Annotated in this window: 103 protein-coding genes, 1 tRNA gene and 2 pseudogenes (2 of these 106 only partly in view); 45 read left to right on the plus strand and 61 right to left on the minus strand. The window is 71.9% G+C overall.

Features of this window, described 5'->3' with window-relative positions; genetic code table 11:
• A protein-coding gene (locus ACF062_RS22310) for a GNAT family N-acetyltransferase (RefSeq protein ID WP_392140583.1) crosses the window boundary here: on the plus strand, positions 1-1,111 show its 3' portion. 74 nt of this gene lie to the left of the window's left edge; the window shows 1,111 of its 1,185 coding nt (coding positions 75-1,185); its start codon lies beyond the left edge, outside the window; it ends in the stop codon at positions 1,109-1,111.
• Between the two features lie 24 nt (positions 1,112-1,135).
• Here the strand turns inward: ACF062_RS22310 and ACF062_RS22315 are convergent, their stop codons facing one another.
• On the minus strand, positions 1,136-2,371 hold the full coding sequence (locus ACF062_RS22315; RefSeq protein WP_392140585.1) for a glycoside hydrolase family 26 protein: 1,236 nt from the start codon (positions 2,369-2,371) through the stop codon (positions 1,136-1,138).
• Between the two features lie 128 nt (positions 2,372-2,499).
• Between ACF062_RS22315 and ACF062_RS22320 the strand changes: the two genes are divergently transcribed.
• Positions 2,500-3,819, plus strand: coding sequence for an ATP-grasp domain-containing protein (locus ACF062_RS22320; RefSeq protein ID WP_392141193.1), 1,320 nt, complete (start codon positions 2,500-2,502; stop codon positions 3,817-3,819).
• Between the two features lie 537 nt (positions 3,820-4,356).
• Here ACF062_RS22320 and ACF062_RS22325 read toward each other — a convergent pair.
• Positions 4,357-5,118 carry a chaplin family protein gene (locus tag ACF062_RS22325; RefSeq protein WP_392140587.1) on the minus strand — a complete coding sequence of 254 codons (762 nt, stop codon included), beginning with the start codon at positions 5,116-5,118 and terminating at the stop codon, positions 4,357-4,359.
• A 118-nt stretch (positions 5,119-5,236) separates the two neighbouring features.
• Positions 5,237-5,467 carry a chaplin gene (locus ACF062_RS22330; RefSeq protein WP_392141195.1) on the minus strand — a complete coding sequence of 77 codons (231 nt, stop codon included), beginning with the start codon at positions 5,465-5,467 and terminating at the stop codon, positions 5,237-5,239.
• A 675-nt stretch (positions 5,468-6,142) separates the two neighbouring features.
• Between ACF062_RS22330 and ACF062_RS22335 the strand changes: the two genes are divergently transcribed.
• Positions 6,143-6,676, plus strand: a complete 534-nt coding sequence (locus ACF062_RS22335; protein WP_392140589.1) for a hypothetical protein — start codon at positions 6,143-6,145, stop codon at positions 6,674-6,676.
• Between the two features lie 31 nt (positions 6,677-6,707).
• Here the strand turns inward: ACF062_RS22335 and ACF062_RS22340 are convergent, their stop codons facing one another.
• Positions 6,708-7,592 carry a class I SAM-dependent methyltransferase gene (locus ACF062_RS22340; protein WP_392140591.1) on the minus strand — a complete coding sequence of 295 codons (885 nt, stop codon included), beginning with the start codon at positions 7,590-7,592 and terminating at the stop codon, positions 6,708-6,710.
• A 73-nt stretch (positions 7,593-7,665) separates the two neighbouring features.
• On the opposite strand from ACF062_RS22340, the gene ACF062_RS22345 reads away from it, so the two are divergent.
• Both ACF062_RS22345 and ACF062_RS22350 read left to right on the plus strand, forming a co-directional pair.
• Complete coding sequence (locus ACF062_RS22345; protein ID WP_392140592.1) at positions 7,666-9,495, plus strand: prolyl oligopeptidase family serine peptidase; 1,830 nt, start codon at positions 7,666-7,668, stop codon at positions 9,493-9,495.
• 196 nt (positions 9,496-9,691) lie between these two features.
• Positions 9,692-10,501: an SURF1 family protein gene (locus tag ACF062_RS22350; RefSeq protein ID WP_392140594.1), complete on the plus strand. Its 810-nt coding sequence runs from the start codon at positions 9,692-9,694 to the stop codon at positions 10,499-10,501.
• Between the two features lie 185 nt (positions 10,502-10,686).
• Here the strand turns inward: ACF062_RS22350 and ACF062_RS22355 are convergent, their stop codons facing one another.
• The 7 genes from ACF062_RS22355 to ACF062_RS22385 all read right to left on the minus strand — a co-directional run bounded on the left by ACF062_RS22355 (position 10,687) and on the right by ACF062_RS22385 (position 17,037).
• Entirely contained in the window at positions 10,687-11,823 is a 1,137-nt protein-coding gene (locus ACF062_RS22355) for a hypothetical protein (protein WP_392140596.1), read from the minus strand.
• On the minus strand, positions 11,820-12,395 hold the full coding sequence (locus tag ACF062_RS22360) for a SigE family RNA polymerase sigma factor (RefSeq protein ID WP_392140598.1): 576 nt from the start codon (positions 12,393-12,395) through the stop codon (positions 11,820-11,822). Before ACF062_RS22360 ends, ACF062_RS22355 begins: the two co-directional genes overlap by 4 nt.
• A 418-nt stretch (positions 12,396-12,813) precedes the next feature.
• On the minus strand, positions 12,814-13,872 hold the full coding sequence (locus ACF062_RS22365) for an aspartate-semialdehyde dehydrogenase (protein ID WP_392140600.1): 1,059 nt from the start codon (positions 13,870-13,872) through the stop codon (positions 12,814-12,816).
• Positions 13,869-15,155, minus strand: coding sequence for an aspartate kinase (locus ACF062_RS22370; protein WP_223775861.1), 1,287 nt, complete (start codon positions 15,153-15,155; stop codon positions 13,869-13,871). The genes ACF062_RS22365 and ACF062_RS22370 overlap by 4 nt, the downstream gene beginning before the upstream one ends.
• A gap of 215 nt (positions 15,156-15,370) precedes the next feature.
• Positions 15,371-16,030 (minus strand): DUF5063 domain-containing protein, encoded by a 660-nt coding sequence (locus tag ACF062_RS22375; RefSeq protein WP_223775860.1) that lies wholly within the window; start codon positions 16,028-16,030, stop codon positions 15,371-15,373.
• A complete protein-coding gene (gene recR, locus ACF062_RS22380; protein WP_125514107.1) occupies positions 16,023-16,622 on the minus strand; it encodes a recombination mediator RecR in 600 nt (199 codons plus the stop codon). Before recR ends, ACF062_RS22375 begins: the two co-directional genes overlap by 8 nt.
• Positions 16,623-16,695: 73 nt before the next feature.
• Positions 16,696-17,037: a YbaB/EbfC family nucleoid-associated protein gene (locus tag ACF062_RS22385; RefSeq protein ID WP_223779124.1), complete on the minus strand. Its 342-nt coding sequence runs from the start codon at positions 17,035-17,037 to the stop codon at positions 16,696-16,698.
• A 303-nt stretch (positions 17,038-17,340) separates the two neighbouring features.
• Here ACF062_RS22385 and ACF062_RS22390 point away from each other — a divergent pair, with 303 nt between their 5' ends.
• A complete protein-coding gene (locus ACF062_RS22390; RefSeq protein ID WP_392140602.1) occupies positions 17,341-18,096 on the plus strand; it encodes an SLATT domain-containing protein in 756 nt (251 codons plus the stop codon).
• A gap of 91 nt (positions 18,097-18,187) precedes the next feature.
• Here ACF062_RS22390 and ACF062_RS22395 read toward each other — a convergent pair whose 3' ends face one another.
• From ACF062_RS22395 to ACF062_RS22415, 5 genes are all read right to left on the minus strand, one after another.
• Entirely contained in the window at positions 18,188-18,838 is a 651-nt protein-coding gene (locus ACF062_RS22395; protein WP_392140603.1) for a hypothetical protein, read from the minus strand.
• A 93-nt stretch (positions 18,839-18,931) separates the two neighbouring features.
• Positions 18,932-21,403, minus strand: coding sequence for a dolichyl-phosphate beta-glucosyltransferase (locus ACF062_RS22400; RefSeq protein ID WP_392140605.1), 2,472 nt, complete (start codon positions 21,401-21,403; stop codon positions 18,932-18,934).
• A complete protein-coding gene (locus tag ACF062_RS22405; RefSeq protein ID WP_392140607.1) occupies positions 21,400-22,107 on the minus strand; it encodes a GntR family transcriptional regulator in 708 nt (235 codons plus the stop codon). The genes ACF062_RS22400 and ACF062_RS22405 overlap by 4 nt, the downstream gene beginning before the upstream one ends.
• A 653-nt stretch (positions 22,108-22,760) precedes the next feature.
• Positions 22,761-24,119, minus strand: a complete 1,359-nt coding sequence (locus ACF062_RS22410; RefSeq protein WP_392140609.1) for an aspartate aminotransferase family protein — start codon at positions 24,117-24,119, stop codon at positions 22,761-22,763.
• 134 nt (positions 24,120-24,253) lie between these two features.
• A complete protein-coding gene (locus ACF062_RS22415) occupies positions 24,254-24,793 on the minus strand; it encodes a hypothetical protein (protein ID WP_392140611.1) in 540 nt (179 codons plus the stop codon).
• Positions 24,794-24,887: 94 nt separating this feature from the next.
• On the opposite strand from ACF062_RS22415, the gene ACF062_RS22420 reads away from it, so the two are divergent.
• Both ACF062_RS22420 and ACF062_RS22425 read left to right on the plus strand, forming a co-directional pair.
• Entirely contained in the window at positions 24,888-25,616 is a 729-nt protein-coding gene (locus ACF062_RS22420) for a response regulator transcription factor (protein ID WP_392140613.1), read from the plus strand.
• Positions 25,616-26,968 (plus strand): sensor histidine kinase, encoded by a 1,353-nt coding sequence (locus ACF062_RS22425; RefSeq protein ID WP_392140615.1) that lies wholly within the window; start codon positions 25,616-25,618, stop codon positions 26,966-26,968. Before ACF062_RS22420 ends, ACF062_RS22425 begins: the two co-directional genes overlap by 1 nt.
• On the opposite strand, the gene ACF062_RS22430 is transcribed toward ACF062_RS22425, so the two are convergent.
• A complete protein-coding gene (locus tag ACF062_RS22430; protein ID WP_392140617.1) occupies positions 26,886-27,713 on the minus strand; it encodes a VTC domain-containing protein in 828 nt (275 codons plus the stop codon). The two genes, ACF062_RS22425 and ACF062_RS22430, sit on opposite strands and share 83 nt — an antisense overlap.
• Positions 27,710-28,390, minus strand: a complete 681-nt coding sequence (locus ACF062_RS22435) for a DUF4956 domain-containing protein (RefSeq protein ID WP_392140619.1) — start codon at positions 28,388-28,390, stop codon at positions 27,710-27,712. Before ACF062_RS22435 ends, ACF062_RS22430 begins: the two co-directional genes overlap by 4 nt.
• A gap of 151 nt (positions 28,391-28,541) precedes the next feature.
• On the opposite strand from ACF062_RS22435, the gene ACF062_RS22440 reads away from it, so the two are divergent.
• The 4 genes from ACF062_RS22440 to ACF062_RS22455 all read left to right on the plus strand — a co-directional run bounded on the left by ACF062_RS22440 (position 28,542) and on the right by ACF062_RS22455 (position 33,383).
• Positions 28,542-29,138 (plus strand): type 1 glutamine amidotransferase family protein, encoded by a 597-nt coding sequence (locus ACF062_RS22440; protein ID WP_392140620.1) that lies wholly within the window; start codon positions 28,542-28,544, stop codon positions 29,136-29,138.
• A 14-nt stretch (positions 29,139-29,152) separates the two neighbouring features.
• Positions 29,153-29,674 carry a MarR family winged helix-turn-helix transcriptional regulator gene (locus ACF062_RS22445; protein WP_392140622.1) on the plus strand — a complete coding sequence of 174 codons (522 nt, stop codon included), beginning with the start codon at positions 29,153-29,155 and terminating at the stop codon, positions 29,672-29,674.
• 79 nt (positions 29,675-29,753) lie between these two features.
• Positions 29,754-31,724 (plus strand): serine/threonine-protein kinase, encoded by a 1,971-nt coding sequence (locus ACF062_RS22450; RefSeq protein ID WP_392140623.1) that lies wholly within the window; start codon positions 29,754-29,756, stop codon positions 31,722-31,724.
• A gap of 102 nt (positions 31,725-31,826) precedes the next feature.
• Positions 31,827-33,383 carry a substrate-binding domain-containing protein gene (locus ACF062_RS22455; protein ID WP_392140625.1) on the plus strand — a complete coding sequence of 519 codons (1,557 nt, stop codon included), beginning with the start codon at positions 31,827-31,829 and terminating at the stop codon, positions 33,381-33,383.
• Positions 33,384-33,425: 42 nt separating this feature from the next.
• Here ACF062_RS22455 and ACF062_RS22460 read toward each other — a convergent pair whose 3' ends face one another.
• The 4 genes from ACF062_RS22460 to ACF062_RS22475 form a co-directional block, all read right to left on the minus strand.
• Entirely contained in the window at positions 33,426-33,839 is a 414-nt protein-coding gene (locus ACF062_RS22460; RefSeq protein ID WP_392140627.1) for a hypothetical protein, read from the minus strand.
• Positions 33,836-34,102 (minus strand): hypothetical protein, encoded by a 267-nt coding sequence (locus ACF062_RS22465; RefSeq protein ID WP_356575871.1) that lies wholly within the window; start codon positions 34,100-34,102, stop codon positions 33,836-33,838. Before ACF062_RS22465 ends, ACF062_RS22460 begins: the two co-directional genes overlap by 4 nt.
• A gap of 118 nt (positions 34,103-34,220) precedes the next feature.
• Positions 34,221-35,048 (minus strand): hypothetical protein, encoded by an 828-nt coding sequence (locus ACF062_RS22470; RefSeq protein ID WP_392140629.1) that lies wholly within the window; start codon positions 35,046-35,048, stop codon positions 34,221-34,223.
• A gap of 162 nt (positions 35,049-35,210) precedes the next feature.
• Positions 35,211-35,609: a hypothetical protein gene (locus tag ACF062_RS22475; RefSeq protein WP_392140630.1), complete on the minus strand. Its 399-nt coding sequence runs from the start codon at positions 35,607-35,609 to the stop codon at positions 35,211-35,213.
• Between the two features lie 136 nt (positions 35,610-35,745).
• Between ACF062_RS22475 and ACF062_RS22480 the strand changes: the two genes are divergently transcribed.
• The 3 genes from ACF062_RS22480 to ACF062_RS22490 all read left to right on the plus strand — a co-directional run bounded on the left by ACF062_RS22480 (position 35,746) and on the right by ACF062_RS22490 (position 37,430).
• Positions 35,746-36,594, plus strand: a complete 849-nt coding sequence (locus ACF062_RS22480; protein WP_392140632.1) for a helix-turn-helix transcriptional regulator — start codon at positions 35,746-35,748, stop codon at positions 36,592-36,594.
• A complete protein-coding gene (locus ACF062_RS22485) occupies positions 36,591-36,839 on the plus strand; it encodes a DUF397 domain-containing protein (RefSeq protein ID WP_392140634.1) in 249 nt (82 codons plus the stop codon). Before ACF062_RS22480 ends, ACF062_RS22485 begins: the two co-directional genes overlap by 4 nt.
• A 75-nt stretch (positions 36,840-36,914) precedes the next feature.
• A complete protein-coding gene (locus ACF062_RS22490) occupies positions 36,915-37,430 on the plus strand; it encodes a hypothetical protein (RefSeq protein ID WP_392140635.1) in 516 nt (171 codons plus the stop codon).
• A 232-nt stretch (positions 37,431-37,662) separates the two neighbouring features.
• Here the strand turns inward: ACF062_RS22490 and ACF062_RS22495 are convergent, their stop codons facing one another.
• Positions 37,663-40,455, minus strand: a complete 2,793-nt coding sequence (locus ACF062_RS22495; protein ID WP_392140637.1) for a hypothetical protein — start codon at positions 40,453-40,455, stop codon at positions 37,663-37,665.
• Between the two features lie 150 nt (positions 40,456-40,605).
• Complete coding sequence (locus ACF062_RS22500; RefSeq protein WP_230901948.1) at positions 40,606-41,889, minus strand: adenylosuccinate synthase; 1,284 nt, start codon at positions 41,887-41,889, stop codon at positions 40,606-40,608.
• Positions 41,890-42,065: 176 nt separating this feature from the next.
• Here ACF062_RS22500 and ACF062_RS22505 point away from each other — a divergent pair, with 176 nt between their 5' ends.
• Positions 42,066-42,950: a diacylglycerol kinase family protein gene (locus ACF062_RS22505; protein WP_392140639.1), complete on the plus strand. Its 885-nt coding sequence runs from the start codon at positions 42,066-42,068 to the stop codon at positions 42,948-42,950.
• Between the two features lie 46 nt (positions 42,951-42,996).
• On the opposite strand, the gene ACF062_RS22510 is transcribed toward ACF062_RS22505, so the two are convergent.
• Positions 42,997-43,407: a GbsR/MarR family transcriptional regulator gene (locus ACF062_RS22510; RefSeq protein ID WP_392141197.1), complete on the minus strand. Its 411-nt coding sequence runs from the start codon at positions 43,405-43,407 to the stop codon at positions 42,997-42,999.
• A 460-nt stretch (positions 43,408-43,867) separates the two neighbouring features.
• On the opposite strand from ACF062_RS22510, the gene ACF062_RS22515 reads away from it, so the two are divergent.
• Positions 43,868-44,812, plus strand: a complete 945-nt coding sequence (locus tag ACF062_RS22515) for an ATP-binding cassette domain-containing protein (protein ID WP_392140641.1) — start codon at positions 43,868-43,870, stop codon at positions 44,810-44,812.
• A complete protein-coding gene (locus ACF062_RS22520) occupies positions 44,809-46,431 on the plus strand; it encodes an ABC transporter permease (protein ID WP_392140643.1) in 1,623 nt (540 codons plus the stop codon). The genes ACF062_RS22515 and ACF062_RS22520 overlap by 4 nt, the downstream gene beginning before the upstream one ends.
• Before the next feature lie 189 nt (positions 46,432-46,620).
• On the opposite strand, the gene ACF062_RS22525 is transcribed toward ACF062_RS22520, so the two are convergent.
• The 7 genes from ACF062_RS22525 to ACF062_RS22555 all read right to left on the minus strand — a co-directional run bounded on the left by ACF062_RS22525 (position 46,621) and on the right by ACF062_RS22555 (position 54,080).
• Complete coding sequence (locus tag ACF062_RS22525; protein ID WP_392140644.1) at positions 46,621-47,850, minus strand: cytochrome P450; 1,230 nt, start codon at positions 47,848-47,850, stop codon at positions 46,621-46,623.
• A gap of 181 nt (positions 47,851-48,031) precedes the next feature.
• Positions 48,032-48,700 (minus strand): response regulator, encoded by a 669-nt coding sequence (locus ACF062_RS22530; RefSeq protein WP_392140646.1) that lies wholly within the window; start codon positions 48,698-48,700, stop codon positions 48,032-48,034.
• The gene (locus ACF062_RS22535) at positions 48,697-50,118 is read right to left on the minus strand and encodes a sensor histidine kinase (RefSeq protein WP_392140647.1); all 1,422 of its coding nucleotides are present in this window, start codon (positions 50,116-50,118) and stop codon (positions 48,697-48,699) included. The genes ACF062_RS22530 and ACF062_RS22535 overlap by 4 nt, the downstream gene beginning before the upstream one ends.
• A 119-nt stretch (positions 50,119-50,237) precedes the next feature.
• Positions 50,238-51,116, minus strand: coding sequence for an alpha/beta hydrolase family protein (locus ACF062_RS22540; RefSeq protein WP_392140648.1), 879 nt, complete (start codon positions 51,114-51,116; stop codon positions 50,238-50,240).
• Between the two features lie 128 nt (positions 51,117-51,244).
• Positions 51,245-52,459: a kynureninase gene (kynU, locus tag ACF062_RS22545; protein WP_392140649.1), complete on the minus strand. Its 1,215-nt coding sequence runs from the start codon at positions 52,457-52,459 to the stop codon at positions 51,245-51,247.
• Entirely contained in the window at positions 52,452-53,333 is an 882-nt protein-coding gene (locus ACF062_RS22550) for a tryptophan 2,3-dioxygenase family protein (protein ID WP_392140651.1), read from the minus strand. The genes kynU and ACF062_RS22550 overlap by 8 nt, the downstream gene beginning before the upstream one ends.
• Positions 53,334-53,483: 150 nt before the next feature.
• Positions 53,484-54,080 carry a CGNR zinc finger domain-containing protein gene (locus tag ACF062_RS22555; protein ID WP_392140653.1) on the minus strand — a complete coding sequence of 199 codons (597 nt, stop codon included), beginning with the start codon at positions 54,078-54,080 and terminating at the stop codon, positions 53,484-53,486.
• Positions 54,081-54,191: 111 nt separating this feature from the next.
• On the opposite strand from ACF062_RS22555, the gene ACF062_RS22560 reads away from it, so the two are divergent.
• Positions 54,192-55,349 (plus strand): NADH:flavin oxidoreductase, encoded by a 1,158-nt coding sequence (locus tag ACF062_RS22560; RefSeq protein ID WP_392140654.1) that lies wholly within the window; start codon positions 54,192-54,194, stop codon positions 55,347-55,349.
• A 346-nt stretch (positions 55,350-55,695) separates the two neighbouring features.
• On the opposite strand, the gene ACF062_RS22565 is transcribed toward ACF062_RS22560, so the two are convergent.
• From ACF062_RS22565 to ACF062_RS22595, 7 genes are all read right to left on the minus strand, one after another.
• Positions 55,696-56,109, minus strand: coding sequence for a DUF3151 domain-containing protein (locus ACF062_RS22565; RefSeq protein WP_392140656.1), 414 nt, complete (start codon positions 56,107-56,109; stop codon positions 55,696-55,698).
• An 82-nt stretch (positions 56,110-56,191) separates the two neighbouring features.
• Positions 56,192-57,214 (minus strand): class II fructose-bisphosphate aldolase, encoded by a 1,023-nt coding sequence (gene fbaA, locus ACF062_RS22570; RefSeq protein WP_392140658.1) that lies wholly within the window; start codon positions 57,212-57,214, stop codon positions 56,192-56,194.
• A 115-nt stretch (positions 57,215-57,329) separates the two neighbouring features.
• Positions 57,330-57,881 carry an orotate phosphoribosyltransferase gene (gene pyrE / locus ACF062_RS22575; RefSeq protein ID WP_030788873.1) on the minus strand — a complete coding sequence of 184 codons (552 nt, stop codon included), beginning with the start codon at positions 57,879-57,881 and terminating at the stop codon, positions 57,330-57,332.
• Between the two features lie 10 nt (positions 57,882-57,891).
• Entirely contained in the window at positions 57,892-58,686 is a 795-nt protein-coding gene (locus ACF062_RS22580; RefSeq protein ID WP_392140660.1) for an aldose 1-epimerase, read from the minus strand.
• 25 nt (positions 58,687-58,711) lie between these two features.
• Complete coding sequence (locus ACF062_RS22585; protein WP_392140662.1) at positions 58,712-59,584, minus strand: SRPBCC family protein; 873 nt, start codon at positions 59,582-59,584, stop codon at positions 58,712-58,714.
• 60 nt (positions 59,585-59,644) lie between these two features.
• Entirely contained in the window at positions 59,645-61,213 is a 1,569-nt protein-coding gene (locus ACF062_RS22590) for a polyamine aminopropyltransferase (protein ID WP_392140664.1), read from the minus strand.
• A gap of 26 nt (positions 61,214-61,239) precedes the next feature.
• Positions 61,240-61,758 (minus strand): DUF2617 family protein, encoded by a 519-nt coding sequence (locus ACF062_RS22595; protein WP_392140666.1) that lies wholly within the window; start codon positions 61,756-61,758, stop codon positions 61,240-61,242.
• Between the two features lie 768 nt (positions 61,759-62,526).
• Here ACF062_RS22595 and ACF062_RS22600 point away from each other — a divergent pair.
• Positions 62,527-63,717 (plus strand): pyridoxal phosphate-dependent aminotransferase, encoded by a 1,191-nt coding sequence (locus ACF062_RS22600; RefSeq protein ID WP_392140668.1) that lies wholly within the window; start codon positions 62,527-62,529, stop codon positions 63,715-63,717.
• 73 nt (positions 63,718-63,790) lie between these two features.
• On the opposite strand, the gene ACF062_RS22605 is transcribed toward ACF062_RS22600, so the two are convergent.
• Together ACF062_RS22605 and clpB are read right to left on the minus strand one after the other, a co-directional pair.
• Positions 63,791-64,330, minus strand: a complete 540-nt coding sequence (locus ACF062_RS22605; RefSeq protein WP_363252039.1) for a YbjN domain-containing protein — start codon at positions 64,328-64,330, stop codon at positions 63,791-63,793.
• A gap of 243 nt (positions 64,331-64,573) precedes the next feature.
• The gene (gene clpB / locus ACF062_RS22610; RefSeq protein WP_392140670.1) at positions 64,574-67,177 is read right to left on the minus strand and encodes an ATP-dependent chaperone ClpB; all 2,604 of its coding nucleotides are present in this window, start codon (positions 67,175-67,177) and stop codon (positions 64,574-64,576) included.
• Positions 67,178-67,329: 152 nt separating this feature from the next.
• Between clpB and ACF062_RS22615 the strand changes: the two genes are divergently transcribed.
• On the plus strand, positions 67,330-67,764 hold the full coding sequence (locus ACF062_RS22615) for a pyridoxamine 5'-phosphate oxidase family protein (RefSeq protein ID WP_392140672.1): 435 nt from the start codon (positions 67,330-67,332) through the stop codon (positions 67,762-67,764).
• Positions 67,765-67,903: 139 nt separating this feature from the next.
• On the opposite strand, the gene ACF062_RS22620 is transcribed toward ACF062_RS22615, so the two are convergent.
• Together ACF062_RS22620 and ACF062_RS22625 are read right to left on the minus strand one after the other, a co-directional pair.
• Positions 67,904-68,263 (minus strand): hypothetical protein, encoded by a 360-nt coding sequence (locus ACF062_RS22620; RefSeq protein ID WP_356575820.1) that lies wholly within the window; start codon positions 68,261-68,263, stop codon positions 67,904-67,906.
• The gene (locus ACF062_RS22625; protein WP_392140674.1) at positions 68,260-68,454 is read right to left on the minus strand and encodes a hypothetical protein; all 195 of its coding nucleotides are present in this window, start codon (positions 68,452-68,454) and stop codon (positions 68,260-68,262) included. The genes ACF062_RS22620 and ACF062_RS22625 overlap by 4 nt, the downstream gene beginning before the upstream one ends.
• Before the next feature lie 113 nt (positions 68,455-68,567).
• On the opposite strand from ACF062_RS22625, the gene ACF062_RS22630 reads away from it, so the two are divergent.
• Complete coding sequence (locus ACF062_RS22630) at positions 68,568-69,557, plus strand: helix-turn-helix transcriptional regulator (RefSeq protein ID WP_223775811.1); 990 nt, start codon at positions 68,568-68,570, stop codon at positions 69,555-69,557.
• Positions 69,558-69,754: 197 nt separating this feature from the next.
• Positions 69,755-70,432, plus strand: a pseudogene (locus ACF062_RS22635) (LuxR C-terminal-related transcriptional regulator); the annotation flags it as partial.
• Positions 70,433-70,453: 21 nt separating this feature from the next.
• Here the strand turns inward: ACF062_RS22635 and ACF062_RS22640 are convergent.
• From ACF062_RS22640 to dnaK, 5 genes are all read right to left on the minus strand, one after another.
• Positions 70,454-70,972 carry a hypothetical protein gene (locus ACF062_RS22640; protein ID WP_392140676.1) on the minus strand — a complete coding sequence of 173 codons (519 nt, stop codon included), beginning with the start codon at positions 70,970-70,972 and terminating at the stop codon, positions 70,454-70,456.
• A 122-nt stretch (positions 70,973-71,094) separates the two neighbouring features.
• Complete coding sequence (locus tag ACF062_RS22645; RefSeq protein ID WP_223775809.1) at positions 71,095-71,550, minus strand: heat shock protein transcriptional repressor HspR; 456 nt, start codon at positions 71,548-71,550, stop codon at positions 71,095-71,097.
• 3 nt (positions 71,551-71,553) lie between these two features.
• The gene (gene dnaJ, locus ACF062_RS22650) at positions 71,554-72,744 is read right to left on the minus strand and encodes a molecular chaperone DnaJ (protein WP_392140678.1); all 1,191 of its coding nucleotides are present in this window, start codon (positions 72,742-72,744) and stop codon (positions 71,554-71,556) included.
• A 45-nt stretch (positions 72,745-72,789) separates the two neighbouring features.
• Positions 72,790-73,497 (minus strand): nucleotide exchange factor GrpE, encoded by a 708-nt coding sequence (gene grpE, locus ACF062_RS22655; RefSeq protein ID WP_392140680.1) that lies wholly within the window; start codon positions 73,495-73,497, stop codon positions 72,790-72,792.
• Complete coding sequence (dnaK, locus tag ACF062_RS22660; RefSeq protein WP_223775806.1) at positions 73,497-75,359, minus strand: molecular chaperone DnaK; 1,863 nt, start codon at positions 75,357-75,359, stop codon at positions 73,497-73,499. The genes grpE and dnaK overlap by 1 nt, the downstream gene beginning before the upstream one ends.
• Before the next feature lie 352 nt (positions 75,360-75,711).
• On the opposite strand from dnaK, the gene ACF062_RS22665 reads away from it, so the two are divergent.
• The 7 genes from ACF062_RS22665 to ACF062_RS22695 all read left to right on the plus strand — a co-directional run bounded on the left by ACF062_RS22665 (position 75,712) and on the right by ACF062_RS22695 (position 87,003).
• The gene (locus ACF062_RS22665; RefSeq protein ID WP_392140682.1) at positions 75,712-77,979 is read left to right on the plus strand and encodes a heterodisulfide reductase-related iron-sulfur binding cluster; all 2,268 of its coding nucleotides are present in this window, start codon (positions 75,712-75,714) and stop codon (positions 77,977-77,979) included.
• 543 nt (positions 77,980-78,522) lie between these two features.
• Complete coding sequence (locus ACF062_RS22670; protein WP_392140684.1) at positions 78,523-79,488, plus strand: FG-GAP repeat domain-containing protein; 966 nt, start codon at positions 78,523-78,525, stop codon at positions 79,486-79,488.
• Between the two features lie 156 nt (positions 79,489-79,644).
• Entirely contained in the window at positions 79,645-81,039 is a 1,395-nt protein-coding gene (locus ACF062_RS22675) for an FG-GAP-like repeat-containing protein (protein WP_392140686.1), read from the plus strand.
• A 48-nt stretch (positions 81,040-81,087) separates the two neighbouring features.
• Entirely contained in the window at positions 81,088-82,554 is a 1,467-nt protein-coding gene (locus ACF062_RS22680; RefSeq protein ID WP_392140687.1) for an FG-GAP repeat protein, read from the plus strand.
• A gap of 265 nt (positions 82,555-82,819) precedes the next feature.
• Entirely contained in the window at positions 82,820-84,298 is a 1,479-nt protein-coding gene (locus ACF062_RS22685) for an FG-GAP repeat protein (RefSeq protein WP_392140689.1), read from the plus strand.
• 119 nt (positions 84,299-84,417) lie between these two features.
• Positions 84,418-85,890, plus strand: coding sequence for an FG-GAP repeat protein (locus ACF062_RS22690; protein WP_392140690.1), 1,473 nt, complete (start codon positions 84,418-84,420; stop codon positions 85,888-85,890).
• A gap of 141 nt (positions 85,891-86,031) precedes the next feature.
• Entirely contained in the window at positions 86,032-87,003 is a 972-nt protein-coding gene (locus ACF062_RS22695) for a Yip1 family protein (RefSeq protein WP_392140692.1), read from the plus strand.
• 89 nt (positions 87,004-87,092) lie between these two features.
• On the opposite strand, the gene ACF062_RS22700 is transcribed toward ACF062_RS22695, so the two are convergent.
• On the minus strand, positions 87,093-87,590 hold the full coding sequence (locus tag ACF062_RS22700; protein ID WP_223775799.1) for a phosphoribosyltransferase: 498 nt from the start codon (positions 87,588-87,590) through the stop codon (positions 87,093-87,095).
• Between the two features lie 8 nt (positions 87,591-87,598).
• Positions 87,599-88,174, minus strand: coding sequence for a dCTP deaminase (gene dcd / locus ACF062_RS22705; protein ID WP_223775798.1), 576 nt, complete (start codon positions 88,172-88,174; stop codon positions 87,599-87,601).
• A 574-nt stretch (positions 88,175-88,748) separates the two neighbouring features.
• Between dcd and ACF062_RS22710 the strand changes: the two genes are divergently transcribed.
• Positions 88,749-88,819, plus strand: a tRNA-Gly gene (locus ACF062_RS22710).
• A gap of 48 nt (positions 88,820-88,867) precedes the next feature.
• On the opposite strand, the pseudogene ACF062_RS22715 reads toward ACF062_RS22710, so the two are convergent.
• Positions 88,868-89,203: pseudogene (locus ACF062_RS22715) on the minus strand (VapC toxin family PIN domain ribonuclease).
• A gap of 376 nt (positions 89,204-89,579) precedes the next feature.
• Here ACF062_RS22715 and ACF062_RS22720 point away from each other — a divergent pair.
• Positions 89,580-90,533 (plus strand): terpene synthase family protein, encoded by a 954-nt coding sequence (locus ACF062_RS22720; RefSeq protein WP_392140695.1) that lies wholly within the window; start codon positions 89,580-89,582, stop codon positions 90,531-90,533.
• Between the two features lie 28 nt (positions 90,534-90,561).
• Here the strand turns inward: ACF062_RS22720 and ACF062_RS22725 are convergent, their stop codons facing one another.
• Complete coding sequence (locus ACF062_RS22725; protein ID WP_392140697.1) at positions 90,562-90,927, minus strand: CAP domain-containing protein; 366 nt, start codon at positions 90,925-90,927, stop codon at positions 90,562-90,564.
• A gap of 657 nt (positions 90,928-91,584) precedes the next feature.
• Between ACF062_RS22725 and ACF062_RS22730 the strand changes: the two genes are divergently transcribed.
• Complete coding sequence (locus ACF062_RS22730) at positions 91,585-91,818, plus strand: hypothetical protein (protein WP_392140699.1); 234 nt, start codon at positions 91,585-91,587, stop codon at positions 91,816-91,818.
• Between the two features lie 83 nt (positions 91,819-91,901).
• Here the strand turns inward: ACF062_RS22730 and ACF062_RS22735 are convergent, their stop codons facing one another.
• The 3 genes from ACF062_RS22735 to ACF062_RS22745 all read right to left on the minus strand — a co-directional run bounded on the left by ACF062_RS22735 (position 91,902) and on the right by ACF062_RS22745 (position 94,755).
• On the minus strand, positions 91,902-92,663 hold the full coding sequence (locus ACF062_RS22735) for an ABC transporter permease (protein WP_392140701.1): 762 nt from the start codon (positions 92,661-92,663) through the stop codon (positions 91,902-91,904).
• On the minus strand, positions 92,660-93,538 hold the full coding sequence (locus tag ACF062_RS22740; RefSeq protein WP_392140703.1) for an ABC transporter ATP-binding protein: 879 nt from the start codon (positions 93,536-93,538) through the stop codon (positions 92,660-92,662). Before ACF062_RS22740 ends, ACF062_RS22735 begins: the two co-directional genes overlap by 4 nt.
• Before the next feature lie 176 nt (positions 93,539-93,714).
• Positions 93,715-94,755, minus strand: coding sequence for a polyprenyl synthetase family protein (locus ACF062_RS22745; protein ID WP_392140704.1), 1,041 nt, complete (start codon positions 94,753-94,755; stop codon positions 93,715-93,717).
• Between the two features lie 335 nt (positions 94,756-95,090).
• Here ACF062_RS22745 and ACF062_RS22750 point away from each other — a divergent pair, with 335 nt between their 5' ends.
• Complete coding sequence (locus ACF062_RS22750; RefSeq protein WP_392140706.1) at positions 95,091-95,759, plus strand: DUF4232 domain-containing protein; 669 nt, start codon at positions 95,091-95,093, stop codon at positions 95,757-95,759.
• A 35-nt stretch (positions 95,760-95,794) separates the two neighbouring features.
• Here ACF062_RS22750 and ACF062_RS22755 read toward each other — a convergent pair whose 3' ends face one another.
• The gene (locus ACF062_RS22755; protein WP_392140708.1) at positions 95,795-96,658 is read right to left on the minus strand and encodes a helix-turn-helix domain-containing protein; all 864 of its coding nucleotides are present in this window, start codon (positions 96,656-96,658) and stop codon (positions 95,795-95,797) included.
• 97 nt (positions 96,659-96,755) lie between these two features.
• Here ACF062_RS22755 and ACF062_RS22760 point away from each other — a divergent pair, with 97 nt between their 5' ends.
• Positions 96,756-97,544, plus strand: coding sequence for an NAD(P)H-dependent oxidoreductase (locus tag ACF062_RS22760; RefSeq protein ID WP_392140710.1), 789 nt, complete (start codon positions 96,756-96,758; stop codon positions 97,542-97,544).
• Position 97,545: 1 nt separating this feature from the next.
• On the opposite strand, the gene ACF062_RS22765 is transcribed toward ACF062_RS22760, so the two are convergent.
• Together ACF062_RS22765 and ACF062_RS22770 are read right to left on the minus strand one after the other, a co-directional pair.
• A complete protein-coding gene (locus tag ACF062_RS22765; RefSeq protein ID WP_392140712.1) occupies positions 97,546-97,752 on the minus strand; it encodes a hypothetical protein in 207 nt (68 codons plus the stop codon).
• Positions 97,753-97,828: 76 nt separating this feature from the next.
• On the minus strand, positions 97,829-99,175 hold the full coding sequence (locus tag ACF062_RS22770) for an MFS transporter (RefSeq protein WP_392140714.1): 1,347 nt from the start codon (positions 99,173-99,175) through the stop codon (positions 97,829-97,831).
• A 95-nt stretch (positions 99,176-99,270) separates the two neighbouring features.
• On the opposite strand from ACF062_RS22770, the gene ACF062_RS22775 reads away from it, so the two are divergent.
• The 5 genes from ACF062_RS22775 (at position 99,271) to ACF062_RS22795 (ending at position 106,392) form a co-directional block, all read left to right on the plus strand.
• Positions 99,271-102,891, plus strand: a complete 3,621-nt coding sequence (locus tag ACF062_RS22775; protein WP_392140715.1) for a BTAD domain-containing putative transcriptional regulator — start codon at positions 99,271-99,273, stop codon at positions 102,889-102,891.
• A gap of 91 nt (positions 102,892-102,982) precedes the next feature.
• Entirely contained in the window at positions 102,983-103,348 is a 366-nt protein-coding gene (locus ACF062_RS22780) for a PH domain-containing protein (protein ID WP_127911138.1), read from the plus strand.
• A gap of 290 nt (positions 103,349-103,638) precedes the next feature.
• Positions 103,639-104,814, plus strand: a complete 1,176-nt coding sequence (locus ACF062_RS22785) for an abortive phage infection protein (protein WP_392140717.1) — start codon at positions 103,639-103,641, stop codon at positions 104,812-104,814.
• Positions 104,815-104,902: 88 nt separating this feature from the next.
• Entirely contained in the window at positions 104,903-105,835 is a 933-nt protein-coding gene (locus ACF062_RS22790) for an SGNH/GDSL hydrolase family protein (protein ID WP_392140719.1), read from the plus strand.
• Positions 105,836-105,915: 80 nt separating this feature from the next.
• The gene (locus ACF062_RS22795; RefSeq protein WP_392140721.1) at positions 105,916-106,392 is read left to right on the plus strand and encodes a hypothetical protein; all 477 of its coding nucleotides are present in this window, start codon (positions 105,916-105,918) and stop codon (positions 106,390-106,392) included.
• Positions 106,393-106,409: 17 nt separating this feature from the next.
• Here ACF062_RS22795 and ACF062_RS22800 read toward each other — a convergent pair whose 3' ends face one another.
• Complete coding sequence (locus tag ACF062_RS22800; RefSeq protein WP_392141199.1) at positions 106,410-107,318, minus strand: LysR family transcriptional regulator; 909 nt, start codon at positions 107,316-107,318, stop codon at positions 106,410-106,412.
• A gap of 179 nt (positions 107,319-107,497) precedes the next feature.
• On the opposite strand from ACF062_RS22800, the gene ACF062_RS22805 reads away from it, so the two are divergent.
• The gene (locus ACF062_RS22805; RefSeq protein WP_392141201.1) at positions 107,498-108,784 is read left to right on the plus strand and encodes an SGNH/GDSL hydrolase family protein; all 1,287 of its coding nucleotides are present in this window, start codon (positions 107,498-107,500) and stop codon (positions 108,782-108,784) included.
• 30 nt (positions 108,785-108,814) lie between these two features.
• On the opposite strand, the gene ACF062_RS22810 is transcribed toward ACF062_RS22805, so the two are convergent.
• Both ACF062_RS22810 and ACF062_RS22815 read right to left on the minus strand, forming a co-directional pair.
• Positions 108,815-109,216 carry a hypothetical protein gene (locus ACF062_RS22810; protein WP_392140723.1) on the minus strand — a complete coding sequence of 134 codons (402 nt, stop codon included), beginning with the start codon at positions 109,214-109,216 and terminating at the stop codon, positions 108,815-108,817.
• Positions 109,217-109,447: 231 nt separating this feature from the next.
• A complete protein-coding gene (locus tag ACF062_RS22815; protein WP_392140725.1) occupies positions 109,448-109,864 on the minus strand; it encodes an SH3 domain-containing protein in 417 nt (138 codons plus the stop codon).
• Between the two features lie 206 nt (positions 109,865-110,070).
• On the opposite strand from ACF062_RS22815, the gene ACF062_RS22820 reads away from it, so the two are divergent.
• The 4 genes from ACF062_RS22820 to ACF062_RS22835 all read left to right on the plus strand — a co-directional run.
• Positions 110,071-111,102: an ATP-binding cassette domain-containing protein gene (locus ACF062_RS22820; RefSeq protein WP_392140727.1), complete on the plus strand. Its 1,032-nt coding sequence runs from the start codon at positions 110,071-110,073 to the stop codon at positions 111,100-111,102.
• Complete coding sequence (locus ACF062_RS22825; RefSeq protein WP_223775781.1) at positions 111,099-111,947, plus strand: ABC transporter permease; 849 nt, start codon at positions 111,099-111,101, stop codon at positions 111,945-111,947. The genes ACF062_RS22820 and ACF062_RS22825 overlap by 4 nt, the downstream gene beginning before the upstream one ends.
• A gap of 81 nt (positions 111,948-112,028) precedes the next feature.
• Entirely contained in the window at positions 112,029-112,868 is an 840-nt protein-coding gene (locus tag ACF062_RS22830) for a hypothetical protein (protein WP_392140729.1), read from the plus strand.
• Between the two features lie 551 nt (positions 112,869-113,419).
• On the plus strand, positions 113,420-113,983 hold the 5' portion of the coding sequence (locus ACF062_RS22835) for an endonuclease/exonuclease/phosphatase family protein (protein WP_392141202.1). It continues 450 nt past the right edge of the window; only the first 564 of its 1,014 coding nucleotides appear in the window; its start codon is at positions 113,420-113,422; its stop codon lies beyond the right edge, outside the window.

A 113,983-nucleotide genomic window follows, 5' to 3' on the forward strand; every position in this document is an offset into this window, starting at 1 on the left:
CACGCGGGTGTGCGCCGACGAGGGCGAGTTCGAGGCGCTGGCCGGCCAGTGGGCGCGGCTGCACCGGTCCTGCGAGGCGGCCACGCCGTTCCAGAGCCACGCGTGGCTCTCCTCCTGGTGGCGGTCCTACGGACGGCGCGGGCGGCTGCGGGTGCTCCTGGTCCACCAGGGCGAGCGGCTCGTCGCCGCCGCCCCGATGATGCGGGTGACCCGCCCGCTGCCGGCGCTGAAGCCGCTCGGCGGCGCGATCTCCGACTTCTCGGACGTGCTGGTGGACGGCGACCTGCGCGAGGCCGGGACCGAGGCGCTGGTGGCGGGCCTGCGCACGCTGGCCTCGACCGCGCTGATCGACTTCGGGGAGGTCCGCCCCGGCGCCTGCGTCGAGGCGGTCCATGAACGGTGGCCGGGGCCGAAGCGAGCGCTGGCCGACTCCCCCTGCCTTGAGCTTCCCCCGCTGCCCATGGAGGAACTGCTCCAGCGGCTGCCGACGCCGCGGGCCCAGCGCACCCGCGCCAAGATGCGCAAGCTGGCGGCACTGGGTGTGCAGGCACGCACCGTGCCCGCCGAGGAGGTGGAGGCGTCGGTCAGGACCCTGCTGCGTCTGCACGAGTTGCAGTGGCAGGGCCGCAAGGTGACCTCCGAGCACCTTCAGCCGCGGTTCCGCGAGCACCTGCTGCGCTCGATGCGGCCCATGGTCGCGGCCGGTGAGGCGGTGGTGACCGAGTTCCACCTCGACGGCGAGGTGATGGCCGCCGATCTGACGCTGCTCTCCGGCACGCTGGCCGGGGGCTACCTGTACGGCGCGCATCCGCGCCTGCGGGAGCGCAAGGTGGACGTGGCGACGATGCTTCTGAACGCGTGCACCCGCCACACCGGCGGCGAACAGCGGCGCGCGCTGAGCCTGCTGCGCGGCGACGAGCCCTACAAGCACCACTGGCGGCCCGAACCGGTCACCAACCAGCGCTTCCTGCTGGCCCGCAGGCGGACGGCGCCCCTGCTGGCGGCGGCGCTCTGGGACGCGTCGGCCCGGCAGTGGGCGAAGGAACGGATGCGGGAGCGGGAGGCGCGGGGCAAGCGGGAGGCGGGCCGTGGCGGCGGGGACACCTCGTGAGGGCCCGCGCCGCCTGCCGCCGCCTCAGGAACGCCGCGTCCCCTGCCACCAGTCGAACCGCAGGCACAGCTTCCCGCCCAGCCAGTACTCGACCCAGTCGCCGAGGGCCAGCGGTGAACACTCGGGCGGCGCCACCGGCTCGGTCGGCACGGTCGGCACGGAGGGCACAGTCGGTGTGCTGTCGCGCCCGGAGAGCAGATCGCGGTAGACCGCCGACGCCCCGGGGTTCGCCTTGCACTGCCATACGCCGTGCGGGCAGTAGTCGGTGACGGTGTTGTACAAAGGCTTCTTCTCGTCCATCCATTTCAGCATCCGGCGCATATATTCTTCGTTGTCGCCGTTGCGGAAAAGTCCCCATTCCGGATAGGAGATGGGCTTCTTGTGCGCCGTCGCGAAGTCGACGTGGTCCTGGAGCCCGAAGGGTTCCTCGACCTGTTCGTCGAATGACATTCCGCGCGGCTGGTCGTACGAGTCCATACCGATGATGTCGACCACGTCGTCACCGGGATAGCACTGCGTCCAAGGAACGGCGTCACGCCCTCTGTTGGGTGTGAAGTCGAACCGAAACCTCTGTCCGGCCACCGAGCGCATCGTGGTGACGATCCTGTTCCAGTACTTCTTCCAGGACTCCGGGTCCGGGCCACAGCGATGGGTGTAGGTCGTGCCGTTCATCTCCCAGCCCGGCACGAGCACCGTGTCGGGCACGCCGAGGTCGACCAGGCGTTCGGCGAGCACCCGGAAGTGGTGGTCGAAGCGGCCCGCGGCGCCCTGCCGCAGCAGCCCGGCGACCTCGCGGTCGCTCACGCCCTCCTCGTTGCGTTCGAGCATCGGGACGTTGAGGACGAAGAGTCTGTCGTCCTTCTCCTTGCGCCAGGCGGCCCAGGCCTCCAGGAAGCGCGGGGCGCCCTCGATGTTGCTCCAGCGGTCGCCGGGGAGGTAGGTGTGGCCGACCCGCAGCTCGGCCCCGCCGAGCCACTGGCTGAGCTCGCTCATGCGCGCGACCCCGCGGGGCCCGTAGTCGAGATACGCGCCGAAGGCGGGCGCCTTCTCCGCGGGCGCCTTGTCGGCGGGAGCCGCCGGGAGCGCGGGGATCACCGGGCCCACGGAGGCCACCGGAGGCGGCGGCAGGGCCCCCGGCGGATCGCCCTCGCGCGCGATGCCCGTCGTATGGGCCGGGGCGGAGGCGAGGGTCACCGCCGAAACGATTCCGACCGCGAGAAAGACGAACCGTCCACCGCGCCGTCGAAGCCCTGTATCCATGACCGCTCCTCTTTCTCAGCCACCCCGCACTGACACTCCGTCATACTTATTCCTATTACGCCAATCGAGTTTCTAATCCCGCGTTCCGCCACATCGCCCGTATGGACGATCGAGCAGCGAGGTCGAATGTGACTCCCCTGGACACAAGAATTCCCGCGGTCCTCCTGAGAATGGACCGCAATCCCTTCCATCACGGGACGCTGGGCGCCGTACGCTCCCTGGGGCGCGCGGGAGTGCAGGTGCACCTGGTGGCCGACGACCACGAGAGCCCCGTACGCCACTCCCGGCATCTGCACCGGATGCATCGGCCGCCCGCGCCGGGCGCCCCGCTCGCCGAGGTGGCCGCCACGCTGCGCCGGGTCACACGCCACTTCACGGCGCCCGCCGTGCTGATCCCCCTGGACGACGCCGGCGCCCTCGCGATCAGCGCTCTGCACGCCGAGCTGAGCGACCGCTATCTGCTGCCCCGCCCGACCGGCGACACCGCCGAGCGCGTCGCCGACAAGGAGAGCCTGGCGCAGGTGTGCGCGCGGGCCGGCGTTGCGCATCCGACGACACTGGCGCCGGAGTCCGCCGCCGACGCCGTGGGCGCCGTGGCCCGGCTCGGGATCCCCACCGTGGCGAAGTGGAGCCGCCCCTGGCTGCTCCCCCAGGACGCGGGGCTGCGCAGTACCACCCTGATCGGCTCCCCGCACGAGGCGGCGGCCTTGTTCGAGCGCGGGGCCGAGGCCGGCAGCCGCCTGCTGCTCCAGGCCTTCGTGCCCGGTGCCCGGGACGCGGACTGGTTCGTCCACGGATACGCCGGCCGGGGCGGCGTCGTACGCGGCGGCGGCACCGGCCGCAAGCACCGCTCATGGCCGCGCTCGGCGGGCCTGACGGTCAGCGGGGAGTGGACCCACAACGCCGAACTGTGTTCGTCCACCCAGCAGTTGATCGCCTCTCTGGGCTATCAGGGCGTATTCGACCTGGACTTCCGCAGGGACACCGCGACCGGGGTGTTCCACCTCATCGACTTCAACCCGCGCCCCGGCGCCCAGTTCCGCCTCTTCGCCGACGGCGCGGGCACGGACGTGGTGCGCGCGCTGCACCTGGACCTCACGCACCGGCCCCTGCCCGCCCCGCACCCCCTTGAGGGCCGCACCTTCGTGGTGGAGAACTACGCCCCGCTCACCGCGCTGCGCTCCTTGCCCTGGCCCCGGCCCTGGCCGGGCGGGTCAGTGGCGGCACCGCCCGGCGAACTCGCCTGGTACGCGGGCGACGACCCCGCCCCCGGAGCGGCCATGCGCCGCCTGTGGCTGCGCCATGTGACGCGGCGCCTGCGGGACGGCGCGGGCCGCCTCGTGCGCAGGGCGCTCGCGGTCCTCTCCCGCGGGAGAGGACCGGGCGGCAACGCCCCCGCCGTCGTGCCCGGCCAGTCGACCCGGGAGCGCGCCGTCACCGACGCGTGATCCGCGCCGTGCCGTGCTGATCGGGTGGAACCACGGCCGCCTCCAGGCGTGGCACGTCCCCGCGCGGTCAGGGGCCCCTACTGTCGCCTCAGGTGACGCGGAGACGGCACCCGGCCCGGCTTCCGTGCATGCGATGGTCCACGGAAGCCGGGCCACCAGGGCCCGGCCGCTCTTCTGAGTGACGTGGCGGGCGAACGGGTGAAGCCCGCGCACCGCGCGGCCCGTCAGGTGGTGCACTGAAAGCGCTTCATGGGACGGGCCGGGTCGCTTCACCGCCAGCCGTCGGCAGCCATGCCGTGGGTGAGCGACATTCCCCGACGGGCCGACCGCCCCACCTCCCGCGCCGACGGGGAAGCGACAGCGTCCAGACTTCCCCGTCGGCGGCAGCCTCCCCGGCCCCCTCAGCTCCCGGCCCCCCTCAGCTCCCGTACTCCCGTACTCCGTAAGGGTTCAACGCATGGGAGAGCCCCGCTGCCTGGCAGGCAGCGGGGCTCTTGTGCGTGGCGCGGGCGGCGGCTCCACCCGCCGACGGCCGGCCTAGCGCCGGGCCGACGCCGACGTCGCGAGTCCGCGGCGCCGGTAGAGGATCGCCCCGCCGAGCAGCAGCGCGGCACTCGCGGCGGCCGCGCCCAGGAGCGCCTCGTCCGTGCCCGTCGCGGCCAGCACGCCCTCGGGGGCGGCCGCCTGCTCCGGACGGTCGGGCCGGGGCGTCCGCGGCTCGTCCTTCGACTCCCGCGGCGGCACCACCTTGGAGGGCTTCTTGGGGCCGGGCTCGGTCCGGGGCCGCGGCTCCGGCTTCGGGTGCGGCTTACCGGCCTCGGGCGGCGGGCCGTCGTCGTGCCGCGAGGACTTGTTGGCGCAGCGGTTGCCCATGGCCGGGTTGGCGACGGACACGACACCCGCGGTGTTGCCGCAGGCGTTCACCGGGACGTGGACGGGCGCCTGGACGTTGTTGCCCGACAGAATGCCGGACGACTTGGCCGTCACGCCGTGCGCGGACGCGCCGCCGGAGGAGGAGGAGCGATGTTCGCCCTGGTCTCCGTGCGAAGGGTGGGAATGGTGCTTCGCGGGCGGCGGCTTGGAAACATTGGCGCACTTGTTGCCCATGGCCGGGTTGGCGACGCCGACGCCGTTCACCGTGTTGCCGCAGGCGTTCACCGGGACGTGGACGGGTGCCTGCACGTTGTTGCCCGACAGAATGCCGGACGAGCCCAGCGCCTTACCGTCCGCCTCGGCGTCCGCGAACGCGGCGGTGCCGGACAGGGACAGGATGCTCGTGGCAGCCGCGGCGGAGAGCATTCCTTTACTGAGAGCCTGTCGCAATTGCGTGGTCTTTCTCTGTGCGATGGGGAGCCGGCCCCACGGCCGGGTGCCGCAGGGGGCGGCCAGGACGCGACTGGAACAGCCGGGACCTACGTCAGTCGTTGACGCACTTGTTGCCCATGGTCGGGTTGAAGAGCCCGACGACGTTGACGCTGTTGCCGCAGGCATTCACCGGAACGTGCACCGGGACCTGGATGACGTTGCCGGCGACGATGCCCGGCGAGTCGATGGCCTTGCCCTGTGCCCCGGCGTCGGCGACCGCCGAAGTGCCACCCATCCCGAGGGCCGCGACGGCTCCGGCGACGATCGTCACGCTCTTCTTCAGCTTCACAGCTTTTCCCTTCTTACGGGTCACGCCTAACCGGCGGCTGCGGCCGGGCGGGGAGTTCCTTTCCCGCACCGTGACCTGAGCTCTGCTTAACGAGTGAAGGGGAGAGAGGAAACCGAGCCGTTGACGCACCGGGAAGGTTCACCCGAATGCCACGTGGATTCGTCAGCCACGGGGCCAGGGGTCGCGCCCGATCAGGCTGTTCCACTCGGGGTCGGGCCGGCCGGGCACCGTCCTGCCCTGCTCGCACCAGCTCCGGAGCAGGGACCGATAGAGCGGATCAGCACGGAAATCGGATCGGTGATCCGTACCGTAATCAGTACGGAAATCGGAGCGGTAATCGGTGCGGGATTCCGGAGGCCGTCTGCTCGTCGGGATGACACCTTGCCGCTTCCAGGGGCCTGGACGGTCAGCCATAATTCCTCATTCGACTCATTGAGAGAGGGAGCGTCATTGAGCGTGAGGGCTTCTCCCCCTTTGTTCCTTTCGGTGCCGTGGATGAAACAGCGCCATAGGCCGACCTCGGTAATCCCCGCAGGGGCCCGGCGTGCCGTGGGAGTCGGGATGTTGGTCCCCGACGCCCCGTTCCGCTGGCCCCTTCCGTACTGTCACCATGCGGAGTCCGGGGTGCAGGGGGAGTCGTTCCCCTTCGGGGCGGGGCGGGAGGCGTACATGACCGAGGTGTTCTTGCGGCGACTGAGCCGTTGGCAGGCGGAGCAGCAGCGCGAGTCCGTCGCCAACCTCTATGTCGAGGCCTATCGGGGGATGGCCGGCGCCGAGTACCGAGACCGGCAGGGGTTCCTGCGGCGCTTCGAACACGACGTGCAGCAGCCCGACTTCGACATGGTCGTCGCCGACTCCGGGGGCCTGGTCGGCTGCTTCTACGGCTACCGCGCGGCGCCCACCGGCGAGTGGTGGGAGGGGTTCCGCGGCATCCTGCCCGCGGGCATCGAGGAGCAGACCGCTTCGGGGCGGGTGTTCCTGGTGAGCGAGCTGATGGTGGCGCCCGCCCGGCGCAGGGCGGGCGTCGCCACCCGCCTGCGGACGCTGCTGCTGACCCGGCACACCGCCGATGCCGTCGTCGCCGTCATCAAGCGGGACGACGACCAGGGGCGGGAGGTGCTGCGGGCCTGGGACTGGGCGAAGCTCGGCGAGTTCGACCCCGGCCGCGAGGGCTGGCTGCGGCCGCCTTCGCCGCTGCCGTGAGCCCCGGCCGTGAGCCCCGGCCGGGGGACGGCTAACCGGCCTTGCTCGCCTTGAGGGAGTACATGAGCGGAATGCGCGGACGGTCGGCCGGGAACCGGTAGACGCCGTCGCGGCCTTCGAGCGCCCTGAAGCGGGCGAAGAGCGTCGTGTCGTGCTCCCGCAGGAACTCGACGCGCAGCCCCGCCGCGGCGAGCGCGGAGACGACGTCACCGAGGGGGTGCTGCCACTCGACGCTGCGGTTGTGGACGGTGGGCGGGGCCGTGCCCGTGGCCGCGTCCCCCGCGGCCCCCGCGTCCTTGTCCGGGTAACCGGCGTCCAGGTCCGTGTAACCGGCCGGGTCGTCCTCGATCCAGGCGTCGCGCGCGAAGTAGTCGTGCTCGACACGGGAGCCCGTCGCGTCGTCGAGGATGTCGGTGAGCGGGTGGAACTCGGCGAGGTAGAGGAAGCCGCCGGGCGCGACGAGCGAGGCCGCGGTCTCGGCCCAGCGCCGGATGTCGGGGAGCCAGCAGAGCGCGCCCACTCCGGTGTAGACGATGTCGTACGAGGTGTCGGGCACCGCCGCCACGGCGTCGTACACGTCGGCGGCGACGAAGGTGGCCCGCTCGGGGCCGAGGCCCTCTTCGGCGGCGAGCTCACGGGCCGCTTCGACGGCGCGCTCGGAGAAGTCGAGCCCGACGACGCGGGACGCGCCGTGCCGGGCCCAGGAGAGCGTGTCCATGCCGATGTGGCACTGGAGGTGCAGCAGGGACTTGCCGTGTACGTCGCCCACCTCGGCGCGCTCGAAGTCGCGCAGGGCGCTCTTGCCGGCACGGAAGCCGTCCACGTCGTAGAAGTCGCTCGCGAGGTGCAGCGGGACGCGTTCGTCCCAGCGCCTGCGGTTGGTCTCGCGCCAGTCGGCGGGCATCGGGGAGTACATGACCGGAAAAGTTATCCACAGGCTGGGGAACCTCGCCAGCGAATTGTGGGCGGGGCCAGGCACTATTGGGGGCATGAGCGAGACGGGTGCCGAGAAGGCCACGGGGTCAAGGTCCATGCCGGACTGGGAGAAGCGGTTCAGGGCGCCACGGGTGTCGCTGCCGGACTGGGCCGAGGACGCGCCGGGGCGTTCCCTGTTCGTGTCGAACGCGACGGGGACGTACGAGCTGTACGCCTGGGACAGGGAGACCGGCTCCCAGCGCCAGGTGACCGACAGGGCGAACGGCACGACGGACGGCGTCCTGTCCCCCGACGGCGAGTGGATCTGGTGGTTCAACGACAAGGACGGCGACGAGTTCGGCGTGTGGATGCGCCAGCCCTTCGCCGGCGGCCCGGACGAGCCGGCCGTGCCGGGTCTGGACGCCTCGTACCCCGCGGGCCTGGCACTCGGCAGGGACGGCGGGCCGGTGGTCGTCGGCCGTTCCACGGACGAGGATGGCACGACGATCCATGTCGTACCAGCCGCCGCCGCGGACCCCGTCGAGGTGTACCGCCACCGTGAGTCCGCGGGCGTGGGAGACCTCTCGCACGACGGCACGCTGATCGCCGTGGAGCACACGGAGCACGGCGACGCGATGCACTCCGCGCTCCGCGTGATCAGGCCGGACGGTTCCACGGTCGCCGAGCTGGACGACACCAAGGGCGGCTCGGTCGAGCTGGGGCTCGAGGTGCTCGGCTTCGCGCCGGTCGCCGGGGACACGCGCCTGCTGGTCGGGCACCAGCGGCGCGGTCGCTGGGAGCCGATGGTGTGGGACGTCGCGTCGGGCGAGGAGAGCGACCTCGACCTCGGCCTGCCGGGTGATGTGAGCGCCGAGTGGTATCCGGACGGTTCCGCGCTGCTCGTCGCGCACGGCTTCGAGGCGCGGGGCGAGCTGTTCCGCTACGACCTCGCCTCACGGGAGCTGGAGCGCATCGAGACGCCCGCGGGCTCGGTGTCGGGCGCGACCGCCCGCCCGGACGGCACCGTGGAGTACATGTGGTCGTCGGCCGCCGAGCCGCCGGTCGTGCGGTCGACGTCGGGCGGCGTCGTCCTCGATCCGCCCGGCATGAAGGCGCCGAGGTCCGTCCCGGTGGAGGACGTGTGGGTCGAGGGGCCCGGGGGCCGCGTCCACGCCCTCGTCCAGCGGCCCGCGGGGGCTTCCGGGCCCCTCCCCACCGTCTTCGAGGTGCACGGCGGGCCCACGTGGCACGACAGCGACTCCTTCGCGGCGGGCCCGGCGGCCTGGGTCGACCACGGGTACGCGGTGGTGCGGGTCAACTACCGCGGCTCGACGGGGTACGGCCGCGAGTGGACGGACGCCCTGAAGCACCGCGTGGGCCTCATAGAGCTGGAGGACATCGCGGCGGTGCGGGAGTGGGCGGTGACGTCGGGTCTCGCCGACCCCGACCGTCTCGTCCTCGCGGGCGGCTCCTGGGGCGGCTATCTCACGCTCCTCGGCCTCGGCACCCAGCCCGAGGCGTGGGCGGTGGGCCTGGCCGCGGTGCCCGTCGCGGATTACGTGACGGCGTACCACGACGAGATGGAGGCCCTCAAGGCCATGGACCGCACGCTGCTCGGCGGCACGCCGGAGGAGGTCCCGGAGCGCTTCGCCGCCTCGTCCCCCCTGACGTACGTGGACCGGGTCAAGGCCCCGGTGTACATCTCGGCGGGCGTCAACGACCCCCGCTGCCCGATCCGCCAGGTCGACAACTACGTGAACCGGCTGGCCGAGCGGGGCGCGGTGCACGAGGTGTACCGGTACGACGCGGGCCACGGTTCACTGGTCGTGGACGAACGGATCAAGCAGGTGTCCCTGGAGCTGGACTTCGCGGCACGGCACCTTCCGGAGCAGCGGACGTCCTGAACCGCCGCTTCGCCCCACCCGCCCGCGGGCCGGCCTCATACCGCCGGGCATCGGGCGGGCGGGGGGGGTGAGTCGCCGCAGAGCGGCGGAATCCGCGGCGCGAAGCCACGGGGCCGTCGGCCCGGCAGGCGGCCACCCCCCGCAGGGGCCCTACCCCACGGCTCAGCCCCCCGCGGGGGCCCCGTACCGTGGGGGTGTGTACCGGTTTCTGCTGACGCCCCGCTGGTGGGGGATCAACGTCTTCGTCGTGCTGGCCGTCCCCGTCTGCATCTTCATGGGTTCCTGGCAGCTCGGCCGCTTCGAGGACCGCGTGCAGGACCACGAGTCCGCCAAGGCCCAGGCCCACGAGCGGAGCACGGACGGCCGGCGGGCCGAGGCCAGGCCCCTCGACGCGCTGCTGCCCGTCGATCAGGACACCTCGGGCGAGCAGGCCACGGCCACCGGCCGGTACGGCAGGCAACTGCTCGTGCCGGACCGGGAGTTGGACGACAAGCGCGGCTTCTACGTCCTGACCCTGCTGCGCACGGACGAGGGCAAGTCGCTCCCCGTGGTCCGCGGCTGGCTCCCCGGTGACGCGAGCGCCGCCAAGGCCCCGGCCGCCCCCAAGGGCGAGGTCACGGTGACGGGCGCGCTCCAGGCCTCCGAGAGCCCGGGGTCCAACGGGGTCAGCGCCGCCGGCGGCCTGCCCCGGGGCCAGCTGGGCGCGATCAGCTCGGCGTCGCTGGTCAATGTCGTACGCGACGACGTGTACGACGCGTGGGTCACGCTCATCGAGGCCGACCCGGGGATGAAGACGGTCCCGGCGGCCGCGCCGAGCAACACCGGCCTGGACCTGAAGGCCTTCCAGAACCTCGGCTACACCGGCGAGTGGTTCGTCTTCGCCGGCTTCGTCGTCTTCATGTGGTTCCGCCTCTTCCGGCGCGAGGCGGAGGTCGCCCGCGACGCGCGCCTCGGCCTGCTGCCCGACGCGGCTCACGCCGCGCCGGAAGCCGCCCCGAAGCCCTAGGGCCTGTCTGACAATTCGCGTCGTCGCCCGGAGGGCGGCCTCGCGGCGTCAGGTGCGTGCTCTCGGCGTGCCGGGCGTAGGGCCTCGTACTGGATGTACTTGGCTCTGCGCCCGGTGCGGCGAGAGTGCGTGCATGGCGTCGCGAGGCAGGCGGGAAGTGTCAGACAGGCCCTAGCGGGCCGGCCTCAGGAAGCGGGCAGGATCCCGGTCCGGTAGACCGTGCCCGCGCACGCGTTGGGGACCGTCGCCCCCGCCGAGGGCGAGCCCGCCTCCGCGGTCAGGGTGACCACGACGCTGCCGTCGGCGACCGCGCCGTCCGTCCGTCCCAGCTGGGCCTCCATGCCCTCCGAGCCGCCCTCCGGCGTAGTGCCGCCTCCGCTGGGCGTCGGATCGGGCGTGGGCTCGCCGCCGGTCGTCGGGCACGCCTCGGACGGCACCCAGGCGAAGCGCACCTCGTACGCCGCGCCGGGCTGGAGGACGATCGTGGCCGCCTCGAGGGAGGGGTCGGGCAGAGCCGTCGCGCCGTCACCGGCCACATGGGTGGCGACGGCGATCTTCGCGGGGTCCGCCGCGCCCTGCGGCGTCGTGCTGACGGCGCCCGCGGCCTGGACGGTGCAGCTGCTGCCGGAGATGTTGGTGACGCGGAAGCTGCCGTAGACCTTGCTGTCGGCCTCCGCGGGGCCCGCGCTGCCGGTGGCGCCGAGCTGGGCCGCGGCGCAGACGGGCGAGGTGGCGGCCTCGGACGTGTCGGGGTCGGGCGATCCTGTACCGCCGCCGCCCGTGCCGCCCTTGCCCTTGCCTTCCCTCTTGTCCTTCTTGCCCTTCTTGTCCTTCTCCTTGGACTTGCCGGGCTTCTTGCCGGCGTCCTGCCGGCCCTTCTCGGGGTCCTTGCCCTGACTGGAGCCGCCCTGCGCGTCCTGGCTGTTGCCCGCGATGGAGGGCCGGTCGTCCGAGCCGCCCCGGGAGTTGGTGACGTGCACCAGTGCCGGGACCGCGGTGCCGATGAAGAGCGCCGCCGCGGCGAGGCCGACGACGGCCTGGCGCTTGCGTGCCCTGCGGGCGGGGACCGCGTGCCGCAGATGGTCGAGGGAGCGCTCGCTCGGCTCGATCTCCCGCACGGCCTCCCGCATCATCCGCCGCAGCGCGAGCTCGTCCGAGCCGAGTCCGCCCGGATCGGGTTCGTCGGGTCCGGGTCCGTCCGCCGGCCCGGTGCCGCCCGCGGGGCGAAGCCCGCCGGATCCGTCTTCGGGGCCGTGATTCACGTTTCCGTTCCCGCCATGCTGCTCAGATCCGCCCTGCTCGTCACGCTCGCGCTCGCTCATGCCGGCGCCTCCATGGCGACCCTGAGGGCCGCGATGCCGCGCGAGCCGTACGCCTTGACCGAGCCCAGGGATATGCCCAGGGTCTCGGCGACCTGCGCCTCGGTCATGTCGGCGAAGTAGCGCAGCACGAGAACCTCGCGCTGGCGCCGCTGAAGGCCCCGCATCGCCTTGATCAGTTCGTCGCGCTCAAGGAGGTCGTAGGCCCCCTCCTCGGCGCTCGCCATGTCGGGCATCGGCTTGGAGAGCAGCTTGAGCCCGAGGATGCGCCGCCGCAGGGCGGACCGCGAGAGGTTCACGACGGTCTGGCGCAGATAGGCGAGCGTCTTCTCCGGCTCCCGCACGCGCTTGCGCGCCGAGTGGACCCGGATGAACGCCTCCTGCACGACGTCCTCGCAGGAGGCCGTGTCGTCCAGGAGCAGCGCGGCGAGGCCGAGCAGCGACCGGTAGTGGGCGCGGTAGGTCTCGGTGAGATGGTCGACTGTGGTGCCCGCGGTCATCGTGTCGTCAGCGCCCTCACGCTGCGCCGGGATGGCGGCGGGCCGCGCTGCGGGCATGGGCGCGATCACCGGCATACCGCCGGTCGCGCGGGTACGACGAGGGGGACGCAGCGCTGTCGCGCCTCTCGCCTGTACCGCTGTGAAGTCGAGTACCTCTGCCACGCCTGTTGGACACGCTTCCCCCCGTCAGGGTTGTACGCGTCCGGCATCGCGTTTGCGGCGAGTCGCGCGGGCACCGCTTGTGACGATGCATCAAATGCCCCCATGCGTACCAGCTCTTCCCCTATGCCCCATTTATTGCGGCGCTCAGGCCACCCCGAAGGGCGCCCGCTAAAGACGCCCCCCGCCCCGCTGCCGGTTGCAGTGATCGGGCGCGAAATCATCGAACGCGGAGAGGATCCAGTTCAAGCGCCCTGGGCCCCCGAGTTGGACACAGAACTTACACAGACCTCACAGCGGCCCCGGCCCTGGGGCGGCCTACCGCTGCCGGGCCTCAGCCCGCCGTGAACTCCCCGGCCACCAGTTCCGCGATCTGCGCGGTGTTCAGGGCGGCTCCCTTGCGCAGGTTGTCCCCGCACACGAAGAGTTCGAGGGCGGTCGGGTCGTCCAGCGCGCGCCGCACCCGGCCCACCCAGGTCGGATCGGTGCCGACCACGTCCGCGGGCGTCGGGAACTCCCCGGCGGCCGGGTTGTCGAACAGCACGACCCCCGGCGCGGTGGCGAGGATCTCGCGCGCGCGATCGACCGTGACCTCGTCCTCGAAGCGGGCGTGGACGGTCAGGGAGTGCGTCGTGATGACGGGGACGCGTACGCAGGTGGCGGCGACGCGCAGGTTCGGCAGCCCGAGGATCTTGCGCGACTCGTCCCGGACCTTCATCTCCTCGGAGGACCAGCCGTCCTCGCGCAGCGACCCGGCCCACGGCACCACGTTCAGCGCCACGGGCTCCGGGAAGGGCCCCGTGTCGTCGCCGACGGCCCTGCGCACGTCCCCCGGGCTGGTGCCGAGCTCGGTGCCGGTCACGAGCTTCAGCTGGCGCCGCAGCGTCTCCACGCCGTCCCGCCCGGCCCCGCTCACGGCCTGGTACGAGGAGACGATCAGCTCGCGCAGCCCGAACTCGGCGTGCAGCGCGCCGACGGCCACGATCATCGACAGGGTCGTGCAGTTCGGGTTGGCGACGATGCCGCGCGGCCGCACGCGCGCGGCGTGCGGATTGACCTCGGGCACGACGAGCGGCACGTCCGGGTCGAGCCGGAAGGCCGCGGAGTTGTCGACCACGACGACGCCCTTGGACGCGGCGAGCGGCGCCCACTGCGCGGCCACCTCGTCGGGCACGTCGAACATGGCGACGTCGACCCCGTCGAAGACGTCCTCGGACAGGGCCAGGACCTCGACCTGCTCACCGCGCACGGCCAGCTTGCGGCCGGCCGAGCGCGGTGAGGCGACGAGTCGGATCTCGCCCCAGATGTCGGCGTGCTGCGACAGGATCTGGAGCATGACCGTGCCGACGGCCCCGGTCGCTCCGACGACCGCGAGCGTCGGCTTACGGCTCATCGGCCGGTGCCTCCATAGACCACGGCCTCGTCCGTGTCGGAGTCCAGGCCGAAGGCGGTGTGGACGGCGCGCACGGCCTCGTTCACGTCATCGGCGCGCGTGACGACCGAGATGCGGATCTCGGAGGTCGAGATGAGCTCGATGTTGACGCCCGCGTCGCTGAGCGCCTCGAAGAAGGTCGCGGTGACACCCGGGTTGGTCTTCATCCCGGCCCCGACGAGCGAGATCTTGGCGATCTGGTCGTCGTAGCGCAGGGAGTCGAAGCCGATGGCCGAGCGGGTCTTCTCCAGGGCGTCGATGGCCTTGCGGCCCTCGGCCTTGGGCAGGGTGAAGGAGATGTCGGTCAGGCCCGTCGAGGCGGCCGACACGTTCTGCACGACCATGTCGATGTTGACCTCGGCGTCCGCGATCGCGCGGAAGATGGCGGCGGCCTCGCCCGGCTTGTCCGGCACGCCGACGACCGTGATCTTGGCCTCGGAGGTGTCGTGCGCGACACCGGAGATGATGGCCTGCTCCACCTTGCGGTCCCCTTGCTCGGAGTGTGCGTCGTTGCTGCTGCTCACCCACGTGCCCTGGAGCCCGCTGAAGGACGAGCGCACGTGGATCGGGATGTTGTAACGGCGTGCGTACTCCACACAGCGGTGGAGCAGCACCTTGGACCCGGAGCTGGCGAGCTCCAGCATGTCCTCGAACGAGATCCAGTCGATCTTCCGCGCCTTCTTGACCACACGCGGGTCGGCGGTGAAGACACCGTCCACGTCCGTGTAGATCTCGCAGACCTCGGCGTCGAGGGCGGCGGCGAGGGCGACGGCGGTCGTGTCCGACCCGCCTCGGCCCAGGGTGGTGATGTTCTTGCCCTCCTGGCTGACGCCCTGGAACCCGGCGACGATGGCGATGTTGCCCTCGTCGATCGAGGTCCTGATGCGCCCCGGGGTGACATCGATGATCCGCGCCTTGTTGTGGACGGAGTCGGTGATGACGCCTGCCTGGCTGCCCGTGAACGACTGCGCCTCGTGGCCCAGGTTCTTGATCGCCATGGCGAGCAGCGCCATGGAGATCCGCTCACCCGCGGTCAGCAGCATGTCGAATTCACGCCCGGCAGGGATCGGGGATACCTGCCCGGCAAGATCGATCAACTCATCCGTCGTGTCGCCCATCGCCGACACCACGACAACGACCTGATGGCCGTTCTTCTTGGCGTCGACGATTCTCTTGGCGACCCGCTTGATGCCCTCGGCATCGGCTACGGAGGAGCCTCCGTACTTCTGCACGACAAGGCCCACGTGCGCTCCTCGCTCAATTCCGTTGTGCGGTCGGCTCAGTTTAACGAGCGACCGAAATTCGCCTCGCAGATATCACATCGTGAGATGTCCCGCTCACGAGGTGATCACCACGGGCATACGTTCCCGCTTGTCGGGTCGTACGTTCCGGCCGCTCGGCTGGGCACATGCCCGCTGCGGAGCGCTGCACTCCGGAAAGTGGGGCGGGTCACATACGCCTATTTGACCGTCCGCAGGCCCAGCGGCCCCGCGATCTCCTCCGCCATCACCTTGCCCGCCTCCTCGGCGAGCGAGTCCTCCATCAGGTCCTCGTCCGTGTCCAGGCCGTCCAGGTCCTCCAGGGGCTGGTTCAGGCGGACGTGGGCCACCAGGGACTGGAGCGCGCGCAGCGCGGCGGACGCCGTGCCTCCCCAGTTCGAGAAGTACGAGAACTGCCACCACCACAGGGCCTCGGTCGTGCGGCCCGCGCGGTAGTGGGCCAGGCCGTGGGAGAGGTCCGCGACGACGTCCGCGAGGTCGTCCGAGATCCGCGCGGGCACGGGGGCCTTGCGGGGCTCGTAGGGGTCGAAGACCTCGGAGTAGACGTCGATGGGGGCCAGCAGCTCCGCGAGGCGCTCACGGAGGCCGTCCACGTCCTGCTCGGGGCCGAGGTCCGGTTCGTACCGCTCCTCGGGGACGATGTCCTCGTGCGCGCCGAGGCGGCCGCCGGCGAGGAGCAGCTGGGAGACCTCCAGGAGCAGGAAGGGGATCGCCGAGTCCGGCTCGGCGCCCCTCGCGACCTCACGGACCGAGACGATGAAGCTCTCGATCTGATCGGAGATCTGCACCGCGAAGTCGTCCGGATTGTCGGTCACGGTGTTCAGCGTGGCGTCAGACATCTAGGAGTCGTCTCCCCTCGAAAGCGCGGCCCAGGGTGACCTCGTCCGCGTATTCCAGATCTCCCCCGACAGGGAGCCCGCTGGCCAGGCGGGTGACCTTCAGGCCCATGGGCTTGATCATGCGGGCGAGGTACGTCGCCGTCGCCTCGCCCTCCAGGTTCGGGTCGGTGGCCAGGATCAGCTCCGTGACCGTGCCGTCCGCCAGGCGCGCGAGGAGTTCCCGTATGCGCAGATCGTCCGGGCCCACGCCCTCGATGGGGCTGATCGCCCCGCCGAGGACGTGGTACTTCCCGCGGAATTCGCGGGTCCGCTCGATCGCCACGACATCCTTCGGTTCCTCCACGACGCAGATGACCGAGAGGTCGCGGCGCGGGTCGCGGCAGATGTTGCAGAGCTCTTCCTGCGCGACGTTCCCACAGGTCGCGCAGAAGCGGACCTTGTCCTTCACCTCAAGGAGGGCGTGCGCCAGGCGGCGCACGTCCGTGGGCTCCGTCTGGAGGATGTGGAAGGCGATCCGCTGCGCGCTCTTGGGACCGACGCCGGGCAGCCTGCCCAACTCGTCGATGAGGTCCTGAACCACGCCTTCGTACAACGGAACGCCTTTCCTCAAGGTCCGTAAGGGACGGTGCCGACTCTCTACGTACGGTAGATGGCCGAGGGGTTTCTTAGAAGGGAAGGCCCGGGATGCCTCCGCCGCCGAGGCCCTGGGCAAGGGGGCCCAGCTTCTGCTGCTGGAGGGTCTGCGCGTTCTCGTTGGCCGCCTGGACGGCCGCGACCACGAGGTCGGCCAGCGTCTCGGTGTCCTCGGGGTCGACGGCCTTCGGGTCGATCACCAGGGCGCGCAGCTCACCGGAGCCGGTGACCGTCGCCTTGACGAGGCCGCCGCCCGCCTGGCCGTCGACCTCGGTGCGCGCCAGCTCCTCCTGCGCGGTCGCGAGATCCTGCTGCATCTTCTGGGCCTGCTGGAGCAGCTGCTGCATGTTGGGCTGGCCACCACCGGGGATCACGATCAGCTCCTGGTTTCTCACGGGTGTGATGAGCGGGTACAACGGGCGGGGTATCCGCCTGAAACGAGCCTACGTGGTCGGGGGTGCCGTCGCCCCAGCACTCTTTCGAGTGAGAGTCGCCGTCTTCCTATACCTGATCAAGCACCTCTTCCAGGCGGAAAAGCTGCGAAACCGGGCCCTTGGCCACCCATTGGGCGGTAGGACTTGAGCCAGCCCCATCGGCACGGGATGTCGCGCCGCCGCAGGGAAAAGGCCGCAGTGAACAGCCAGGGAAAAGTCAGGGATCTCGTAGAGGAGTGCCGGGTGAGCCAGCCGGAGATGCAGCCCGAGGGGGTGCCCCCCGAAGGGCAGGGTGCGGGGGCCGGTCCGGGCGGGGGCGGGCAGCGGCTGGGGGACCTGACCGGGCGGGCCTTCCCGCACGGCGACTGGGGCGAGCCCGCCGCGCGGCTCGACGAGCTCTACCGGTGGGTGGAGCGGGGCGCGCTGGACACCGCCGAGTGGTACCTCACCGACCGGGGCTGGAAGCGGCGCGGGGCGCGGCTGCTGCGGGCGGGCGCCGCGCTGGGCGCCGTGGGCGCGGGGGTGCTGCCGCTGCTCGATCTGGCGGGGGCCGTGAGCGGCGTCGCCACGTGGGGGTTCGTCTCGCTGCTCGCCGGGGCGGCGTGTGTGGGGTGTGACCGCTTCTTCGGGCTCACGTCCGGGTGGATGCGGGACGTGGCGACCGCGCAGGCCGTGCAGCGGCGGCTCCAGGCGCTCCAGTTCGACTGGGCGTCCGAGAGCGTGCGGGAGGTGCTCGGGCCCACGGAGGGCACCGCCGGGGAGGCGGCCGAGCGGTGCCTCGGGGTGCTGCGGAAGTTCTCCGAGGACGTGACGGAGCTGGTGCGGGCGGAGACGTCGGACTGGATGGTGGAGTTCCGGGCGGGGCCCGTGCCGCTGGTCATGCGGTCGATGGCCCCCGGCGTCCCGGCCCGGGAGACGCCCGCCGCCCCCGGCCGGTTTCCGCTGCCGCCGGGGGCGCGGCCGAACATGCCGAGGCAGCGGCCGCCGGAACCGAGGTAGCGGCTGCGGCGCCGCCGGTGACAGTTGCCGCCGGTCACCGGCTTCGCCGAGTTCGTCCTCAATCGCCGGACGGGCTCCTCGTCCAGCGTGCTCAGCTATAGATGATCATCGATCCCTGCGCCAGGCTCCGGGTCGTGGCCGCGTGCAGGCCGAGCCAGACGTGGCGCTCCCTGGCGTAGGGGCTCTCGTCCGGAGGGATCGGGGCCGCCGGCTCCTCCAGGGACGTGGGAGCCGCCGGGGGGGTCGGGGCCACCGGGGGGTTCGCCGGGTCGATGCCGATGGACGGGGCCACGAACTCCAGCTCGCGCAGGAGCGCCTGGGAGGAACCCAACGGGCCGCCGCCCGCCAGGAGTTCCTCGTTGGACAGCGGCGCGGGGAAGTCCACGGGGACGTACGCACCCGCGTGGTCGTAGTGCCAGACCAGGTGCGACTGCTGGGCCGTGGCGTCGAACATCTCCAGCAACTGTTCGTAGTCGCCGCCCAGTTCGTCGACCGGCGTGACCTCGAGGCCGCAGATGCGCAGGAGGTAGGCGCGGCGCAGGAAGTGCAGCGCGTCGTAGTCGAAGCCCGCGACCGGGGCGACGTCACCGGACAGGCCCGGCATGTAGGAGAAGACGGGGACCGGCGGGAAACCCGCCTCGTGCAGCGCCTTGTCGTAGACGGCGAGTTCTTCCGCGAAGGGGTTGTCGGGACTGTGGCACAACACATCGACGAGCGGGACCAGCCACAGGTCGCAGGCCAAGAAGGACTCCTCGGGTCAGGTCGGACGGTACGTGCGTCGTACGCAGCCGTGCGTTGCCTCGCGTGCAGGCAGCGTAGTCGTGCCCAGGGCGCGCTAGCTGCCCCCGTGCAGGTCCCATACCCACACGCCGTTCACCCACTGTCCCGGGCGGCCGACGAGTGCGTCCACGGTCGTGCGCAGCTGGCCGTCGTTCGGCTGCGGGGGCAGGACGAGGACGCCCGCCTTCCAGAACTTCAGGTCCTCGCGGGCCGCCGCGCGCCAGGCGGGGGTGACCTGCGGGATGCGGCCGCTCTCGCTGACCTGGCGCAGGAGGTTCGAGGTGTTGCGGGGCGAGGGGCCGTAGATGCCGACGCGGTCCGGGCCCCAGGGGCCGTTGAAGTAGCCGCCGGGCAGCCGGAAGCCCAGGCCGGCGGTGGTCTGCCAGTGCAGGGCCTCGGCGTGGGCGGCGTCCGGCACGGGGATCGGTACGAGCGTCTCGTCCTTCCCCAGGTGGTCGCGCCAGGTGCCCTGCGCGATGTACGGCGGCACCTCCACGCGGTCCACGGCCTTCAGCGGCGCCGGCAGGATCGGCAGCAGGGCGACGGCGACGGCCGCGAGGCCCGCGTACCGGGCGGCGCCCAGACCCTCGTAGGCGGGAGCGGGCCGGGGTGCCAGCAGGCGGGCGAGGGCCAGCGCGAGGAGCATGCCGAGCGCCGGGGCGCACACCATGCCCACGCGCGACTCGATGACGGACTCGAAGAGCGGCCGGTCGGAGAGCAGCGCCCACGGTCCCGGCAGGACGACGTCGGTGAGCGGGACGCGGAACTTCTGGCCGAGCGAGAGCAGGGCGGCGCCGAGCACCGTGGCGGCGAGCGCCTTGACCACCGCGTGCTCCCACAGCCGTACGACGATGGCGAAGGTGAGGGCGATGAGCGGCCAGCCGTAGAAGGCGTTCTGCTCGGTGGGGTTCATCGCGAGGGCGTCGGCGGTGTCCTTGCTGCCCGCCAGCGAGCGCTCGGCGAAGGAGAGGAAGGCGAGGGGGCTGTTGTTCGCGTGGTCGCCGTGCAGGACGCTCTTGTAGCTCTGCGGGCCGAAGAACTGCCAGTACAGGGGGAAGGCGACCAGGGGGAGGGTGACCGCGAGGGCGATGCCGAGGCCGCGGGCGAGCGGGCGCCAGGAGGTGCGTGCCACGTCCCGGCGTACGACGGCGTAGGCGGCGGCGAAGAGCAGCATGCCGAGCGCGGCGAGCAGCAGCGGCTCCTCGCCCAGGAAGATCTGGTACGTCGTGCAGAGGCCGAGGATGACGCCGTCGCGGACGACCCGGGTGCCTTCGCAGAGCCGCAGCGCCCTGTCGATGATCAGCGGGATCATGAACAGGACGATGAAGTTCGGGTGGGCGTTGGCGTGGCTGATCATCGGGGGCGCGAAGGCGGCGAGGCCCGCTCCGACGGCGGCGGCGCCCCGGTGCGGGACGAGCCGCTTGACGATCAGCCAGTACCAGGCGACGGCGGTGGCGGCGAGGCCGCCGGTCATCGCCACGTTCAGGGCGAGGGCGGGGCCGAAGAGCCAGGTGACGGGGGCCAGGGGGACGGAGAGGCCGAGCATGACCGTGTTGGCCATGAGGTTCACGCCGTCGGGGAAGTTCTGGAGGGTGGTGAACAGCGGGTTGTCGAGATGGCGGACGTTCTCGGCCGTCACCGCGAAGAACCACTCCCACTGGTTCTGGTCCTGCATGGAGTCGATCAGGTAGCGGTGGTCCGGTGACGTCCAGCGGCCCGAGTACAGGGCGAACGACAGGGCCAGGAAGCAGAGCGTGACCAGGAGGTCGGCGCGGCGGACCGCGCGGGCCTTGAGGGCGGTCAGTTCGGCGAGGACCCTCACGTAGTCCAGGGGGCGCACCTTCGAACCCTCCTGGTGGGACCAGCGCACGGGCACCTCGGCGACCGGCCAGCCCGCCCGGCGGAAGTACTGGAGTATCTCGACGTCTATGCCCCAGCCGCGCAGCCGGGACGCGGCGAAGGCCTCGCGGGCACGGTCGCCGTCGAAGAGCTTGAAGCCGCACTGGGTGTCGCGGATTCCGGGGACGGCGACCGAGCGTATGAGGAAGTTGCCGGTGCGGCCGAGCAGCTCGCGCAGGCGGTGCTGGTGGGCGCCGATGGTCGCGCCGGGGCGGGCGCGGGAGCCGATCGCCGCGGCGGGGCCCTCGGCGAGCGCCTTGTCGAGGTGGCCGAGTTCCTCTATCGGCGCGGCGAGGTCGGCGTCGGTGATCAGGACGCGGCGGCCGTAGGAGGCGAGGACGCCGCGGCGCAGGGCGTGTCCCTTGCCGCGGTTGCGCTCGCCGCGCAGCAGATGGACGCGCGGGTCGGCGGCGGCCGCCTCGGCGGCGATCTCCGCGGTGCGGTCGGTGGAGCCGTCGTCGACCACGATCAGCTCCCAGACGCCCTGTTCCGAGGCGTCCAGGTGCTCCCGGATGGCGTCCAGGGTGGGGCCGAGCCGCCGTTCCTCGTTGTACGCGGGGACGACGACCGTCAGGTCGGTGCCCATGGCGGTGCCGATGTCCGCGCTCACGCGGCTGTCCGTGCTCATGCGGCGGCCAGCCGCTCGATGAGGGACAGGGAGTGGGCGTTGTACTCCTTGACGATGGCGTGGGCGTCCGCCGGGTCGCGGCGTACCAGGGCGTCGACCAGCTCGGTGTGCCGGGACCAGAGCGCGCCGCGCAGGTCACCGCCGCCGCCCTCGCTCCAGCGGCGCAGATGGGTGACGGCGCAGACCCAGGACTTCACGCGCAGGCGGTGCAGGAAGTCGGAGAGGTGGGGGTTGCCGAAGAGGGCGCTCAGCTCGCGCCAGAAGCGGAGGTCGTAGCCGATCAGGACGTTCAGGTCGCCGGCGCAGGCCGCGCGGGCGGCCTCCTCGCCGCGGCGGCGTACGGAGAGCAGGGCGTCGGCCAGGTCGTCGCGGGGCCCGCCCTCCGCCACCTCCGCCACGAGCTCGCGGAACATGCCGTCGGCCACCAGGCCGCGGGCCTCCAGCATGCCGCGGTAGTCCTCCAGCGTGTGCTCGTGGACGCGGAAGCCGCGGTGCTGGTCGGCGTCGAGGAGGCCCTGCGCCGTGAGGTTCACCAGGGCCTCGCGGACCGGGGTCGCGGAGACGCCGTACTGCTCGGCGATCTCCTTGACGGTGAACTCCTGCCCCGGCTCCAGACGGCCGGCCAGGACCTCGTCGCGGAGGGCGTCGGCGATCTGCTGGCGCAGCGTGCTGCGGATGACGGCGGGGCCGTCGGGTCCGGGCATGGTGGTGGGCCTCCCCCGCGGGGTCTGACGTGGTCGTCGCTCGTGGTCGCTTACGAGCACGTCAGACTACGCGGTGACACCACCGCCGGCCCGGCGGCGGCTCTTCCGCGGGGGCCTGGCAGGGGCGGCGGACATGGTGACTCGGGGTCGGTCCTACGCCATGCCCTCGCCCGCGGCGGTCAGGGCCCCGCCCAGCCTGAGGCCGCGCGGCGCGCCCCGGGGCGGAGGGCTCTGTGCCGACTCGCGGCGGCGGACCTGCGCCACGCCCTCTCCCGCAGGGGGCAGGCCCCACCCAGCCTGAGGCCGCGCGGCGCGCCCCGGGGCGGAGGGCCCTGTGCCGACTCGCGGCGGCGGACCTGCGCCACGCCCTCTCCCGCAGGAGGCAGGCCCCGCCCAGCGTGACGCCGCGCGGCGCGCCCCGGGGTGAAGGGCCGTGTGCCGACTCGCGGCGGCGGACCTGCGCCACGCCCTCTCCCGCAGAGGGCAGGCCCCACCCAGCCTGAGGCGGGCGGGGCGCGGGGCGCACGGGGGCGGACGGGAGCGCGCCGACCCGCGAGGGCGGGCCGACGCCATGTGCTCACCCCGCATCAAAGCCCGCCCAGCACGCGGCGGGGGCACGGGGGCCGAGGGGGCCGCGCCCCCTCACGAGAGAACTACGCCACGTGTTCGTCCGCAGCCGTCAAAGCCTCGTCCAAGGCCGCGAGGCCCTCCTTGGCCTCGGATTCCGTGATGGTGCACGGGGGGACCACGTGCGTGCGGTTCATGTTGATGAACGGCCACAGGCCGTTCTTCTTCGCGGCGGCGCCGAACGCCGCCATGGGGGCGTTCGCCTCGCCCGTGGCGTTGTAGGGCACCAGCGGCTCGCGGGTCTCCCGGTTCCTGACCAGTTCCAGGGCCCAGAACATGCCGAGGCCGCGCACCTCGCCGACGCTCGGGTGGCGCTCGGCGAGGTCGGCGAGGCCGGGGCCGATCAGCTCCGCGCCGAGCCGGGCCGCGTTGTCGAGCACGCCCTCGTCCTCCATGACGTGGATCGTGGCGACGGCGGCGGCGCAGGCCAGGGGGTGGCCGGAGTAGGTGAGCCCGCCCGGGTAGGGGCGCCGGGCGAAGGTCTCGGCGACCGCGCCGGATATCGCGACGCCGCCGAGCGGGACGTAACCGGAGTTGACACCCTTGGCGAAGGTCATCAGGTCCGGTACGACGCCCTCGAAGTGGTCCACGGCGAACCACTTGCCGGTCCGCCCGAAGCCCGCCATGACCTCGTCGAGGATGAAGACGATGCCGTACCGGTCGCAGATCTCGCGGACGCCCGCGAGGTAGCCCGGCGGCGGCGTCATGATGCCCGCGGTGCCGGGGATGGTCTCCAGGATGATCGCCGCGACGGTCTGCGGGCCCTCGAAGGTGATGGTGTCCTCCAGGTGCTGGAGGGCACGCTCGCACTCCTGCCGCTCGTTCTCCGCGTAGAAGCGGGAGCGGTAGAGGAACGGCGCCCAGAAGCGGACCACGCCCGCCGAGCCGGTGTCGGAGGCCCAGCGCCGCGGGTCACCGGTGATGTTGATGGCCTGCTGGGTGCCGCCGTGGTACGAGCGGTAGGCGGAGAGCACCTTCGCGCGGCCCGTGTGCAGACGGGCCATGCGGACGGCGTGCTCGACGGCGTCGGCGCCGCCGTTGGTGAAGAAGATCTTGTCCAGGTCGCCGGGGGTCCGCTCGGCGATGAGGCGTGCGGCCTCGGAGCGGGCCTCGACGGCGTAGGCGGGCGCGAACGTCGTCATCGTCGCCGCCTGCTCCTGGATCGCGGCGACGACCTTCGGGTGCTGGTACCCGATGTTGGTGTAGACGAGGCCACTGGTGAAGTCGAGGTAGCGGTTCCCGTCGTAGTCCCAGAAGTACGAGCCCTCGGCGCCGGCGATGGCCGGCGGGTCGATGAGCTCCTGGGCCGACCAGGAGTGGAAGACATGTGCGCGGTCCGCGGCCTTCACGGCGGCACCGGCCTGCGGGTTCGGCTGAGGGGTCATGGGCCCGAGGGTAAATGTCCGCCCACCGGACACGACATGGGCGTCCTGTCTGGCCTGCGAAGCGGAACCCGACACTGTGTCGCATGGCCCCGGGCCGACCACCGCTCTCCCGCGGGGCCGCCACGGGCCCGGGCTCAGTCCTCGTCCGTGTCCGCGGTCACCTTCGCCCGGGGACCCTCCGGCGTGCAGCGGATCTCGTACGGCAGGTCGTCCCGCTCGTCGTCGTCACCGGGCTCCGCCTCCAGGCGGGCGACCGCCGCGGGGCCGCGCTCCACGTCGTCGTCGATGTGGAACCCGTCGGCGGGGCTCCAGGAGACGAGGAAGACGGTGCCGTCCGCGCGGCACTCCACGGTCGCCGCGCCGCCGGTGAACCGGACGGTGGACCGCTCGGGAGCGGACGGCTTCCCGGTGGGCTTCCCGGTGGGCTTCCCGGTGGGCTTTCCGGTGGGCTTCCGCGGTGGGGCGGAGTCGCCGCCACGGGACCTCTCCGGTGCCGCAGGTGACTCCGACGCCTTCGCCAGAGCCCTCCGCACCGCCGCCTCGTCCAGCGGGCGGCTGTGCGCCACGTCGCCCCGGCTGTCCGCCCCCGCCAGCTGCCACGCGCCCAGCGCCCCCGCCGCCGTACCCACGGCCACCCACGCCGCCGTGACGACGGCGCTCCGCCACTTCCTCATCCCGCCACTGTGCCGCATCGTTTCCTAACGCCCGGTTAAGACCCCGACAAGCCCCCGGCACAGCCCGCATCCCGGCCCTGACTACGGTGGTTGTATGGCGCATCTTCTCGTCGTCGAGGACGACCCCCAGCTCCGCGGCGCGCTGGTACGGGCCCTGCGCGACAGGGGGCACGCGGTGGCCACCGCGCCCAGCGGCATGGCGGGCCTGGACGCCGCCGTCACCAGCAGGCCCGACCTGGTGGTCCTGGACCTGGGCCTGCCGGACGTCGACGGGGCGCAGGTCCTGCGGATGCTGCGCGCGGTCAGCGACGTGCCTGTCATCGTGGCGACGGCCCGCGACGACGAGCCGGAGATGGTCGCCGTCCTGGAGCAGGGCGCCGACGACTACATCGTCAAGCCCTTCGGCGCCGCCCAACTGGACGCCCGCGTCAAGGCGGTCCTGCGGCGGCTCGGCGTGAGCGAGACCGAGGAGCCCCTGTGCGTCGGCGGTCTGCGCGTCGACCCGGCGGCGCGCGACGTCACCCTGGACGGCGCGCCGATCGACCTGACGCCCCGCGAGTTCGACCTCCTCGCCCATCTCGCCCGCCGCCCCGGCCAGGTCGTCTCCCGCCGCGAACTGCTCGCCGAGGTCTGGCAGCAGCCGCTGGGCGGCGCCGACAAGACGGTGGACGTCCACCTCTCCTGGCTCCGCCGCAAGCTGGGCGAGACGGCGCAGCGCCCGCGCTATCTGCACACGGTCCGCACGGTGGGCGTGAAGCTGACACCCCCCAACGAGCCGCCTCCGGACGAGCCACCACCGGACGATCCCGGGGCCCCGGACTGATGCGCCGCAGCCTCCTCCTCCTGACGGCGGCGACCACGGCGCTCGTCCTCACCGCCCTCCTCGTCCCCCTCACCCTGCTGACCCGCACCCACGCCGCCGACCGCGCCACGGCCGAGGCCACCGCACGCGCCCAGTGGGTGGCCCACGCCCTGGGCCCGGCGCTGGCCACCGCCGGAGAGCGCGAGACCGCCGAGCAGACGGTGGTGAGTGTCAACGGCAAGGACCTGCCCCGCACTTCGCTGATCCTGGCCGACGACACGGTCATCGGGCCGCGCGTCGAGCGGGGCGCCGCCGCCACCGCCCCGGTCCGCCTCGCCCGCACCGGCCGCGCCTTCACCTACGAACCCGAGTCCGGCGGCCGTCTGGTCCTGGTCCCCGTGCAGGGCGCGAAGAACGGCACAGCCGTGGTCCAAGTGACGCTCACAGAGAGCCAGTTGTACGCGGGCACGCTCGCCTCCTGGCTGGTCCTCGCGGGCATCGGCGTGGGCCTCGTACTCCTCGGGCTGCTGCTGGCCGACCGGCTCGGCGCCCGGCTGGTGGGGGCCACCCGCCGCCTCGCCGGTACGGCGGACCGGCTGGCCGCCGGTGACCTGACGGCGCGGGCCACCCCGGAGGGCCCGCCCGAGCTGCGCCTGATCGCGGGCGAGCTGAACCGCCTCGCGGCCCGCATCGACGGACTGCTCACCGCCGAGCGGGAGAACGCCGCCGATCTCGCCCACCGTCTGCGCACCCCGCTCGCCGCGCTGCGCCTGGACGCGGAGACCCTGCGGGACCCGGACGAGGCGGACCGCATCGCGGCGGACGTCGCCGCCCTTGAGCACAGTGTCGACGACGTGATCCGCAAGGCGCGGCGCCCCCTGCGCGAGGCGCCGCGCGCGGACCTGGCGGCGGTGGCGCGTGAACGGGGCGCGTTCTGGGCGCCCTTGGCGGAGGACCAGGACCGCGCGACGGGCACCACGACGCCCGCCCACGAGGTCCCGGTGCCGGTACCGGCCGACGAACTGGCCGCCGCCCTGGACGCGTTGATCGGCAATGTCCTCGACCACACGCCCCACGGCACGCCCTTCACGGTCACGGTCCGCCGCACCGCCTCCGGCGAGGCGGAGCTGACCGTCGCCGACGAGGGCCCCGGCTTCCCCGACACGGCCTCCCCCGACCGGGGCACCAGCGGCGCGGGCTCCACGGGCCTCGGCCTGGACATCGCCCGCCGCACCGCTCAGGAGGCGAACGGCCGCTTCGAGGCGGCGAGCACGGCCGACGGCGCCCGGGTCACGCTGACGTTCCCTCCCGCACCGGAGACGGGAACCCCGGGCGCGGGAACGCCGTCCGCACCGCCCGCGCCCACTTGTTGATCCCCAGCTCGGGCCGGACCGCCGCGTATCCCCCGCAGTACTTGGTGAACTCCGCCGCCCGCACCCCGAAGCGGTGCAGCACCCGGTCGGCGTCGGTCAGGTGCCCCTTGGTCTTGGTCTCCACGAGGACGAGTCCGCTGTCGGCGGCGGCGGTGCGCCCCGTCAGGGTGTCCCGTACGACGAGACCGGCGTCGCACGTGATGCGCTGCCCGTCGGCGACGAACGTCGCCCGCTGGTAGTCGGTGACGAGTGAGGCGGTGAGTCCCTCCGGGGCCTCAATTCCGTACGAGCCCCTCAGCACCCCGGCCAGGAAGCCCTGCCGCGCCTCGTCCAGGGCGTGGTCCTCGGCTTCGAGCCGCTGGCGGTGTTTGACGGTCTCGCCCCGCCCGCTCTTCAGCTTGATCTCGAACTGCCGCTCCCCGCTGTCCCGGTAGACCCGCTCCCGTATGCGGTAGCGCAGCCGCCTGCCCTGCCGGTGGTCGTGGAAGGTGCCGAGGTCAGGGGTGTCGTAGTACGTCGAGTGGTACCGGAACCAGCGCTTCCCGCCGATGCTGAGCGCCCGGAAGGGGCCGCCGGCCCGCCGGGGGTCGGTCAGCAGCGAGGCGAGGTCCTCGAAGATCTCGACGGGGACCAGATAGCTGTTGTCGTAGCGGGCGAGCAGCTCCGCCCGGGCGTTCACCTCGTCCAGCGCGATGGGGTGCGCGGCGAGCGCGGCGCGGCCGATGGCGCGTACGGCGGGGTTCACACGGTCTCCTTCGGGTGGCTGGGGGCGATCGTGCGGGACCGGGTCGTGCGTCGTCGTTGCGGTTCCTCGTGGGGACGTCGGGCCGTCTTCCGGAAGAACTCCCCGGACCGTACCGAAGGTTCCGGCTGTCGGAAACGGACTTCCAGGACCATGAGGTCGCGTACGTAGTCGACCTCCCGCACCGTCCAGCCGAGCGGCTCCCCGAGGCGCCGCGCCAGCTCCGCGCGCAGGGCGGTCTCCTCGCGGTACACGGCGTCCAGCGTGACCACGGCCCGTCGGTCGTACGCGAAGAGGCGCGGGTGGTCGGCGCCGTACATGACCACGAGCAGCACGGCCGAGAGCCCGGCGGCGACCGGCAGGCTGAGCGCGGGCAGGCCGCAGAGCAGGCCGAGCACCAGGGTGATGAAGTAGTACGCGACTTCCTGGTGCTGCAACGCGTCGGAGCGCAGCCGCACGATCGAGAGCACCCCGAAGAGCCCGAAGCCGAGGGCGAGTCCGCCGTCGCCGCCGACCGTCCCGAGCCCCGCGACGACCGCGAACAGGGCGACGTTCAGGGCGAGATACGCCGGGACCAGCTCGCGCCTGCGGTGCCGCGGATAGAAGACGCCGAAGGTCAGCAGCGCGACGGCGGCCAGGTCGAGTCCGAGGTGGGCGCTGAGGGTCAGTGTGCTGTCCATGACCGGGACGGTAGGGAGGGCCGGGTTAAGGCCGCCCCTGCCGGACGTTAACGAACCTGTCGGGACCGATCTCTGAGCTATTGACAGCATGCTGCCTTTTCGACAGCATGCTGACGTACACGCTCACGTACATTGCTTCCCGGAGGCACGCATGTCCCGCAAGCCCGTGCACCTGGCCGTCTACGACACCTTCGCCGACTGGGAGACCGGCCACACCACGGCGTGGCTCGCCCGCGTCGGCTACGAGATCCGCACGGTCGGCCCGTCGGCCGCCCCCGTCGTCTCCATCGGCGGCCTGCGCGTCCAGCCCGACCTGTCCCTGTCCGAACTGCGCCCCGAGGACAGCTCGCTGCTGATCCTGCCGGGCGCGGACCTGTGGGACACGGGCGACGACCTCGCGCCGTTCGCCCGCACGGCCCGCGCGTTCCTCGACGCGGGCGTGCCGGTCGGCGCGATCTGCGGCGCCACGGCGGGGATCGCCCGCGAGGGGCTGCTCGACGACCGCGCGCACACCAGCGCCGCGCCCACGTACCTGGCGGCCTCCGGCTACAAAGGCGGCGAGCGGTACACCGAGGCCGACGCGGTCACCGACGGCGACCTGATCACGGCGGGACCGACCGAGCCGGTCGCGTTCGCGCGGGAGATCTTCGGGCGGCTCGGCGACGTCTTCGAGGGCGAGAAGCTCGACGCGTGGTACCGCCTCTTCCACGACTCGGACCCGGCGGCGTACGAGACGCTGAACGCGTAGGCGGGGCAAGGCAGATGAACGACGACACGCGACGCCACGCCCAGCAGGACCTGCTGAGCCGCGCCGCCCTCACCGTCTTCCGGCTGAACGGCCAGTTCCTCGCACAGTCCGAGGAGTTGGCCCGGCCGGCGGGACTCACCGCCGCCTGGTGGCAGGTGCTCGGCGCCGTGCTGCGCGAGCCGCTGCCGGTGGCGGGGATCGCCCGCGCGATGGGCATCACGCGCCAGAGCGTGCAGCGCGTGGCGGACCTCCTCGTGGCCAAGGGCCTCGCCGAGTACGTGCCGAACCCCGCGCACCGCCGCGCCAAACTGCTGCGCCCGACCAAGAGCGGCAGGGCGGCGGTGGCGAGGATCGACCCGGCGCACGCGGAGCTGGCGGGGTGGCTGGCGGCGGTGCTCGGTGAGAGCGAACTCGCCGATACGGTGCGCGCGTTGGAACGCCTGTCCGAGGTGCTGGACGCGCTCTCGGACCCGGCGGCGGAACCTGCCACGGAGCCGGTTTCGGAACCCGATACGGAACCCGTTACGGAACCGTAGAGAGCCAGGCGGCTCCCTCTGTCGTAGTGCCGCACTATCCTCACTCTGTTGCACACCAATGGGGGAGGTCGGTGCGGCGATGGAAAAGCTCGGGGCCGGGGATCCGCAGCGGATCGGCGCGTACCGGCTGCTGGCGCGGCTCGGTGCGGGCGGCATGGGGCAGGTCTACCTCGCGCGGTCCGACCGGGGCCGTACGGTCGCGGTCAAGCTGGTCCGCGAGGAGCTGGCCGAACAGGAAGAGTTCAGGAACCGCTTCCGGCAGGAAGTGCGGGCCGCGCGGCGGGTCGGTGGCGCCTGGACGGCGCCGGTCCTCGACGCGGACACCGAGGCGGCGATCCCCTGGGTCGCCACGGGGTACGTCGCCGGGCCCTCGCTCCAGAGCGTCGTCTCGCGCGACCACGGACCGCTGCCGGAACGGTCCGTGAGCATCCTCGCGGCCGGGCTGGCCAACGCCCTCAAGGACATCCACGCGGCGGGCATCGTCCACCGCGACCTCAAGCCGTCGAACGTCCTGGTGACGATCGACGGCCCACGCGTCATCGACTTCGGCATCGCCCGCGCCCTGGAGACGGTCACCGACGGCGGCCTGACCCGCACGGGCGCGCTGGTCGGCTCGCCCGGCTTCATGGCGCCCGAGCAGGTGCGCGGCGACCGCATCACGCCGGCCTGCGACGTGTTCTGCCTCGGCTCCGTCCTTGCGTACGCGGCGTCGGGCGCGCTGCCGTTCGGGACGGCCAACAGCGGCGTGCACGCCCTGATGTTCCGCATCGCGCAGGAGGATCCGGACCTTTCGGGGCTCCCCGAGAACCTGGCCGAGCTGATCGCGCTCTGCCTGCGCAAGGACCCCGCGTCCCGGCCCACCCTCGACGACGTCCTGGAGCGGACGGGCGCGCAGGACACCCTCAGCGAGGGCGGCCGCACGCTCGATCCCTGGCTGCCGGGTGCGCTCGTCGCCCAACTGGGGCGCCACGCCGTGCGGTTGCTGGACACGGAGGACCCGGACGAGGCGGGGGCCGCGGGGTCGCCCGCCGGGGGCAAGAGCGATGGTGCCGGAGCCGTGGCAGGGGCTGGGGCTGCCGCGGCCGGGTCCTCCCAGGGCCCCGAGGACGGCCACGCCTCGCAGAACGGCGCCCCTGGGCGGCCCGGCCCGGACAAGGCGGGCCCCGCGGCCCCGGAAGGCGCGCCCACGCCACCGCCGCCGGGGACTCCCGGCGCCGCGCCCCTCGACCACCTGCCCACCATGGTCGCCGGCCAGGCCCCGCCACCCGCGCCGCCGTCCGGCGCCCCCTCGTACGGCTACCCCCAGCACGCCCAGCAGCACCCTCCGCACGCTCCGCACCCCCAGCCCGGCGGCGCCTACGGCTACCCCCAGCAGCCCCCGCCCGGCTACGGCCCCACGCCGCCCTACGGCCCCGGCCTCTACACCCCCGTGCCCGCCCCGCCCTCCGAGCCGCCGCCGCGCCGCAGCGGCCGTTCGACCGCCGCGCTGGTCGCCGTCGCGTTGATAGTGGCCATAGGAGCGGGCGGCACCGTCTACGCCGTCATGAACGGCGACAGCGGCGAGGAGAAGAACGACGCCAGGAACTCCGCGAGCAGCGACCCGTCGGGCCCGGCCCCCACCTCGCCGACACCGGACCGGACCAGCCAGGACCCGAGCCCCGACCCGTCGCCCTCCACCGAGGACGACGCCGAGGAGGGCGCCGTGCCGGACAAGTTCCTCGGCACGTGGTCCGGCGGCCTCGACAACAAGCACGGCCACCACACGCGCCGTCTCACCCTCCAGCAGGGTGAGAAGGGCGACACGACCCTGTCCCTGACGGCGGAGGGCCCGCTGGAGGGCGGCGGCACCTACCGCTGCGTCTTCCAGGGCAAGCTGGAATCCGCGTCCGACGAACGGCTGCACATCGGCCCCACCGAGATCACGGTCGGCGAGCCCATGTCGGCCTGCACCCCCGGCGAGCCCAGCGTCGTGACGATCCTCGGCAACGGCAAGCTGCGCCGCGCGAACACGGACGGCAGGGGCGAGTTGACGTACGACAAGGCCGGCTGAACCAACCGGTCCGGCTGAACCGGCTGAACCCGCGGCGAACAACGTCCGACGGTCCGGCGAAGGCGGCCCCCGCATCGCGCGGGCCGCCTACCGTCACCGCCCATGGAGTGGTTGAGCACCGAAAACACCATCGCCGTGCTCACGGCCGTCCTCGGCCTGCTCGCGACCGTCGGCGCGCTCTGGTACGAACGCCGCGTGCCGCGGCGGAAACGTATCGGCTACCGGGTCCAGATGGACACGGCCATAGGCGACAACGTCCGCACGGGCGGCGCGAACGCGCGCCTCGGCCTGTTCGACGAGACCCCCGAGATGTCCGACGCCACGCTCGTCCTGCTGCGCGTCGAGAACGACGGCTCGCAGTCCGTGTCCGACTCCGACTACACCGGCCGGGCCCTGCACGGGCTCACCGCCATCTTCACCGGCCGCACCATCCGCGGCCTCGCCGTGACCGCGCCGACCGGTGCCGACCACCTCATGGAGCACTTCACGGCGGGCGCGGGCCTGCGGTACGAGGGCAGCACGCTGCACATCCCGCGCGTCCCGCTCAACAGGGGCCAGCACTACAAGCTGCTCGTCCTGCTCACCGGCGGACCCGTGGGCGGCGAGGTCACCATGTCCGGCGGCATCCAGGCGGGCGAGGTGGTGCCCAACCGCTCGACGACGCCCGACGACAAACCGCCGCTGCTCTCCCGGCCCGCGCGGCTCCTGACCGTCCTGCTCACCCTCTCCGTGGTGACGCTCGCCTCGATCATCGTGCTGCGCGACGCGGACCCGCCGCCCATCGAGTGCGCGACGGGCGAGCTGACGGTGCTCGGCTCGACGGCGTTCGCACCGGTCGCCGAGGAGCTGGCGGACAAGTACGAGAAGGACTGTCCGGGCTCCGACATCGCGGTGAGCGCGCACGGCAGCGCGGCGGGCGTGCGCGAACTGGACGACGAGGGGAAGAAGGCCGCCGGCGAAGACCGTACGACGGGGAAGGGCTCCCCTCCTCTCCTCACCTTCTCCGACGGCCCCAAGTCCGACGGCTTCCCGCGTCTGGCCGAGACACGGGTGGCGGTCTCCGTCTTCGCGCTGGTCCTCAACGACCGCGTTCCGATACGCAATCTGACGCGGCCGGCGGTGCGCCGCCTCTACCGGGGCGACGTACGCAACTGGAAGGAACTCGGCGGCCCCGACCTGCCCGTCGTCCTGGTGAGCCGCGGGTCGAGCTCCGGCACGCGTGACACGCTCCAACGCCGGGTCCTTGACGGCGACTTCGAGATCAAGGCGTCGTCCAACGACTGCCTGGGCAAGGACGACCGGTCCGTGCCCGTGACGCGGTGCGAGCTGGACTCCACGGATCAGGTCCTGGACGCGGTGGGCCGCATCCCCGGCGCCATCGGCTACAGCGAACTGCGCGCCGCCGAGGGGCTGAAGGGCCTGCACCGCCTCGACCTGGACGGCCACGAGCCGTCGGTCGAGCAGCTGTCGGAGAGCGGCTACCCCTACCGCGAGATCGAGTACGCGTACACCTACGGGCAGCCCCCCGCGGACTCCCTGGCCTCCAGCTTCCTCGCCTACGCGCGCGGCACCGGCCTCGACGTCATCCGCACCCATGGCCACTTGCCGTGCGCGACGCCGGAGGGGCTGCGGATCTGCGGGGACGAGGCCGCGGGGTGAGGGGCGGGGGCCCGCTGACTCGGGACCCCGCCCCGCCGTACGTCAGCCCTCGATCCGCAGGGTCCTGATGCCCGTGCCCCGATAGCGATGGGGCGCCCTGGTCAGCACCGGGCGGCCGCGCGGCCACTCGGGCGACGGCAGCGCGAGGTGCAGCGCATGTGCCCCTCCCCAGTCCGCCGCGCCGTCGATCCGGAGCTTCTTGCCGACCGCAGCCGCGCCCGCGAAGTCCAGCTCCGTGATGTCGACGGACGGCAGCGATCCGACGTGTTCGGCGACTCCGGCGCGGTCACGCTCGGCCGCCGCGAGGGCCAGAGCCGGTACGTAGACCCGGAGGGCGGGGTCCTTCTCCGCCTCGACCACGAGCCGCGACGCCATCCTGTTGCCTGCGCCCAGCGCCAGCGCGGCGGTGTCGTCGAAGATGACGGCACGCGGCAGCGGGTACTTGTCCTTCTTCACTGGACCTCCCCGATGCGACCGGCCTCGAGGTCGGCCCAGAGCTGTTCGCCCGCCTTCTCGTCCTCTTCGGTGTAAGGCCCCCCGAGGAAGTGCTCCTCGACGTACGCCTTCGTCTCCTCGTACCGCCGCTGCTGTTCTTCCTTGGTGGGCGTGGCCCCGGCCAGCTGCGCGACCAGATCGCGCATGGTCATCCCGCGCTCGCGGGCCAGCTCCATGAGGCGGTCACGGACGGCGGGGTCAACCTTGATCGTGGTGTCGGCCATGACGACAGTATACCGACGGTATACCGTCTCCGGGCGTTCGAGTGCGATGGTCATGGCACTCCGTTTCTTTCGAAGGACCCGGCCGCGCGGATGCGGGCCGGGAGTCTGCGTTCCGGCGTCAGGCGAGCAGCGGTACGCCCCCGCCGCGCAACGCCGCTCTGGCCGCCGCCCCGCCGCGCAGCGCCGCCGCGACGAACCCCGGCTCCCCCGGCGCCCGCCTCTCCTCGCCCTCGCGGGGTGCCCGGGGCGGGGGCGGCGGAGCCGGCAGCTTCCGGTGCAGCCGGTTCTTGAGCAGCGCGGCCGCCGAGTACACGCGCGGCGGCAGCCCCTGCGTCAGCGCGGCCCGCACCGCCGCGTCGCTCGCGCCCACCGCCCACCACTCCTCGACGAGCGGCGCGAGGCGGACGGCCTCGGCGGCACCGATCGCGAGCCGGGGTTCGCGCCGCCCGAGAGAGGCCAGCAATTGGGCGGCCCGGCCCGGCGGCCTGTCATCACTCGGCGGCTTGTCGCCGCTCGGCGGCGGCTCCGGGGTGGGAGGTTTTTCTTCCCTGGTCTTTTCTCCCGAAGGGAGAGCGCCCGCCGCCGCGGAGGGCGACACGCCGGAGGCCAGGTTCTGAACTTTTTCTCCGTCACCCTCTGAGGGCTTCTCGTCGTACGGGGCATCGAACACCTCGTAGACGGTGAAGAGTTGCTTCGTCTCCGGATCCTTGCGGACGACTCGCTTCAGGTACCGGGATTCCTCCAGCTCACGCAGGGCGGCGGCGATCCGCATCCGCCCTTCCTTGCGCTGCTCGGCCAGCGAACGGACCGTGGCACGGGCGCCGTTCGGAAGGCTGAGGAGGTACATCAGTACGCCTGCCGCGCACCACGAGATGGACGTGTCGCGGAGAAGAGAGTTGGCGAAGCTGGAGAACGCGCGCGTGGGCGTCGTACGATGGATACGCATCTGGAGGGTTTGCTCCGGGTGTCGAGCCCCCAGGTGTTCGCGCACCGTGGGGGCAACTTTTTGCGCCGCCGATCGGCCGCGCTGCTGGCGGTGACTCTATGCCTACGCAAAGCGACGCCCGCAAGTCTGAACTGCCTTTTCAGCAGGTCGCGTTCATCATCTTCACTCGTGCGAGTTAAGCGCGGCGCGCAGCAGCAGTGTGTGCACGCGGCGGTCCGCGCCGCTGGGCCGGTAGCGCCAACTGAGCGGCCAGGTATGGCCCTCCAATGCGGGCACCGGTACGTACGAGACGTGCCCCTGCCCGGCCGTCAGGCGGGTGACCCCATCCGGCCACGACCGGTGGGACGTACTGCCGACCGCCACGAGGAAGTACACCGCGCGGCGCCCGTTCTCCTCCTGCACGATCGGCCCCGGGTCGCCGCCCGTGAGCCACGCCAGCTCGTCGGCGATCACGCGGCCGGAGTCGCCGTCGACCCGTACGGCGTCGAACTGAACGCCCGCCTTGCGGAGTTGTAGGCCGGATGCCGGGATCCAGTCGGCCTGCACGTTGTACGTGTTCATGGATTCAGCCAAGCGGCGGCGGGATAGCTTTTCCATGACTCTGAGTCGACTGCCGCGCACGGTCGGATACGGGCCGTGTGTGGTTGAGGCCGGTTGAGATCGGTTGAGATCCGGTGAGTTCGGAATACTTTCGGAGGTGACCGCGATGGCGCGGTCCGCGAACAAGGACGAGGCGGGCGGGGTCACGCACCTCGTCGCCGCCCTGGCCAGGGCCCTGCGGGAGCAGCAGCGGCTCTCCCAGACCGAGGTGGGCGCCATGACGGGGTACACGGGGTCCGCGATCAGCGCGATGGAGACGTGCGCGCAGCCGGCCAGCGACCAGATGCTGGTCAAGCTGGAGGAGACGATCGGGGCGGGGCTGGGGGTGTTCGAGAAGGCCCGCCAGTACGTCCTGATGGAGAAGTATCCGGCGCGGTTCCGGGGTTTCTCCGCGATGGAGGCGGCGGCGCTCACCCTCTTCTCGTACGAGACCCTGGTCGTCGACGGCGTCTTCCAGACGGAGGAGTACGCGCGGGCGCTGATCACCGGGAGCTATCCACCCGTGTCCGAGGAGAAGTGCGAGGAACTGGTCGAAGCTCGGCTGGCTCGCAGGGCACTGCTGGACCGGGTCCCCGTCCCGATGATCGAGCTGATCTTGGAGGAGTCCGTGCTGCGGCGGCCGTTCGGGAGCTGGGAAATTCTGCGCGGTCAGTTGCGCTCGCTCACCGAGGACGCCCAACGGCCCAATGTCACCGTGCAGGTGCTGCCGTTGGCGCGCGGACTGCGTGGGACGTACGCGGGCGATCGTGGTCCCATGAAGCTCATCGAGACGAAGGATCACGAGCACGTGGTCTTCCTGGAGATCGAGGACCAGAGCATCCTGGTCAGCGATCCGGCGCAAGTCTCCCAACTGGCCCACCGCTATGCGAAGATCCGCGCACAGGCCCTGAGTCCCGACGACTCGCTCAGCCTCATCGAGCAGTTGGCAGGAGAGAAACAGCGATGAGCAGCACCCTGCGATGGTTCAAGTCGAGCTACAGCGACGGCGGTGGCGGCAACTGCGTCGAAGTCGCCTACGACTGGCGCAAGTCCAGTTACAGCAACGACAGCGGCGGCAACTGCGTCGAGATCGCCCCCTGCCCTCAAGCCGCCCGCACCACCACCCACATCCGCGACTCCAAGAACCCCGACGGCCCCGCCCTCTCCGTCTCGGCGGACGCCTGGACCGCGTTCGTCTCCTGGGCCGAGTAGCGCTCCCTCGCGCGGCGGAGGAGGACCGGCCCCGGAGGTGATCCACCGCGCCGGGATCGCGGCGAGGCTTGCGGCATGACCACAGCAGCCGCACACGCCGCCCCCGCCCCGACTCCTGCCCGCGCCCCCGCCTGGACCGTCCGGGCCGCCCACGCGCTGTCCCTGCTCGCGCTCCCCGTCTGCGTGTGGCGGCTGCCCATCGCCTTCGGGTACGGGATGGGCGGGGCGGACCCGGACCCGGTGTGGTGGAACACGCCGTACGTGCTCGGGCTGAGCGTGCTCACCGAGCTGGCCGCGTTTCTCGGACTCGGGTTCGTGCGCCGCTGGGGCGAGGTCTTCCCGGCCTGGGTCCCCCGCTTCGGCGGGCGCCGCGTACCGCCCGCCGCCGTGATCGTCCCGGGGGCCCTCGCGGGGGTGCTCTTCAGCGTGCTGTGCGCCGACTGGCTCGTCCTGGCCTTCACCGAGGGTCCGCGCGGCTGGCCCTACGCCGACGGCTGGAACGTCCTCGCGATGACGGTGAGCGGGCTGATGACGCTGTGGGGGCCGCTGCTGCTCGCTCTCACGTTCGCGTACTACCGGCGTCGGCGGTAGGCGCGGGCGGCCACCGCCTCGAATGCCTCGGCAAGCTCCCTGAGCCGCCGGTACGCGCCGCTCACCGTCATGCCGGCAGTGTCGCGCGACATACGCGAGGGGTGGGTCGCGGTGGTGTGCGACCCACTCCTAAGCCCTGCGCGTTCTTCGGCAGGTCGGAGAAGGTCTGGGCCTTGGTGATGTCCTCGGACCAGCCCGGCAGGACCGACTCCTGGGCCGAGTAGGCCTCCCCCTACTTGTCCTTGGGGCAGGAGAGATCGTTCGGCCCCCACGTCTCGACGCTGGGTTTGTTCAGGCTGAAGGTGCCGCAGTGCAGGACCAGGCTCGGGCCGTCCTTGGTGTACCTCTCGATGACGAAGCCCTTGTCGACCGGGGGCTTGGAGCCCACGTTTCCCTCCCGGTAGTGGATCGCGCCGCTGGCCCCTTCGAGACGCAGCTCGTTGTCCAGTTTCGACTTGACGGCCGAGGCCGTCACCTCGTTCCTGACGCTGGCGTTCGCGTCGTCGGCGGCCCTGCCGAGGACCCGTAGGGCGTCGAATCCCAGCGGGCCGTGCCCGTCGCTGAGCCAGGGGTCGTTGTCCCCGGCGTAGTAGGAGTAGTTGGCGGCGAAGCGCTGCGCCTCCCCGTTCATCTCCTCGTGCCCCACGGGCAGGATGTGCGCGGTGTGGTAGAGCCGCAGCCAGTCGCGGGCGAAGTTGTACTCGCCCGCCATCGCCGCGTTGGTGAGTTCGTTGCCGCCGATGACCGTCAGGGTCTGGTAGGCGCAGCCGGTGTTGTTGAAGTTGTCCAGGAAGGTGTTGAAGCTCTCCACGCGTGAGGCCCAGTACACGACCGTGCGCCGCTCCTCCTTGCGGAATGCGCAGATCCGCTTGGCGGTGTCCATGCCGTTGGCGGCGCCACCCGGGTACTCGATCGTGTGGGTCGTCCCGGTGAAGTGTTTGACGAACTTCGACCCGATCTCATCGCTGTAGAGGTCCCGGGGGTCCTTCACCACGACCGCCTGCTTCGCGGTCTGGCAGTAACCGGTCGTCTTCTTGGCGTCGTCCGTCTCCTCGACGACGCTGCCGCTGCGCGCGAACTCCGCCGCGATCCGGCTCTCCCGTTCGTTGCTCGGCGCCAGCGGACGGTAGTACGGGCCCGCCTCCTGCATCGCGTCGGCGGTGGCCGTCGTACTCAGCACCGGCACCTTGCCCTTGCTGAGGATCCGGGCGGCGCTCTGGGTGCGGTCGCGGCTCTCGGCGAACCCGACCACGCCGACGATGGTCCTGTGGTCGTGGTGCTTGGCGTTCTTGCGGGCCTCGGCGACCACCTTGGCCGCCTCCTCCGCCGCGTTCTCGAAGTCCTTGCCGGTGTCCCGGACATCGACGACCAGCTGCACCTTCTCCTTCTGGGGGTCCTGTGCGGCCTCGCCGTTCAGCCGCGTCTGGGCCAGCCAGACCCCGCGCAGTTCGGCGACGGCGCCGTTGAACTCACCCCGCCCGGGGTCGGCACTCACCGAGGAGCCCAGGTAGACGACCTTGCGCACGGTGAAGCCGTCCTTCTCGGCGGCCCGTGCCTGCTGGTTGTTCGACTGCTTGTTCTTCAGGCCCTCGATCTGCCGGACCACGGCGTCGTACGCGGCCTTGTCGTTCTCCTTGCGCAGTCCACCCCGCTCCAGTGCGACGTTGCGCAGACGCTCCGGGTCGATGGTGCCGTCCGCGACGCTCCCGTCCAGGCAGTGCATGTCCGGAGAGGAATCCGGAGAAAACCAGGGCACAAACGCGATGGGCGCCGCCACGAGCAGCACCGCGAGAGCCACCGCCAGCGCGCTCTCCGCGCGGGGGCCGATCGGCGGCACCGCCGGATGCAGTGGGGCGACCGCGAGGCCGACCCCCCTGAAGGCGTCGTCGTCCAGAGCGGGTTGCAGCAGTCTCGGATCGCCGTCCCGCTCGTCCCCCGGCGCCGACGCGCGCAAGTACTGCGCCACGGCCGCGAGCCCCTCGGTCTGCTCCAGGTGCCAGCGCTGCCCGGCGACCTCCGGATAGCCGTCGGGCAGCCCCGCACCGATCAGACACAGCGACGAAGCGCCGGGCGCGCGGCACACACTGCGGTACGCCTGGAGGAACCGCACGGCGTCCTGGCCGCCGGGCGTCGAGGCCGCCGGCAGATCGAGCAGGACGACCCGGCGGGTCCTGCGGCGCCGCTTCCACGGCCCCCACCGGCCGGAACGCGCCCGGTGGAGATCCGCCATCAGGGCGCGCAGCAGCAGCTTCTCCATCTCCAGCAGCGCGTTCTGCCGGTCCTGTTCATTGCCTCGCAACGCCGTCGACTGGGCCGTCAGGACTTCGGAGACCCGGTCGAAGAACGACCCGTGGGTGTGCGCGAGGTTCAGCCACTTGCGGTACCAGCCGTACCGGCGTGACGTGAGGAGCCGCCGCTTCCACCGCCACGCCCACAGGCGCCGGGGCAGCCGGTAGAAGAGGGGCCGCGCCACCACGCGCAGGATCAGGGCGAGGACGACGTTCATGCCCTCGGGCGGCGGCTGCGCGAGGGTGTGCGGCACCCCGTCGGGATCCTGCGCCCGCAGCGCGTACAGGTCGTCCCGCAGCGCCCGGCCGACCAGCCGGTCCTGTAACTCCTGATCCGACAGCGCAGCGCGGTCCTGCTCGGCGAGCCTCCTGGCCCCCTCCACCAGCTCCGCGACGAGATTGAAGTCGCGCAGTTTCAGCCTGCCCGTGCGCTTGAGCGGGTCCCGGGGCAGCTCGGCGCCGACGCGGAGCGTCAGCAGCGCCGATCCCGGTGTCGCGGACGCTGGGCGCTGCGGCCTGGCGTAGGGGACCGCACGGCAGTCCGGCAGTCTCAGCGAGTTCTCCAGTGCGTCGAGGACCCGGGCCGACCGCTGCGCCGCCCCCTCTCCCTCACCGCCCGTGCGCAGCAGGACCGGCGGCAACGCCTTCTCGTTCAGTGACTTCCAGTCGCTCGGGTAAACCACCGCGCGAAAGGCCCGCAGGAAGTCCGTCGCTCCCGCGGCGTTCGGGAAACCCATGTCTGCCACCCCTCCCCCGAAAAGTGGCAGTAAGTATCCACGTCCGAGGAGACGTTGGGAACGGGACGTCGGGAACGGAAAGCGACAAGCGCCTTCGACCGGCGGGAACTGGTCGAAGGCGCTTGCTTTTTGAAATTTTGCGCATTGCTCCTAGACGAACGAGTTGATCTCGATCGTCTCCGTGCGGCCCGGACCCACGCCGATCGCGGAGATCGGGGCGCCGGACATCTCCTCCAGGGCCTTCACGTAGCCCTGCGCGTTCTTCGGCAGGTCGGAGAAGGTCTGGGCCTTGGTGATGTCCTCGGACCAGCCCGGCAGCATCTCGTAGATCGGCTTCGCGTGGTGGAAGTCGGTCTGCGAGTAGGGGAGTTCCTCCACGCGCTTGCCGTCGATCTCGTACGCGACGCAGACCGGGATCTGCTCCCAGCCCGTGAGGACGTCCAGCTTGGTGAGGAAGAAGTCCGTCAGGCCGTTCACGCGGGTCGCGTAGCGGGCGATCGGGGCGTCGAACCAGCCGCAGCGGCGGTCACGGCCGGTGGTCACGCCGCGCTCACCGCCGATGCGGCGCAGGTCCTCGCCGTCCTGGTCGAACAGCTCGGTCGGGAACGGTCCCGCGCCGACGCGGGTCGTGTACGCCTTGAGGATGCCGATGACCCGGCTGATCTTCGTCGGGCCCACGCCCGTGCCCGTGCAGGCGCCGCCCGCGGTCGGGTTCGAGGAGGTGACGAAGGGGTACGTGCCGTGGTCCACGTCCAGGAGCGTGCCCTGGCCGCCCTCGAAGAGGACGACCTTGTCCTCGTCGAGCGCGTCGTTGAGGATCAGGGTGGTGTCGGCGACGTACTGCTTGATGTTCTCGCCGTGCTCAAGGAGCTGCTCCACGATCTGCTCCGCCTCGATCGCGCGGCGGTTGTACAGCTTCGTGAGGAGCTGGTTCTTGATCTCCAGCGCCGCTTCGACCTTCTGCTGAAGGATCGACTCGTCGTAGAGATCCTGCACGCGGATGCCGGTGCGGTTGATCTTGTCGGCGTAGGTCGGGCCGATGCCGCGGCCGGTCGTACCGATCTTGCGCTTGCCGAGGAAGCGCTCGGTGACCTTGTCGACCGTGACGTTGTACGGCGTGATGATGTGAGCGTTACCGCTGATCAGCAGCTTGGACGTGTCGACGCCGCGTTCGTTCAGACCGCTCAGCTCGGAGAGCAGGACCGACGGGTCGATGACGACTCCGTTGCCGATGACCGGGACGCAGTCCGGGGAGAGGATCCCGGAAGGGAGGAGATGCAGCGCGTACTTCTGGTCGCCTACGACGACCGTGTGGCCGGCGTTGTTGCCGCCCTGGTAACGCACTACATAGTCCACGGAGCCACCGAGCAGGTCAGTGGCCTTTCCCTTGCCTTCGTCACCCCACTGAGCACCGAGCAGCACAAGTGCGGGCACAGGCGTACACCCCTTCCGGGCGGGGCATGTCCAAGGTCAGGGGCCGTAGCCGCCATATGGGTGTGCCTTGGATGCTGCCCCGGAATAGACGAAGCCCCTGGCGCAATAGCGCAAGGGGCTCTTGCACAAAGATGCTACCCGAGGTCTCAAAGAACGGCTAAAAGAAAGGGCGCGCGGTGTCGGCTCGCGACCAGCTCCTCGTCGTCATCGACCCGGTCGCCCGGCGCGCGGACGGCGAGTCGGTGCGGATCGCGAGGGATGTGCTCGGCGCGGGTGCGGCGGTGCGGGTGTGCCTGCCGGATGGGCCGGAGGAGTTCACGAAAGCCCTGGCCAGGAGGGGTGCGCGCCGCCTCGTGGTGATCGGTGACGACCGTGCGCTGCTGCGGGCCGTGCAGGCGCTGCACCGGGAGCGGGGGCTGGCCGGGCCCGCGCTCGCCCTGGTCCCCGTGGGCACCGCGCAGACGCTCGCGCGCACGCTCGGCGTGCCCGCCGGGGCGGTCGCGGCGGCCCGTGCGGTCCTCGAAGGGGCCGAGCGGCGGCTCGATCTGCTGGTGGACGAGAGCGACGGGGTGGTGCTCGGCGACCTCCGGATCCCGCCGGTGGACGGGGGGCCGCCGAGACCGGGGGACCGGGCGGTCGCCTCCGCCGCGTCCGCCCGGGTTCCCGGCCTGTCCCGTGCCTCCGCCGCCGACGGGCACGCGTGGCTGCGGTCCTGCCAGTCGTTCGTACGCACTCTGGCCACGCGCCCCTCGCGGGTGGCGGCGGCGCCGGTGGCGGGTCCTTCGCGGCTGCGGGTCGAGGCGGACGGCGTCACGCTGGTCGACCTGGACCAGCCGGTGGAGGGCGTGCGCGTCACGGCGGGGCACGGCGGCCTCGCGCAGGTGGAGGTGCGGCCGACCTCGGTGGGCGCGGAGGCGGCGCCGCTGCGGGTGCGGGCGCGGAGCGTCACGGTCTCGGGGGCGGACTTCCGCTACCGCGCCGACGCGACGGTGACGGGGCCGGTCCGCACGAGGACCTGGACGGTCCACCAGGGGGCGTGGGGGCTGACCCTGCCCCGCTGATCCTGCCGCCCGCGCGTCAGTCACGGCAGCCGGCAGCCGTCAGCCGTCAGCCGTGTTCGAACAGGGCCTTTCGGTGGGCCCGCCAGCGGTCCATCATCTCGGCCAGTTCGACTTCGAGGAACTCGAAGAACGCCAGCGTCTCCGCGAGCCGCCGCCCCGCCGGGGTGTCCGCGCCGAGGCCGGCCACGCCCTCCCGCAGCGCGTTCTCCCAGCGCTTGAGGACCGCGTCACGGCTGCCCAGCGCCTCGTACCACTGGTTGCTGTGCACCCGGAAGAGGTCGCGCCGCGTCCCGGGCTCCCGCTCGCGGGAGACCATGTGCTGCTGCGTCAGGTAGCGCACGGCGCCGGAGACGGCGGCGGGGCTGACCCGCAGCCGGTCGCCGAGTTCGGCCGCGGTGAGGGCGCCCGAGTCGGAGGCGAGCAGGGCGGCGAAGACGCGGGACGGCATCCGTGCCATGCCCGCCTCGACGAGCTGCGAGGCGAACCGCTCGACGAACCGGGAGACGACCTCCGCGTCGGCCCTCGCCTCGGCCTCCGCTTCGGGCCTTGCCCCGGCCTCCGCGTCAGCCTTCGTCCCGACCTCCGCGTCAGCCTTCGTCCCGACCTCCGCGTCAGCCTTCGTCCCAGCCTCCGCGTCAGCCTTCGTCCCGACCTCCGCGTCAGCCTTCGTCCCGACCTCCGCGTCAGCCTTCGTCCCGGCCTCCGCGTCAGCCTTCGTCCCGGCCTCCGCGTCAGCCTCTGTCCTGGCCTCCGCGTCGGCGCTCCCGTCGCTCCGCGTCCGTTCCCGCCCGCGCGCGGCGTCCTCGCTCGTCATCTGCCGATCATCTCCCCTGGTCACACCGGCCCGCCGCCAGCACCACGAGTTTATACGTTTCCTTAACTTCACAAGTTTGTGAAACTCCCGTACTTTCAGAATCATGACCAAGGCAATCACCGTCTCGGGACTCCACAAGTCGTTCGGCAGGACACACGCCCTGGACGGTCTCGACCTGGCGGTCGAGACCGGCGAGGTGCACGGCTTCCTCGGGCCCAACGGCTCCGGGAAGTCCACGACCATCCGCGTCCTGCTGGGCCTGCTCCGCGCCGACTCCGGAGCCGCCCAGCTGCTCGGCCGCGATCCCTGGCGCGACGCCGTGGACCTGCACCGCCGCGTCGCGTACGTCCCCGGCGACGTCACCCTGTGGCGCAACCTCTCCGGGGGCGAGGTCATCGATCTGTACGGGAAGCTGCGGGGCGGGCTCGACCGGGCCCGGCGCGACGACCTCGTCGAGCGGTTCGAACTCGACCCCACGAAGAAGGGCCGTACGTACTCCAAGGGCAACCGCCAGAAGGTCGCCCTCGTCGCCGCCTTCGCTTCCGACGTCGACCTGCTGATCCTCGACGAGCCGACCTCCGGGCTCGACCCGCTCATGGAGGGCGTCTTCCAGCGCTGCGTCGCCGAGGAACGCGCGCGGGGGCGGACCGTCCTGCTCTCCTCGCACATCCTCAGCGAGGTCGAGACGCTCTGCGACCGCGTCAGCATCATCAGGAAGGGACAGACCGTCGAGAGCGGTTCCCTCGCCGAACTGCGCCATCTGACGCGGACCAGCGTCCACGCCGAACTCGCGGGGCCGCCCGACGGCCTGGCGGACCTGCCGGGCGTCCACCAGCTCGTCCAGCGGGAGACCGAGGGCGGCCGGGGGCACCGGGTGGAGCTGCACGTCGACACGGACAGGCTCGACGCCGTGCTCAAGACGCTCACCGCCTCCGGCATCCGCTCGCTGACCAGCACGCCGCCCACCTTGGAGGAGCTGTTCCTGCGGCACTACCAAGAGGACGCGGCGCACACGGCCGGCACGCAGGAAGAGGCGGTGGCGCGATGACCGCCGTCCTCGGCGCCGCCGCCGCGCCCCGGAGCGGCGGGACGCGGCAACTCGCGGGCACCGGCGCCCTGCTGCGGCTCGCGCTGCGCCGCGACCGGGTCATGACGCCCATCTGGATCGTGGTCGTCGCCGGGCTGGTGCTGGCGATGCCGGGCTCCCTGGAGAGCGTCTACGCCACGGCCGCCGAGCGCGCCGACGCCATGGAGTCGATGAACGCCAACTCCTCGATGCGGGCGATGTACGGGCCCGTGTACGGCGACTCCCTCGGCGCCCTCACGGCCTGGCGCATCGGCTGCTTCGCGGGCATCCTCGCCGCCGTCATGAGCCTCGTCATCGTCGTACGGCACACCCGTGAAGAGGAGGAGACGGGGCGCCAGGAGATGCTCTCCGCGTCCATGGTGGGACGGCGGGCGCCGCTCACCGCGGCCCTGCTCGCCGCGTTCGTCGCCAATGCCGGGGCCGGGCTGCTCATCGCCGTCGGCCTGGCCGGGCGGGGCGCGGCCGGGGCGCTCGCGCTCGGTCTCGGCGTCGCGGGCACCGGCATGGTCTTCGCGGGCGTGGCGGCCGTCGCCGCGCAGCTCACGGAGAGCGCGCGGCTCGCCAAGGGGCTGACGGCGGCGGTCCTCGGCACGGCCTATGTCCTGCGGGCCGCCGGTGATTCGGGAGACACGGGGGACACGGCCGGTTCGTCCGCCGCGACCTGGCTCTCGCCGCTCGGCTGGCAGCAGAACCTGCGGGCCTTCACGGGCGAGCGCTGGTGGGTGCTCGCGCTCGTCGGCGCCGTGATCGTGGCGCAGGGGCTGGCCGCGTACGAACTGGCGGGGCGCCGCGACGTCGGGATGAGTTTCTTGCCGACGCGGCCCGGTCCCGCGCGGGGCCGTCTCGCCACGGCCGGCGCGCTCGCCCTGCGGCTCCAGCGGGGCAGTGTGGCCGGCTGGACGGCGGGCTTCCTGCTCGCCGGGCTGGTCTTCGGGCAGATGGCGTCCGGCGCGGCCGACATCGTCGGCGACAACGAGAACACCCGCGACATCTTCGAGCGGATGGGCGGTCAGTCCGGCCTGACGGACGCCTTCCTCGCCACACTGACCGGCCTCTTCGGCATGGTCGCCGGGCTGTACGTGGTGGCGTCCGTGCTGCGGCTGCACGGCGAGGAGACCTCGCAGCGCGCCGAGCCGGTCCTCGCGGGCGCGGTGGGACGGCTGCGGTGGGCGGCCGGTCACCTGGTGATCGCCTTCGGCGGGACGGTGCTCCTGATGGCGGTCTGCGGCCTCGGCATGGCCGTCGGCCACGGCGAGGACATGGGCGCCGTGCTGGGCGCGTGCCTGGCGCAGCTGCCCGCGATCTGGGTCCTCGGCGGCCTCGCGGTGCTGCTCGTGGGGGCGTACCCGAAGGCGGCGGCGGCTTCCTGGGCCGTGGTCGGGACCTGCCTCGCGATCGGCTGGATCGGCCCGGCACTCGACCTGCCCCAGGCGGTCATGGACCTCTCCCCCTTCGGCCACCTCCCGAAGCTGCCGGGCACCGCGATGTCCTGGCCCCCATTGCTCACGCTCACGCTGCTGGCGGCGGTACTGACTGCCGGGGGCCTGGCGGGTCTGCGCCGCAGGGACATGATCACCTGAGCGGCGGCAAGACCGCCCCGTAAGGGGCGCGGGGAACTGCGCGACCAGCCACGACGCACCCGCACTGCTCCGCAAGGCCCGCAGACCAAGCCTGCGAATCAGCGCGAGGGCGCCAGTACCCGCGGGGCGGCAAGACCGCCCCGTAAGGGGCGCGGGGAACTGCGCGACCAGCCACGACGCACCCGCGGCTCACACCGCCACACGCAGCTCCCGGAAGCCCCGGATCACGAAGCCCGGCGCCCGCCGCGGCTCCCCCGCGAGCCGCAGCGCCGGCGCCCACCGCAGCAACGCCCTCATGGACGCGGCCAGTTCGACGCGGGCCAGCGGCGCACCGACGCAGTAGTGGATGCCCGCGCTGAAGGAGATGTGAGGGTTGTCGCGCCGGGCGAGGTCCAGCTCGCCGGGGCGGGCGAACACCGCCGGGTCATGGTTGGCGGAGCCGAACAACAGGGCCAGTTCGGAGCCGCGCGGAATCACCGTGCCGCCGATCTCGATGTCGTCGAGGACCCACCGTTCGAAGAGCTGGAGCGGCGTGTCGTAGCGCAGCAGCTCCTCCACGGCCGTGGGAACCAGCCGGTCCGGATCAGCGCGCAGGGCGGCCAGCTGATCCGGGTGGCGCAGCAGCGCGTACCAGCCGTTCACCGTGGCGTTCACGGTCGCCTCGTGCCCCGCGTTCAGGAGCAGCACGCAGGTGGAGATCATCTCCTGCTCGCTGAGCGACTGCCCGTCCTCGTAGGCGGCGATCAGGCCCGAGACGAGGTCGCCCCCCGGCTTCGCCCGCCGGGCGGCGATCAACTCCCGTAGATAGGCGGAGAATTCGAGCGAGGCGGTGACCGCTCGGGCCGCCGTCTCCTCGGACGGCTTCAGCTCGTACATCCCGCAGATCGCCGCCGACCAGGGCCGCAGCAGCGGCCGGTCGCTCTCCGGGATGCCCAGCATCTGGGCGATCACCGCCACCGGCAGCGGTTCGGCGACGCGCGCCGCGAGGTCCCCGCCTCCGTCCGCCACCAGGCCCCGCACCAGGCCGTCCGCCAACTCCTCCACGTAAGGGCGCAGTTCCTCGACCGTACGCGGCGTGAAGGCTTTGGCGACGAGGCGGCGGATGCGGGTGTGCGTGGGCGCCTCCAGGTCGAGCATGCCGTTGTCGTTGAGTACGTGGAACGGCTCGTGCTCGGGTGGCGGGGCCGGGCGGCCGAACTCCTCGTGGGTGAAGCGGTGGAGGTAGGTGCGGCCGAGGCGGCGGTCGCGCAGCAGGGCGCGGACGTCCGCGTGGTGCGGAATCAGCCACTGGTCGGTGGGCGCGTTGTAGTGGGCGCGGCCCGTTGCGCGGAGTCGGGCGTACGCGGGGTAGGGGTTGGCCACGAACTCTGGTGCGGCGGGGGTGAAGATCGCGGAGGGGGCGAAGGGTGCGGGCGTCATGACGGGACGCTATGGGCTCCGCGGGGGTCGCGGATAGCCTGCGGGTGTGTGGGGGCCGGTCGCGCAGTTCCCCGCGCCCCTTACGGGGCTCCGCGGGGGTCGCGGACAGCCTGCGGGTGTGTGGGGGCCGGTCGCGCAGTTCCCCGCGCCCCTTACGGGGCTCCGTGGCGGGGCACGGCCCTCATCCCGGCGTCACCAGTCTCGCCTCGTACGCGAAGACCGCCGCCTGCGTGCGGTCGCGCAGACCGAGCTTCACCAGGACCCGGCTCACGTGCGTCTTGATCGTGGACTCGGCGACCACCAGGTGGGAGGCGATCTCCGCGTTCGACAGGCCCTGCGCGATGAGCACCAGGACCTCCGTCTCGCGCTCGGTCAGCTCGCCGTACTGCTGCGCCTGGACCGCCGCCGAGAGTCGCGGTGTCTCCGCCATCCGGGAGAACTCGGTGATCAGGCGGCGCGTCACGGTCGGCGCGAGGAGCGCCTCCCCCGAGGCCACCACCCGTACACCGTCCGCCAGCTGGCGGGCCGAGGCGTCCTTGAGGAGGAAACCGGAGGCGCCCGCGCGCAGCGCCTGGTACACGTACTCGTCGAGGTCGAAGGTGGTCAGGACGAGCACCTTCGACACACCGTCGGACGCGACGATCTCGCGGGTCGCCTCGATGCCGTTCATCTCGGGCATGCGGATGTCCATCAGGACCACGTCGGGGGCGAGTTCGCGCACCCGCTCGACGGCCTGCCGGCCGTTGACCGCCTCGCCGACGACCTCGATGTCGGGCATGGCGTTGAGGAGGACGGAGAATCCCTCGCGGACCATCATTTGGTCGTCGGCGATGAGGACGCGGATGGTCATGCGCGCCCCTCCCCCGCCTGCACCGAGTGGTCGGTCCGGTCGGCCGGCGGCACCGGCAGGAAGACGGTGACCTCGTAGCCGCCCTCGGGGGTCGGCTCCGCCGTCATCTCGCCGTTCAGCATGGTGACGCGCTCCCGCATGCCGGTGATGCCGTGGCCCGCGCCCGGGGAGGCCTTGACGAGGCCGGTGGCGGGGCCGTTGACGATGCGCAGGCCGAGGCCGCCGAGGACGTAGCCGACCTCGACGCGGGCCGGGGCACCGGGCGCGTGGCGCAGGGCGTTGCTGAGCGCCTCCTGCACGATGCGGTACGCCGACAGCTCGACGCCCTGCGGCAGCTCGCGGACGGCGCCGGTGATCGCCTTGTCGACGGTCAGGCCCGCGTCACGGACGTTGTCCAGGAGCCGGTCGAGGTCGGCGAGGGTGGGCTGCGGGGCGTCCGGTGCCTCGTAGTCCTCGGCCCGTACGACACCGAGGACGCGGCGCAGCTCGGTGAGCGCCGACACCGCGTTCTCACGGATCGTGACGAACGCCTGCTCCAGCTCGGGCGGCGGGTTCTCCACGCGGTAGGGCGCGGCCTCCGCCTGGATGGCGACCACGGACATGTGGTGGGCGACCACGTCGTGCAGTTCGCGGGCGATGGTGGTGCGCTCCTCCAGGAGCGTGCGCTTGTCGCGTTCGATGGCGGTGACGGTGCGCTGCACGGTGACCTCGCGCTGCGCCTCGCGGCGCACGTGCGCCATCGTGGTGGCGAGCAGCCCGAGCGCCGAGAAGAACAGCAGCGCCGGGGCGTCGGATCCGGAGCCGTAGGGATCGTCGTTGACGAACCCCTCGGCGACCACGGAGTACGCCGCCGTCATGAGCCACATCCACAGGCCGGTGCGCGGGCGGGTGCGGGCGGCGACCACGACGATCACCACGATGTGCCCGAAGAAGGCGGCGGGGGTCCAGGGCCAGCCGTCCCAGACGCCCCCGGACGCCGCCGTGAGCGGCGTCGACGCCAGCGACACCCAGAACGCGCCGACCGGCCTGACCAGTGTCATCAGCACGGCCGCGGCCGGGACGAGACCCGTGAGGAAGTACACGGCCTCGTTGCCCCCGATGCCCACCTGATAGGCGATGAACACGGTGATCAGGGCCGCGGCCACCACCAGGGCGTGCCGGGCCCAGACGGCGTACCCGCGTATCGCCCGCGGGAGGAGGCGGGCCGTCCGCCCGCCCGTCGTCCTGGGAGGCAGCAGCCGGTAGGCGAAGGCATCGCGGAACAGCGCTTCGCGCAGGCCGCCGAGGACCTCCCGCACGAGGTGGAACTCGGGGCTCTTGCGGCCTCTGGCCTTGAGCTGCTCAGTCGTATCGGTCACGCATACGACGGTACGGGGGCGCGGCGGCCGGGTCGTCCGCAGCGAGAGGGGTTCCGGCATGTCCGTCGCAGGTACTACTCGGCGTCCCGGAACCCTCCCTCGGCGGCCGTGGCCAGACCCCGGGCCCTTGACACGCCGAACACCCGCAGCCCGCTACGGCCGCCGGCCCGTGCGCCGCCTCAGAACGCCAGCTGTGCGATCTCCTCCGCCACCACCGCGCACGCGTCCGCCGCCGGGTCGATGAGCGGGAAATGGCCCACGGCCTCAAGGAGCGTGAGGCCCACGACCTCGCCCGCCTTCGCCGCCGCGTCCGCGTACGCCTCGGCCACCGGCTGTGGCACCACGATGTCCTCGCGGCCCTGTACGACGGTCGTGGCGATGCCCGTCGGAAGCAGCGCGGCCGGGTCGGCGTAGGGCAGGCGCTCCTTGAACCTGCCCTCGCCGCCGAGCAGCTGGGCGGACGCGCCGCCGCAGACCTCCAGTGCCTCGGCGACCTTGAGGTCCGCGATCGGCGCGAGCGCGACGACACCCCGCAGCGGCGCCGGGCGTTCGGTGCGCCACGGCGCGTCGGCGGGCAGCAGGTGCCGCGCCGCCGCCCACAGCGCGAGGTGGCCGCCCGCGGAGTGCCCGGTGACCACCGTGCGGCGCACATCGGCCGCCGGCAGGGCCTTGCGTACCAGCGCGGGAAGCGCGTCGAACGCGGCGGCCACGTCGTCGAAGGTCTCCGGCCAGCGCCCGGCGACGGGACCCTTGCCGCCCTGCGCGGGGATGGAGCTGCCGCGCCGGTACTCGACGTTGGCGACGGCGAAGCCCCGGCGTGCGAGGAAGTCGGCGAACGGCGTGACGTGCCGCCGGTCGTACGGCGCGCGCCAGGCGCCGCCGTGCAGGACGACGACGAGCGGCGCGGGACGGGCCGTGTCACCCCGGGGCGCGTAGAAGTCGACGACCTGGTCGGGGTGCGTGCCGTACGCGGCGGTGGCGTCCGGCTCCACGGCGGGATGCGAGAAGGCGGCTTCGGCCTCGGCGGCATCGCGGGCCACGGCGGCGTCGTCCGGCATGCGGCAACCTCTCAACGGCAGTGCGGCTGGCGGGCAGGCCCCGCTCCGCGCGGCGCACGGAACGGGACCAAGATCCGCCGGACGCTACCAGCCCGGCGTACGCACGGGAATCACCCGCCGCGCGGGCCTCACGGCTCCAGGATCTCCGCGAGGACCCGCGCCGCCCGCTCGGCGTCGACGAAGGACACGTACAGCGGGGTGAATCCGAAGCGCAGCACGTCCGGCGCGCGGAAGTCGCCGACCACGCCACGCTCGATCAGCCGCTTCATGACGTCACCCGCACCCTCACAGCGCAGCGCGACTTGGCTGCCGCGCTCGGCGTGGGCTGCCGGGGTCAGCGACTCCACCAGCCCCTGCGGTACGTACGCCTCGACGCACCGCAGGAAGAAGTCCGTCAGGGCGAGGGACTTGGCCCGCACCGCGTCCACGGACACGCCGTCCCAGACGTCGAGCGCCGCTTCGAGGGCGAGCATGGAGAGGATGTCGGGCGTGCCGACGCGCCCGCGCAGCGCACCCTCGGCCGCCTCGAACTCGGGCCGCATCCCGAAGGGCTCGGCGTGCGAGTTCCAGCCGGGCAGTGGCGAGTCGAAGCGGTCCTGGAGCTCCTCGCGCACATAGATGTACGCGGGCGAACCCGGGCCGCCGTTCAGGTACTTGTATGTGCAGCCCACCGCGAGGTCGACGCCGTGCTCGTCCAGGCCGACGGGCAGGGCGCCCGCCGTGTGGCACAGGTCCCAGACGGCGAGGGCGCCCGCCGCGTGCACGGCGGCCGTCAGACCGGGCAGGTCGTGCAGGCGGCCGGTGCGGTAGTCGGCGTGGTTGAGCAGCACGGCGGCGGTGCGGGGGCTCAGCGCCGCGGGCACCTCGGCCGGGGTGAGCGGGGTCAGCCTGCAGCCGGTGAGCCGGGCGGCGGACCGCGCGATGTAGCCGTCGGTGGGGAAGGTCGTGGCGTCGACGATGATCTCGTCACGGCCGGCGTCCGCCTCGCCCCCGCCGCCGTCACCGCGGGCGAGCCGCACGGCCGCCACCAGCGCCTTGAAGACGTTCACGCTGGTGGAGTCGCCGACCACGATCTGGCCGGGGGCGGCGCCGACCAGCGGCGCGATGCGGTCGCCGATCCGCTCGGGCGCGGTCCACCAGCCGCTCTCGTCCCAGGAGCGGATGCGCAGCCGGCCCCACTGGCGGGTGATGACGTCCGCGACGCGGTCCGGCACATGGGCGGGCAGGGCGCCCAGGGAGTTGCCGTCGAGGTAGACGGTGTCATCGAGGACGAACTCGCGCCGCTTGAGCGCGAGTTCGTCCTCGGCGTCCAGGGCCTTGGCCCGGACATGCAGGTCAGACATGGCTCCTCGCCGTCCACAGCTCGGGGAACACGTTCTTCTGCGCCCGCTTCTCCAGCCAGGCCACGCCGGCCGAGCCGCCGGTGCCCGTCTTGGAGCCCATCGCGCGGCGGGTGGCGACCAGGTGGTCGTTGCGCCATCGCCACACCAGCTCGGCGACGTCCGTCAGCGTCTCGCCGAGGCGGGCGAGGTCGCCGCTCTCGTCGCCGGAGTAGAGCTCGGTCCAGACGGCCTCGACCTCGGGCGACGGCTCGTACTTCTTGGAGAGGTCGCGCTCCAGGACGGCGGCCGGGATCGCGTACCCCCGGCGGTGGAGGAGCCGGAGCACCTCGTCGTACAGGCTCGGCTCGTGCAGCGCCTTCTCCAGCTCCGCGTGGACGCGCGGCGCGCCCCGGTGCGGCACCAGCATGGACGCCGACTTGTCGCCGAGCAGGAACTCCAGGCGGCGGTACATCGCGGACTGGAATCCGGAGCCCTCGCCGAGCGAACCGCGGTAGGAGTTGAACTGCGCGGGCGTCAGTCCCGCCAGCGGCTTCCAGGAGTGGTTCAGGGCCTCCAGCTCGCGGATGCTGCGCTTGAGCGCGGCCACCGCGACGGGTATGTCGTCGCGGCGCAGGGCCTTCGCCGCGGTCTCCCACTCGTGGACGATCACGGTGAACCACAGCTCCATGACCTGGGTGGTGACCAGGAAGACCATCTCGCCGGGGTCGTTCGAGCGAAGGTGCTGGAGGTGGGTGAGGACGTCCGCCTGGACGTAGTCCTCGTACGGGGTGGTGCCCGCGAAGTCGAGGTTCGGGGCCTCGGCCTCGTTCGCGGCCTCGGGCGTCTGCGCTGAGGCCTGCGCCTCGGTGGGCGTCTCAGGTGCCTCTGGGGACATCGCTGTCTCCTCGTACGTACTCCGGGTAGCGGTCCGCCCCTGCCGTTACCGGCACGGGGGCCCCGGTCCCCACCGGAATCCTCCGCAACTTTCCGGGAAACGGCAAGGCGCCAACGCTCGGTCAACAAGGCCTAAGGTTGGACACTGCTGTCACCCTTGTACGCGGCGACGCTCCCGGCAGGCCCGCAGGTGCGCGGCGTTCCCGCACCCGCGCACCGAGTGCCAGACGCCGCTGTTGTTGCGGGAGCGGTCGTAGAACGCGGTGCGGCAGGACGCGTTCCGGCAGATCTTCAGGCGGCGCCAGACCCCCGAGGCCTGCGCGAGCAGCGCCTCGGCGAGCACGGCGGACGCCAGCCAGCGGGCACCCGCGCCCTCCGGCTCCACGGTCAGCGTGCCGTCACCGGCGAGCCCGACGACCACCGGGGCGGAGGTGAAGCGCACCGCTCCACCGCCCTGGTCGCCCGCGGCGAGCGCGCGCCGCACCTGGTCCCGCAGGCAGCGCAGCCTCGGCAGGTCCTCGTCCGCCAGTACGAGGTGCACGTCGGGCCGCCCCGTCTCACGGGCCCAGCCGCGCACGGCTCCGTCGGCCCACTCCTGGGCGGCGCGCAGCGCACCGTCGCCCAGGAGGTCGGGCAGGCCGGCGGGGCCGGGGCGGTCCGCGGGCGCGGTGTTCAGGAGCTCCTGGACGAGGGCGAGGCCGCCGGGCGCGGGGCTCAGGCAGTGGCGCTCGGTCGCTGGCCAGTTCATGCCTCTCAAGGTACCCGCCCTCAGGACGACAACAGCAAAAGCCTTACAGTGCTGTCAGTATCGCGAGGTGCCCTGCGTACCGAGTGACCGACGAGAGCCCAGGAGGGCGACATGGAAGCCACGGAAGCGACACCGGAAGCCGCACAGCCGAACGGATCGGACGCCGCACGAGCCGCCCGCGTCCTCGGCCGCCCCTTCGACATCAACGGCCTCACCCTGCGCAACCGCATCGCCATGGCCCCCATGACCCGCGAGTTCTCGCCCGACGGCGTGCCGGGCGCGGACGTCGCGGAGTACTACGCCCGCCGCGCGGCGGGCGGCGTCGGCCTGATCGTCACCGAGGGCACGTACGTCGACCACGCCTCGGCCGGCAGCAGCCACCGCGTCCCGCACTTCTACGGCGAGGCCGCGCTCGCGGGCTGGCAGCGCGTCGCCGAGGCCGTGCACGCGGCGGGCGGCGCGATCGTCCCGCAGCTGTGGCACGTGGGCGCGACCCGCGACGAGGGCCAGGGTCCGGTCCCCTCCGCACCCCCGGCGGGCCCCTCCGGCCTCGGCCTGGACGGCGCCGCCAAGGGCCACGCGATGACGGGCGCCGACATCGACGCGGTCATCGGCGCCTTCGCCGACAGCGCGGCCGCCGCCGAGCGGATCGGCTTCGACGGCGTCGAACTCCACGGCGCCCACGGCTACTTGATCGACCAGTTCCTCTGGGGCACCACCAACCGCCGCACCGACGGCTACGGCGGCGACCTGGCCTCGCGCACCCGCTTCGCCCGCGAGATCGTCGAGGCGGTGCGCGCGGCGGTCTCGCCGGGCTTCCCCGTGATCTTCCGGCTCTCCCAGTGGAAGGCGAACGCCTTCGACGCGAAGCTCGCGGCCGACCCGGCCGGACTGGAGTCCCTCCTCGCGCCGCTGGCGGCGGCCGGCGTCGACGCCTTCCACGCCTCCACGCGCCGCTACTGGCTCCCCGAGTTCGAGGGCAGCGACCTGAACCTCGCGGGCTGGGCCAAGAAGCTCACCGGCAAGGCCACGCTGTCCGTCGGCTCGGTCGGCCTCGACAAGGAGTTCGTGGGCCCGCAGGGCTGGGCGAAGGAGACCGCCTCCACCGGCATCGGCCTGCTCCTCGACCGCATGGAGCGGGACGAGTTCGACGTGATCGCGGTGGGGCGGGCGCTGATCGCTGACGCTCAGTGGGCGGACAAGGCGGTGACGGGCCGCCTGGCGGAGGCGGAGCCGTTCGACGCGAAGCTGCTGGGATCCCTGCGCTGATTCCTCGAGCGCGGGCCCGCCGTGGCTGGTCGCGCAGTTCCCCGCGCCCCCGAAAACACCGGGCACCGGAGTTCCAGCCCGCCCAGCATTAGCTGCTGGGATCCTTGCGCTGATTCCACGGGTGCGGGCCCGCCGTGGCTGGTCGCGCAGTTCCCCGCGCCCCTGAAAGCACCCGGCACCGGAAGTTCCAGCCCGCCGTGGCTGGTCGCGCAGTTCCCCGCGCCCCTGAAAGCACCCGGCACCGGAAGTTCCAGCCCGTCCGGCGTTTGAGGACGAGGCCGTTCAGGCCGACAAGGGGGGGTCCGGGGGCAGCGCCCCCGTGACAGCACCCCGGACCCCGCTCACGTCAGCCGAGCGTCTTCGCCGCCGTCTCCGACGAATCCCGCAGGAAGCCCGCGCAGCGCTCGTACTCCTCCTGCTCACCGATCACCTGCGCCGCCCGCGCGAGGGCGTGCAGCGCGCGCAGGAAGCCGCGGTTCGGCTCGTGCTCCCACGGCACCGGGCCGTGGCCCTTCCAGCCGCTGCGGCGCAGGGCGTCCAGGCCGCGGTGGTAGCCGGTACGGGCGTACGCGTACGACTCGACGACGCTGCCGCGCTCGAACGCCTCGTCGGCGAGCTGCGCCCAGGCGAGCGAGGACGTGGGGTACTTGGCGGCGACGTCGGCGGGCGCCGTGCCGTTCGCCAGCAGCTCGCGCGGCTCCGGGTCGTCGGGCAGGTGGGTCGGGGGCGGTCCCCCGAGCAGATCCTTGTGAATGGCCATGGGCCAAGTCTGCGCCATACGCGTACGGGCCCGGCACCCAGGGAAGGGTGCCGGGCCCGTATCGGTACGGACGCCTGCCGGACTACTTCAGCTTCGTACCGGTGGAGCGCAGGTTCGCGCACGCCTCGGTGACACGCGCGGCCATGCCCGCCTCGGCCAGCTTGCCCCAGGTGCGCGGGTCGTACGTCTTCTTCGAGCCGACCTCGCCGTCGACCTTCAGGACACCGTCGTAGTTGCGGAACATGTGGTCCGCGACGGGACGCGTGAAGGCGTACTGGGTGTCGGTGTCGAGGTTCATCTTCACGACGCCGTTCTCCAGCGCGGTGGCGATCTCCTCGGCGGTGGAGCCGGAGCCGCCGTGGAAGACGAAGTCGAACGGGGACTGCTTGCCGTACTTGGCGCCGACGCCCTCCTGGAGGTCCTTGAGGAGCTCGGGACGCAGGACGACGTTGCCCGGCTTGTAGACGCCGTGGACGTTGCCGAAGGACGCGGCCAGGAGGTAGCGGCCCTTGTCGCCGAGGCCGAGCGCCTCGGCGGTGCGCAGCGCGTCGTCGACGGTGGTGTACAGCTCGTCGTTGATCTCGTGGCTGACGCCGTCCTCCTCGCCGCCGGTCGGGGTGATCTCGACCTCAAGGATGATCTTGGCGGCGGCGGCCTTCGCGAGCAGCTCCTGGCCGATGGCCAGGTTGTCGGCGAGGGTCTCGGCGGAGCCGTCCCACATGTGCGACTGGAACAGCGGGTTCCGGCCGGCCTTGACGCGCTCGGCGGAGACGTCGAGCAACGGGCGGACATAGCCGTCCAGCTTGTCCTTGGGGCAGTGGTCGGTGTGCAGCGCGACCGTGACGTCGTACTTCTCGGCGACGATGTGCGCGAACTCGGCGAGCGCGACCGCGCCGGTCACCATGTCCTTGCTGTACTGGCCGCCCAGGAACTCCGCGCCACCGGTGGAGATCTGGATGATGCCGTCGCTCTCGGCCTCCGCGAAACCGCGCAGCGCGGCGTGCAGGGTCTGCGAGGAGGTCACGTTGATGGCCGGGTAGGCGAACTTGCCTGCCTTCGCCCGGTCGAGCATCTCGTTGTAGACCTCGGGAGTTGCGATGGGCATGTGTCCGCTCCTTGTGATGTGCGGGTGGGGTGCTGTGCTGCTTGACCCTGACCTGGGGGCGACGACATCGTCGCCCCCATCTTTCCAGACTCGGCCGCCGGTACGGGCCCCGCCGTCAGTCCAGGCCGAGGTCGTCCTTGGAGTACGCGAAGAGGTACGGCACGCCCGCGCCCTCGGTGATCTTCTCGCCCGCCCCGGTGGCCCGGTCCACGATGGTGGCGACGCCGACGACCTCGGCACCGGCCTCGCGCACGGCCTCCACGGCGGTCAGCGGCGAGCCGCCGGTGGTGGAGGTGTCCTCGACGACGAGTACGCGGCGCCCCTTGATGTCCGGGCCCTCCACGCGGCGCTGCATGCCGTGCGCCTTGGCGGCCTTGCGGACCACGAAGGCGTCCAGGCGCCTGCCGCGCGCGGCGGAGGCGTGCAGCATCGCGCCGGCGACGGGGTCGGCGCCCATGGTCAGGCCGCCCACCGCGTCGAAGTCGAGGTCGGCGGTGAGGTCGAGCAGCACCTGGCCGACCAGGGGGGCGGCCTCGCCGTCGAGGGTGATGCGGCGCAGGTCGATGTAGTAATCGGCCTCGAGACCCGAGGAGAGGGTCACCTTGCCGTGCACCACGGCCTTGTCCTTGATCTGCTGGAGCAGCGCGCCACGTACGTCGTCAGTCATGCCGCTCAGCTTAAAGCCGCGTCCAGGTCCAGGTCGTCGCCGTCTCCAGCGGCTCGATGGGGGTGACCAGGCGCGGCGCGGTGTTGAGGCCGTTGGGCGGCCCGGTCTGCGGCTCCACGCACACGGCCGCCTCCTGCTCGTCGTAGACGACGACCCACTGCTCGCGGCTCGTGACGTTCACCGCGAGCCGCCCGGGCCAGGCCAGCGTGACGTCGACGCCCTCGGGCATGCCGAAGCAGTCGTCCCAGGGGCCGGGCTTCGGGTCGATACGGCGGCCGGTGGGCAGGTGGTCCTCGCCGCGCTCCTCCTGCCAGGCCGGGGTGAAGTCGACCCGTACGGGGTCGCCGCCGCCGTCCAGGGAGCGGTTGAACCACGGGTGCCAGCCCGCCTGCGCCGGGAAGGAGTCGCCGTACGTCTCGATGCCGAGGCGCAGCGTCAACGCGTCCTCGGTGAGTTCCACGATCTGGGTGACGCGCCCCGGGTAGGGCCAGGGGTCGGTGAGGTCGTACGTGAAGACGGCCTCCGTCCGCGAGGAGCGCGCCGTGCGCCATGCGGCGTCGCGGGCGAAGCCGTGGATGGCGTGCGGCGGGGAGTTCAGCGGCATCTGGTGGACGCTCGCGCCGTCGCGGAACCGGCCGTTCTCGATCCGGCCGCACCACGGGGCCATGGGGAAGGCGCCGTACCGCTCCCCTTGGCGCAGCAGCTCGACGCCGCCGATGCGCAGACTTCCGATACGGCAGCCGTTGCCCGGCCGCACGGTCACTTCCGCGTCGCCCGCGGTCAGAATCACGTCTTCGGTACTCATCCGGCCGACCCTACGGCGTACGCGGTCACCGGCGGCGGCGCAGGGCCCTGCCGACCACGATCGCCGAGGCGAGCGCGAGGGCCGCGGCGGGCGCGGCCCAGCGGAGCGTGGCGCTGGTCGACAGCGTCTCGGGGGCGGGCGCGGGGGCGTACCGGCCGCGCGGCGGGGCGTGGTCGACCTCCTCGGCGCTGCGGCCGATCATCGTGCGGCGGGCGTGGGCGGCCTCGGCGGGCGGCACGTCGAGGTCGCTGACGTCGTCGATGCCGTCGATGCCGTCGATGCCGCGCAGCTCCTCGTCGTCCTCGACGTTGACGGCGTCGTCGACCTCGATGCCGTCGAGGTCGTCGTCATCGTCATCAGCCTCGTCGATGTCGGCGAGGTCGGCGAGGTCGGCGCTCAGCGGGTCGAGCGACGGCGGCGGCACCTCGGTCTCGAAGACGGTGGGCGCCCCGGCCGGGCCGGAGTCCGCGGGCGCCGCCTCCGCGAGCCCCTCGGCGAACCGTTCTAGAAGTCTGCGCACAGCGGATTCCACAGCCTGTGGAGAACTTTCCGTGATCCGCCCCTCGGCGGCGGCCGTCCCGCCGAACACCACCGTGGTGCCCCCGGCGGCCGGCACGAGCCGCACGGTCAGCGCGAGCTTCACGGAACCGGAGCCGCGCACCTCCGCGCCCTCGCCCTCGATCACGTACGTCCCGTCGGCGCGACCCTCGGCCCGCGCCGCGCACCGGTAGGTGACGGTGTGCCCGCCCGCGCGCACCTTCAGACGCCCGGAGAGCGGCTCGGCCGCCTCCTCCGCGTCGCGCTGAAGCCCGGGGACCGCCCCGGCCACCCGCTCGGGGTCCGCAAGGACCTGCCGGAGACGCTCTGCCGAAACCGGAACGAACACCTCATGCTCCATGGCAGTCGAGCCTACCCACGCACACGCGTCCATGTACGCCGGTTCGGCTGAGCGTGTACATCAGTTCGCGTAACGCGGACGCACCAGCGTCGACGCCGGGAGCCCCGCCACCCTGGTCGGGCCGGCCGAGCGCACCCCGGCACGCACCAGGGGGGACCCGGCGGCCTCTCGCAGCGCGGCCCGCCCACGAGAGGCCAGCACGAACCCCCAGTCGCGTGCCCCCCGCGCCCGCTCCGACGTGCGGTCGGGCCCGGCGGCGAACCCGGACCGCCGGCCGCCCACGCGGTACGGCACCGTCCGCAGCCCCGCCGCCCGCACCGACGCCTCCACCGTCCAGAAGGTCCTCGGCCGGGTCGAGACGGGCCCGGCGTGCACGGTGAGGCGGCCGCCGGGGGCGAGGACGCGCGTGGCGAGGCCGTAGAACTCCAGGGAGTACAGCTTCGTGCCGGCGGTGATGCCCGGGTCCGGCAGATCGGAGAGCACCACGTCGTACGTCCCGCGCGCGGAGCGCAGCCAGCGGAACGCCTCGCCGTGGACCACCCGCAGCCGGGGGTCGCGGTAGGCGTGGCCGTTCAGCTCGCTCAGGGCCGGGTCGTGGCGCGCCAGGTCGACGACGCCCGCGTCCAGCTCGACGATGTCGACGCGGCGCACCCCGCGGTGGCGCAGCACCTCGCGCGCCGCGAGGCCGTCGCCGCCGCCGAGGATGAGCACGCGCGCGTGGGGGCCCCGCATCGCCGGTTCGACGAGCGCCTCGTGGTAGCGGCGCTCGTCGCGTCCGCTGACGCGCAGCCGTCCGTCCAGGAAGAGGTCGAGGGAGCGTCGCCTGCCGCCGGTGAGGACGACCTCCTGCACGTCGGTCCGGACGGCGACCCGCGCGTCCGCGCCGTACACCGCACGCCGCGCGGCCCGCTCGAAGTCGTCGACGAGCACGGCGGCGGAGGCGAGCACGGCAAGGACGAGGACGTTCGCGGTGAGCACCGCCCAGCGGCCGCGCACGCTCAGGCCGCGCCCGAAGAGGCCGAGGACGAGCGCGCAGCCCGCGACCGCGTTGACCGCGCCGGTGAACAGGGCGCCCGTGAGCTGTCCGAACGCCGGGAGCAGCAGGAAAGGGAAGGCGAGCCCGCCGACCAGCGCGCCCACGTAGTCGGCGGCGAACACGTCGGCGACGGCGCCGCCCGCGTCCTGGCGCCGGATGCGCTGGATGAGCACCACGAGGAGCGGCACCTCGGCGCCGATGAGGACACCGATGGCCAGGGAGAACGCGGCGAGGAGGTAGCGCGAGCCGCCCGCCCACGCTCCGCCGTGGTCACCCGTCCAGGCGAAGGCCGCGTACAACGCCATGGCGCTGCACCCGCCGATCAGCGCGAGCGCCGCCTCGACGAGGCCGAACCACATGGGGGCACGGCGCCGCAGACGCTTGGCGAGCAGCGAGCCGATGCCCATGGCGAAGACCATCACGGAGAGCACGACGGAGGCCTGGGTCACCGAGTCGCCGATCAAGTAGGCGGCCAGGGCGACGAGTTCGAGTTCGTAGACGAGCCCGCAGGCAGCGCAGAGGAACACGCCCAGCAGGACGAGGAACCGTCCCGTCCGGGCGGAGACCGGCAACCGCGCCGACGACTCGAGCATCCGAGAACGCTACGTCACGGACACCGCTACGCGGGCAGTGCGGCCCGTACTCCCACCCTCGACCGCGTGGCGACCAACTGGCCGTCCTGGGGGTACGCGTGCCACGTCCGCCACATCACCGACCCCTCGTGCCGCTGCGCCAGCAAGGCCGTGAAGGCATGCGGGCTGCCGGGGAACACCCCGGCGAGACCGTGCGGGTGCTCGGTGACGAGGGCCAGCAACTCCTGGGCTCGGCCCGCGAATTGACCCCGAGTAAGCGTCTCAACGCGCGCGGCGAACTCGTACTCCCAGTCGCCCACGCGCTTGGACACGCCCAGCGGGAGCGGTGTACTGCTGCCGGGAATGCAGGCCACGGTCTCCGAACAACTGCCCTGCTCCTCCTCCAGGAGTACCTGGTGCGAGGCCCCGAGAAGTCTCAACTGCACTCTGGTCCCGGCCAGTTCCACGTCGAGCGTGGCGAGCGCGGGCAACGGCTCGCGCCCCAGGGCCCAGGCCAGGTCCGCGGCACGCGTGTCGGTGTAGACAGTCTTCAGGGTCGTGAGCATGGGTCGGCTCCGCTAACACGCAGTGAGATGAGGCCGGCGCACCCGGATCGGACACCGGGAGGTCGGAATACCGGCTCGTGCCCACGAGCACATCGTCTACGGGTTTCCATAGTTCGGTGCGCCAAACCCAGAAACCTGAGGGATGTCCGAGGGCGGTACTGACGTTTAAGAGGGAATCATGGTCGACGACAGTGCCACAGCGTTTTTACCCAACTTCATAGGGTTTCCATCCCCCCGGGGGCTGCACAGTTCAACTGTTCAATGCCGCAACCATGCTGGACAACATCAAAGCGCCCGGCGGGAGTTGCTGCCTGCCCCGCCGGGCGCTCTCTGTGGGATCGGTGGACCAGCTGCCCCGTGTCAGCTGCCTCCGCCGCATCCGCCCCCGCCACCACCGCACGAGGAGCTGCCGCCCCCGCACGAGGATCCGCCTCCGCAGGAGTGACCGCCGTGGTGGCCCCCGTCACCACCGCCGCCCACCCACCAACTGCCGCCGCCCGCCGTGCTCGACGCGGTGCCCGAAGCCCACCGCGAGCGGGTGCGGCGCCTGCTTCCCCCGCTTCCCCCGAAGCGAATCGCCGCGACCACGGCGAAGATGAACACCGCACCGAAGATGAAGGCCATGAACACGGCCACCACGCTCCTTCCGTTCCCCCGAAGCGTGGTCCCCCGTGGGCCTCGCCTCTCGTGTGACAGGGGGATGCCCCCGGGCGCGGCGGCCCAAAGCAGAGTTGAGGAAGTCCAGAGGTTCGGCGCAGGATGGCCGCCATGACCTCCACTTCCGGGAGCGGGCGCCCGCTGCTCAACCGCCGCCTCGCCGAGTTCGGTACGACGATTTTCGCCGAGATGTCCGCCCTCGCGGTCACCACGGGCGCGATCAACCTGGGCCAGGGCTTTCCGGACACCGACGGTCCCGAGTCCGTCCGCGAGGCCGCGGTGCGGGCGCTGCGCGACGGGCGCGGCAACCAGTACCCGCCGGGCCCCGGCGTCCCGGAGCTGCGCACGGCCGTCGCCGAACACCAGCTCGGCCGCTACGGCCTCACCTACGACCCCGGCCTCGAGGTCCTCGTGACGGCGGGCGCGACGGAGGCGATCGCGGCGTCCCTGCTCGCCCTCGTCGAACCGGGCGACGAGGTCATCGCACTGGAGCCCTATTACGACTCGTACGCCGCCTCGATCGCGATGGCGGGCGGCTCCCGCGTCCCGGTGACCCTGCGCCCCTCGGACGGCCGCTTCCGCCTGGACCTCGACGAACTGCGCGACGCGGTCACGCCGCGCACGCGGCTGATCCTCCTCAACACCCCGCACAACCCGACCGGCACGGTCCTCACGCGCGCCGAGCTGACGGAGATCGCGCGGCTCGCGGTCGAGCGGGACCTGCTCGTCGTCACCGACGAGGTCTACGAGCACCTCGTCTTCGACGACGCCGAGCACATCCCGCTCGCCTCGTTCCCCGGCATGCGCGAGCGGACGGTCAGCATCGGTTCCGCGGGCAAGACGTTCTCGTTCACCGGCTGGAAGGTCGGCTGGGTTACCTCCACGCCCGAGCTGGTGGCGGCGGTCCGCTCGGCGAAGCAGTACCTCACGTACGTGGCCTCGGGGCCCTTCCAGTACGCGGTCGCGGAGGCCCTCGCCCTGCCGGACTCCTTCTTCGCCGACTTCCGCGCGGACATGCGGGCCAAGCGGGACCTGCTCAGCGACGGCCTGACCGCGGCGGGCTTCGACGTCTACCGCCCGGCCGGCACGTACTTCGTGACGACGGACATCCGCCCCCTGGGCGAGAGCGACGGCTTCGCCTTCTGCCGCGCCCTGCCAAAGCGGGCCGGGGTCGTCGCCATCCCGAACGCGGTCTTCTACGACCACCGCGACGCGGGCGCGCCGTTCGTGCGCTTCGCCTTCTGCAAGCGGGCGTCCGTCCTCGAAGAGGCCGTGGCCCGCCTGAAGTCACTGGCGGGCTGAGAGCCCCGGGCACGGCGAGAGCCCGGCCGGGGTGGTGGTCGCCCCGGCCGGGCTCTCGTGTGCGCAGGGACCCTCAGGCCTCGTCGTCGCCCGGCTTCTCGCCCTCGGCGGAGTCGACGTCGGACTCGAGGCCGAGCTGCTCGACGAGCCAGCGGTCGAACTCGATCGCGGCGCGCACCCAGCTGACCGTCGACGACACGAAGTGCTCAAGGGAGACTCCGGTGCCGATCAGCATCTGGGCCTCGCCGATGAGGCGGACCGTGCCGTCGTCGTGCGTGTGGCTGTAGACCTTCGGCCACAGCGTGCGGCGGTTCCAGTCGTCGATCGACTCCAGAAGCTGCTGCTTCTGCTCGATCTGGTGGGGCCGGTCGTAGAACGTCCGCACCGAGAAGACCTGCTGGTCGTCCTCGCCACGGAACATGAAATACGTGCGGAACTCCTCCCACGGCGCCGCGAGGTCACCCTCGTCGTCGACGACGTGCTTGAGCTCCATCTGATCCAGGAGCTGCTTCACCAGGTCCTGGTCGGGGACGACGGGGCCCGCCGGTCCTGCGCCCTGCTGCGGTTCGGGCTGTCCCCCGAAATTCGGAATCGAGGACGGGTCGATGCTCACCGTGTATTTCCCTTCGTACGGATTCCGCCATCCTCTCCCAGAAGGGGGCCCCGATCGCAACCCCGGCACAGCGTCTGCCCGGTTTCCGTCGTCTGCCGACTGCGGGCCGTGGTCCGTCCTCGCGCAGTTCCCCGCGCCCCTGACGGGGCGCACAGCCGCCCCTTAAGGGGCGCGGGGAACTGCGCGAGCAACCACGGACTGCCTGCGGACGGCGTACGTGCGAACCGGGCAGACGAGAAGCCGCTACAACGACTTCCCCGTGGCAGGGCCCACCCGCAGGCCGTCCCCGGCACGGTCCACCCGCACCGTGTCACCGTCCTTGACCTCGCCCGACAGGATCTCCTTGGCGAGACGGTCACCGATGGCCGTCTGGATGAGCCGCCGCAGGGGCCGCGCCCCGTACGCCGGGTCGTTGCCCTCAAGGGCCAGCCAGTCCAGCGCCTCGGGAGTGACGTCCAGCGTGAGGCGCCGCTCCGCGAGCCGCTTGGCGAGGCGGGCGATCTGGAGCTCGGCGATGCGCGCGAGCTCGTCCTTGGTGAGCGCGGAGAAGACGACCAGGTCGTCCAGCCGGTTCAGGAACTCGGGCTTGAAGGACGCCCGCACCACTTCCAGGACCTGCTGCTTCTTCTCCTCCTCACTCGTCAGCGGCTCGACGAGGTACTGGCTGCCGAGGTTGGACGTCAGGACCAGGATGGTGTTGCGGAAGTCCACCGTCCGCCCCTGCCCGTCGGTGAGGCGCCCGTCGTCGAGCACCTGGAGCAGGACGTCGAAGACCTCCGGGTGCGCCTTCTCGACCTCGTCGAGGAGGACGACCGAGTACGGGCGCCGCCGCACCGCCTCCGTCAGCTGGCCGCCCTCCTCGTAGCCGACGTAGCCGGGCGGGGCACCGACGAGCCGGGCGACGCTGTGCTTCTCGCCGTACTCGCTCATGTCGATGCGGACCATGGCCCGCTCGTCGTCGAAGAGGAAGTCCGCGAGGGCCTTGGCCAGCTCGGTCTTGCCGACACCGGTGGGGCCGAGGAAGAGGAAGGAGCCGGTGGGGCGGTCGGGGTCGGCGATCCCCGCGCGGGTGCGCCGCACCGCGTCGGAGACGGCGCGCACGGCCTCGCCCTGGCCGATGAGCCGCTTGCCGAGCTCGTCCTCCATGCGCAGCAGCTTCTGCGTCTCGCCTTCGAGGAGACGCCCGGCGGGGATGCCGGTCCAGGCTCCGACGACGTCTGCGATGTCGTCCGGGCCGACCTCCTCCTTGACCATGGTGTCCTTGGACTGGACGGCCTCCTCCTCGGCCTCGGAGGCGGCTTCGAGATCGCGCTCCAGGGTCGGGATCTCGCCGTAGAGCAGCTTGGACGCGGTGTCGAAGTCACCGTCCCGCTGGGCGCGCTCGGCCTGGCCGCGCAGCTCGTCGAGCTTCTCCTTCAGCTCACCGACGCGGTTGAGGGACTGCTTCTCCTTCTCCCAGCGGGCGGTGAGGCCGCGCAGCTCCTCCTCCTTGTCGGCGAGGTCGCGCCGCAGCTTCTCCAGGCGCTGCTTGCTCGCCGGGTCGGTCTCCTTGCTGAGCGCCAGCTCCTCCATCCGCAGCCGGTCCACGGCGCGCTGGAGCTCGTCGATCTCGACGGGCGAGGAGTCGATCTCCATGCGGAGCCGGGACGCGGCCTCGTCGACGAGGTCGATGGCCTTGTCGGGCAGGAAGCGGGAGGTGATGTACCGGTCGGAGAGCGTCGCGGCCGCCACCAGCGCGCTGTCGGCGATCTGGACCTTGTGGTGGGCCTCGTACCGCCCCTTGAGCCCGCGCAGGATCGCGATGGAGTCCTCCACGGACGGCTCGGCGACCAGGACCTGCTGGAAGCGTCGCTCCAGGGCGGGGTCCTTCTCGATCCGCTCGCGGTACTCGTCCAGGGTCGTCGCACCGACCATGCGCAGCTCGCCGCGGGCCAGCATCGGCTTGAGCATGTTGCCCGCGTCCATGGCGGAGTCGCCGCCCGCGCCCGCGCCGACGACGGTGTGCAGCTCGTCGATGAACGTGATGATCTGCCCGTCGCTCTCCTTGATCTCGGAGAGGACGGTCTTGAGCCGCTCCTCGAACTCGCCGCGGTACTTGGCGCCGGCGACCATGGCGCCGAGGTCGAGGGAGACCAGCCGCTTGTTCTTCAGCGACTCCGGTACGTCGCCCTTGACGATGCGCTGCGCGAGGCCTTCGACGACGGCGGTCTTGCCGACGCCGGGCTCGCCGATGAGCACGGGATTGTTCTTCGTACGCCGGGAGAGCACCTGGACGACCCGCCGGATCTCCTGGTCCCGCCCGATGACGGGGTCCAGGCGCCCTTCGCGGGCCGCGGCGGTGAAATCGGTGCCGAACTTCTCCAGCGCCTTGTACTGACCCTCGGGGTCGGGTGTGGTCACCCGGCGCCCTCCCCTTGTCGTCTCGAATGCGTTCAGCAGCTTCTTGTCGGTGGCCCCGTGCCTGGCGAGGGCCTCCCCGGCCTGCCCGCCCTTGGCGGCCACGCCGATGAGCAGGTGCTCGGTGGAGAGGTACTCGTCGCCCAGTTCCTTCGCGCGCTGCGCGGCGTCGGCGATGACGGCCAGCAGCTCGCGGTTGGGCTGCGGCGGGGCGACGGTCGACCCGGTCACGCTGGGCAGCGCGGCGAGGACCCGCTCGGTGTCCCCGCGCACGGCCGCCTGGTCGGCGTCGACCGCGGCGAGCAGATCGATGATGTTCTCGTTGTCCTCACCCTCCAGCAGGGCGAGAAGCAGATGCGCGGGCGTCAGGTCGGGGTGCCCGTCCTGCACGGCCCGGTCACCGGCCGCGTTGATGGCGGCGCGGCTCCTGTTCGTCAGCTCTGCGTCCACGTGCGCTCGTCCTCCTTACGGGTTCCCATGAACCACGGGTTCCAGGTTCCGGTGGGTTCAGACCCTTGACTCTGACCTGATCAACCTACACAAAGTTGAGTCTATTCCACTCAAGGGAGAACCCGGAAGACGGGGCGGCTATGTTCCGGTCCATGAGCCCGAACGCATCCGCCCGGATCGACATACGCAAGCCGCCCGAGCCCTACCTCAGCTTCTGGCGTGAACGGCACCTGTGCACCTTGACGACGCTGCGGCCCGACGGGACGCCGCACGTGGTGCCGGTCGGCGTGACGTACGACCCGCAGGCGGGTGTCGCCCGCGTCCTCGCGCGCGGGACCAGCCGGAAGGTCGCGCACGTCCTGGCGGCGGCAGGCGACCCGGACGGCCCGGGGGCGCGGGTGGCGGTGTGCCAGTTCGCGGGGCGGCGCTGGGCGACGCTGGAGGGCCGCGCGACGGTCAGGACCGAGCCGGCGCTGATCGAGGAGGCGGAGCTGCGCTACGAGGAGCGCTACGAGCGGCGTCCGTCGCCCAACCCGGAGCGGGTCCTGATCGAGATCGAGGTGACGCGGGCCCTCGGGAAGGTGTGAGGGGCGCAGGGGACTCACGGGGCGTGCGGGGCATGCCGGGCGCGCGGACACGCCACAGCGGCGCCACCGTGTTCAGGTCCACGGTGGCGCCGCTGCTGGGGGAAGTGCCCGCGCGATTTACAACGACGGGGGAATCGCGTCAGGCACTGCGGGGGGTGGCTGTGGCGTTGTCCGGGGCGCCCGCCATCGCGCCCGGGTCCTGCTGTTCATGCTCTCCGACGAGCTGGTGGTCGCGCCGGTCGAGATTGACGAAGACCATCCCGTACCGAACGGCGCACCGCACGGGCTGCGGCGCGCCTCGCGGCCGCCGAAGGCACCGGTAGGCCCGGATCTCCTCCTCGTCGTCACGGGTGACGACGATCGGCTCACCGAGCAGGGTCACCATCAACGAGTCACCGCGGTGGGGGATCGCGGTCACGAGGTCGATGAAGTGCCAACCGGAGCGGTAGGCGGTGGCCATCTCCCGGCGGAAGGTCCGGTCGTCAGGAGGGGTGCTCATGCCTCGCCACCCTTCGGCAGGACATTCCATGACAGGTCCGACTGGGGAGCGGCTGTCGCCGATCCGCCGGCCGGCACGCTGTTCCAGGAGAGATCCAGAGTGGTCACCGCGCCCAGGGCCAGCCCGACGGAGAAGGTGGTGACAAGCACCGAGCGAAGCATGCGCTTAAACATGGTCGGCTTCGTCCTCACTTGGTAGGTTCCTCTCCCCCGGCTCAACAAGACGATGTCTCAATCGAGCACGTCAAAGCCACAGGGTCGATGCATCATGTTCCTGCACGTTCAGGACCCTGGGGGGTGGAGATTTGCTCACAAGAGACGCCAAACCGACACATCCTCACCCCGCGACCCCACTTTGTGACGAGGGTGCGAGGCTTTACGCCAGCGCACTGAGCAACGGCCGTCTGGCACGGTCCGAGGCCGAGAACGCGCCCTGCCTCCTGGAGTCGAGCCTGTTGCGCCCGGACCCGGACGACGGCGCCTGGTTCCGCCCGATCTCCCCGTCCGCCGCGCTCGCCCAGCGGATCAACCCCATCGAACGGGAGATTCAGGACCGGCGGCGACTCGCCGTGCAGCTCACCGACCTCTTCGAGCCATTTATGGCCATCACGGCCCGGACCGAGCCGACAGCGCACTCGATCACCGTGCTGGAGGACGTCGAGCACATCGACGCCGCGATCGAACGAGCCACGTCCGAATGCCGCTTCGAGATACTCACCGCCCAGCCGGGCGGCGGCCGCAGCGAGGACTCCCTCACCGTGGCGCTACAGCGCGGCCAGACCGTACTCGAACGCGGCATCACCATGCGCACTCTCTACCAGCACACCGTCCGGCACAGTCAGGGCACTCTCGCGTACGCGGCGCGCATGGCCAAGGGCAACGTGCACATCAGGACCCTGGAAGAGCTGATCGACCGACTGATGATCTTCGATCGCACGGTCGCGCTCATCCCCGCCAGGGAGGACCGCCAAGTCGCCCTGGAACTGCGCCATCCCGGCATCGTCGAGTACCTCGCCAAGGTTTTCGAGCACCAGTGGAGCAGAGCGACGCCGCTGCTCGACGAGGTGCCGTACGCACCCTCCACCGACGGAATCACCGGCGTCCAGCGCTCCATCGCCAGGCTCCTCATCGAGGGCCACGTCGACGAGGCCATCGCGCGCCGCCTCGGCATGAACGTCCGCACCTGCCGTGCCCACATCGCCAAGATCGCCGCCGCCCTCGGCAGCGGCAGCCGCGCCCAGCTCGGCTACCTCATCGCCCAGTCGGGAATCCTCGACAAGGAGCGCCCCCAGTAGCCCTCGAGGCAACCCCGGGGCGTCTCTGTACGGAAGTGGACACTTCAATCAGAGCCCCGCACTCCTCCCCCGCGTCCTCTGCATAGAATCGCGGCGCTTCAACCGAGCGGGAGGGAGCACATATGAACACGGAGCACGTGCCACAGGGAGTGGAGGAACTCCGCGAGACAGGTTCAGCCGCACACCCGCGCGCCCTCCGCACCGGCCGGATCCCCACCGCCCCCGCCATCACCGTCCTCGACGGCCTCGACCGGATCAACGCGGCCATCGACCGCGCCATGGACGACGTCACGGAGGAGTTCCTCGCCATCCAGCCCGGCGGCACCCGCCCGCCCGAGACCCTGGCCGAGGCCTTCCCGCGCGACCAGGCGGTCCTCAGCCGGGGCTGCCGGATGCGGACCCTCTACCAGCACACGACGCGCCATTCCCTGCCCGTGCTCGCCTACTTCGAGCAGCTCGACGGCGACGCCGAGGCCCGCACCCTGGACGAGGTCACCGACCGCCTCTTCGTCTTCGACCGGACCGTGGCCTTCATCCCGGCGAGCAAGGACCGCACCGTCGCCCTTGAGCTGCGCCACCCGGCCCTCGTGGAGTACTTCGCCACCACCTTCTGGCGGCTGTGGCGCCTGGCCACGCCCATGTGGCCGCAGGCCGCCCCGCAGGTCTCCGAGGGCGGCATCACCCCGCGTCAGCGCGCCATCGCGGGCCTGCTCGTCGAAGGCCTCACGGACGCCGAGATCGCCGACCGCCTCGGCATGAACATCCGCACGGCCCGCGTCCACATCGCCAAGCTCGCCGCCACCCTGGGCAGCGAGAGCCGGGCCCAACTCGGCTTCCTCATCGGGCAGTCGGGCATCCTCGACCGGGAGCAGTGACAGGCACGGCCGGCCGGCGCCTCACCCGTCGGCCCCCGCCCCGGTCCACTCCCTCAGCAACGCCTCCCGCTCCGCCGTCCTCGGCGTCCCCCCTTCCCGGCCGCGCCCCCACTCCGCCATCGCCGCCAGTGTCGTCAGGAGGGTGCCCGCGCCCTGGGTGAGGCGGGCGAGGAGGTCGCGCGAGAGGTCGTACTCCGTGGCGGAGTAGCCCGTCGCCGCGGCGGTGTAAGCGGTCAGTTCATGCTCGGCGCCCCGCGCGTCGGCGAGCCGCACCGTCACCGTCGGCGCCGTGTCGCCACCGCCGAGGCCGACCGTCAGGGCCATGTCCACCAGGGCGCCCACCTGCCGCTTCAGCGTCCTCACGGGGGCGCCGTCGACCGCCAGGGCGTGTACGTCCTCCCAGGGCCACATCCCTGACTGCTTGTCACCGAGGGCCAGTACGCCCTCCGGGGTCAGGCGCACGCCGGCCGCCAGACCGGACGGTTTCGCGCCCACGTACACATCGCCCTCGGCGATCCAGAACAGCCCCACCATGGCCATGGCATCCCACTTCCCTCAAGTCGCCCACCGCAACGCGCGAAGGGGCCGGGAGGTTCCCCTCCCGGCCCCGCGTACGCCATGAGTCGGCGTCATGAGTCGTGCGTCATGAATGAGGGCGGTCGCTACTGCTCCGTCGTTCTCTTCGGCCGCCAGACCACCAGCGCGCTCGCCTGCTGCACGTCCTGGTACGGGACGAGGTCGCGACGGTACGAGGCGTGCACCGCCGCTTCCCGCTGCTGCATGGCGGCGGCCGCTCCCTCCACGGCCGCGGAGAGCTCCGCGACCCGCGACTGGAGCGCCGCGACCTGGTTCTCCAGCTCGATGATGCGCTTGATGCCGGCGAGGTTGATGCCCTCCTCCTGCGACAACTGCTGCACGGTGCGCAGCAGTTCGATGTCGCGCGCGGAGTAGCGGCGGCCCCGGCCCGCGGTGCGGTCCGGGGAGACCAGGCCCAAGCGGTCGTACTGGCGCAGGGTCTGCGGGTGGAGGCCGCTCAGCTGGGCGGCCACCGAGATGACGTACACCGGCGTATCGTCGGTGAGTTGATACGGATTGCGACGACGGCCGACCCTATCCATGGGTCACGCTCCCTTCGCGGCCTGGAACAGTTCTGCCCGCGGGTCGACGCCCGCAGTCGCCTTGCGGTAGGACTCCAGTGCTTCCTTCGCCGGGTCCGACAGGGAGGTCGGGACCGACACCTCCACCGTCACCAGCAGGTCGCCCCGCGTACCGTCCTTGCGGACGGCGCCCTTGCCGCGGGCCCGCATGGTGCGGCCGTTGGGCGTGCCCGGCGGCAGCTTCAGGGTGACGGGAGGCCCGCCCAGCGTCGGGACCTTGACCTCACCGCCGAGCACCGCCTCGGGGTACGTCACCGGCACCGTGACCGTGAGGTTGTCGCCCTTGCGGCCGAAGACCGGGTGGGCGTCGACGTGCACGACCACGTACAGGTCGCCGGCCGGACCGCCCCGCTCACCGGGGGCGCCCTTGCCGCGGAGCCTGATCCGCTGGCCGTCGCTGACCCCCGCCGGGATCCGCACCTGCATGGTGCGGGACGACTTCGCGCGCCCCGAGCCGTGGCAGACCTCGCACGGGTCCTGGGCGATCAGGCCCCGGCCCTTGCAGTCCACGCACGGATCGGTCAGCGAGAAACCGCCGCCGCCGCCCCGTGAGACCTGTCCCGTGCCGACACAGGTCGGGCACACCCGCGGCGTGCCGTTCTTGTCGCCGGTGCCGGAACAGGCCTTGCAGGCGGCCTGGGAGGACATGCGCAACGGCACCGTCGCGCCGTCCACCGCCTCCGTGAAGCTCAGCGTGACCTCGGACTCGATGTCCTGGCCGCGCCTCGGCTGCGTACGCGTGCCTGTACCGGCACCCGCGCCGCCGCGGTTGAACAGGCCCCCGAAGACGTCACCGAGACCGCCCCCGAAGCCGCCGCCGGCCGCTCCGCCCCCGCCCTGGGCGCCTCCGAAGAGGTCGCCCAGGTCGAAGTTGAACGAACTGCCGCCGGCTCCGGGACCCGACCGGAATCCGCCGTTGCCGAAGAGAGCACGCGCTTCGTCGTACTCCTTGCGCTTCTTGGGGTCACCGAGGATGTCGTTCGCCTCGGAGATCTCCTTGAAGCGCTCCTCCGCCTTGGCGTTGCCCTTGTTGGCGTCCGGGTGGTTCTCGCGGGCGAGCTTCCGGTACGCCTTCTTGATCTCGGCTTCGGTGGCGTCCTTGGGGACGCCGAGGACCTTGTAGTAGTCCTTCTCGATGAAGTCCTTGGTGCTCATCCCCGACGTCCCTCCTTCCTACGTACGACAGATGCGTTGCTGACGTCAGCCCTCGTCCGGGCCACCGGTCTCCTTGTCCTTCGCCTCATCGGCGGAGGGGGAGTCGGCCTCGGCCGAGGACTCGTCGCCCTTGACCGTCTGCGCGCCGGGCTGCGGTTCGGCGACGGCCACCCGCGCGGGGCGGATGGTGCGCTCGCCGATGCGATACCCCGGCTGCAGGATCGCGACGCACGTCGTCTCGGTGACGTCCGGTGCGTAGCTGTGCATCAGGGCCTCGTGGATCGTCGGGTCGAAGGGCTCGCCCTCCTTGCCGAACTGCTGGAGGCCCATCTTGGCGACGACGGTCTCCAGCGCCTCGGCCACCGACTTGAAGCCGCCGACCAGTTCGCCGTGTTCACGGGCGCGGCCGATGTCGTCGAGGGTCGGGAGGAGCTCGGAGAGGAGGTTCGCCGAGGCGATCTCCTTCACCGTCACCTTGTCCCGCTCCACCCGGCGGCGGTAGTTCTGGTACTCGGCCTGCAGCCGCTGGAGGTCCGCCGTGCGCTCGCTGAGCGCGGTGCGCACCTGATCCAGCTGTGCGGTCAGGCCCACGTCCTGGGCGGACGTCTTGCTTTCCGCGTCCCCGGCCGGGGCCGCCGGGCCCTCCTCGGAGGAGGGCTCGGCGGCCTTCGGCGCCGCGTCGTCAGGGGTGGCGCCAGAGGGGACGTCAGGCTTCTCGGCGCTCTCGCCGAAACCCGGGGTCTCCTCGGTCATCAGACAGCGCCGCCCTTCGCGTCACCGGGCTTCTCGTCGTCGACGATCTCGGCGTCGACGACTCCGTCGTCCTCCTTGGCCTGGTCGGCGCCGGGGGCCGCGCCCTCGGCACCGGCCGCCTGCGCGCCCTGGGCGTCGGCGTACATGGCCTGGCCCAGCTTCTGCGAGACGGCGGCGACCTTCTCGGTGGCGGTGCGGATCTCGGCCGTGTCCTCGCCCTTGAGCTTCTCCTTCAGCTCATTGACGGCTTCCTCGACCTCGGTCTTGACCTCGCCCGGGACCTTGTCCTCGTTGTCCTTGAGGAACTTCTCCGTCTGGTAGACGAGCTGCTCGCCCTGGTTGCGGGACTCGGCGGCCTCGCGGCGCTTGTGGTCCTCGTCCGCGTACTGCTCGGCCTCCTGGCGCATGCGGTCGACCTCGTCCTTCGGCAGCGAGGAGCCGCCGGTGACGGTCATCTTCTGCTCCTTGCCCGTGCCGAGGTCCTTCGCGGTCACGTGCATGATGCCGTTGGCGTCGATGTCGAAGGAGACCTCGATCTGCGGGACACCGCGCGGGGCCGGCGGCAGGCCCGTCAGCTCGAACATGCCGAGCTTCTTGTTGTACGCCGCGATCTCGCGCTCGCCCTGGTAGACCTGGATCTGGACCGACGGCTGGTTGTCCTCGGCCGTCGTGAAGATCTCGGAGCGCTTGGTCGGGATGGTCGTGTTGCGCTCGATGAGCTTCGTCATGATGCCGCCCTTGGTCTCGATACCAAGCGACAGCGGGGTCACGTCGAGGAGCAGGACGTCCTTGACCTCACCCTTGAGGACACCGGCCTGGAGCGAGGCGCCGATGGCGACGACCTCGTCCGGGTTCACACCCTTGTTGGCGTCCTTGCCGCCGGTCAGCTCCTTGACGAGCTCGGCGACGGCCGGCATGCGGGTGGAGCCACCGACGAGAACGACGTGGTCGATCTCGGAGAGCTGGATGCCCGCGTCCTTGATGACGTTGTGGAACGGCGTCTTGCAGCGCTCCAGGAGGTCGGACGTGAGCTGCTGGAACTGGGCGCGCGTGAGCTTCTCGTCCAGGTGCAGCGGGCCCTCGGCGGAGGCCGTGATGTAGGGGAGGTTGATCGTGGTCTCCGTGGAGGAGGACAGCTCGATCTTGGCCTTCTCGGCCGCCTCGCGCAGGCGCTGGAGCGCCATCTTGTCCTTGGAGAGGTCCACGCCGTGGCCGTTGTTGAACTGCTTGACCAGGTAGTCGACGACGCGCTGGTCCCAGTCGTCACCACCGAGGTGGTTGTCGCCGTTCGTGGCCTTCACCTCGACGACGCCGTCGCCGATCTCAAGGAGCGAGACGTCGAAGGTGCCGCCACCGAGGTCGAAGACCAGAATGGTCTGGTCGTCCTTGTCCAGGCCGTAGGCCAGGGCGGCGGCGGTGGGCTCGTTGACGATGCGCAGGACGTTCAGACCCGCGATCTCACCGGCCTCCTTGGTCGCCTGGCGCTCCGAGTCGTTGAAGTACGCCGGGACGGTGATGACCGCGTCGGCGACCTTCTCGCCCAGGTAGGCCTCGGCGTCGCGCTTCAGCTTCTGGAGGATGAACGCGGAGATCTGCTGGGGGTTGAACCCCTTGTCGTCGATGTCCACCTTCCAGTCGGTGCCCATGTGGCGCTTGACCGACCGGATGGTCCTGTCGACGTTCGTGACCGCCTGGCGCTTGGCGACCTCGCCGACGAGCACCTCGCCGTTCTTCGCGAAGGCGACGACGGACGGCGTGGTCCTGGCGCCTTCGGCGTTGGTGATGACGGTGGGCTCGCCGCCTTCGAGAACGCTGACGACGGAGTTAGTCGTGCCCAGGTCGATGCCGACCGCACGTGCCATTTCGGTTCCTCCAGAGGTACTTCTTGAGTGGATCTGGCTCAAGGATGCATGAGCGCTGCGCTGGCGTCAACAGATGTGAGTCAGGGGGGCTCAACTCTTATCCGGGGCTTACGCGCAAGGTGGGCCCCTACCGGGGTTCGTGGTCGACTGCGGGCCGCATGGGGCTGGGCGCGCAGTTCCCCGCGCCCCTTCCGGGGCGACCTCGGGGGCGGCGCGTGCGGGAAGGGTTGCCTGAGCGACGCAGATCACCGGGTTGCTGGCTACAGTGCGGCGGAGTAAGTGGGTAGTCTCAGACGGACTGCATAAGTTACCGCTTAGTAATCACCACCTCGCAGGCCCGAGGAGCCCCCGAATGCAACTCGCCGCGATCATCGTGTCGCTGGTCCTGACCGTGGTCGGCGTAGCGCTGCTCGCTCGCGCCATCGGCCAGTTCGTCCGGTACTTCCAACTCGGACAGCCCGTGCCCGCCGGCCACCGGACCGACAACCCGTACCAGCGCAGCGTGACGCTGGTCAGGGAGTTCCTCGGTCATACGCGGATGAACCGGTGGGGCATCGTCGGCTTCGCCCACTGGTTCGTGGCCGTCGGCTTCCTGACGCTGCCGCCGACCATCGTCACCGCGTACGGCCAGCTCTTCCAGGCCGACTGGACGCTGCCGGTCCTCGGCGGCTTCCTGCCGTACGAGATGTACATCGAGTTCATCGGCGCCATGACCACCCTCGGCATCGCCGTGCTGATGGTCATCCGGCTGCTGAACCTGCCCTCGCGCCCGGGCCGCAAGTCCCGCTTCGCGGGCTCCAAGATGGGCCAGGCGTACTTCGTCGAGTACGTCATCCTCACCATCGGCCTGGCGATCTACGTCCTGCGGGGCCTCGAAGGCGCCCTGCACCACGTCGACCACTACGAGGCCGCGTACTTCGCCTCGTACCCGCTGGTGCTGCTCTTCAAGGGGCTCAGCGTCGCGACGCTGCAGACGCTCGTCTACCTCGCCGCCATGATCAAGCTCAGCACCACCATGATCTGGATGATCACGGTGAGCCTGAACACCAACATGGGCGTCGCCTGGCACCGCTTCCTCGCCTTCCCCAACATCTGGTTCAAGCGGGACGCGGACGGCTCCACCGCGCTCGGTGAGCTCCAGCCCATGACCAGCGGCGGCAAGCCCATCGACTGGGAGGACCCGGGCGAGGACGACACCTTCGGCGTCTCCCAGGTCGAGCAGTTCTCCTGGAAGGGCCTGCTGGACTTCTCCACCTGCACCGAGTGCGGGCGCTGCCAGTCGCAGTGCCCCGCCTGGAACACCGGCAAGCCGCTCTCCCCGAAGCTCCTGATCATGTCGCTGCGCGACCACGCGCACGCCAAGGCGCCGTACCTGCTCGCGGGCGGCGGCAAGTCCATGGAGGGCGAGGAGAAGGCCACCGAGGAGCAGCTGAAGGACGTGCCGGCCGCCGCCCTCGCGGAGGCCGAACGCCCGCTGGTCGGCACCCTCGAAGAGAACGGCGTCATCGACCCGGACGTCCTGTGGTCCTGCACCACCTGCGGCGCCTGCGTCGAGCAGTGCCCGGTCGACATCGAGCACATCGACCACATCGTCGACATGCGCCGCTACCAGGTGATGATCGAGAGCGCGTTCCCGTCCGAGGCGGGCACGATGCTCAAGAACCTGGAGAAGAAGGGCAACCCCTGGGGGCTCGCCAAGAAGCAGCGCGTGGAGTGGACCAAGGAGGTCGACTTCGAGGTCCCGATCGTCGGCAAGGACGTCGAGGACCTCACCGAGGTCGACTACCTCTACTGGGTCGGCTGCGCGGGCGCCCTGGAGGACCGGGCCAAGAAGACCACCAAGGCCTTCGCGGAGCTGCTGCACATCGCGGGCGTCAAGTTCGCGATCATGGGCGGCGACGAGAAGTGCACCGGTGACTCCGCCCGCCGCCTCGGCAACGAGCCGCTGTTCCAGCAGCTCGGCCAGGAGAACGTCGCGATGCTGAACATGGCGTACGGCGAGGACGACGACGATCCGGAGACCAAGAAGCCGAAGTCGGCGAAGAAGATCGTCGCGACCTGCCCGCACTGCTTCAACACGATCGCCAACGAGTACCCGCAGCTCGGCGGTGACTTCGAGGTCATCCACCACACGCAGCTGCTCCAGCACCTCATCGACGAGGGCAAGCTGATCCCGGTGACGCCGGTCGAGGGTCTGATCACGTACCACGACCCCTGCTACCTGGGCCGCCACAACAAGGTCTACACGCCCCCGCGCGAGATCATGTCCGCCGTCCCTGGCCTCCGCCAGCAGGAGATGCACCGTCACAAGGAGCGTGGCTTCTGCTGCGGCGCCGGTGGTGCCCGGATGTGGATGGAGGAGCGGATCGGCAAGCGCATCAACACCGAGCGCGTCGACGAGGCGCTGTCCTTGAACCCGGACATCGTGTCGACCGCCTGCCCGTTCTGCCTGGTCATGCTGACCGACTCGGTCAACGGCAAGAAGAACGAAGGCAAGGCGAAGGAGGCCCTCCAGGTCGTCGACGTCGCGCAGCTGCTGCTCGACTCGGTGAAGACGCCGGTCGACCCGGCGGGCGACGAGGAGTCGGCGGACGCGCCGGAGCCCGAGCCGGTCAAGTAACCGCCGCAGTACCGTGCTCAGGCCGGTTCCGCCCTTCGGGGCGGGACCGGCCTGACGCCTTTCGACCGAGGAGTCCCCATCCCTGAGATCCCTGAGGTCCCTGAGCGACAGCTGACGAGCCGGTGGGCGCGGGCCGGAGCGGCATGGGCCTGCGCCGCGTTCCTGCTCACCGGATGCGGTGTCCTCGGCCAGGGCGGCACGGACGAGAAGGGCGGGCGGAAGTTCGGGCGGCCGCCCGCGGGCAAGGCCGCCGAGGACCCCGCGCCGGGCGACTTCAACGGCGACGGGTACGACGACCTCGCCACCGTCCTGGTCTCCACCCGCAAGGACAAGGACGGCGACAAGCACCTGAGCAGCACGCTCACCGTCGTCTACGGCTCGGCGAAGGGCCTGCGCCCCGACTGGTCGCAGCGCCTGCCGGCGGGCACGAGCGACGGCAGCACGGCGTTCGGACCGCTGCTGCGCGCCGACCTGGACGGTGACGGCTTCACCGATCTGGCCACCTACGCCGACGGCGACAAGTTCGCCCGGGGCACGTACGTCTTGTACGGCGGGCCGCGTGGCCTGTCCGAGCGCCGGCCCATCGAGGCGGAGGCGTTCCGGCCCGCCGCCGCGGGCGACTTCGACGGGGACGGCGCCGCTGATCTCTTCGACGGCAGGACGACGCTGTACGGCCCCTTCCGGCGCGGTGCCGGCACTGCCGCGCGCACGGCCACCGTCCCCGGCGGCCACACCGGCCCCCGGCAGGCCGTCGCGGGCGACTACGACGCCGACGGCCGTACGGACGTGGTCCTGACGTATCCGTTCAACGGCGACGACTACGAACAGAACGACGACCCGCCCACCGGCCGTCCCCCGCAGATCGACTACTACCAGGGCGGCCCCGGCGGGCTCAGGGACAGCGATCCGGTGCCGCCCGGCCTCGACTCCATGGCCACCTATGAGGGCCCGCGCCAGGGTGTGGCCGGGGATGTGGACGGCGACGGCGTCGACGACTTCGTGGCCAACGGCGAGCACCACGTCGAGGGCGCGGGAGCACGGAGCAGGCTCACCGTCATCCACGGGTCGAAGGCCGGTCTCGGCCGCGCCAGGCCCTCCCGGGTCCTGACGGGGAGCGGCACCTGGTGGGGCAGCTCGCCGATGCTCGGCGACGTGACCGGCGACGAGAAGCCCGACCTGGTGGCGGCCCGGCCCGGCTTCAGCCTCACCGACACGGACCGGCTGCTCCTCTTCCCCGCGGGCGCGCGAGGGCCCGCCACGGAGGGGCAGCAGACCATACGAGGGGACGACCCCGGCCTGCCCGGCGACCTGGAGGAGTTCAGCTTCGGGCCGCTGGACCTGCTGGACGTGGACGGGGACGGCCGCCGGGACGTGATCGTCCACTCCCACAAGTACGGGCGTCCGTACGGGGACTTCGTGGTGCTGCGGGGCACGCCGAAAGGGTTCGTGCCGAAGGAGGCGCGGCACTTCACCTCCGACGACGTGGGGGTGCGGGTCGGCCGCCGTTGAAGCAGCCCTGTTCACCCGGCGGTCATCGTGCCGCTTCCGTCGCACAACCCTTCGTACGCCTGGCGAGTCACACACCCGGAAGCGAAGCCTTGCCCAAAGGCTCACTCTGAGCCCGCGGTTGTCCGTCGTCCCGCCTCGCCCCTTCCGGGAGTACACGTGCGCGTAAGAAACCTGGCCGTCACCGCCACCGTCGCGGCCCTCGCGGCCACAGGGCTGACGCTGCCGATGGCGGGTCCGGCGAGCGCCGCCTCCGCCCTGAAGGACGACTTCAACGGCGACGGCTACCGGGACCTCGCGATCGGCTCGCCGCGCACCAACTCCGTCACCGTCACCTACGGTTCGGCCTCCGGCGTGGACGCCGCGCGGGCCACCACCCTCACCCAGGACTCCACCGGGATGCCCGGCGTGACCGAGGCCGAGGACGAGTTCGGGGAGAACGTCACCACCGGGGACGTGAACCGCGACGGCTACGCCGATCTGATCGTCGGCGCCCCGGGCGAGCAGGTCGAGGGCAAGCCCTCCGGCGCGGTGACGGTCGTCTGGGGCGGCAAGGGCGGCTTCACCTCCGGGGGCCGGGTCGTGGACTCCCCCGTCGGCACCGCGGGCCGCTTCGGCGAGGCCACCACCTGGGCCGACGTCGACGGTGACGGCGCCGCGCAGCTGGCCGTGATCAGCGGCGACAACTGGTGGTTCTACGGCGACGACGGCGACCTCAGCCGCCCGCTCGGCCTGGAGTTCGACTTCCTCCCCGAGGGCGTCCGCCTGGCGGGCATGGTCGCGGGCAACTTCCGGCACAAGGACGGCATCGGCTTCGTCCTGTACGGCGAGCGGGCGGACGGCGGCGCCTACACCGCCCACATGAGCGGCGGCCCGGGTGACTACGGCCACGGGGCCGAGGTCCTCGCCGAGGGCGACGACCCCACCGCCACCCGAGACGCGGCCACCGCCGGTGACGTCGACGGCGACGGCTACGCCGACCTCATCACCGGCAACTCCCGCGACGGGGGCGGCGGCAAGGGCGGTTCGGTCACCGTACGGCTCGGCGGCGCGGCGAAGTTCGGTGCCCCGGTGACGTACGACCAGGACAGTCCCGGCGTACCCGGCGCCGACGAGGCCGACGACCGCTTCGGCGCGTCCGTCTCCGCGGGCGACGTGACCGGCGACGGCCTACCCGACCTCGCGGTGGGCGCGCCCGGCGAGAGCGTCGGCACGGTGGCCGGCACCGGCAGCGTCACACTCCTGACCTCCTCCGGCGGCTCCTTCGCCTCGGGCAAGGCCTGGCACCAGGAGACCGCGGGCGTGCCCGGCGTCGCCGAGCCGGGCGACCACTTCGGGACGTCCGTACGCCTCAAGGACATCAACAGGAACGGCAGGGCGGACCTGGCCACCGGCGCGACCGGCGAGGACATCGGCACGACGCGGGACGTCGGCGCCGTCTGGGTCCTGCGTGGCACGGCGACGGGCCTGACCTCGTCATACGCCGCCTCCTTCAACGGCAAGGACTTCGGCGTCGGCGCAGTGGACGCGGGCTTCGGCCACACGCTGCGCTGACACCGGCGCCTTGCCACCTTTCCCTCTCATCCAGCTGGAGACCTCTCAGTGACTCAGTACGTGCGCACGGCCGCGCGCAAGTCCGCGCGCAACAAGCTCCTCGCGGCGGGCGCGCTCTGCGCCGCCACCGCCCTCGGCCTGACCGGCCTGACGGCGGGCAGCGCCGCCGCCGCCCCCGCGAAGCCGCGGGCCGACTACAACGGCGACGGTTACGCGGACCTCGCGGTCGGCGTGCCGGGCGCCACGGTCGGCGGCCAGGCCAAGGCCGGTTATGTCAGCGTGGTCTGGGGCGGCGCGAACGGCCTCGGCGGCCACGGCTCGACGACGGTCAGCCAGTCCACCGCGGGCGTGCCCGGCACGGCCGAGGCGGGCGACGAGTTCGGCAAGGCCGTCGACTCGAACGACATGAACGGCGACGGCTACGCCGACCTGGTCGTCGGCGCCCCCGGCGAGGACATGGGCACCGCCGCGAACGCGGGCAGCGTCGCGGTCGTGTGGGGCTCCGCGAGCGGCTTCAAGGGCGGCTTCACCGCGGCCTCCGGGAGCGACGAGTCCCGCGGCTTCGGCAGAATCCTCACCACCGGCGACTTCGACAAGGACGGCGACAAGGACATCGCCCTCAATACACACGGCGACGAGACGAGTTCGCTCGCGATGCGGCCGGGTCCCTTCACCGCGGGCTCGCCCGCCGCGTTGTCCCGGATCGACGGCTGGCACTTCGCCGGCCCGACCGTCGTCACCAGCGGCGACTTCGACGGTGACGGCGGGGACGACATCGCCCTGGCATACGGCGGCGGGGAGTCCAACGGCACCAGGGTGCTCAGCCGGGCGTCCGGCGAGTGGGAGCCGATCTGGGGCACCGGTGAGACCAGCCGCACCGCTCTGGCCGCCGGTGACTTCGACGGCGACGGCACCACCGACCTCGCCATCGGCAACGTCCGGCCCAATCCCGAGTCCGAGGGGCCCGCTGCCTGCGAGGACCGGCTCGGCGGCGCCGTCCTCACCGTGTACGGCAAGAAGGGCGGCAAGCTCGGCGACGGCGGTGACTCCTGCACCACGCAGAGCAGCCCGTCGGTCGGCGGTGACGCGGAGGCCGACGACAACTTCGGCACTCAGCTGGCGTCCGCCAACGTCGACCAGGACGGCATCGACGAGCTGATCGTCGGCGCCGACACGGAGGCGATCGGCACCGCGAAGAGCGCGGGCGCCTACTGGGTCCTCGCCTCGCTCGGCACCGGTGAGGCGTTCGTGGGCTCCTCCTTCAACCAGAACTCCACCGACGTGGCGGGCACCGCCGAGGCCGACGACCGCCTCGGCGCGGCCGTCACCACCGGCGACTACAACGGTGACGGTTACCCGGACCTCGCGGTCGGCGCGCCGGGCGAGGACGGCAAGGGCGGCGTCTGGTACGCCCCGACCCCCAAGGACGGCCCGAACCCGCCGGTCACCTCGGTGACGCCGGGCAAGCTGGGGCTCTCGGGCGTCACGCAGTACGGGTCCGTGCTGAGCCGGTAGGCCATCGGCGGCGTCGCCGAACTCGCGACCTCACGCGCCGGGCGGACCGGAGCTTCTCCCTCCGCCCGGCGTTTCCCTTTCCCCACCAAACCCGGCAACTCCTCCCAACACCCCGCCCCCATACAACCGTTGCCCCACTCCGACGGTCTCCCCTTCGCCGACCACAGCGTGACGCCAGGGCCAATGCCCGGTGAACGCGCCGGTCACGCAGCCCATTTGACCGCGGGTGCCCGCCAGGCATCCCCGCATGCCGCAGGAGAACCGCATGGCCAAGCACAAGCGCACCACCGACGCCAGACCCGGCCGCATACGCCTCGCGGCGGCCACGGCCGTCGCCGCCGCGATGTCCGGCGGACTGCTCGCCGCCACGGCGGGCACCGCCTCGGCCGCGCCCGCCGGCGCCACCCAGCCCGACGCCGACTTCAACGGCGACGGCGCCGCCGACCTCGCCACCTCCGCCTCGGGCGCCCACGTCGCAGGCAAGGACCGGGCGGGCCAGGTCACCGTGACGTACGGCGGCGCCGAGCGGCACCACACCACGTACAGCCAGGACAGCCCCGGAGTGCCCGGCTCCGCCGAGAAGGGGGACGGCTTCGGCATCGACAGCGCGTACGGCGACTTCAACCGCGACGGGTACGACGACCTCGCGGTGGCCGCGATGGGCGAGGACGTCGGCTCCGACGTCGACGGCGGCACCGTACAGATCCTGTGGGGCTCGAAGAACGGCCTGTCCGGCGGCACCACGCTGAAGGACCCGCGCCCCACCAAGCACGACCTCTTCGGCGGGCCCATCCAGGCGGGCGACTTCGACGGCGACGGCAAGGACGACCTCGCCATCGGCTCCCGCTCGGGCGCGGCCACCATCGACGTGTACGAGGGCGGCTTCACCCGCGCCGGCGGCACCGGCAAGCACTACACCGTCACGCCGCCCATCCACAGCGGTGAGGGCGCCGGCCCGTTCAACCTGCACTCCGGCGACATCAACGGCGACGGCAAGGACGACCTCATCGTCGACGGCTACTCCGTCGCCGGCGGCGACAACGCGAACCTCTGGCTGCCCGGCAGCGCGAACGGCGTCACCACGACCGGCGTGCAGCGGCTCCCCGGCGGCGTCATCACCGACGTGGGCGACACGAACAGCGACGGGTACGGCGACATCGTCATCGGCATGACGTGGGACGACGGCATCGACGGCGCCCACAAGGGCGGCACCGTCTATGTCGTCAAGGGCAAGTCAACCGGCCCCTACGGCGGCAGCCAGGTGATCACCCAGGACACCGAGGGCGTGCCCGGCGCGGGCGAGAAGGGCGACTCGTTCGGCAACGAGCTGGACCTCGGCGACATCAACGGCGACGGCCACCTCGACCTCGTCGTGGGCACCCCCGGCGAGGACCTGGACGGTGTCTCCGACGCGGGTTCCGTCACCGTCATCTACGGCGCCACGGACGGCTCCGGCCTCTCCACGGCGGGCTCCGTCCTGCTCAGCCAGAACACCCCGGGCGTCCCGAACTCCAACGAGACGAACGACTTCTTCGGCACGGACGTCCACATCGACGACCTCGACGACGACGGCCGCGGCGACATCGCGGTGGGCGCGGCCGGCGAGAACTCCGACAACGGCGCCCTCTACCTCCTGGACTCCAAGGCGGACGGCACGCTGTCCGGCGGGGCGGGCGTCTACACCTCCACGGTGGGCATCTCCGCCAAGGGCACCCCGAACTTCGGCTACAACTTCGCGGACTGACCTCCCCTGCCATGACCGCCGGGCCCGCACACCACGCGGGCCCGGTCGTCATCGTCCCCGGCGGCCCTCAGGGAACCGCCTCGGGCCTGATACTCGACCACGCAAGAACCGGAGCCCCCGTGCGCACACGCATACGCACACGCACCCTCGCCCTCGCCGCGGCCACCACGCTGGCCGCCACCGGCCTGACCCTCCCCCTCACGGCCACCGCGGCCACCGCCGCGCCCTCCGAACGCCCGCCCCTCACCAGTGACTTCGACGGTGACGGCTACGCGGACCTCGCCGTCGGCGTGCCCTCCGGCACCGTCGACGGCAAGGCGCGGGCCGGCTACGTCAGCGTCGTCTTCGGCGGCGCGGACGGCCCTGGCTCCGGCGGCGTACGCCGCGTCACCCAGGCCACCGTCGAGGTGCCCGGCACCCCCGAGACCGGTGACCTCTTCGGCGGCGCGGTCACCACCGCGCACGTGGACGACGACAAGTACGCCGACCTCGTCATCGGAGCCCCCGGCGAGGACATCGACGGCAAGGCGGACGCGGGCTCCGTCACCGTCCTGTACGGCACCGGTGACGGCTTCGCCCTGGCCGGCACCGCCGCCCGCGGCGAGAAGACCGGCGACGCGTACGGCATGTCGCTGACCGCCGCCGACTTCACCGGCGACACCGACGTCGACCTGGCGATCGGTGGCAAGGACAAGGTCGTCGCGAACCTCAACCCGTTCGCGGCACGCACCGAGCCCGTCATGGCCGACCGCATGGGCGGCCGCGCCCCTGTCATGACGACCGGCGACTTCGACTCCGACGGCCGTCCCGAGCTTGCGGTCGCGTACTACACGCAGAACCAGCCCTACACGCAGTCCCACATCCAGCTCTACAGCTACAACACGGACGTGTCCCGGTTCACCGGATACTGGAACAGCGACAACGGCGCCGCGAACGCGCTGGCCGCCGGCGACTTCAACGGCGACGGCCACGACGACCTCGCGCTCGGCAACTGCCGCGAGATAGCCGACGAGAACATCGACGATCCCTGCGGCCCGGAGCGGTTCACCAAGGGTGGCGGCATCCACATCCACTACGGGAGCAGCCGCGGTCTCATATGGGAGGGGCAGACCCTCAACCAGGACACCCCGGGCGTGCCCGGCGTCGCCGAGACGGGTGACGACTTCGGCAACGCCCTCGCCGCCGCCGACATCGACGGCGACGGCAAGGACGACCTGATCGCGGGCGCCCCCGGCGAGGCCATCGGCAGCGCGGCCCGCGCGGGTGGCGTCACGGTCCTCAAGGGCGGCGCGAAGGGCATCCTCGACGCGTCGGGGGCGGCGAGCGCGGTCGCGTACCAGCAGGACTCCCCCGGCATCCCCGGCGTCGCGGAGAAGGGCGACGCGTTCGCCACGGCCCTCATCACCGCCGACCACGACGGCGACGGCCGCCCCGACCTGTCCGTCGCGGCACCGGGCGAGAACGCCTCGGCGGGCGGCGTCTGGGAGCTGCCCTCCGTGACGGCGTCCGGCGTCACGGCCATCACGCCGAAGTCCATCGGCCTGCCCGCCTCTGCACACCCGTACGCGTACGGAGCGGTCCTGGCCCGCTGAGCGGCCTGGTCCGCGTCGCCACGGCCGGCCCTGTGGCGACCCCTCCGGGATTCCCTTAGGGGTTGTCACAGGTCGGCCGCAAAGCCTCTCTCCTCCCAAGGAGGGACGACCGCACTCCGTAAGACCAGGTACGTTCGATTCGTGGCTGGATTCAGGATCGGACGCGGCCGGGACAACCGCGCCCCGCGACCGCAACAACAACCGCGGCAGCAGCCGTACGGGCAGCAGGCCCCCCAGGGGCAGCAGCAGCCGTACGGCTACCCACCCGCGCCGCCGAACCCGCAGCAGTACGGCGGCGGCGCACCCCAGTACGGCGGTGGCGGCCCCCAGTACGGGGGCGGTGGCCCGCAGCCCGGCAGAGGAGGCGGCCAGCAGTGGCCGCAGGCCGGCGGCGGCCACGGCGAGCCCGAGTACTTCGGCGGCCCGGGCGACCAGGGCCACGCCCCCCAGGGCGGCTACGACCCGTACGCGGCCAACAACCCCGGGCACACCCAGGCCTTCTCCATCGGCGAGGACCCCTACAACCAGGGCGACACCTACCGCGCGGGTCAGGCCCCCGCGGCGCCGATCGGACCTCGCCTGCACTGGAAGGACCTGCTGCGCGGCATCGTGCTGCGACCGGGCCCGACCTTCCTCCAGATGCGGGACTACGCGATGTGGGCCCCGGCCGTCGTCGTCACGTTCCTCTACGGCCTGCTCGCGATCTTCGGCTTCGACGACGCCCGCTCCGACGCGATCAACGCCACGCTCTCGGCGGCGGTCCCGTACGTCCTCACCACCGGCGTCGCGATCACCATCAGCGCCTTCGTCCTCGGCGTGGTCACGCACACCCTGGCCCGCCAGCTCGGCGGTGACGGCGCCTGGCAGCCGACGGTCGGCCTCTCCATGCTGATCATGTCGCTGACGGACGCGCCGCGGGTGATCGTGGCGATGTTCCTGGGCGGCGGCCAGCCCTTCGTCCAGCTGCTCGGCTGGGCGACCTGGATCGCGGCGGGCGCGCTGCTGACGACCATGGTGAGCAAGTCCCACGACCTGCCGTGGCCGAAGGCGCTCGGCGCGGCCTCGATCCAGCTGCTGGCGATCCTGTCGATCGTCAAGCTGGGCACGTTCTAGCGCTGCCGGAACGAGCGAAGGGCCCGGCGGACGACACGTCCGCCGGGCCCTTCGCTTCCCCCTATACGTACATATACGTACGCCCCCGGTCAGGCGTCGAGAACCTGACCGGCCCGCTTCACGACGGGCGGCTCGACGCTCCACGGGAAGTTGATCCACTCGTCGGTGCGCTTCCACACGTACTCGCACTTCACGAGCGAGTGCGACTTCTCATAGATGACGGCGGACCGCACCTCGGCGACATGGTCGAGACAGAAGTCGTGCACGAGCTTCAGCGTCTTGCCGGTGTCGGCGACGTCATCGGCGATCAGCACCTTCTTGTCGGTGAAGTCGATGACGTTGGGCACGGGCGCGAGCATGACGGGCATTTCGAGCGTGGTCCCGACGCCCGTGTAGAACTCCACGTTCACGAGGTGGATGTTCTTGCAGTCGAGCGCGTACGCGAGCCCGCCGGCGACGAAGACACCGCCGCGCGCGATGGAGATGATGACATCCGGCTGGTACCCGTCATCGGCGATGGTCTGCGCGAGCTCGCGCACGGCGCCGCCGAACTTCTCGTACGTAAGGTTCTCGCGTACGTCACTCATGCTGGATGTCACACCTGTGTCCGATGGAAATTGAGGAAGGACCGGGAGGCGGTCGGCCCGCGCTGCCCCTGGTAACGCGACCCGTACCGCTCCGATCCGTAGGGCTCCTCGGCGGGCGAGGTCAGCCGGAACAGGCAGAGCTGCCCGATCTTCATGCCCGGCCAGAGCTTGATCGGCAGGGTCGCCAGATTCGACAGCTCCAGGGTCACGTGCCCCGAGAAACCGGGGTCGATGAACCCGGCGGTGGAGTGCGTGACGAGCCCGAGCCGCCCGAGGCTGGACTTGCCCTCGAGCCGGCTGGCGAGATCATCGGGAAGGCCGACGACCTCGTACGTGGAGGCCAGCACGAACTCCCCGGGGTGGAGGATGAACGGTTCGTCGCCCTCGGGCTCCACGAGCCGCGTCAGGTCGGCCTGCTCCACGGAGGGGTCGATGTGGGGGTAGCGGTGATTCTCGAACACCCGGAAGTAGCGGTCCAGCCGCACATCGATGCTCGAGGGCTGCACCATGGATTCGTCGTACGGGTCGATCCGTACCCGTCCGGAGTCGATCTCGGCCCGGATGTCCTTGTCTGAGAGAAGCACGCACCGAGGATACGCAGAGCGCGCGGGCCCGCCACAATCTCATGGACGGCAAGTCCCGCGCGCCCCGCTGTTACCACTGGCTACTGCTGTTACTGCCGTTACTGCTCGCCACCGCTGTGACTGCCGTTACTGCTTCTGCAAGGCCACCGGCACGGCGTGCCGGAGCCGGGCGCAGCGCGGACACCGGATGAGCCGGCCGGGCCCGAGCCGGTCGGCCTGCTGCATCGGGAACGACGCGGTGCTGAACACGTGCCCTTCGGCACATCGGACGACGGTGCGCTCCATCAAGTCCTCGAGTCCCTTCCCCAAAGCCGTGTGTGAACTCGTACGCCTGAGACCCGTTTCCGAGCCGACGACGAAAGCCCACATTACGGTACGAAAGGGGCGCCGTTTCAAGCGGCACGACCAGAGGCGCGACCCATCGACGGTCCGCCCACGGTACGCCCCAACTCCCTCCCGCCGCACGGCGCATCCGCGTCCCGGACAGCGGGCGGGCACCGCGGCGGGGGCGCCGGGGGCCGGTGATGGGGTAGAGTGTGCGACGGTACGCAACCGCTTCTGGCGGTGCGTTTTCGCGGGTGTAGTTTAGTGGTAGAACATCAGCTTCCCAAGCTGAGAGTGCGAGTTCGATTCTCGTCACCCGCTCTTTATTGAAGCCCCAGGCCAATGGCCTGGGGCTTGTTTGTTGGCTCGTCAGAGCGGGCGGTCGTCGGGCAGCATCCGGAACGCCTTGTGGTGGCCCAGTGGCCGTACGGCGCGGAAGTCCCGTCGGTCGAGGGTGAGGATCGCGTCGGTGTCGAAGTCGGCGGCGAGCGCCGCGTTCACCGCGTCGGCGAGGTCCAAGTCGAGTGCGCCGTAGCGGACTCGGACGGCTTGCGCGTTGCCACGTGATCGAGTTCTGCCAGCAGGAGTGGGGGACATCACCAGGAGGCCGACTGCCGTGATCGCCTCGTTCGCCGCTCCGTGGTCCGGGCGCGTCGAGTCGAGAGCGGCCAGGAGACCGGACGTGTCCGCGATGACGATGATCACGCGGCGGACCCGGGATCCGTTTCGCGACGGACCGCATCGGCGAGCGCGTCACGGACCTCGGTCCTGGTCGGCGAGGGTGGTCCATGTACCAAAGTGGCACATGCCCGTCCGGGGTCGGTTCCGAGTCAACCGCGGGGTTCGTGTGGCGTCTCTTTTGGCTGACAGCGAGGGGGTCCGGGGCATGGCTCTCGGAATGGCTGGTCGGGCTTGTCGATGATCGTGCCTTCCCCGTCCTTTCCTGGAAGGTGTGCCCGCCATGGCTCCTCGCGTATCCGACGTGGAATTGCCGCCGCTTTTCTGCCCGCTGGAATCCGCCGTTCATCCGCATGTACGACGCATTGAGCGCCGCGCCGTGGAATGGATCGGCCAGAGCGGCATGTGTGCCACCGAACGCGAGAAGGCGTGGGTGGCCGCCACTCACAGTGCCGACTTCTTCGCACGGTTCGCCCCGGAGGCCGAGGACGACGACCGGCTGCTGGCAGCGGCCCTGTGGGTCTACTGGGGGTTCGCCTTCGATGACGCGCGCTGCGACTCCGGGCCGCTGAGCACGCGGCCCGGTCAGTTCAACGTCCTGGCCGGCCAGGTCCAGCGTGCCTGTGAGGTGCCCTCGGCGGTGGGGGCGGACCCGTACATCGGCGCGCTGCAGGACATCGTCGGACGGTTCCGCTCCTTCGCGCCGCCGACCCAGGTACGGCGCTTCGCGCGCGGCCACCTTGCGTGGCTGTCGGGCGTCGCCTGGCAGATCGGCAACCAGGCCGCCGGGCACATGCCGGGCCTTGACGACTTCCTGGCCATGCGGCTGCTTTCGTGCGGTGGGGAGCCGACCTTCGCGCTGCTGGAGCTGGCCACCGGGGCCGAGGTACCCGACCGCGAGATGCACCGCCCGGCGGTGCGGGCACTGACGGAGATGGCGATCCTGGTCGCCGGACTCGACAACGACCGGCACTCCCTGGTGAAGGAACTCAGCCGTGGACAGGCCGACCAGAATCTCTACACGGTGCTGATGGCGGAGCGGTCCATGCCGTTGCAGGAGGCCGTGGAGGCCGCCGGCGGACTGCGGGACCGGGTGCTGCTGCGTTTCCTGGACCTGTACGACCAGGTCCGGCCGACCGCCGGTGCCGATCTCCGGTCGTACCTGCAAGGGCTGCGGTACGGAATCCGCGGCAACAACGAATGGGGCATGCGCGTGCCCCGTTACCTGAGCCTCGGGCACTGGCCGGACGACATGGAGCTCGGTGAGACGGTGTACGCCTGCGAACCGTCCGACACGCGCCCGGGGCCGATCGAGGGGGCGCCCAGCATCGCGTGGTGGTGGGATGCCGACCTCTGAGCGCTCCGGGGCCCCGTCGTCACGCGGCTCAGCGGCGGGCGGCCAGGGCCAGCGTCCACCACGGACCGCCGTCGCCGTGCTCCGCACCGACACCGGCGTGCGAGTAGCCGCAGGTCAGCAGGGCAGCGCGGTGCGGCGGGCTGTCCATCCAGAGCTGTACCGCCGCCTCCGGGGTGTCCGGCCCTGAGGCGATGTTCTCCGCGGACCTCCCCGCGCGGTATCCGGCCGACCGTACGCGCTCGGCGGGGGTGCTGGAACCGGCACCGGTGTGGGTAAGGCGGCCGTGGCGGGCCATGTGGGCGCTGTGGGCCCGCGCGGCGCGGGTGAGCGCGGCGTCCAGCCGGACCGGCGGGCAGCCTGCGTCGGCGCGGGACCGGTTGACGGCGGCGATCACCCGACGGGCCGTGTCCGATGGCTCCGGGTGTGACGGCTCCGGGCGTGACGGCTCTGCGTGTGACGACTCCGGGCGTGACGGCTCCGGGTGTGACGACTCCCGCCGGGCCGGACCGCGCGCCTCTGCGGTGCGGACCGTGGCGGGGCCGGCCGTGGCGGGAGGCCGCTGCCAGTGCTGAGGCGACGGCGACCACTGCGGGACGCGGTACGAGGAGGGGCGCGCGGGTACGGGCGGTGGGCCGGCCAGGGCTGCGGACGCGCTCCCGAGCAGCACCGTGGCGAGCAGGGCACATCCCGCCGCCGAAGCCCCGCGCCACGACGGGGCCGTCGTTCCCGGCCGCCCTGCCGTCCAGGCCTTGAAAAGTCCTCGCCACTCTCTCGCCATCCGCCCTCACCCGCCTGCTTTCTCCGCCATTTCGCCATTCCGCCATTCCGCCTTCCCGTTCCGTTCCGAGAACGCGAAGGCGGCGCGTACCTTACCGGTTTTCAGCCGCGTCGGCCGCGGCATCTCCTTCGCGCTTTTATGCGTTTTTAGGTTCTTGTACCCGCCGATTCGTTCGGGGGAATCAGGCATGCACAGTTTTCGCGCGAGCGGTCGGAATGGATAGGCTGGAATCCGTTTCCCCCCTTTCCCCGGATGCTTTACCGGAGGCTTCCCATGTCCTCGCTTCTTCGCTCCGCCGCGGTGCTCTCACTGGCCGCGCTGGCCCTGGCGGCGGGCGTCGGTGCCGCGAGCGCCGCGCCCGCGACGGCCCCGGCCACCGCCCCGGCCATCGACCACCCGGACCCGGAGTTCGGTCACCACCACCACAGCCCCCCGCTGAACTTCGGACCGTTCCAGGTGCCGAGCAACGGTTCCGTCTCCGGCGGCTTCGCGTGGAACACGCATTAGGGATCGCGCACCGCACAGAGGGGGGCCGCCGAGTGGCGGCCCCCCTCTGTTTTCACGTACACCCGTCGCGCGCACATCACCGGTCAGCGCTTGAGCGTGGCCGCGCTCGCCACCAGCACCAGGATCACGCACACCAGGATCAGTGACGCGTCCCGCACGAACAGGCCGGTGATCCCGGTGTGGTCGGCGGCCTCGCCCGCGGCCTGGACCGCGTACGTCATCGGCATGATCTTGGCGATACCGGACAGCGCGCCCTGCATGTCCTCATGAGGCACGAAGAGGCCGCACACCAGGAACTGCGGCAGCACACCGGCCGGCAGGAACTGCACCGCCTGGAACTCGTTGCGGGCGAAGGCGCTCACCAGCAGCCCGAGTGCCAGCCCCAGCAGGGCACCCAGCATGGCGATGACCATCAGCAGGTAGGCGGGCCCCTTGATGTCGAGGCCGAGCGGCCCGACGGACAGCAGGGTGGACAGCACCGCCTGGAGCAGCGCCAGGAAGGTGAAGGCGAGGCTGTAGCCGAGGACGATGTCCAGGCGGCGTACAGGCATGGTCAGCAGACGCTCGGCGGTGCCGGTGGTGCGTTCCCGCAAGGTGGACACCGATGCCACCAGGTACATGACGATGACCGGGAAGATCCCGAAGACCTGGGGGCCCACCCGTTCGAAGGTCTGCTCGGAGTCGTGGAACATCAGCTTCAGCAGCACCATCAGCATGCAGGGGATGACGAGCAGCAGGGCCGTGCTGCCCCGGTCGCGGGAGATCTGCTGGAGCACCCGCACCGCGGTGGCGAAGGTGATGGTGGGCGAGAACGGCAGCCGCTCGGCCAGGGTGGCGGCGCTCACCGCAGAGCTTCCGTGGCGAAGAAGGACTGTTCTGCGGCCGGTGCGCCGGGCTGGTCGAGCAGGCCGCCGGGCAGCATCGTGTGTGCCGCGGCCCGCTGCCGGGCCCGCGCCTCGGCCACCGCTGCCGCCTCCACCAAGTGCATGAACGCCTCCTCCACATCCCCGCAGCCCGTGTGCCGCAGCAGCGAGTCCCGGTCCGCGCTGGCCAGCAGCCGGCCGGCGCGCATCAGCAGCAGCCGGTCGCAGCGGTCGGCCTCGTCCATGACGTGGCTGGAGACCAGCAGCGTGGTCCCGTCCTCGGCCAGCCGGTGGAACACCGTCCACAGCTCACGGCGCACCATCGGGTCGAGGCCGACCGTCGGTTCGTCCATCACCAGCAGGTCCGGCTTGTTCAGCAGCGCGACCGCCAGCGACACCCGCGAGTACTGGCCGCCGGACAGGTGGGTGACCAGTTTGTCGGCGTACGAGGCGAGGTCGACCTCCTTGACCACGCGGACCACGGAGTCCTCCCGCCGCCAGCCCCGCATGCCGAGGGCGGCGGCGAAGTAGCGCAGGTTCTCCAGCACCGTCAGATCCGCGTACACCGAAGGGGCCTGGGTGACGTAGCCGACGCGGGCCCGCAGTGGGGTGGCGCCCGCCGGGTGGCCGAGGACCTGGACGTGCCCTTCCGTGGGCCGTTGTACGCCGACCACGGAGCGGAGCAGCGTGGTCTTGCCGCAGCCGCTCGGTCCGAGCACACCTACGATGCAGCCGCGCGGCACGTTGAAGGTGAGGTTCTGCAGGACTCCGTTGCCGCCCCGGACCACGCGCAGTCCATAGGCGGCCACCGCCGGCAGGTCGTCCGGAAGTGCCGTACTTGGCTCGGTCCGCTGCACGACTCCCCTGCGTTTCCCTGCGTATGTCCCGCCTTGTGCGGGTGGGGCATGGCCAAGGCGGACGCGATACGCGGCCACCGCAGAGACAAACGCCCCACGTCGGTCGAAGTCACGCATCTGGTACACCCGGCCTGGATACGGCGCCCCCCGGCCCGCGGCGGGTCACGGCGCCCCGGTCAGGTGTCGCGGCCGACCATTCCCCGTGCGATGGCGCTCAGTTGCTGGTACGCGTCCGGAGCCGGCCGTGCGCACGACAGCGACCGGAGCGCGGCGGCCACCTGCCGGTGTGCCTCCTCCTCGGCGAGCCGCCGGCCGCCGGCCTCCTCCACCAGGCGGGCGGCCAGTGCGACGTCCTGCGCCTCGAAGGGCGTCGGCGAGCCGTACATGGCCCGGAGCCGCCGCGAGGCCTCGCCTTCGCCCGTCAGGGCGGCGACCACCGGCAGCGACTTCTTGCGCGCCGCCACATCCGCTCCCACCGGCTTGCCGCTGTGAGCGGTGCGGCCCCAGATGCCCAGTACGTCGTCCGCGCACTGGAACGCGACGCCCAGCCGCCGCCCGAAATCCCGTAGACCCCGCACCTGTTCGTCGTCCGCGCCGGCCAGCACACCGCCCAGCGCACACGCGCATCCCATCAGCGCACCCGTCTTGCCCTCGGCCATCGCCAGATAGTCCGGCATCGATACGCCACACGCGCTTTCGAACGCCACGTCGTTGCTCTGGCCCGCGACGAGGTCGAGCAGGGTGTCCACGAGCTCCCTGACCGCCGCCGCGCCCCTGACGGGCACCTCCGCCACCGCCCGCAGCCCCGCCGCCAGCAGCGCGTCGCCCGTCAGTACGGCGGCCGGCGTGCCGAACGCCGACCAGACGGCCGGACGGTACCTGCGCAACGCGTCGCCGTCGATGACGTCGTCGTGCAGCAGTGTGAAGTCGTGGACGAGTTCCACCGCGACCGCGCCGGGGACCGCGTCGCCGGGCGTACCGCCGACCGCGACCGCGCACAGCATGGCCAGCCTCGACCGCACCGACTTGCCCCCGCCGCGTACCGCCACGCTCGGGGCGCCGTCGGCCTCGCACCAGCCGCGGTGGTACGACGCCGCCCGCGCCTCGGCCGCCGGCAGGGCGGCCACGGCGGCGCGCAGGGCCGGAGTGAGCAGTTCATCGATCCACTCCCGCTGCGACGACACGCCTACCGGTGCCGAGTCGGTGATCTGCAACATGCGCCGCTCCTCATGGGTGCACAACGGAGATGGCGGTGTCTCCGCTCCGGGAGCGGAGACACCGCACTCCAATCCAATCGGTCACCGCGAACCGCGGGAAAGCCACAGCACCCGTACGAAGACGTAGATCACCAAGGCGGACGAGCCCTATTACGGTGCGCCCACCCGACAATCACACGCCCCCGGGACGGACGGCAGCGGGACGTGAGCCGGGCGGCAGGGGGACGTGAGCGGGGTGCGGGAGGGTTGGGGATGTCAGCAGGTCAGCGCGGTCGCCGAGCGGTCGGGGTGGGCTTGTTTCGGCGCTTTCCGTATCGACTTCCGGGGGAACTCCCATGCGTACTTTCCACAGCCGCACCACCGTCCTCGCCGCCGCCGGCGCCGCCGTCTTCGCCCTCTCCCTCACCGCCTGCGGCGGCGACGGCTCCGGAGTGCGGTCCGCCGGGGCCGGTTCGGGTGACACCACCGTCACGGTGTCCTCATCGAAGTCGGCGGGGTCGTCGGACGTGGTGGGGGCCGCCAAGAGCTCGGACGGGTCGGGCGCGCGGGGCGAGAAGAGCGGTGGGGCCGGAGCCTCCGCCACCGCCCCCGTCTGCACCACCAAGGACGTCTCCGTCAGCGCCGCCCGCCACGGTGGTCCGCCTTACACCCACATCGTCCTCACCGCCAAGAACACCTCGGGCCGCAGCTGCGCGATGACCGGCTTCCCGGAGATCCAGTTCCTGGAGAGCCACCGCGAGAACGTGCCGCCGGTCGCCAAGAGCAAGCCCGCCGCCCCCGTCGTCCTCAAGGCCGGTGCCCCCGCCTACGCCCTCGTGAAGCTGTCGGACGGCGGGGCGCATGAGGACAACGAGGTCGTCACCGACTTCTCCGTGACGTTGCAGGGCGGCGGCGGCATGACCGCCGTCGCGGCTCCGGGCAAGGGCGGCATCGCCGTGGACCCGGCGAAGTGGGCGACCGGCTACTGGACGTACGAGCTGCGCAACGGTGCCGACGACTTCTGAGAGTCGTCCTCAGGGCGGGCGCTGAGCAGGCCGTACTAAGAGTTCGGGCTCGTGGCCAGGTCGGCCAGGGCCGCCGCCTCCTCCGTGCCCTCCTCCGCGCCGAACACATGCACCACCAGGCCCGGTTCGCCGGGCGCCGCCGGGACGTGGAGGCTCTCGAAGTCCAGGGTGAGGATGCCGGTCCGCGGGTGGCGCAGGCGTTTGCTGCCCGAGGCGCACATCACCACCTCCCCGCTTTCCCAGATGCGGCGGAACTCAGCGCTGCGGAGCATCAGTTCGGCTATCAGTGCGTCCAGTTCCGCGTCGTCCGGGTAGCGGCCCGCCGCCACCCGGAGCTGGCCCACGGCCTCCGCCGCCCGGTCGGTCCAGTCCGGGTGCACGTCGCGGGAGGCGGGGTCGAGGAAGACGTAGCGCGCGTTGTTGCGGTCGCGGCGGGCCGGGTCGGCGAGGCCGCCGAGGAGTTCGGCGCCGAGGGCGTTCCAGGCGACGACGTCCAGGCGGTGGTCGGTCGCGAAGGCCGGGAAACCGTCGGCCACGGCGTCCAGGACGCGCCGCAGCAGCGGGCTGGCCCTGGCCTCCGGCGCCGGGCCGCGTTCGGCGCCGGCGAGCGTGGTGAGGTGCGTGCGTTCCGCCGTGTCCAGGGTGAGCGCTCGGGCCAGGGCGTCGAGCACTTCGGGGGACGGCTGGGTGGCGCGGCCCTGTTCGAGGCGTACGTAATAGTCGACGCTGATGCCGGCCAGCTGGGCCAGCTCCTCGCGCCGCAGGCCGCGTACCCTGCGGCGGGTGCCGCCCGGGAGACCGACGTGTTCCGGGGTGACCCGGGCCCTGCGGGCCCGCAGGAAGCCGCCCAGTTCCCGGCCCGTGTCTCTCCCGTCGCCCTGCATCGCGCCACTGTCCATGGACCCCAGTATGGGTGGGACCGCCGGTACCAGGATTGCCGTTCCGCCGTCGCGCAGGGGGCTGGTCGGCGGTGTCAGGGCGGGAGAGCGTGGCGTCATGAACGCCAAGAAGGTCCTCGTCGTCAGCGCCCATCCCGAACCCCTGTCCCTCAACGCGGCCCTGGCCGACTTCGCCGTCGGTCAGCTGCGTGCCGCCGGGCACGAGGTGCGGGTGTCCGATCTGTACGCGATGAAGTGGAAGGCCACGGTCGACGCCGATGACTACGACGAGGGCTCGGATGCCGGTTCCCGGCTGCGCGTGATGGCGGCTTCGCAGGAGGCCACCCTCGGCGGGCGGCTGACGCCCGATGTCGCGGCGGAGCAGGAGAAGGTGCGGTGGGCGGACGCGGTGGTGCTTCAGTTCCCGCTGTGGTGGTTCTCCGCGCCCGCGATCCTGAAGGGCTGGTTCGACCGGGTCTTCACGGCCGGGTTCGCCTACGGGCCCGCCGTGCCGCCGCCGTACAGCGAGGGGATTCTCGCGGGGCGGCGGGCGCTGGTGTCGGTGACGGCGGGGGCGCGCGAGACGTCGTTCTCGGACCGGGGCATCCACGGCGAGATGGCGGATGTGCTGTATCCGATCCAGCACGGCCTGTTCTGGTTCACGGGCATGGCGCCGCTCCCGCCGTTCGCCGTGTGCGGTGCCAACGAGCTGTCCGAGGAGCGGTTCGCGGCGGTACGGGAGGCGTACGCGGCGCGGCTCGACGGGCTGTTCACGGACGAGACGGTGCCGTTCCGTTCGCTCGTCGGCGGTGACTACGACCATGACATGCGGCTGCTGCCGGGGGTGGAGGAGCCGGGGGTCGGCGGGTTCGGGCTGCACCGCCGCCCGGGGCCCGCCCATGTCTGAGTTAGTCCCCGGAATTGTTGCTGCCGCCGCAGCCCTTCTTCGTGGCCGCGTTCTTGGTGGCCGCGGCGGCCAACTCGGCGGCCACGGTGGTGGCTTTGGCCACCCCGTGGACCCAGCGCGGACCTCCCCGCGCAGCCCACACGACGGCGCCGAGGCCCGCCGCCGCGATCAGCACCCCCATGCCGAGCAGCAACACCATCATCGACATCCCCACCCCACCTGACGCGGGTCTCCGTAGAGCCCTTCGTTCGGGCCCCGATCATCTCAGACCCATGGGCAGAGCTTCACTGGTCCGTGGCGGTCCGCCTGGCCGGGAAGCCGTGGGTGCGGGAGATGACGACCACGAGCAGCACCGGGACCAGGAGCAGCAGGATCGTCCAGGGGAAGGACGAGGTGCCGACGAGGCCGAGGAGGACTCCGCCGATGACGCCGCCCGCCGCCATGGCCACGTTCCAGAGGGTGACCAGCATGGCCTGGGCCGCGTCCGCCGCGTCGCCGCCCGCGTCACCGGCGGCGGTCTGGAGGAGGGTGGGGGCGCCGCCCCAGCCGAGGCCCCACAGGGTCACGGCGGCGTATACGAGCGCCGGGCTGTCGGAGAGCGTCGCCAGCACGGCCGCCGCCACGCCGACCAGGAGCACGGCGGCGAGGGTGAGCGCGCGCAGCCTGCGGTGGATCAGGGTGCCGACGATCCAGATGCTGAGCAGGGACGCGGCGCCGAAGACCAGGAGGACCAGGTCGGTGGAGCCGCCCATGCCGAGGCCGTCGAGGTACGTCGCGATGTACGTGTAGAGAACCGTGTGCGCGAGGACGAAGACCAGGGTGACGAAGAGGACCGGTGTCACGCCGGGTACGCGCAGCGTGCGCAGCATCGGCGGGGTCGCCCCGCGCGGTCGGCCGGGGTAGTCGGGCACGAGGGCCGCGATCCAGGCCAGGAGGCCCACCGTGAGGCCGGTCATCACGAGGAACGCCACCTGCCAGCTGAGCAGTTTGCCGAGGTAGGTGCCCGCCGGGACGCCGAGCGACAGCGCAACCGGGATGCCCGCCATGGCGATGGCGATCGCCTTGCCCTGGAGGTGGACGGGCGCCATGCGGCGGGCGTACCCGGCGAGCAGCGCCCAGGCCAGGCCCGCGGCCACGCCCGCGATGAAGCGGGCGGCCATCGTGAGGGTGTAGTTGCCCGAGACCGCCGTGACGGTGTTCGCGGCGGCGAAGCCGGCCATCGCCATCAGGAGGAGCCGCTTGCGCCGCCAGCCCGCGGTGGCCGCGGTGAGCGGTATCGCGGTGAGGGCGGTACCGGCGGCGTAGATCGTGACGGTCTGGCCGGTCGCGGACTCGCTGACGCCGAGGTCGGCGCTCATCGCGGGCAGCAGGCCCGCGGGCAGTGTCTCGGTGAGGCTGGTGATGAAGACGGCGGTGGCCAGGGCGAGGAGGCCGGCCAGGGGCAGTTTCTGGGCGTGCGGCTCGGGGGGTGGGGTGGTGGTTGTGGGGGGTGGGGTGGTTGTGGGGGTGTGGGTGGGTGCGGGGCGGACGGCTGTGGGGTGCGTGGCTGCGGGATGCGTGGTTGCCGGGTGCGTGGTTGCGGGATGCGTGGTTGCGGGCGCTGCTGTGGGTGTGTGGTCTGTGGTGGTCATGGTGGTGACTCTGCTTGTGAGGGCTTCGGGAGTGCTGATGGTTCGCTGATGGTCGGCCCGGGGTCCGCTGGTGGGCGGTGTGTACGGTGATCCGTATGCGGTTCGGGGTGCTCGGTCCACTGGCGGTGTGGGACGGCGAGGGGGAGCCGGTAAGGGTGCCCGAGGTGAAGGTCCGGGCGCTGCTTGCCGATCTTTTGGTGCACGAGGGGCGGGCCGTCTCCGCCGACCGGCTCATCGATGACCTGTGGGGCGGCCGACCGCCGGGCAATCCCGCCAACGCCCTTCAGGCCAAGGTCTCCCAGTTGCGCCGTGCGGTCGGGCGGGACCGTGTGGTGCGTCAGGCGCCGGGCTATCTGCTGCGGGTGGACCCGGCGGCGGGGGACGAGGTGGACGCGGCCCGTTTCGGTGAGTTGGTGGGCGGGGCGCGTGGCGAGGCCGATCCTCGGATACGGGCCGGACTCCTCACCGAGGCGCTTGAGATGTGGCGTGGGCCCGCGTATGCCGACTTCGGGGACGCGGAGTTCGTACGTGTGTCGGCGCAGCGGTTGGCCGAGCAGCGCCTGGCCGTGCTGGAGGAGCGGGCCGAGGCGCGGCTCGCCTTCGGAGAACACGCGGCCGTCATCGGTGAGTTGGCGGAGCTGGTGGGGCGGCATCCGTTGCGGGAGCGGCTGCGGGGGGTGCAGATGCGGGCCCTGTATCTGGCGGGACGGCAGAGTGAGGCGCTGGCGTCCTATGGGGAGCTACGAGAGCGGCTCGCACGGGAGTTGGGGGTTGATCCGGGGCCCGAGTTGACCTCGTTGCGGGATGTGATCCTTCGGCAGGAGCTCTTGCTTGAGCCGGGTTCCTCCTTGCCCGCCCAGCCGCCCGCGGCCCCGCGGCCGCCTTCGCGGCGCAGGCACCATGACCTCCCCCGCACCAACCTTCCCGCCCCCCTCACCGCCCTCGTGGGACGCGAACCTTGCGTCGAAGAGCTTCAGCGGCTGCTGGACGCCTCGCGGCTCGTCACGCTGACCGGGCCCGGCGGAGTGGGGAAGACGCGGCTCGCCGTCGAGGCCGCCTCGCGTGCGGTGAGGGGTGAGCGGTTTTCTGATGGTGCGTGGATCGTGGAGTTCGCCGGGCAGGGTGCGGGGGACGGCGTCGCCGGTCTCGCGCAGGTCGTCGCCGGTGTGCTCGGGATCCGTGATGACGTGCCCGCCGGGGCGCCGGCGTCCGGGCCCGCCGCCGGGCCCCTCGAACGCCTCGCCGCCGCGCTGCGGGACCGGAACGTACTTCTCGTCCTCGACAACTGCGAGCAGGTCGTCGAGCAGGCCGCCGCGCTCGCGGAGGCGCTGCTGCGGGCCGCGCCCGGGCTGCGGGTTTTTGCCACCAGTCAGGAGCCGTTGGGGCTCACAGGCGAGGCGGTGTTCTTGGTGGAGCCGCTGCGGGGCGACGACGCGGTCGAGCTGTTCGTTGCCCGTGCCGCTGCGTCGGCGCCGGGGTTCGCGCTCTCCGGTCCGCAGGACGCGGAGGCCGTCGCCGAGATCTGTCGGCGGCTGGACGGTATTCCGCTCGCTCTGGAGCTTGCCGCTACGCGCGTACGTGGCTTGGGCGTACGGGAGTTGGCCGACCGCCTCGGTGATCGCTTCCGGTTGCTCACGTCGGGGCAGCGAGGGGCGCCGGCCCGGCAGCAGACGTTGCGTGCGGTGATCGACTGGAGTTGGGAGTTGCTCGGCGAGCCCGAGCGCGTTGTGTTGCGGCGGCTTGCCGTGCATCGGGACGGGTGCACGTTGGAGGCTGCGGAGGCGGTGTGTGCGGGGGGTGGTACGGGCGGTGGTGTGGGCCGTGAGGAGGTTCTCCACCTGGTGATGCGGCTTGTGGACCGGTCGCTGGTGGTGGTGGTGCCGGGGCGTGGGGGAGCGGGCGTCCGGTATCGGCTGCTGGAGTCCGTGGCCGCGTATGCGGTGGAGCGGTTGCGGGAAGCGGGGGAACTGGGCCGTGTGCGGGAGCGGCATCTGCGGCACTATCTGGCGTTGGCCGAGCGGGCGGGGGCGGGGCTTCGGGGTGGGGAGGGGCAGGGAGGCCGGCTCGGGCGGCTGGACGCGGAGGTGGGGAATTTCCGGGCGGCGTTGGAGGAGGCGGTGGGGCGGCCTTGGCCTCGGGAGGCGGGGCGGTTGGTGGTGGCGTTGGCTTGGTGGTGGTTGCTTCGGGGGCGGTTGGTGGAGGGGCGGCGGGCGTTTGGTGCGGTGTGGGGGGTTGGGGGTGGGGGTGGGCCGGGGGTGTTGTGGGGGGAGCTTTGGTTGCTCGGCAGGGGGTTTGCTCTGTTGACCGGGGAGCGGGTGGGGGTGGGTGGCTGCGGGTCTGAGGGGGTTGCTCGCGCCGTTCCCCGCGCCCCTGACGGGGACGGGGCTGACGTTGTGGGTTCGTGCGGGTGCGAAGGGGTTGCTCGCGCCGTTCCCCGCGCCCCTGACGGGGACGGGGCCGAGGTTGTGGGTTCGTGCGGGTGCGAAGGGGTTGCTCGCGCCGTTCCCCGCGCCCCTGACGGGGACGGGGCCGAGGTTGTGGGTTCGTGCGGGTGCGAAGGGGTTGCTCGCGCCGTTCCCCGCGCCCCTGACGGGGGCGGGGCTGAGGTTGTGGGTTCGTGCGGGTGTGAAGGGGTTGCTCGCGCCGTTCCCCGCGCCCCTGACGGGGGCGCGGTTGTGGGCGGGGGGTCGTGGGCCCTTTGGTTTTATGGGTATGGGCTGTTCAGTGTGGGGGAGTTGAGGGCGAGTCAGGACGTCAACTCTCGGGTTCTTCGGGGGGCGGAGGAGCGAGGCGATCTGTGGGGTCTTGCCGCTGGGCTTGCGCTTCGGGCCATGCATGCCTTGCTTCGGGGGGATCTGGACACCGTGGGGCGTGACGCGCTTCGGGCCGTCGAGGTGTTTCGGGGGCTCGGGGACCGGTGGGGGGAGTTGCAGGGCGTCGCTCCGCTTGCCGTGCTCGCCGAGATCAAGGGGGACTACGACGAAGCCGCCCGCCGCCAGAACGAAGGGCTGCGCATCGCCCGTGAGCTCGGGCTGGACGCCGAGGTCGCCGCGCGGCTGTCCGGGCTCGGGCGGCTCGCGCTGCTCACCCGGGAGTGGGAACGCGCCCGCGCGCTGCACGAGGAGGCACGGCGCCTCGCCGCCTCCCAGGGCTACCGCTACGGCGAGATCCACGCCGAGATGGGCCTCGCCCTGGGGGCCCGCCGCTCCGGGGATCTCGCCGCCGCCGAGTCGTATCTGCTCCGCATCCGCGACCGCCACGCCGACGTGTCCTCCCCCGCCGGCGACCACCTGCTCCACGCGGAGCTGGGCTTCATCGCCGAACTCCGCGGCGACGCCAACCGCGCCGAGGCCGAGCACCTGCGTGGCCTGGAGATCGCCCGGCGTCTCGCCGAGCCGCGTGCCCTCGCCCTCTCCCTGGAGGGCCTGGCAGGAGCGGCGGCCCTGGGCGGTGACGCCGTGCGCGCGGCCCAGCTGCTGGGCACCGCCGACGCGGCCCGCCGTAGCGTCGGCGCCCCACTGCCGCCCGCCGAGCGAGGTGACGTCGACCGGATCACGGCGGCGGTGAAGGCCTCACTCCGCGATGCCGCCGTCGCCGATGCCGCCTTCGCCGATGCCGCCTTCGCCGAGGCGTTCGCGCTGGGCACGAAGCTTCCACCGGACACCGATCATCCCGATCGCCCCAGCCACCCCGGCCACCCCGACTACCCCGGTTAGGCTGGGCCAGATCCCGTGGGCGCGGCTCGTCCGGGTCACGGGGGCATGGGGAACGATCCGCCGAGCGGATCCACACACTGGGGGGCCTGACATGGCACTTTTCGGCAACGCGCACACCATCGATCCGGGCAAGGCGCAGAACGAGTACGCCCGGCTGCTCGGCCACGGTGAGCAGGTGCACGCCGCGTACCTGCTGATACGCGACACCATGCTGTTCACCGACCGTCGGCTGATCATGGTCGACAAGCAGGGGATCACCGGCAAGAAGGTCGAGTACCACTCGGTGCCGTACCGCAGCATCACGCACTTCGCGGTGGAGACGGCCGGGCACTTCGACCTCGACGCCGAGCTGAAGATCTGGATCTCCGGCAACCAGGTGCCGCTCCAGAAGACGTTCACCAAGGGCGTCGACATCTACGAGGTGCAGGCGATCCTCACGCAGTTCGTGGCGCGCTAGGGCCTGTCTGACAATTCGCGTCGTCGCCCGGAGGGCGGCCTCGCGGCGTCAGGTGCGTGCTCTCGGCGTGCCGGGCGTAGGGCCTCGTACTGGATGTACTTGGCTCTGCGCCCGGTGCGGCGAGAGTGCGTGCATGGCGTCGCGAGGCAGGCGGGAATTGTCAGACAGGCCCTAGGCTCCGGCCCTCCCGTGGCCATCCCTTCGGCCGGGGTCGCATAGACCTTCGGCCGATGGGCGTCGGGCGCCCGCCCGCCAGGCTGGTGGTCCTACACCACACCACGGGAGGCGCAGTGCGTGACACAGCGATCAGCAGGGCCCGATTCCTCGCGGCGGCGGGGGCCGGGGCAGTGGCGGTGGCGGCCGGTGGAGTGCCGGGCCTGACGGCCGGGCGGGCCGAGGCCGCGCCTGCCCGGGACCAGGCCCAGGCCCAGGCTCGGGAGCAGGCCCAACCTCGGGGCCTCACCTACCGCGGCGTCTGTTACCAGGTCGGCGACGGCGAGTCCCACGCCACCCGCTGGACCCCGGCCCGCATGCGCCACGACGTGCGGGCGATCCGGCGGGACCTCCACGCGAACTCCGTCTCCGTCTTCGGCGACGGCGTCGAGCGCCTCGCCGCGACCGCCTCCGAGGCCGCCGAGCGCGGCCTGCACGTCTGGCTCCAGCCGCGCCTCGCCGACGTACCGCAGGGCGACATCCTCGACCACCTCGCGGAGGTCGGCCGCCACGCCGAGCGGATGCGCCGACAGGGAGCGCGGGTCCACCTCAGCGTCGGGTGCGAGTTCGTGCTGTTCGTCCCCGGCATCGTGCCCGGCGCCACCACCATGGAACGCGTCGAGAACATGCTCAAGGGCGACTTCGACCCGCAGGCCATGGCGCGCGGGCTCCGCGACTTCATCGCCCGCGCCGCCAGGACCGGCCGCTCCGTCTTCCACGGCCCGCTCACGTACAGCGCGGCCTATGACGACGAGGTCGACTGGTCCCTCTTCGACATCGTCGGCGTCAACTACTACGGCTACCACCCCACCAAGGCCGCTTACGTGAAGGACCTGGCCCCGTACCAGCGCTGGGGCAAGCCCGTGGCGATCACCGAGTGCGGATCGTGTACGTACGAAGGAGCGCCCGAGGACGGCGGGATGGGCTGGTACAAGGCCCTCGACCAGACCAAGGAGCCCGCGGAGATCAGCGCCGGCCTGCGTCGCGGCGAGCACACCCAGGCCGCCTATCTCCTGGACGTCTTCGACGTCTTCGAGTCCATGAACCTGCACGCCGCCCTCGCCTACACCTTCGTCTCCCCCGAGCTCCCGCACCACCCCGACGAGCCGCGCCACGACCTCGACATGGCGAGTTACGGCCTCACCAAGACCGTCAGGGACCACTACGACGACCCCGAGTCCCGCTGGCACTGGGAGCCCAAGGAGTCCTTCCGCGCGCTGGCCCGCCACTTCGAACAGGCCACGCGGCCCTGACCGTACTTGGCACGCCGATGCCTTCCGCCCGATGCCGCGCGTGTGCTTGCCTGGGGGTCATTTCAGCTGTCTGGGGCGGGAGTTGCCGGTGAGGAAAGTGTGGGCTGCGGCGGTGCTGGCCGGGGCGTTGCTCCTCGCCGGGTGCGGGGACCCGGGATCCGGGGGCGAGGCGGCGCCGCAGGACGTGCCGGACGCCCCGCGCGTCGCGCGGACCGAACGCGTGCCCTCCGCGCCGCCGCCCTCGGCGACCTCCACCACCCGGCAGCGGATCGCCGGCAGACCCGGTACGAAGGTGCTCTATCTCGGGGACTCCCTGGCCATGGAGAACCAGGACGTCCTGGGCGCCCACCTCAAGGACCGCCTGGGCGCCCGCTACCGCAGCGCGCCGTACTCCGGCACCACCCTCTGCGACTACCTCGAAGGCACCGGCAAGGACTCCCTCGTCCCGGCCGCCCACAAGGCCGCCGCGCTGGTGCGCGCCGAGCGGCCGGAGTACGTGGTGCTCCAGTTCTGGGGCAACGCGTGGGGCTACACGCCGTGCATGGACGGCATCACGTACGACAAGGCACGTGAGAAGTACTTCGACCGGTACGCCGCTGACGCGAAGGCCCTGGTCAGGCAGATCGACGCCGCCGCGGGAACGGGCCGGACGCGCATCGTGTGGGTGCTTCAGGGCCCCGATCCGATCACGCCCGACCGGGTCCGCCGCGTCAACGCCCTCTACGAGGCGCGGGCCCGCGCGTCCGGAGGTCTCGTGGCCGACGCGGGCAAGGCCGTGGCCCCGGCGTCCGCGCGGTACACCTGGGCCGAGAAGCTGCCGTGCACGTCGTACGAGACGCGGCACCCCGCGTACTGCACGGAGGCCGGGCGGAACCTCACCGCGCTCCACCGTGGCGACGACTACCTGCACTTCTGCCTGGCGCCGACCACGGCCAAGTCCCGTCCGTGCCCTGCCCGTTCGCCGGGCATCCGCCGTATGGCCTCCGCCATCGCCGGGGCTGTCGCGGCGGATCTGCGGTAACACGTTCGGAGTACGCCCGGTCGCCGCGCACGGCCCGCCGTCACAGGCTGTGAGTCCGTGACAGAGGAAAGAGGCGGGCCATGAGCAGCGCGACGCCCCATACGCCGGGCCACCACACGCCTGGGCACCACACGCCGGGCCAGGAGACGCCGGGCCACCACCACCCGGTGGAGGAGAACCCGTGGGCCACCGGCGGCGCCATGTTCGCCGGTGTCCTGATGCTGGTGAACGGCGTCCTCGGCGTGTTCGTCGGCATCGCGGGCATCGCCAAGGACGACGTGTACGAACGTGTCGGCGACTACGTGTACAAGTTCAACCTCACCACGTGGGGCTGGATCCACCTCGTGCTCGGGCTCGTCATCGCGGTCACCGGCTGGGGCATCCTCAAGGGCGCGGCCTGGGCGAAGGCGACCGGTGTGGCGCTGGCGGCGCTCGGTGTCGTGGCGCAGTTCCTGTGGCTGCCGTACACGCCGGTGTGGGCGTTCATCTCCATCGCGCTCGGCGTCTTCGTCATCTGGGCGCTGTGCACGGACCGTTCGGACGTGGCCGGGCCCTGAAGCCACGGAGGGTTTGGTCAGTACGCGGCGGGGCCGCCGTTCGCCGCGACGGTGTCGCGGACCGCGCGGATGAACGCCTCGGAGCGGGCTTCGGTGGCCCCCGTGCGCCAGACCAGCGCGACCTCGGCGCAGGGCACGTCACGCAGCGGTACGAAGATGACATCCGGGCGGGAGTAGTACCGCTCGACGGAGGCGGCCATCGGGGAGATCCCCTGGCCGGTGGCGACCAGCGTCATCAGCTCCTGGAAGCCGGCGACGGCCCGGCCGCGGCGGATCTCGCGGCCGCTCGGCGTGCGGCGCGGCACGTGGAAGTCCCACCAGTAGGCGGGCGCGCCGTTGACGACGCCGAAGAAGGTCTCCCCCGCCAGCTCCTCCAGGGAGACCGACGCCCTCGTGGCGAGCGGGTGGCCGAGCGGCACGGCGAGGACGCGCGGTTCGTTGATGACGACGGGGCCGACCGTCAGGTCCGGCTCGGCCACGGGCAGGCAGGTGAAGAGCACGTCGATCTCGCCGCCGCGCAGGGCGCCCAGCGGGTCCTGGTACTGCGTCTCGCGCATGGCGACCTCGCAGCCGGGGCAGCGTTCGCGGAACGTCGCGAGGATCGGGGCGGTCAGCGAGCCCGCGCCCGAGCCGAGGAAGCCGACGCTCAGCTCGCCCGCCACGCCCCGCGCGGTGTCCTTGGCCCGCGCCACGGCCGCCTCAAGGCGCGCGTGCAGCGGCGCCACTTCCTCGTACAGCTGCCGTCCCAGCGGTGACATCCGTACGACCCGGCTGGTGCGTTCGAAGAGGGGGGCGCCGATCTTGCGCTCCAGCTTCTTCACCGTCTGGCTGACGCGGGCCTGGGAGAGGAGGAGGCGCTCGGCGGTGCGGCCGAAGTGCAGCTCCTCGGCCAGCGTCAGGAAGGTCTCCAGCTCCTGCCGTTCCATCACGTTCCCCCTGTATCCCTGTGCTCCTGTGACCTGCCTCTGCGGCCCGCATCTCTGACCTGCATCGATAAGCGTGACCGCGGTGATCGTTCCACGGATCGCCATTGATCGGGCCGTGTGGCCGGTGGATCTTTGGAGAACCGAGAACCGGCCCTTTTCTCAACTCCCTGGAGACCATGATGATTTCGCGTGCCCGTATGACCGCCGTCGCCACCGCCGCCGCCCTCGCGCTGACCGCGGGGTCCGTCCTGACCGGCGCCCATGCCATGCCGCCCGCTGATTCCCCCGCCAAGAAGCCGGAGGCGGGGTGGTCGGCCGCCTGGGCCGCCGCCCCGCAACGGCCGAGCACCGGCTTCAAGGCCAACTGGTCGGAGGCCGGTTTCGACGGGCAGACGCTGCGCCAGGTCGTGCGCGTCACCGAGGGCGGCGACCGGGCCCGCATCCGGCTCACCAACCGGTACGGCGCCTCACCGCTGCGGATCGAGAGCGCCACCGTCGCGCGGACGAAGAAGGGGGCCGCGGTGGAGAAGGACTCGGTGCGGCGGCTCACCTTCGACGGGAAGGGCTCGGTCACGATCCCGGCGGGCACCGACCTGGCCAGCGACGCCGCCGGCCTGCGGGTGGCACCCCTGGAGTCCGTGACCGTCACGCTGCACCTCGCGAAGACCACGGGCCCGGCCACCTTCCACGCCCAGTCCTTCGCCACCAGCTACCGGGCGGACGGCGACCACACCGCCGACACCGGCGCCAAGGCCTTCGGCGAGACGTCGGAGTCCTGGTACTACCTCGCGGGCGTGGACGTGAGCGGCGGCTCCGGGCGTGCGGCCGGGCGGGACGGTGTCGTGCTCTTCGGCGACTCCATCACGGACGGCTTCGCCTCCTCCACCGACCGCAACCGCCGCTGGTCCGACGCCCTCGCCGAACGCCTCGCCAAGGCGGGCGACCGGCGGCCCGTGCTCAACGCGGGCATCGGCGGCAACATGGTCCTCAACGACTCGGCCTGGTACGGCGAGCGCAGCGCCAACCGTTTCGCGCGGGACGCCCTCGACCTGCCCGGTGTCGGCACGGTCGTCGTCCTCGAAGGCGTCAACGACATCGGGTTCTACGAAGGCGAGCACCCCACGTACAAGCCCGCTCCGCGGATCACCGCCCGGCAGCTCATCAACGGCCACCGCAAGCTGATCCGCGAGGCCCGCGCCGAGGGCGTGCGGATCGTCGGCGCGACGCTGCTGCCGTTCGGCGGCTCCGACCACTACGGCAAGCACGCGGCGGCCGTGAGCGACGCGTTCAACACGTGGGTGCGTACGTCGGGTGAGTACGACGCGTACGTCGACTTCGACAAGGCCCTCGCCGACCCGGACCACCCGGAGCGGATCGCCCGCGCGTACGACAGCGGCGACCACCTGCACCCGAACGACGCCGGGTACCGGGCGATGGCCCGCGCGGTGGACCTGAAGTCGCTGTGACACCGGGGTGACGCCGTCGCGCCGCCGGGCTCACTCCGTCGTGTAGTAGCGGTAGAACGTCACCGCGAAGACGCTCGCGGCGGCCACCAGCCCGAAGATCGTGGACCGCACCACGCTCGCCCCGCCCGCGCTGACCAGGAAGCCGAAGCTGATCCCCGCGAACGCCGCCCATGCCATGGCGCGCGGTTCGCGGGGGAGCGAGGGCGCCGCCCGGTGCAAGGCGTACATGAGGACGGCGAAGACGAGACCGGCGAGGACGCCGAACAGGGCGCTCCCTGCGGTGAGCGGACCGCCGTCGCGCCGGATCAGGCCGGCCCACAGGCCGTAGACGACGCCCATGAGCAGAGCGAGGCCGGCCCAGCGGACGGCGCTGGACGCGGCCCGCGAGCGACGGGAGCGGCGGAAGCGGAAGGCGGGTGCGGCGTGTGCCATGACGGTTCCCTTCTCTGGGGCGTTGTCCGGTGCCGGTGTCCGGGGCCTTGGCGGTGCCGGGCCCCGGGGCTTGGCGGTGCCGGCGTCCGGAGCTTGGCGGTGCCGGCGTCCGGGAGCTTGGCGGTGCCGGCGTCCGGAGCTTGGCGGTGCCGGCGTCCGGGAGCTTGGCGGTGCCGGCGTCCGGAGCTTGGCGGTGCCGGGCCCCGGGGCCTTGCCCGTGTCGGCGCCGCGTCAGCGGTCCCGGTTCGCGCACGGGTCGTGGTGGCAGTCACGGTCCCGCCACTGGGGGCAGGGGTCGGCGGAGCAGCTCGGGACGTGGCGGCCGTGGGTGTCCACGTACGCCGCGCTCACCCAGCCGCGGACGCCGGTCAGCCAGTACCAGTCCGCGTTGCCGTGCACCACGGTCGTGCCCTTGACGGCGCACTCGACGCGGTCCTGGCTGCCGTGCGGGAGCTTCGCGACGATCGCGCCGTCGGTGCCCGGCCGGTCCCTCACCTTGAGGTCGGGGCCGGAGACGACGGTGCCCCAGATGACTCCGCGGTCGTTGTCGGCGGGGGTCGCGGCGGTGGCCGCGGCCGTGCTTGCGGCGGTACCGGCGGTCAACACCGCCGCCGCGCACGCGGCCCCGAGGGTCAGAGCGATTCGCATGATCGGCCTCCTCGTTCCCGCATCCGGGAAACGCCCGTTTCTCCAGGAAACACCCGTTCGGCCCAGCGTTCCACCCGAGCCTGTTCCACACTGGAGACCGATGAGTTTCCGGGGCGGACCCGGTCTGCCCTCCCGACGACACTCCTTCGCGAGAACACGAAGACGCGAAGACATCGCGGAGACATTCGGCGAGAAAGCGGGCGGACATGAGCAGCATGGCCATCGAGACCGCGGGTCTGGTGAAGACCTTCGGCGACAACCGCGCGGTCGACGGCATCGACCTCGCCGTCCCGGCCGGCACGGTCTACGGCGTCCTCGGGCCGAACGGCGCGGGCAAGACCACCGCCGTCAAGATGCTCGCCACCCTGCTGCGGCCCGACGGCGGCGAGGCGCACGTCTTTGGCCACGACGTCGTGCGCGAGGCCGACGCCGTACGCAGCCGGGTCAGCCTCACGGGGCAGTACGCGTCGGTCGACGAGGACCTGACCGGCACGGAGAACCTGATCCTGCTGGCCCGCCTCACCGGGCACGCCAAGAAGGCGGCGCGCGAACGGGCCGGGCAGCTCCTCGAGGCCTTCGGCCTGACCGAGGCGGCGGCCCGCCAGGTGAAGAACTACTCCGGGGGCATGCGGCGCCGCATCGACATCGCCGCGTCCATCCTGAACACCCCCGACCTGCTCTTCCTGGACGAGCCGACGACGGGCCTTGACCCCCGCAGCCGCAACCAGGTCTGGGACATCGTGCGCGCGGTCGTCGGCCACGGCACGACGGTCCTGCTCACCACCCAGTACCTGGACGAGGCCGACCAGTTGGCGGCGCGCATCGCCGTCATCGACCGGGGCAAGGTCATCGCCGAGGGCACCAAGGGGGAACTGAAGGCGTCCGTCGGCGCGGGCTCCGTACACGTACGGCTGCGGGACGCCGCACGGCGCGAGGAGGCCGCGCGGGTCCTCGGCGCGGTGCTCGGCGCGCAGGTCCAGCTGGAGCCCGACCCCGTGGCCCTTACCGCCCGCGTCGGCACGGACGGCGCGCGCAACGGCCGCGGCGCCGCCGAGCAGGCCTCGCGCGCGCTCGCCGAGCTGGCCCACGCCGGCATCACCGTCGACGACTTCGCGCTCGGCCAGCCCAGCCTGGACGAGGTCTTCCTGGCCCTGACCGGTTCGGACACCGGCCACCACACCCCCACGACCGATCCGCAGAACCTCACGAAGGACCTCACGAAGGAGGCCACGGCATGAGCACCGCCGCCCCCGCCGAGACGCAGGACCTCGCGCCCGTCCGTACCGAGTCGCTCGCCGAGCTCCTCATCTCCACCGACCGGCCGCCGCGGCCGAGCGCGCTCTCCGCCTGCCTGACGTTCGGCTGGCGCGCCATGCTCAAGATCAAGCACGTGCCGGAGCAGCTCTTCGACGTCACGGCCTTTCCGATCATGATGGTGCTGATGTACACGTACCTCTTCGGGGGCGCGCTCGCCGGGTCGCCGAGCGAGTACATCCAGTACCTGCTGCCGGGCATCCTCGTGATGTCCGTCGTCATGATCACGATGTACACGGGCGTCTCGGTCAACACCGACATCGAGAAGGGCGTCTTCGACCGCTTCCGTACGCTGCCGATCTGGCGGCCCTCGACGATGGTCGGCTACCTCCTCGGCGACGCCCTGCGCTACGCCATCGCCTCCGTGGTGATCCTCACCGTCGGCCTCATCATGGGCTTCCGGCCGGACGGCGGGTTCGTGGGCGTCGTGGCGGGGATCGCGGTCCTGCTCGTCTTCTCCTTCGCGTTCTCCTGGATCTGGACGATGTTCGGACTGCTCCTGCGCACCGAGAAGTCCGTGATGGGCGTCAGCATGATGGTGATCTTCCCGCTGACCTTCCTCAGCGACATCTTCGTGAAGCCGGAGACGATGCCGGGCTGGCTCCAGGCCTTCGTCAACAACAACCCCATCACCCACGTCTCCTCCGCGGTCCGCGCCCTGATGGACGGCACGTCGCCGACCACGGAGCTGGCGTGGACGTTCGGCTGGGCGCTGCTGCTGGTGGCGGTGTTCGGGCCGGTGACGATGCGGCTGTACAACCGTAAGTAGCGCGGTTTGCCCCATCTCCGGATTGCCCCATATGCAGTCGCCCCGGTCGCGTGCCACGCGGCCGGGGCTTTGCCTGTAGAGGTGCCGAAAACCGTCCTGTCCGCCGTCCTGCTCGTCCTGGCCTGCCTCCTGGTCCCGCTCGGCGCGCTCTCCACCTGGGCGAAGTACGAGATCGGGGACCGGGACAGCTACGTCGCCACGATGGCGCCGCTCGCCTCCGACGACGCGGTACGCACGGCGGTGGCGGAGGAGGTGACCGGCGCGGTGATGAAGGAGATCGACGTGGGGCCGCTCCAGGGCGCGGTCGAGGCGTTCGTAGGGGACGCGGTGCGGTCGTTCACGGAGACGGCGGCCTACCGGACGGCCTGGGACGCGGCGAACCGCGCGGCGTACGACGCCGTGCGGCGGGCCTGGGGGGATGACTCCGACGGTGCGGTCACCATCGACCTCGCGCCCATCACCGAGCAGATCAAGCGGCAACTCGCGGACGACGGGGTGCCGTTCGCCTCGAAGATCCCCGTGAAGCACACGGAGGTCACGGTGCTGCGGTCCTCCGACGACCTCGGGTGGCTGCGGCGGGTCTTCGGCGTGCTCAGGTCGGCGGGGCTGTGGCTGCCGGTCGCGGCGGTGGTCCTCGCGGTGGCGGGTGTCCTCCTCGCCGCTTCCCGGCGGCGGGCGGTCGTCGCGACGGCGCTGGGTGGGGGGCTGGCGGCGGGGGTGCTTCTGGTGGGGGTCGCGGTGGGGCGCGGGGTGATGCTCGACGACTTGCCCGCGGAGGTTTCCCGTGGGGCTGCGGGGGCGGTGTACGACGCGTTGACCGCGTCGCTGTGGGCTGCGGCGTGGGTGTTGGTGGGGGTGGGGCTGGTGGTGGCACTGGGGGCATGGCTGTCGCCCCGATCGCGCCGCTCCCCGCGCCCCTGAGCGAGGCTCCGCCGGTCGCACCTCATCCGCAGGCCGAACGGGCTTGCTCGCGCAGTTCCCCGCGCCCCTATCGGGGCCCATCCGCTCGCACCTCATCCGCAGGCCGAATGCGCTTGCTCGCGCAGTTCCCCGCGCCCCTATCGGGGCCCATCCGCTCGCACCTCATCCGCAGGCCGAATGGGGTTGCTCGCGCCGTTCCCCGCGCCCCTATCGGGGGCGCCCGATCCGCCACACGCCACGGTAAGGCGCACCCGACCACCCACACCCGCCCCCGTCAGGGGCGCGGGGAACTGCGCGACCAGCCACCCACCACCCACACCCGACCACCCACACCAACCCCCCTCAGGGGCGCGGGGAACTGCGCGACCAGCCACCCACCACCCACACCCGACCACCCACACCAACCCCCCTCAGGGGCGCGGGGAACTGCGCGACCAGCCACCGACCACCCGCACCCGACACACCCCGTACCCCGCATACGGCAGGATTCCGCACAGCCGAACACCCCCGCCCCGCCCCCAACCGAAAGCAGAGGCCCCGCCTTGGACAGCGTGACCGTCGCCCCGGGCACCGAGCCAGAGGCGGCCCACACCGCACCCCGCCGCCACCGACGCCGAGCCACCGCATGGACCGCGGCCATACCGCTGGCCGGCGTCAGCGCCGTCATCGGCTTCCGCGTCGCCGACTCCGACGGCTTCACACCCGTACCGCAGCTGCTCGCCTTCCTGCCCTGGCTGCTCGTGCCCACTGTCGTCGGCCTGGCCCTGGCCCTGCTCGCCCGCTGGCGCCTCGGCATGGTGTGGGGCGTCGTCGTGCTCGGCCTCGTCGCCTGGTACGTCGAGCCCTACGGGAACACCGACGCACCGCGCGGCGACGCCGTCGCCGAACTGCGCGTCATGACGTCCAACGTGGAGTACGGGCGCGGCACGAAGGGCCTGATCAAGGCCGTGCGCGAGGAGCGGCCCGATCTGCTCTTCGTCCCCGAGTGCGACCACGCCTGCGCCGCCCTGCTCCGCGAGGAACTCCCCCGCGCCGACTACCCCCACCGCGAGGCCGTCGCCGCGTACGGCCCCGAGGGCTCCGTCATCCTCTCCAAGGTGCCGCTGAAGGACCCG

It is taken from the genome of Streptomyces sp. NPDC015345 (genome assembly GCF_043078805.1).
Taxonomy (GTDB): Bacteria; Actinomycetota; Actinomycetes; order Streptomycetales; family Streptomycetaceae; genus Streptomyces.

Coding starts and splice junctions, on each gene's coding strand:
- ACF062_RS22415 (WP_392140611.1), bottom strand. CDS start 24,793: ATGAGGAAGTGGCGGAGCGCCGTCGTCACGGCGGCGTGGGTGGCCGTG.
- ACF062_RS22465 (WP_356575871.1), bottom strand. CDS start 34,102: ATGGCCGACACCACGATCAAGGTTGACCCCGCCGTCCGTGACCGCCTC.
- ACF062_RS22475 (WP_392140630.1), bottom strand. CDS start 35,609: ATGAACACGTACAACGTGCAGGCCGACTGGATCCCGGCATCCGGCCTA.
- ACF062_RS22820 (WP_392140727.1), top strand. CDS start 110,071: ATGAGCAGCATGGCCATCGAGACCGCGGGTCTGGTGAAGACCTTCGGC.
- ACF062_RS22640 (WP_392140676.1), bottom strand. CDS start 70,972: ATGGCCATGGTGGGGCTGTTCTGGATCGCCGAGGGCGATGTGTACGTG.
- ACF062_RS22410 (WP_392140609.1), bottom strand. CDS start 24,119: ATGACCCCTCAGCCGAACCCGCAGGCCGGTGCCGCCGTGAAGGCCGCG.
- ACF062_RS22580 (WP_392140660.1), bottom strand. CDS start 58,686: ATGAGTACCGAAGACGTGATTCTGACCGCGGGCGACGCGGAAGTGACC.
- ACF062_RS22360 (WP_392140598.1), bottom strand. CDS start 12,395: ATGCCGGTGATCGCGCCCATGCCCGCAGCGCGGCCCGCCGCCATCCCG.
- ACF062_RS22645 (WP_223775809.1), bottom strand. CDS start 71,550: ATGGATAGGGTCGGCCGTCGTCGCAATCCGTATCAACTCACCGACGAT.
- ACF062_RS22745 (WP_392140704.1), bottom strand. CDS start 94,755: ATGTTGCAGATCACCGACTCGGCACCGGTAGGCGTGTCGTCGCAGCGG.
- ACF062_RS22540 (WP_392140648.1), bottom strand. CDS start 51,116: ATGCCGGACGACGCCGCCGTGGCCCGCGATGCCGCCGAGGCCGAAGCC.
- ACF062_RS22425 (WP_392140615.1), top strand. CDS start 25,616: ATGCGCCGCAGCCTCCTCCTCCTGACGGCGGCGACCACGGCGCTCGTC.
- ACF062_RS22685 (WP_392140689.1), top strand. CDS start 82,820: ATGGCCAAGCACAAGCGCACCACCGACGCCAGACCCGGCCGCATACGC.
- ACF062_RS22765 (WP_392140712.1), bottom strand. CDS start 97,752: ATGTCGATGATGGTGTTGCTGCTCGGCATGGGGGTGCTGATCGCGGCG.
- ACF062_RS22750 (WP_392140706.1), top strand. CDS start 95,091: ATGCGTACTTTCCACAGCCGCACCACCGTCCTCGCCGCCGCCGGCGCC.
- ACF062_RS22590 (WP_392140664.1), bottom strand. CDS start 61,213: ATGCTCGAGTCGTCGGCGCGGTTGCCGGTCTCCGCCCGGACGGGACGG.
- ACF062_RS22600 (WP_392140668.1), top strand. CDS start 62,527: ATGACCTCCACTTCCGGGAGCGGGCGCCCGCTGCTCAACCGCCGCCTC.
- ACF062_RS22665 (WP_392140682.1), top strand. CDS start 75,712: ATGCAACTCGCCGCGATCATCGTGTCGCTGGTCCTGACCGTGGTCGGC.
- ACF062_RS22470 (WP_392140629.1), bottom strand. CDS start 35,048: ATGCGTATCCATCGTACGACGCCCACGCGCGCGTTCTCCAGCTTCGCC.
- ACF062_RS22760 (WP_392140710.1), top strand. CDS start 96,756: ATGAACGCCAAGAAGGTCCTCGTCGTCAGCGCCCATCCCGAACCCCTG.
- ACF062_RS22435 (WP_392140619.1), bottom strand. CDS start 28,390: ATGGACAGCACACTGACCCTCAGCGCCCACCTCGGACTCGACCTGGCC.
- ACF062_RS22510 (WP_392141197.1), bottom strand. CDS start 43,407: ATGGCACGGATGCCGTCCCGCGTCTTCGCCGCCCTGCTCGCCTCCGAC.
- ACF062_RS22315 (WP_392140585.1), bottom strand. CDS start 2,371: ATGGATACAGGGCTTCGACGGCGCGGTGGACGGTTCGTCTTTCTCGCG.
- ACF062_RS22530 (WP_392140646.1), bottom strand. CDS start 48,700: ATGACCATCCGCGTCCTCATCGCCGACGACCAAATGATGGTCCGCGAG.
- ACF062_RS22770 (WP_392140714.1), bottom strand. CDS start 99,175: ATGACCACCACAGACCACACACCCACAGCAGCGCCCGCAACCACGCAT.
- dnaJ (WP_392140678.1), bottom strand. CDS start 72,744: ATGAGCACCAAGGACTTCATCGAGAAGGACTACTACAAGGTCCTCGGC.
- fbaA (WP_392140658.1), bottom strand. CDS start 57,214: ATGCCCATCGCAACTCCCGAGGTCTACAACGAGATGCTCGACCGGGCG.
- ACF062_RS22375 (WP_223775860.1), bottom strand. CDS start 16,030: ATGTCTGACGCCACGCTGAACACCGTGACCGACAATCCGGACGACTTC.
- ACF062_RS22325 (WP_392140587.1), bottom strand. CDS start 5,118: ATGCTCTCCGCCGCGGCTGCCACGAGCATCCTGTCCCTGTCCGGCACC.
- ACF062_RS22340 (WP_392140591.1), bottom strand. CDS start 7,592: ATGTACTCCCCGATGCCCGCCGACTGGCGCGAGACCAACCGCAGGCGC.
- ACF062_RS22490 (WP_392140635.1), top strand. CDS start 36,915: ATGACCACAGCAGCCGCACACGCCGCCCCCGCCCCGACTCCTGCCCGC.
- ACF062_RS22400 (WP_392140605.1), bottom strand. CDS start 21,403: ATGAGCACGGACAGCCGCGTGAGCGCGGACATCGGCACCGCCATGGGC.
- ACF062_RS22335 (WP_392140589.1), top strand. CDS start 6,143: ATGACCGAGGTGTTCTTGCGGCGACTGAGCCGTTGGCAGGCGGAGCAG.
- ACF062_RS22620 (WP_356575820.1), bottom strand. CDS start 68,263: ATGAGCACCCCTCCTGACGACCGGACCTTCCGCCGGGAGATGGCCACC.
- kynU (WP_392140649.1), bottom strand. CDS start 52,459: ATGTCTGACCTGCATGTCCGGGCCAAGGCCCTGGACGCCGAGGACGAA.
- ACF062_RS22560 (WP_392140654.1), top strand. CDS start 54,192: ATGGAAGCCACGGAAGCGACACCGGAAGCCGCACAGCCGAACGGATCG.
- ACF062_RS22810 (WP_392140723.1), bottom strand. CDS start 109,216: ATGGCACACGCCGCACCCGCCTTCCGCTTCCGCCGCTCCCGTCGCTCG.
- ACF062_RS22805 (WP_392141201.1), top strand. CDS start 107,498: ATGATTTCGCGTGCCCGTATGACCGCCGTCGCCACCGCCGCCGCCCTC.
- ACF062_RS22795 (WP_392140721.1), top strand. CDS start 105,916: ATGAGCAGCGCGACGCCCCATACGCCGGGCCACCACACGCCTGGGCAC.
- ACF062_RS22445 (WP_392140622.1), top strand. CDS start 29,153: ATGAACGACGACACGCGACGCCACGCCCAGCAGGACCTGCTGAGCCGC.
- ACF062_RS22585 (WP_392140662.1), bottom strand. CDS start 59,584: ATGGAGCATGAGGTGTTCGTTCCGGTTTCGGCAGAGCGTCTCCGGCAG.
- ACF062_RS22595 (WP_392140666.1), bottom strand. CDS start 61,758: ATGCTCACGACCCTGAAGACTGTCTACACCGACACGCGTGCCGCGGAC.
- ACF062_RS22755 (WP_392140708.1), bottom strand. CDS start 96,658: ATGGACAGTGGCGCGATGCAGGGCGACGGGAGAGACACGGGCCGGGAA.
- ACF062_RS22775 (WP_392140715.1), top strand. CDS start 99,271: ATGCGGTTCGGGGTGCTCGGTCCACTGGCGGTGTGGGACGGCGAGGGG.
- ACF062_RS22520 (WP_392140643.1), top strand. CDS start 44,809: ATGACCGCCGTCCTCGGCGCCGCCGCCGCGCCCCGGAGCGGCGGGACG.
- ACF062_RS22515 (WP_392140641.1), top strand. CDS start 43,868: ATGACCAAGGCAATCACCGTCTCGGGACTCCACAAGTCGTTCGGCAGG.
- ACF062_RS22450 (WP_392140623.1), top strand. CDS start 29,754: ATGGAAAAGCTCGGGGCCGGGGATCCGCAGCGGATCGGCGCGTACCGG.
- ACF062_RS22815 (WP_392140725.1), bottom strand. CDS start 109,864: ATGCGAATCGCTCTGACCCTCGGGGCCGCGTGCGCGGCGGCGGTGTTG.
- ACF062_RS22555 (WP_392140653.1), bottom strand. CDS start 54,080: ATGAACTGGCCAGCGACCGAGCGCCACTGCCTGAGCCCCGCGCCCGGC.
- ACF062_RS22720 (WP_392140695.1), top strand. CDS start 89,580: ATGTGTGCCACCGAACGCGAGAAGGCGTGGGTGGCCGCCACTCACAGT.
- ACF062_RS22700 (WP_223775799.1), bottom strand. CDS start 87,590: ATGAGTGACGTACGCGAGAACCTTACGTACGAGAAGTTCGGCGGCGCC.
- pyrE (WP_030788873.1), bottom strand. CDS start 57,881: ATGACTGACGACGTACGTGGCGCGCTGCTCCAGCAGATCAAGGACAAG.
- ACF062_RS22800 (WP_392141199.1), bottom strand. CDS start 107,318: ATGGAACGGCAGGAGCTGGAGACCTTCCTGACGCTGGCCGAGGAGCTG.
- ACF062_RS22535 (WP_392140647.1), bottom strand. CDS start 50,118: ATGCCGGAACCCCTCTCGCTGCGGACGACCCGGCCGCCGCGCCCCCGT.
- ACF062_RS22825 (WP_223775781.1), top strand. CDS start 111,099: ATGAGCACCGCCGCCCCCGCCGAGACGCAGGACCTCGCGCCCGTCCGT.
- ACF062_RS22495 (WP_392140637.1), bottom strand. CDS start 40,455: ATGGGTTTCCCGAACGCCGCGGGAGCGACGGACTTCCTGCGGGCCTTT.
- ACF062_RS22615 (WP_392140672.1), top strand. CDS start 67,330: ATGAGCCCGAACGCATCCGCCCGGATCGACATACGCAAGCCGCCCGAG.
- ACF062_RS22565 (WP_392140656.1), bottom strand. CDS start 56,109: ATGGCCATTCACAAGGATCTGCTCGGGGGACCGCCCCCGACCCACCTG.
- grpE (WP_392140680.1), bottom strand. CDS start 73,497: ATGACCGAGGAGACCCCGGGTTTCGGCGAGAGCGCCGAGAAGCCTGAC.
- ACF062_RS22525 (WP_392140644.1), bottom strand. CDS start 47,850: ATGACGCCCGCACCCTTCGCCCCCTCCGCGATCTTCACCCCCGCCGCA.
- ACF062_RS22420 (WP_392140613.1), top strand. CDS start 24,888: ATGGCGCATCTTCTCGTCGTCGAGGACGACCCCCAGCTCCGCGGCGCG.
- ACF062_RS22355 (WP_392140596.1), bottom strand. CDS start 11,823: ATGAGCGAGCGCGAGCGTGACGAGCAGGGCGGATCTGAGCAGCATGGC.
- ACF062_RS22550 (WP_392140651.1), bottom strand. CDS start 53,333: ATGTCCCCAGAGGCACCTGAGACGCCCACCGAGGCGCAGGCCTCAGCG.
- ACF062_RS22440 (WP_392140620.1), top strand. CDS start 28,542: ATGTCCCGCAAGCCCGTGCACCTGGCCGTCTACGACACCTTCGCCGAC.
- ACF062_RS22730 (WP_392140699.1), top strand. CDS start 91,585: ATGTCCTCGCTTCTTCGCTCCGCCGCGGTGCTCTCACTGGCCGCGCTG.
- ACF062_RS22780 (WP_127911138.1), top strand. CDS start 102,983: ATGGCACTTTTCGGCAACGCGCACACCATCGATCCGGGCAAGGCGCAG.
- ACF062_RS22345 (WP_392140592.1), top strand. CDS start 7,666: ATGAGCGAGACGGGTGCCGAGAAGGCCACGGGGTCAAGGTCCATGCCG.
- ACF062_RS22405 (WP_392140607.1), bottom strand. CDS start 22,107: ATGCCCGGACCCGACGGCCCCGCCGTCATCCGCAGCACGCTGCGCCAG.
- dnaK (WP_223775806.1), bottom strand. CDS start 75,359: ATGGCACGTGCGGTCGGCATCGACCTGGGCACGACTAACTCCGTCGTC.
- ACF062_RS22455 (WP_392140625.1), top strand. CDS start 31,827: ATGGAGTGGTTGAGCACCGAAAACACCATCGCCGTGCTCACGGCCGTC.
- ACF062_RS22365 (WP_392140600.1), bottom strand. CDS start 13,872: ATGAGCCGTAAGCCGACGCTCGCGGTCGTCGGAGCGACCGGGGCCGTC.
- ACF062_RS22485 (WP_392140634.1), top strand. CDS start 36,591: ATGAGCAGCACCCTGCGATGGTTCAAGTCGAGCTACAGCGACGGCGGT.